This window comes from Promicromonospora sukumoe, from assembly GCF_014137995.1.
Lineage (GTDB): Bacteria > Actinomycetota > Actinomycetes > Actinomycetales > Cellulomonadaceae > Promicromonospora > Promicromonospora sukumoe.
The window spans coordinates 401,511-516,416 of the sequence record NZ_JACGWV010000003.1 but is presented as its reverse complement, the minus strand read 5'-3'; the positions used below and the strand labels follow the sequence as shown (position 1 = coordinate 516,416).

93 protein-coding genes and 1 pseudogene (2 of these 94 running past the window's edge) are annotated in these 114,906 nt (G+C 72.5%); 36 read left to right on the top strand and 58 right to left on the bottom strand.

Going from position 1 to position 114,906, the window contains the following annotated elements; translation table 11 throughout:
- The 3 genes from FHX71_RS26340 to FHX71_RS26330 form a co-directional block, all read right to left on the bottom strand.
- On the bottom strand, positions 1 to 521 hold the beginning of the coding sequence (locus tag FHX71_RS26340) for an ABC transporter permease (protein ID WP_246403558.1). 574 nt of this gene lie to the left of the window's left edge; 521 of the gene's 1,095 nt are visible here — the first part of the coding sequence; its start codon is at positions 519 to 521; its stop codon lies off the left edge, out of view.
- Positions 518 to 2,044 (bottom strand): sugar ABC transporter ATP-binding protein, encoded by a 1,527-nt coding sequence (locus FHX71_RS26335; RefSeq protein WP_182620452.1) that lies wholly within the window; start codon positions 2,042 to 2,044, stop codon positions 518 to 520. Before FHX71_RS26335 ends, FHX71_RS26340 begins: the two co-directional genes overlap by 4 nt.
- A 126-nt stretch (positions 2,045 to 2,170) precedes the next feature.
- Positions 2,171 to 3,175, bottom strand: coding sequence for an ABC transporter substrate-binding protein (locus FHX71_RS26330; RefSeq protein WP_182620451.1), 1,005 nt, complete (start codon positions 3,173 to 3,175; stop codon positions 2,171 to 2,173).
- A 292-nt stretch (positions 3,176 to 3,467) separates the two neighbouring features.
- On the opposite strand from FHX71_RS26330, the gene FHX71_RS26325 reads away from it, so the two are divergent.
- The gene (locus tag FHX71_RS26325) at positions 3,468 to 4,157 is read left to right on the top strand and encodes a GOLPH3/VPS74 family protein (protein WP_182620450.1); all 690 of its coding nucleotides are present in this window, start codon (positions 3,468 to 3,470) and stop codon (positions 4,155 to 4,157) included.
- A gap of 96 nt (positions 4,158 to 4,253) precedes the next feature.
- On the opposite strand, the gene araA is transcribed toward FHX71_RS26325, so the two are convergent.
- The 6 genes from araA to FHX71_RS26295 form a co-directional block, all read right to left on the bottom strand.
- Positions 4,254 to 5,768, bottom strand: coding sequence for an L-arabinose isomerase (gene araA, locus FHX71_RS26320; RefSeq protein ID WP_182620449.1), 1,515 nt, complete (start codon positions 5,766 to 5,768; stop codon positions 4,254 to 4,256).
- A complete protein-coding gene (locus FHX71_RS26315; RefSeq protein WP_182620448.1) occupies positions 5,765 to 6,505 on the bottom strand; it encodes an L-ribulose-5-phosphate 4-epimerase in 741 nt (246 codons plus the stop codon). Before FHX71_RS26315 ends, araA begins: the two co-directional genes overlap by 4 nt.
- Complete coding sequence (locus tag FHX71_RS26310) at positions 6,505 to 8,169, bottom strand: xylulokinase (RefSeq protein WP_182620447.1); 1,665 nt, start codon at positions 8,167 to 8,169, stop codon at positions 6,505 to 6,507. The genes FHX71_RS26315 and FHX71_RS26310 overlap by 1 nt, the downstream gene beginning before the upstream one ends.
- A gap of 220 nt (positions 8,170 to 8,389) precedes the next feature.
- A complete protein-coding gene (locus FHX71_RS26305; protein WP_182620446.1) occupies positions 8,390 to 9,736 on the bottom strand; it encodes an ABC transporter substrate-binding protein in 1,347 nt (448 codons plus the stop codon).
- A gap of 61 nt (positions 9,737 to 9,797) precedes the next feature.
- Positions 9,798 to 10,661, bottom strand: coding sequence for a carbohydrate ABC transporter permease (locus tag FHX71_RS26300; protein WP_182620445.1), 864 nt, complete (start codon positions 10,659 to 10,661; stop codon positions 9,798 to 9,800).
- The gene (locus FHX71_RS26295; protein WP_182620444.1) at positions 10,661 to 11,554 is read right to left on the bottom strand and encodes a carbohydrate ABC transporter permease; all 894 of its coding nucleotides are present in this window, start codon (positions 11,552 to 11,554) and stop codon (positions 10,661 to 10,663) included. Before FHX71_RS26295 ends, FHX71_RS26300 begins: the two co-directional genes overlap by 1 nt.
- 322 nt (positions 11,555 to 11,876) lie before the next feature.
- On the opposite strand from FHX71_RS26295, the gene FHX71_RS26290 reads away from it, so the two are divergent.
- Positions 11,877 to 12,785, top strand: a complete 909-nt coding sequence (locus FHX71_RS26290; protein WP_182620443.1) for a MerR family transcriptional regulator — start codon at positions 11,877 to 11,879, stop codon at positions 12,783 to 12,785.
- 76 nt (positions 12,786 to 12,861) lie between these two features.
- Here the strand turns inward: FHX71_RS26290 and FHX71_RS26285 are convergent, their stop codons facing one another.
- The 4 genes from FHX71_RS26285 to FHX71_RS26270 all read right to left on the bottom strand — a co-directional run bounded on the left by FHX71_RS26285 (position 12,862) and on the right by FHX71_RS26270 (position 16,548).
- Positions 12,862 to 13,863, bottom strand: a complete 1,002-nt coding sequence (locus FHX71_RS26285) for a LacI family DNA-binding transcriptional regulator (protein WP_182620840.1) — start codon at positions 13,861 to 13,863, stop codon at positions 12,862 to 12,864.
- Between the two features lie 46 nt (positions 13,864 to 13,909).
- Positions 13,910 to 14,713: a pyrroline-5-carboxylate reductase gene (gene proC, locus FHX71_RS26280; protein WP_312877229.1), complete on the bottom strand. Its 804-nt coding sequence runs from the start codon at positions 14,711 to 14,713 to the stop codon at positions 13,910 to 13,912.
- Positions 14,714 to 14,774: 61 nt separating this feature from the next.
- Positions 14,775 to 15,428: a hypothetical protein gene (locus tag FHX71_RS26275; RefSeq protein WP_182620442.1), complete on the bottom strand. Its 654-nt coding sequence runs from the start codon at positions 15,426 to 15,428 to the stop codon at positions 14,775 to 14,777.
- A 136-nt stretch (positions 15,429 to 15,564) separates the two neighbouring features.
- Positions 15,565 to 16,548 carry a phosphatase PAP2 family protein gene (locus tag FHX71_RS26270; protein ID WP_182620441.1) on the bottom strand — a complete coding sequence of 328 codons (984 nt, stop codon included), beginning with the start codon at positions 16,546 to 16,548 and terminating at the stop codon, positions 15,565 to 15,567.
- A 102-nt stretch (positions 16,549 to 16,650) separates the two neighbouring features.
- On the opposite strand from FHX71_RS26270, the gene radA reads away from it, so the two are divergent.
- Together radA and disA are read left to right on the top strand one after the other, a co-directional pair.
- Positions 16,651 to 18,084 (top strand): DNA repair protein RadA, encoded by a 1,434-nt coding sequence (gene radA / locus FHX71_RS26265; protein WP_182620440.1) that lies wholly within the window; start codon positions 16,651 to 16,653, stop codon positions 18,082 to 18,084.
- Between the two features lie 53 nt (positions 18,085 to 18,137).
- On the top strand, positions 18,138 to 19,220 hold the full coding sequence (gene disA / locus FHX71_RS26260) for a DNA integrity scanning diadenylate cyclase DisA (RefSeq protein ID WP_182620439.1): 1,083 nt from the start codon (positions 18,138 to 18,140) through the stop codon (positions 19,218 to 19,220).
- An 85-nt stretch (positions 19,221 to 19,305) separates the two neighbouring features.
- On the opposite strand, the gene FHX71_RS26255 is transcribed toward disA, so the two are convergent.
- Positions 19,306 to 20,229 (bottom strand): hypothetical protein, encoded by a 924-nt coding sequence (locus FHX71_RS26255; protein WP_182620438.1) that lies wholly within the window; start codon positions 20,227 to 20,229, stop codon positions 19,306 to 19,308.
- A gap of 155 nt (positions 20,230 to 20,384) precedes the next feature.
- On the opposite strand from FHX71_RS26255, the gene FHX71_RS26250 reads away from it, so the two are divergent.
- Positions 20,385 to 21,281: an iron-sulfur binding domain-containing protein gene (locus FHX71_RS26250; protein ID WP_312877228.1), complete on the top strand. Its 897-nt coding sequence runs from the start codon at positions 20,385 to 20,387 to the stop codon at positions 21,279 to 21,281.
- Between the two features lie 10 nt (positions 21,282 to 21,291).
- Here FHX71_RS26250 and FHX71_RS26245 read toward each other — a convergent pair whose 3' ends face one another.
- Positions 21,292 to 21,819 carry an amino-acid N-acetyltransferase gene (locus FHX71_RS26245; RefSeq protein ID WP_312877227.1) on the bottom strand — a complete coding sequence of 176 codons (528 nt, stop codon included), beginning with the start codon at positions 21,817 to 21,819 and terminating at the stop codon, positions 21,292 to 21,294.
- A gap of 251 nt (positions 21,820 to 22,070) precedes the next feature.
- Here FHX71_RS26245 and FHX71_RS26240 point away from each other — a divergent pair, with 251 nt between their 5' ends.
- The 3 genes from FHX71_RS26240 (at position 22,071) to glpK (ending at position 26,242) form a co-directional block, all read left to right on the top strand.
- On the top strand, positions 22,071 to 23,816 hold the full coding sequence (locus tag FHX71_RS26240) for a glycerol-3-phosphate dehydrogenase/oxidase (protein WP_182620437.1): 1,746 nt from the start codon (positions 22,071 to 22,073) through the stop codon (positions 23,814 to 23,816).
- 128 nt (positions 23,817 to 23,944) lie between these two features.
- Positions 23,945 to 24,679 (top strand): MIP/aquaporin family protein, encoded by a 735-nt coding sequence (locus tag FHX71_RS26235; RefSeq protein WP_182620436.1) that lies wholly within the window; start codon positions 23,945 to 23,947, stop codon positions 24,677 to 24,679.
- A gap of 48 nt (positions 24,680 to 24,727) precedes the next feature.
- Entirely contained in the window at positions 24,728 to 26,242 is a 1,515-nt protein-coding gene (glpK, locus tag FHX71_RS26230) for a glycerol kinase GlpK (protein WP_182620435.1), read from the top strand.
- A 74-nt stretch (positions 26,243 to 26,316) separates the two neighbouring features.
- Here the strand turns inward: glpK and FHX71_RS26225 are convergent, their stop codons facing one another.
- Together FHX71_RS26225 and FHX71_RS26220 are read right to left on the bottom strand one after the other, a co-directional pair.
- Complete coding sequence (locus FHX71_RS26225) at positions 26,317 to 26,910, bottom strand: TetR/AcrR family transcriptional regulator (protein WP_182620434.1); 594 nt, start codon at positions 26,908 to 26,910, stop codon at positions 26,317 to 26,319.
- Positions 26,894 to 27,601, bottom strand: coding sequence for a YqeB family protein (locus FHX71_RS26220; protein ID WP_182620433.1), 708 nt, complete (start codon positions 27,599 to 27,601; stop codon positions 26,894 to 26,896). Before FHX71_RS26220 ends, FHX71_RS26225 begins: the two co-directional genes overlap by 17 nt.
- A gap of 92 nt (positions 27,602 to 27,693) precedes the next feature.
- On the opposite strand from FHX71_RS26220, the gene FHX71_RS26215 reads away from it, so the two are divergent.
- The gene (locus FHX71_RS26215) at positions 27,694 to 28,995 is read left to right on the top strand and encodes an alpha/beta fold hydrolase (protein ID WP_182620432.1); all 1,302 of its coding nucleotides are present in this window, start codon (positions 27,694 to 27,696) and stop codon (positions 28,993 to 28,995) included.
- Positions 28,996 to 29,168: 173 nt separating this feature from the next.
- Here the strand turns inward: FHX71_RS26215 and FHX71_RS26210 are convergent, their stop codons facing one another.
- From FHX71_RS26210 to FHX71_RS26200, 3 genes are all read right to left on the bottom strand, one after another.
- A complete protein-coding gene (locus tag FHX71_RS26210; RefSeq protein ID WP_182620431.1) occupies positions 29,169 to 30,548 on the bottom strand; it encodes a phosphoinositide-specific phospholipase C-related protein in 1,380 nt (459 codons plus the stop codon).
- Between the two features lie 261 nt (positions 30,549 to 30,809).
- Complete coding sequence (locus tag FHX71_RS26205; RefSeq protein ID WP_182620430.1) at positions 30,810 to 31,424, bottom strand: hypothetical protein; 615 nt, start codon at positions 31,422 to 31,424, stop codon at positions 30,810 to 30,812.
- 166 nt (positions 31,425 to 31,590) lie between these two features.
- A complete protein-coding gene (locus FHX71_RS26200) occupies positions 31,591 to 33,081 on the bottom strand; it encodes an XRE family transcriptional regulator (protein WP_182620429.1) in 1,491 nt (496 codons plus the stop codon).
- Between the two features lie 198 nt (positions 33,082 to 33,279).
- Between FHX71_RS26200 and FHX71_RS26195 the strand changes: the two genes are divergently transcribed.
- Complete coding sequence (locus tag FHX71_RS26195) at positions 33,280 to 35,205, top strand: phosphoenolpyruvate carboxykinase (GTP) (protein ID WP_182620428.1); 1,926 nt, start codon at positions 33,280 to 33,282, stop codon at positions 35,203 to 35,205.
- A gap of 157 nt (positions 35,206 to 35,362) precedes the next feature.
- Here the strand turns inward: FHX71_RS26195 and trpS are convergent, their stop codons facing one another.
- A complete protein-coding gene (trpS, locus tag FHX71_RS26190; RefSeq protein ID WP_246403557.1) occupies positions 35,363 to 36,556 on the bottom strand; it encodes a tryptophan--tRNA ligase in 1,194 nt (397 codons plus the stop codon).
- Positions 36,557 to 36,852: 296 nt separating this feature from the next.
- Between trpS and FHX71_RS26185 the strand changes: the two genes are divergently transcribed.
- Complete coding sequence (locus tag FHX71_RS26185; RefSeq protein ID WP_182620835.1) at positions 36,853 to 37,317, top strand: tRNA (cytidine(34)-2'-O)-methyltransferase; 465 nt, start codon at positions 36,853 to 36,855, stop codon at positions 37,315 to 37,317.
- Between the two features lie 70 nt (positions 37,318 to 37,387).
- Here the strand turns inward: FHX71_RS26185 and FHX71_RS26180 are convergent, their stop codons facing one another.
- The 4 genes from FHX71_RS26180 to FHX71_RS26165 form a co-directional block, all read right to left on the bottom strand.
- Complete coding sequence (locus tag FHX71_RS26180) at positions 37,388 to 38,140, bottom strand: VOC family protein (RefSeq protein WP_182620427.1); 753 nt, start codon at positions 38,138 to 38,140, stop codon at positions 37,388 to 37,390.
- Between the two features lie 64 nt (positions 38,141 to 38,204).
- On the bottom strand, positions 38,205 to 38,873 hold the full coding sequence (locus FHX71_RS26175; protein WP_182620426.1) for a ThuA domain-containing protein: 669 nt from the start codon (positions 38,871 to 38,873) through the stop codon (positions 38,205 to 38,207).
- A gap of 127 nt (positions 38,874 to 39,000) precedes the next feature.
- On the bottom strand, positions 39,001 to 39,972 hold the full coding sequence (locus FHX71_RS26170) for an NAD(P)-dependent alcohol dehydrogenase (protein ID WP_182620425.1): 972 nt from the start codon (positions 39,970 to 39,972) through the stop codon (positions 39,001 to 39,003).
- A complete protein-coding gene (locus FHX71_RS26165; protein WP_182620424.1) occupies positions 39,969 to 40,511 on the bottom strand; it encodes a nitroreductase family deazaflavin-dependent oxidoreductase in 543 nt (180 codons plus the stop codon). The genes FHX71_RS26170 and FHX71_RS26165 overlap by 4 nt, the downstream gene beginning before the upstream one ends.
- A 105-nt stretch (positions 40,512 to 40,616) precedes the next feature.
- Between FHX71_RS26165 and FHX71_RS26160 the strand changes: the two genes are divergently transcribed.
- On the top strand, positions 40,617 to 41,372 hold the full coding sequence (locus FHX71_RS26160; protein ID WP_182620423.1) for a TetR/AcrR family transcriptional regulator: 756 nt from the start codon (positions 40,617 to 40,619) through the stop codon (positions 41,370 to 41,372).
- Here FHX71_RS26160 and FHX71_RS26155 read toward each other — a convergent pair.
- The gene (locus tag FHX71_RS26155) at positions 41,347 to 42,585 is read right to left on the bottom strand and encodes an NAD(P)/FAD-dependent oxidoreductase (protein ID WP_182620422.1); all 1,239 of its coding nucleotides are present in this window, start codon (positions 42,583 to 42,585) and stop codon (positions 41,347 to 41,349) included. The genes FHX71_RS26160 and FHX71_RS26155 overlap by 26 nt on opposite strands.
- A gap of 202 nt (positions 42,586 to 42,787) precedes the next feature.
- Positions 42,788 to 43,843: an aldo/keto reductase gene (locus FHX71_RS26150; protein ID WP_182620421.1), complete on the bottom strand. Its 1,056-nt coding sequence runs from the start codon at positions 43,841 to 43,843 to the stop codon at positions 42,788 to 42,790.
- A gap of 63 nt (positions 43,844 to 43,906) precedes the next feature.
- On the opposite strand from FHX71_RS26150, the gene FHX71_RS26145 reads away from it, so the two are divergent.
- Positions 43,907 to 46,078 (top strand): hypothetical protein, encoded by a 2,172-nt coding sequence (locus tag FHX71_RS26145; RefSeq protein WP_182620420.1) that lies wholly within the window; start codon positions 43,907 to 43,909, stop codon positions 46,076 to 46,078.
- 204 nt (positions 46,079 to 46,282) lie between these two features.
- On the opposite strand, the gene FHX71_RS26140 is transcribed toward FHX71_RS26145, so the two are convergent.
- Entirely contained in the window at positions 46,283 to 47,155 is an 873-nt protein-coding gene (locus FHX71_RS26140) for a glycoside hydrolase family 19 protein (protein WP_312877226.1), read from the bottom strand.
- Positions 47,156 to 47,466: 311 nt separating this feature from the next.
- A complete protein-coding gene (locus FHX71_RS26135; RefSeq protein WP_182620418.1) occupies positions 47,467 to 48,513 on the bottom strand; it encodes a LacI family DNA-binding transcriptional regulator in 1,047 nt (348 codons plus the stop codon).
- Positions 48,514 to 48,825: 312 nt separating this feature from the next.
- On the opposite strand from FHX71_RS26135, the gene FHX71_RS26130 reads away from it, so the two are divergent.
- The 3 genes from FHX71_RS26130 to FHX71_RS26120 are packed head-to-tail and all read left to right on the top strand — an operon-like array spanning position 48,826 to position 54,905.
- Positions 48,826 to 51,135, top strand: a complete 2,310-nt coding sequence (locus tag FHX71_RS26130) for a discoidin domain-containing protein (protein ID WP_182620417.1) — start codon at positions 48,826 to 48,828, stop codon at positions 51,133 to 51,135.
- A gap of 57 nt (positions 51,136 to 51,192) precedes the next feature.
- Positions 51,193 to 52,665: a DUF1996 domain-containing protein gene (locus FHX71_RS26125; protein ID WP_246403556.1), complete on the top strand. Its 1,473-nt coding sequence runs from the start codon at positions 51,193 to 51,195 to the stop codon at positions 52,663 to 52,665.
- Positions 52,662 to 54,905: a pectate lyase-like domain-containing protein gene (locus FHX71_RS26120; protein WP_182620416.1), complete on the top strand. Its 2,244-nt coding sequence runs from the start codon at positions 52,662 to 52,664 to the stop codon at positions 54,903 to 54,905. The genes FHX71_RS26125 and FHX71_RS26120 overlap by 4 nt, the downstream gene beginning before the upstream one ends.
- A gap of 66 nt (positions 54,906 to 54,971) precedes the next feature.
- Here the strand turns inward: FHX71_RS26120 and FHX71_RS26115 are convergent, their stop codons facing one another.
- The 4 genes from FHX71_RS26115 to FHX71_RS26100 all read right to left on the bottom strand — a co-directional run bounded on the left by FHX71_RS26115 (position 54,972) and on the right by FHX71_RS26100 (position 60,008).
- Entirely contained in the window at positions 54,972 to 56,612 is a 1,641-nt protein-coding gene (locus FHX71_RS26115; protein WP_182620415.1) for a UxaA family hydrolase, read from the bottom strand.
- 91 nt (positions 56,613 to 56,703) lie between these two features.
- Positions 56,704 to 58,053, bottom strand: coding sequence for an ABC transporter substrate-binding protein (locus tag FHX71_RS26110; protein WP_182620414.1), 1,350 nt, complete (start codon positions 58,051 to 58,053; stop codon positions 56,704 to 56,706).
- 49 nt (positions 58,054 to 58,102) lie between these two features.
- Positions 58,103 to 59,047 carry a carbohydrate ABC transporter permease gene (locus FHX71_RS26105; RefSeq protein WP_376770170.1) on the bottom strand — a complete coding sequence of 315 codons (945 nt, stop codon included), beginning with the start codon at positions 59,045 to 59,047 and terminating at the stop codon, positions 58,103 to 58,105.
- Between the two features lie 37 nt (positions 59,048 to 59,084).
- Positions 59,085 to 60,008 carry a carbohydrate ABC transporter permease gene (locus tag FHX71_RS26100; protein WP_182620412.1) on the bottom strand — a complete coding sequence of 308 codons (924 nt, stop codon included), beginning with the start codon at positions 60,006 to 60,008 and terminating at the stop codon, positions 59,085 to 59,087.
- Positions 60,009 to 60,290: 282 nt separating this feature from the next.
- On the opposite strand from FHX71_RS26100, the gene FHX71_RS26095 reads away from it, so the two are divergent.
- From FHX71_RS26095 to FHX71_RS26085, 3 genes are read left to right on the top strand one after another with little or no spacing between them, the layout of a single operon-like run.
- A complete protein-coding gene (locus FHX71_RS26095; protein WP_182620411.1) occupies positions 60,291 to 62,342 on the top strand; it encodes a DUF6807 family protein in 2,052 nt (683 codons plus the stop codon).
- Positions 62,339 to 63,532, top strand: a complete 1,194-nt coding sequence (locus FHX71_RS26090; RefSeq protein WP_182620410.1) for a Gfo/Idh/MocA family protein — start codon at positions 62,339 to 62,341, stop codon at positions 63,530 to 63,532. Before FHX71_RS26095 ends, FHX71_RS26090 begins: the two co-directional genes overlap by 4 nt.
- A gap of 18 nt (positions 63,533 to 63,550) precedes the next feature.
- Positions 63,551 to 64,606 carry an AEC family transporter gene (locus FHX71_RS26085; RefSeq protein WP_182620409.1) on the top strand — a complete coding sequence of 352 codons (1,056 nt, stop codon included), beginning with the start codon at positions 63,551 to 63,553 and terminating at the stop codon, positions 64,604 to 64,606.
- A gap of 136 nt (positions 64,607 to 64,742) precedes the next feature.
- On the opposite strand, the gene FHX71_RS26080 is transcribed toward FHX71_RS26085, so the two are convergent.
- From FHX71_RS26080 to FHX71_RS26065, 4 genes are all read right to left on the bottom strand, one after another.
- Positions 64,743 to 66,143, bottom strand: coding sequence for a Gfo/Idh/MocA family protein (locus FHX71_RS26080; RefSeq protein ID WP_182620408.1), 1,401 nt, complete (start codon positions 66,141 to 66,143; stop codon positions 64,743 to 64,745).
- A gap of 124 nt (positions 66,144 to 66,267) precedes the next feature.
- Complete coding sequence (locus FHX71_RS26075) at positions 66,268 to 67,308, bottom strand: beta-ketoacyl-ACP synthase III (RefSeq protein ID WP_182620407.1); 1,041 nt, start codon at positions 67,306 to 67,308, stop codon at positions 66,268 to 66,270.
- Positions 67,309 to 67,312: 4 nt separating this feature from the next.
- The gene (locus tag FHX71_RS26070) at positions 67,313 to 67,927 is read right to left on the bottom strand and encodes a SprT-like domain-containing protein (RefSeq protein ID WP_182620406.1); all 615 of its coding nucleotides are present in this window, start codon (positions 67,925 to 67,927) and stop codon (positions 67,313 to 67,315) included.
- 127 nt (positions 67,928 to 68,054) lie between these two features.
- Positions 68,055 to 70,364 (bottom strand): LLM class flavin-dependent oxidoreductase, encoded by a 2,310-nt coding sequence (locus FHX71_RS26065; RefSeq protein WP_182620405.1) that lies wholly within the window; start codon positions 70,362 to 70,364, stop codon positions 68,055 to 68,057.
- A gap of 118 nt (positions 70,365 to 70,482) precedes the next feature.
- Between FHX71_RS26065 and FHX71_RS26060 the strand changes: the two genes are divergently transcribed.
- Entirely contained in the window at positions 70,483 to 71,010 is a 528-nt protein-coding gene (locus tag FHX71_RS26060; protein ID WP_182620404.1) for a MarR family winged helix-turn-helix transcriptional regulator, read from the top strand.
- Positions 71,011 to 71,058: 48 nt separating this feature from the next.
- Here FHX71_RS26060 and FHX71_RS26055 read toward each other — a convergent pair whose 3' ends face one another.
- A complete protein-coding gene (locus FHX71_RS26055; RefSeq protein ID WP_220490488.1) occupies positions 71,059 to 71,766 on the bottom strand; it encodes a FadR/GntR family transcriptional regulator in 708 nt (235 codons plus the stop codon).
- 62 nt (positions 71,767 to 71,828) lie between these two features.
- Between FHX71_RS26055 and FHX71_RS26050 the strand changes: the two genes are divergently transcribed.
- Genes FHX71_RS26050 through FHX71_RS26040 form a run of 3 tightly spaced genes read left to right on the top strand, consistent with a single transcriptional unit; the run spans position 71,829 to position 74,865 of the window.
- Positions 71,829 to 72,614 (top strand): (Fe-S)-binding protein, encoded by a 786-nt coding sequence (locus tag FHX71_RS26050; RefSeq protein ID WP_182620402.1) that lies wholly within the window; start codon positions 71,829 to 71,831, stop codon positions 72,612 to 72,614.
- The gene (locus tag FHX71_RS26045; RefSeq protein ID WP_182620401.1) at positions 72,611 to 74,128 is read left to right on the top strand and encodes a LutB/LldF family L-lactate oxidation iron-sulfur protein; all 1,518 of its coding nucleotides are present in this window, start codon (positions 72,611 to 72,613) and stop codon (positions 74,126 to 74,128) included. Before FHX71_RS26050 ends, FHX71_RS26045 begins: the two co-directional genes overlap by 4 nt.
- Positions 74,125 to 74,865: a LutC/YkgG family protein gene (locus FHX71_RS26040; protein ID WP_182620400.1), complete on the top strand. Its 741-nt coding sequence runs from the start codon at positions 74,125 to 74,127 to the stop codon at positions 74,863 to 74,865. The genes FHX71_RS26045 and FHX71_RS26040 overlap by 4 nt, the downstream gene beginning before the upstream one ends.
- A gap of 51 nt (positions 74,866 to 74,916) precedes the next feature.
- Here the strand turns inward: FHX71_RS26040 and FHX71_RS26035 are convergent, their stop codons facing one another.
- A complete protein-coding gene (locus FHX71_RS26035; protein WP_182620399.1) occupies positions 74,917 to 75,330 on the bottom strand; it encodes a DUF2000 domain-containing protein in 414 nt (137 codons plus the stop codon).
- A 50-nt stretch (positions 75,331 to 75,380) separates the two neighbouring features.
- Between FHX71_RS26035 and FHX71_RS26030 the strand changes: the two genes are divergently transcribed.
- The 3 genes from FHX71_RS26030 to FHX71_RS26020 all read left to right on the top strand — a co-directional run bounded on the left by FHX71_RS26030 (position 75,381) and on the right by FHX71_RS26020 (position 78,526).
- Positions 75,381 to 76,253 (top strand): AraC family transcriptional regulator, encoded by an 873-nt coding sequence (locus tag FHX71_RS26030; RefSeq protein ID WP_312877225.1) that lies wholly within the window; start codon positions 75,381 to 75,383, stop codon positions 76,251 to 76,253.
- A 340-nt stretch (positions 76,254 to 76,593) separates the two neighbouring features.
- Positions 76,594 to 77,250, top strand: a complete 657-nt coding sequence (locus FHX71_RS26025) for a uridine kinase family protein (RefSeq protein WP_182620398.1) — start codon at positions 76,594 to 76,596, stop codon at positions 77,248 to 77,250.
- A gap of 70 nt (positions 77,251 to 77,320) precedes the next feature.
- On the top strand, positions 77,321 to 78,526 hold the full coding sequence (locus FHX71_RS26020; RefSeq protein ID WP_312877224.1) for a glycosyltransferase: 1,206 nt from the start codon (positions 77,321 to 77,323) through the stop codon (positions 78,524 to 78,526).
- A gap of 100 nt (positions 78,527 to 78,626) precedes the next feature.
- Here the strand turns inward: FHX71_RS26020 and FHX71_RS26015 are convergent, their stop codons facing one another.
- Complete coding sequence (locus FHX71_RS26015; protein ID WP_182620397.1) at positions 78,627 to 79,874, bottom strand: amidohydrolase; 1,248 nt, start codon at positions 79,872 to 79,874, stop codon at positions 78,627 to 78,629.
- A gap of 238 nt (positions 79,875 to 80,112) precedes the next feature.
- Here FHX71_RS26015 and FHX71_RS26010 point away from each other — a divergent pair, with 238 nt between their 5' ends.
- From FHX71_RS26010 to FHX71_RS25995, 4 genes are all read left to right on the top strand, one after another.
- The gene (locus FHX71_RS26010) at positions 80,113 to 81,330 is read left to right on the top strand and encodes a LacI family DNA-binding transcriptional regulator (protein ID WP_246403555.1); all 1,218 of its coding nucleotides are present in this window, start codon (positions 80,113 to 80,115) and stop codon (positions 81,328 to 81,330) included.
- Between the two features lie 277 nt (positions 81,331 to 81,607).
- Positions 81,608 to 82,738 (top strand): Gfo/Idh/MocA family protein, encoded by a 1,131-nt coding sequence (locus FHX71_RS26005; protein WP_182620830.1) that lies wholly within the window; start codon positions 81,608 to 81,610, stop codon positions 82,736 to 82,738.
- 74 nt (positions 82,739 to 82,812) lie between these two features.
- The gene (locus FHX71_RS26000; RefSeq protein WP_376770168.1) at positions 82,813 to 84,015 is read left to right on the top strand and encodes a dihydrodipicolinate synthase family protein; all 1,203 of its coding nucleotides are present in this window, start codon (positions 82,813 to 82,815) and stop codon (positions 84,013 to 84,015) included.
- Positions 84,012 to 84,872: a sugar phosphate isomerase/epimerase family protein gene (locus tag FHX71_RS25995; protein WP_182620395.1), complete on the top strand. Its 861-nt coding sequence runs from the start codon at positions 84,012 to 84,014 to the stop codon at positions 84,870 to 84,872. The genes FHX71_RS26000 and FHX71_RS25995 overlap by 4 nt, the downstream gene beginning before the upstream one ends.
- A 191-nt stretch (positions 84,873 to 85,063) precedes the next feature.
- On the opposite strand, the gene FHX71_RS25990 is transcribed toward FHX71_RS25995, so the two are convergent.
- The 6 genes from FHX71_RS25990 to FHX71_RS25965 form a co-directional block, all read right to left on the bottom strand.
- Entirely contained in the window at positions 85,064 to 85,768 is a 705-nt protein-coding gene (locus tag FHX71_RS25990) for a DUF624 domain-containing protein (RefSeq protein ID WP_182620394.1), read from the bottom strand.
- On the bottom strand, positions 85,765 to 86,604 hold the full coding sequence (locus tag FHX71_RS25985) for a carbohydrate ABC transporter permease (RefSeq protein WP_182620393.1): 840 nt from the start codon (positions 86,602 to 86,604) through the stop codon (positions 85,765 to 85,767). The genes FHX71_RS25990 and FHX71_RS25985 overlap by 4 nt, the downstream gene beginning before the upstream one ends.
- Entirely contained in the window at positions 86,604 to 87,554 is a 951-nt protein-coding gene (locus FHX71_RS25980; RefSeq protein WP_182620392.1) for a carbohydrate ABC transporter permease, read from the bottom strand. Before FHX71_RS25980 ends, FHX71_RS25985 begins: the two co-directional genes overlap by 1 nt.
- Entirely contained in the window at positions 87,554 to 88,849 is a 1,296-nt protein-coding gene (locus FHX71_RS25975) for an ABC transporter substrate-binding protein (RefSeq protein ID WP_182620391.1), read from the bottom strand. Before FHX71_RS25975 ends, FHX71_RS25980 begins: the two co-directional genes overlap by 1 nt.
- A gap of 62 nt (positions 88,850 to 88,911) precedes the next feature.
- Positions 88,912 to 90,927, bottom strand: coding sequence for a DUF2264 domain-containing protein (locus tag FHX71_RS25970; protein ID WP_182620390.1), 2,016 nt, complete (start codon positions 90,925 to 90,927; stop codon positions 88,912 to 88,914).
- Positions 90,924 to 91,946 carry a hydroxyacid dehydrogenase gene (locus FHX71_RS25965; RefSeq protein ID WP_312877223.1) on the bottom strand — a complete coding sequence of 341 codons (1,023 nt, stop codon included), beginning with the start codon at positions 91,944 to 91,946 and terminating at the stop codon, positions 90,924 to 90,926. The genes FHX71_RS25970 and FHX71_RS25965 overlap by 4 nt, the downstream gene beginning before the upstream one ends.
- A 173-nt stretch (positions 91,947 to 92,119) precedes the next feature.
- Between FHX71_RS25965 and FHX71_RS25960 the strand changes: the two genes are divergently transcribed.
- On the top strand, positions 92,120 to 94,111 hold the full coding sequence (locus FHX71_RS25960) for a heparinase II/III family protein (protein ID WP_182620389.1): 1,992 nt from the start codon (positions 92,120 to 92,122) through the stop codon (positions 94,109 to 94,111).
- The gene (locus FHX71_RS25955; RefSeq protein ID WP_182620388.1) at positions 94,108 to 95,241 is read left to right on the top strand and encodes a substrate-binding domain-containing protein; all 1,134 of its coding nucleotides are present in this window, start codon (positions 94,108 to 94,110) and stop codon (positions 95,239 to 95,241) included. Before FHX71_RS25960 ends, FHX71_RS25955 begins: the two co-directional genes overlap by 4 nt.
- Positions 95,242 to 95,327: 86 nt before the next feature.
- Here FHX71_RS25955 and FHX71_RS25950 read toward each other — a convergent pair whose 3' ends face one another.
- Positions 95,328 to 96,383: an AAA family ATPase gene (locus FHX71_RS25950; protein ID WP_220490487.1), complete on the bottom strand. Its 1,056-nt coding sequence runs from the start codon at positions 96,381 to 96,383 to the stop codon at positions 95,328 to 95,330.
- A gap of 441 nt (positions 96,384 to 96,824) precedes the next feature.
- Here FHX71_RS25950 and FHX71_RS25945 point away from each other — a divergent pair, with 441 nt between their 5' ends.
- The gene (locus FHX71_RS25945) at positions 96,825 to 98,267 is read left to right on the top strand and encodes an APC family permease (RefSeq protein WP_182620387.1); all 1,443 of its coding nucleotides are present in this window, start codon (positions 96,825 to 96,827) and stop codon (positions 98,265 to 98,267) included.
- A 306-nt stretch (positions 98,268 to 98,573) separates the two neighbouring features.
- The gene (locus FHX71_RS25940; protein WP_182620386.1) at positions 98,574 to 99,599 is read left to right on the top strand and encodes a LacI family DNA-binding transcriptional regulator; all 1,026 of its coding nucleotides are present in this window, start codon (positions 98,574 to 98,576) and stop codon (positions 99,597 to 99,599) included.
- A gap of 136 nt (positions 99,600 to 99,735) precedes the next feature.
- On the opposite strand, the gene FHX71_RS25935 is transcribed toward FHX71_RS25940, so the two are convergent.
- The 9 genes and pseudogenes from FHX71_RS25935 to FHX71_RS25900 all read right to left on the bottom strand — a co-directional run bounded on the left by FHX71_RS25935 (position 99,736) and on the right by FHX71_RS25900 (position 109,972).
- Positions 99,736 to 101,037, bottom strand: a complete 1,302-nt coding sequence (locus FHX71_RS25935; RefSeq protein WP_182620385.1) for a serine hydrolase domain-containing protein — start codon at positions 101,035 to 101,037, stop codon at positions 99,736 to 99,738.
- A 213-nt stretch (positions 101,038 to 101,250) separates the two neighbouring features.
- A pseudogene (locus FHX71_RS29880) lies at positions 101,251 to 101,394 on the bottom strand (rhamnogalacturonan lyase family protein); the annotation flags it as partial.
- 165 nt (positions 101,395 to 101,559) lie between these two features.
- The gene (locus tag FHX71_RS25930; protein WP_182620384.1) at positions 101,560 to 102,654 is read right to left on the bottom strand and encodes a Gfo/Idh/MocA family protein; all 1,095 of its coding nucleotides are present in this window, start codon (positions 102,652 to 102,654) and stop codon (positions 101,560 to 101,562) included.
- A 547-nt stretch (positions 102,655 to 103,201) separates the two neighbouring features.
- Positions 103,202 to 104,707 (bottom strand): mannitol dehydrogenase family protein, encoded by a 1,506-nt coding sequence (locus FHX71_RS25925; RefSeq protein ID WP_182620383.1) that lies wholly within the window; start codon positions 104,705 to 104,707, stop codon positions 103,202 to 103,204.
- Entirely contained in the window at positions 104,700 to 105,554 is an 855-nt protein-coding gene (locus FHX71_RS25920; RefSeq protein ID WP_182620382.1) for an ABC transporter permease, read from the bottom strand. The genes FHX71_RS25925 and FHX71_RS25920 overlap by 8 nt, the downstream gene beginning before the upstream one ends.
- Entirely contained in the window at positions 105,554 to 106,480 is a 927-nt protein-coding gene (locus tag FHX71_RS25915) for an ABC transporter permease (RefSeq protein WP_182620381.1), read from the bottom strand. The genes FHX71_RS25920 and FHX71_RS25915 overlap by 1 nt, the downstream gene beginning before the upstream one ends.
- 25 nt (positions 106,481 to 106,505) lie before the next feature.
- Positions 106,506 to 107,699, bottom strand: a complete 1,194-nt coding sequence (locus FHX71_RS25910; RefSeq protein WP_182620380.1) for an ABC transporter ATP-binding protein — start codon at positions 107,697 to 107,699, stop codon at positions 106,506 to 106,508.
- Entirely contained in the window at positions 107,696 to 108,928 is a 1,233-nt protein-coding gene (locus tag FHX71_RS25905; protein WP_182620379.1) for an extracellular solute-binding protein, read from the bottom strand. Before FHX71_RS25905 ends, FHX71_RS25910 begins: the two co-directional genes overlap by 4 nt.
- A 54-nt stretch (positions 108,929 to 108,982) precedes the next feature.
- Entirely contained in the window at positions 108,983 to 109,972 is a 990-nt protein-coding gene (locus tag FHX71_RS25900) for a LacI family DNA-binding transcriptional regulator (RefSeq protein WP_182620378.1), read from the bottom strand.
- Positions 109,973 to 110,156: 184 nt separating this feature from the next.
- Here FHX71_RS25900 and uxaC point away from each other — a divergent pair, with 184 nt between their 5' ends.
- Both uxaC and FHX71_RS25890 read left to right on the top strand, forming a co-directional pair.
- The gene (uxaC, locus tag FHX71_RS25895) at positions 110,157 to 111,593 is read left to right on the top strand and encodes a glucuronate isomerase (RefSeq protein ID WP_182620377.1); all 1,437 of its coding nucleotides are present in this window, start codon (positions 110,157 to 110,159) and stop codon (positions 111,591 to 111,593) included.
- A gap of 284 nt (positions 111,594 to 111,877) precedes the next feature.
- The gene (locus tag FHX71_RS25890) at positions 111,878 to 113,992 is read left to right on the top strand and encodes an alpha-glucuronidase (protein WP_182620376.1); all 2,115 of its coding nucleotides are present in this window, start codon (positions 111,878 to 111,880) and stop codon (positions 113,990 to 113,992) included.
- Here the strand turns inward: FHX71_RS25890 and FHX71_RS25885 are convergent.
- Positions 113,986 to 114,492: a pyridoxamine 5'-phosphate oxidase family protein gene (locus FHX71_RS25885; RefSeq protein WP_182620375.1), complete on the bottom strand. Its 507-nt coding sequence runs from the start codon at positions 114,490 to 114,492 to the stop codon at positions 113,986 to 113,988. The two genes, FHX71_RS25890 and FHX71_RS25885, sit on opposite strands and share 7 nt — an antisense overlap.
- Positions 114,477 to 114,906 carry the 3' portion of a serine hydrolase domain-containing protein gene (locus tag FHX71_RS25880; RefSeq protein WP_182620374.1) on the bottom strand. The gene runs 740 nt beyond the window's last position, so 430 of the gene's 1,170 nt are visible here — the last part of the coding sequence; its start codon lies off the right edge, out of view — the gene reads right to left on this strand; its stop codon occupies positions 114,477 to 114,479. Before FHX71_RS25880 ends, FHX71_RS25885 begins: the two co-directional genes overlap by 16 nt.

The window sequence follows — 114,906 nt, the reverse complement described above, 5'->3', positions numbered from 1 at the left end:
GCGGGCAGGCCGAGCCAGAACCCGGAGCCCAGCACCTTGAAGGGCGTGCTGTTGACCGTGGTGATCATGCCGTTGGTGATGAGCATCGCGACGCCGCGGCCCGCCGTCATCAGGATGAGCGTCGCGATGATCGGCTGGATGCCGAGCACGGACACCAGGAACCCGTTCCACACGCCGAGCAGCAGGCACAGCACCAGTGCGAGCGCGATGGCGGTGAGCACCGTGACGGGCGAGTCGGGGTTCGGCGACGACGCGATGTGCGACAGCGCGACCGCCCCCGAGACCGCGACCACCGCGCCGACCGAGAGGTCGATGCCGCGCGTCGCGATCACCAGGGTCATGCCGAGCGCGACGAGCAGCAGGGGCGCCGTCGTCCGCAGGATGTCGACCGGGGCGCCGAACAGGTGGCCGTCCCGGACGGTGACCGCCAGGAAGCCGGGCCTCGCGATCGTGTTGGCGACCAGCAGCACGACGAGCGCGGCCACGGGCCAGAACAGGTGGTGGCGCAGGACGTCCCTCATGCCGCCCCACCTCCCGCGATGAGGTCGACCACCTGGTCCATCGTGGCTCCGTTCCCGTCGATCTCCGCCACCTTGCGGCGGTCGCGCAGCACCGCGATGCGGTGCGAGATGCGCAGCACCTCCTCCAGCTCCGCCGAGATGAAGACGACGGACATGCCGTCGGCGGCCAGCTCGGCCACGAGCTTCTGGATCTCCGCCTTGGCGCCCACGTCGATGCCGCGCGTCGGCTCGTCGAGCACGAGCAGCCGCGGGGCGGTGGCGAGCCACCGCGCGAGCACCACCTTCTGCTGGTTGCCGCCGGACAGGTTGCGCAGCAGCGCCTCCGGGTCGGCGGGCCGGATGCCGAGCTGCTGGATGTACCTCGCGACCAGCTCGTCCACCTGCTTGCGGGGCAGCGGCCGCATCCAGCCGCGCTCCGCCTGGAGGGCGAGCACGATGTTCTCCCGCACGGTGAGGCCGTCGACGACGCCCTCGCCCTTGCGGTCCTCGGACGTGTACGCGATGCGGTGCCGCATCGCCGCGCGCGGGTTGCGCAGCCGCGTCGGCCGCCCGGCCACGCGGGCCTGTCCGACGTCGGCCCGGTCCGCGCCCGTGAGCAGGCGCGCCAGCTCCGTGCGGCCCGACCCGAGCAGCCCGGCCAGGCCGACCACCTCGCCCTCGTAGAGGTCGAGGTCGAACGGCTGCACCGAACCCTTGCGGCCCAGGCCCACGACCCCCAGCAACGGGGTGGCGCCGGCCGGTCGCTCCGCCTGCTCCAGCACCTCCTCGGCGGCCTCCAGGACGTCCATCGAGCGGCCGATCATGTGCTGCACCAGCTCGGCGGCCGGCAGGTCGGCGGTCACGTACTCCCCCACGAGGGTGCCGTTGCGCAGCACCGTCATGCGGTCGGACACCTCGTAGACCTGGTCCAGGAAGTGGCTGACGAACAGGATGGCGACGCCCTCGTCACGCAGGCCGCGCATGACGGTGAACAGGTGCGCCACCTCGTCGGTGTCCAGGCTGGAGGTCGGCTCGTCGAGGATCAGCACCTTGCAGTCGCCCACCGTGGCGCGGCAGATCGCGACGAGCTGCTGCACCGCCAGCGAGTGCGACCCGAGGGACGACGACGGGTCGATGTCCAGGCCCATCCGCCGCAGGTGCGTGGCCGCCTGCCGGCGGATCGCCCGCCAGTTCAGGCCGCCCAGCACGCGCGGCTCCGCGCCGAGCATGATGTTCTCCGCGACCGTGAGGTTCTCGCAGAGGTTGACCTCCTGGTACACGGTGCTGACGCCGTGCGCGCGGGCGTCGGCCGGTCCGGAGAACCGGCGCTCGACGCCGTCGACGCGGATGGTCCCCGCCGTCGGCGAGTGGATGCCCGTCAGGGCCTTGATCAGGGTGGACTTGCCGGCGCCGTTCTCGCCCATGAGGGCGTGGATCTCGCCGGGGTGCAGGCTGAAGTCGACGCCGTCAAGGGCCTTGACCGGCGGGAACTCGACGCTGATGCCCGTCAGCTCGACGACGGGTGGTGCTGTCTGCTGGGTCATCCTCGACCTTCTTACGTGGCCCCCGGGTTGCGGACCCACCCGCTGGTCGAGCTTGTCGAGACCTGGGTCTCGGCAAGCTCGACCGGCGGACGCGGCTCACGAGCGCGGGGGTTGGCGGCAGGGGCGTCAGTACTCGCGGGTGGGCAGCGCTTCCTTGGCCGCCGCCTGGTCGAACGCCTCGTCCTTGACGACGATGCGCTTCTCGACCTCCTCGCCGGCGAGGACCTTCTTGGTGATGTCCGCCAGGTCCGGGCCGAGCAGCGGGTTGCACTCGACGATGTAGTTGATCTTGCCGTCGGCGAGCGCCTGCATGCCGTCCTTGACGGCGTCGATCGTGATGATCTTGATGTCCTCGCCCGGCGTCATGCCGGCGGCCTCGATGGCCTCGATGGCGCCGAGCCCCATGTCGTCGTTGTGCGCGAACACGAGGTCGATGTCGTCGTGGGCGTTGAGGAAGCCCTCCATGACGGTCTTGCCCTCGGCCCGCGTGAAGTTGCCGGTCTGGCTGTCGATGATCTCGATGTCGGAGCCCGCGATGGCCGACTCGAAGCCGTCCTTGCGGTCGATCGCCGGGGCGGCGCCCGTGGTGCCCTGGAGCTCGACGGCCTGGTAGCCCTCGCCGTCGTACTGCTCGGCCGCCCACTGGCCGGCCATCTCGCCCTCGAGCACGAAGTCGGAGCCGATGAACGACTCGTAGAGGGTCTCGTCGCTGGAGTCGACGGCGCGGTCCGTGAGGATCACGGGGATGCCGGCGTCCTTGGCCTCCTGCAGGACGGCGTCCCAGCCGGTCTCGACCACCGGGGAGAACGCGATGACGTCCACCTGCTGCGCGATGTAGGAGCGGATCGCCTGGATCTGGTTCTCCTGCTTCTGCTGCGCGTCGGAGAACTTGAGGTCGAAGCCGTTCTCCGCGGTGAGCGTGTCCTGGATGGACTTCGTGTTGGCGGCGCGCCACCCGGACTCGGCGCCCACCTGGGAGAACCCGAGGGTGATGACGCCGTCGTCGGCGGCGTTGGTCTCACCGCCACCGCCGGTCTGGGTGCCGGCGTCCGAGCTGCACGCGCCGAGCGCGAACAGTGCTGCTGCCGATACTGCGGCCAGGACGGTACGGGTCAGGGTCGTGCGTGCCATGTCTCCTCCTTGAGATCCCGCACGGCATCGTGCGAGTGCTAGCGGCAGTTTGCCCGGTTCGAATGTTAGCGCTCACAAATTGGCTCCGAAAGTGGGCCACGTCACATTCGAGTAACGAGTCTGTCGGGTTTGCCCCACTCCGAGCAGGGGATTCGCCAAATCCGGCGAAACAGGCATGCGCCGCTCGTCTCCGCCCCGTGGGGGTGCCGGGTTCCTCCGCGCGGGGGATCTCGCGGCCGCGCGCGGCGTGGTCTGCTGGAACCCACAGCCACGACGACCGGGAGGGACCACCATGGAGATCGGCCTCGCCGAGGAGTACCTGCTCCTCGCGCTCGACGACGCCTCGGGCCGGCCGCTGCTCAGCACGCAGCACCTGCAGCTCGCGCTGACCGGGGCGTCGGTCGCCCAGCTCACGCTGGACGGCGCCCTCGACGTCTCCGACGGCGCCGACGGCGGTCAGAAGGGCCGGTTCCGGGTGACCGGCCGGTCCACGCCGTCGGACCCGGTGCAGCGCGAGATCCTCGGGCTCCTGGACGGCCGGCGGCCCAAGGACGCGATCGGGAAGGTCGGGCAGGGCAGGGTCGCCCGGACGCTGCGCGACGCGCTGCTGCAGGGGCTGGCCGCGCGGGGCGTGCTGCGGGAGGAGCAGGTCAAGGTGCTCGGGCTGTTCCCCAGCACCACGTGGCCCGCGCACGACCCCGCGCCGGAGGCCGCCGTCCGCGAGCGCGTGCTGGCGGCGCTGACCGGCGACACGGCGCCCGACGAGCGGACGGCGGCCCTCGTCTCGCTGCTGCTCGCGACCGACCTGACCCGCAAGATCTACCCGGACCAGGACCGGCGCGAGCTGAAGCGGCGCGCCAAGGAGATCGCGGAGTCGGAGTGGGCGGGCGCCGCGGTGAAGCGGGCGATCGACGACCTCAACGCGGTGATGATCGCGGTCATGGCCTCGTCGACGGCCGCGACCACGGCGGGCACCACCTGACGAGTACCGCTGGTCGAGCCTGTCGAGACCTCGAGCCTGTCGAGACCTCGAGCCTGTCGAGACCCGGGTCTCGACAAGCTCGACCAGCGGTAGGGGTCAGAAGCCCTGGGCCAGGCGGTAGTACGCCTGGTTGTGCCGCACCTGGTCGGCGAAGCCGCGGCGCGTCGTGTCCTCGTCGATGACCAGCAGCTCGGTGCGCGCGATGTCCGCGAACACCTCGAACGCCTCGATGCCGGCGGCCGTCGACATGACGGTGTGGTGCGCGCCGCCCGCCGTCAGCCACGACTCGGCGGAGACCTCGAACGACGGCCGGGGCGCCCACATGGCGCGGGCCACGGGCAGGTTCGGCAGGTCGCGCGGCGGCGTGACGACGTCGACCACGTTCGCCGTCAGGCGGAACCGGTCGCGCATGTCGGCGAGCGACACGACGACGGCGCCCTCGACGGCGTCCGCGGAGAACACCATGCGGACCGGGTCCTCCTTGCCGCCGATACCCAGCGGGTGCACCTCGATGCGCGGCGTCGAGGTGGTCAGCGACGGGCAGACCTCCAGCATGTGCGCGCCGAGGATCAGCTCGGAGCCCGGGGTGAGGTCGTAGGTGTAGTCCTCCATCAGGGAGGCGCCGCCCGGGAGCCCCTCGCCCATGACCTTGGCCGCGCGCACGAGCACCGCCGTCTTCCAGTCGCCCTCGGCGCCGAAGCCGTAGCCCTTCTCCATCAGGCGCTGCACCGCGAGGCCGGGGAGCTGGCGCAGGGCGCCGAGGTCCTCGAAGTTGGTCGTGAACGCCTTGGCGCCGGCCGCCTCCAGGAAGCCCTCCAGGGCGATCTCCTGGCGCGCGGCGTAGCGCAGCGAGTCGTGCCGCTCGGCGCCGGCCCGCAGTTCGGGGGCGACGTCGTACCTCGCCTCGTACTCCGCGACGAGCGCGTCGATCGCGGTCTCCTCGACGGCGTCGACCGCCGCGACCAGCTCGTTCACGCCCCAGGTGTTCACCGAGACGCCGAACCGCAGCTCGGCCTCGGTCTTGTCGCCCTCGGTGACCGCGACGTTGCGCATGTTGTCGCCGAACCGGACCAGCTTGAGCTCGTGCGTGGCGGCCCAGCCGGCCGCGCCGCGCACCCAGGTGCCCACCCGGCGGGTCACGGCCGGGTTGGAGACGTGCCCCACCACCGTGGTCCGCGCGACGCCGAGCCGCGTGGCGATGTACGCGTACTCGCGGTCACCGTGCGCGGCCTGGTTGAGGTTCATGAAGTCCATGTCGATGTCGTCCCAGGGGAGCTCGACGTTCGCCTGCGTGTGCAGGTGCAGCAGCGGCTTGCGCAGCGCGTCCAGGCCCGCGATCCACATCTTGGCGGGGCTGAACGTGTGCATCCAGGTGATGACGCCCAGCACCTTGTCGTCACCGTTCGCGTCCAGCATGGCGCGGCGGATGGCCGACGAGTCCTTCAGGACGGGCTTCCACACGACCTTGACCGGCACGTCGGAGGACTCGCCCAGCACGCGGGCGACCTCCTGCGACTGCTCCGCGACCTGGGCGAGCGTCTCCTCGCCATAGAGGTCCTGGCTCCCGGTGAGGAACCAGACCTCACGGTCCGCGTAGGGCTTGGTGCTCATGCCTGTCCTTCCGTGGTGGTCGCGGCCTGCTGGCCGTAGACGTTCTGGTAGCGGTCGTAGAGGGCGTCGATGTGCTGCTGCTCGATGGGCAGGGGGTCGCCGAGCTGGCGCGCGACGTGCACCGTGCGGGCCACCTCCTCGACCATGACGGCGGCCTTCACGGCTGCGCGCGCGTCCTTGCCGATGGTGAACGGGCCGTGGTTCTGCATCAGCACGGCGGGGCTGCGGTGGCCGCTCAGCGTCTCGACGATGCCCCGGCCGATCGAGTCGTCGCCGATGATCGCGAACGGGCCCACCGGGACCGGCCCGCCGAACTCGTCGGCCATCATCGTCAGCACGCAGGGCACCTCCTCGCCACGCGCGGCCCACGCCGTCGCGTACGTCGAGTGCGTGTGCACGACGCCGCCCACCTCGGGCATGTGCGTGTACACGTAGGCGTGCGCCGCGGTGTCCGACGACGGCGCCCGCGTACCGTCGACGAGGGTCCCGTCGAGGTCGCAGACCACCATGTCGGCCGGGGTGAGGTCGTCGTACGAGACACCCGACGGCTTGATGACGAACAGGTCGGCGCTGCCGTCCGGCACGTCGATGTTCGGCACCCGCTGCGACACGTTGCCCGCGGTCCAGACCACCAGGTCCCAGCGCGGCAGCTCGGCGTGCAGGTCCGAGACGACGGCGCGGACGCGCGCCACCTCCTCCTGGACCGCCTGCGAGTAGTCGGTCAGTGTCTTGCTCATCAGTGGATCTCCTGCGTCGTGTCTCGGTTCCGCAGCGCGGCGACGGCGGCGCGCTCGACCGCCAGGCCCGCGCTGTAGCGCTCCAGGAAGGCGGCGAAGCCCGCCACGTCGGCGGCGTCGGGCTCGACGACGTCGAGCGCGGCGTCCGCGAACACTTCGGCGCCCAGGTACTCGCCCAGGCTCTGCCCGGGCAGCTCGGCGCCCCGCGCCGAGGCCCGGTAGGCGGCCAGCACCGCGATGCCCCAGGCCCCGCCCTCGCCGGCCGTGCGGCCCACGGCCACCGGCGCGCCGAGCGCCGCGGCCAGCAGGCGCTGGGCCACGCCCGCGGTCTTGAACATGCCGCCGTGCGCGAACATCGCGTCCAGCTCGACCTGCTCCTGCGCGAGCACGCGCATGCCCAGGCTCAGGGTACCGAACGCGCTGTACACCTGGGTGCGGGCGAAGTTGGCGAGCGTGAGCCGGCTGTCCGGGGTGCGCGTGAACAGCGGGCGCCCGGCCTCCAGGCCGGTGATCGGCTCGCCCGACAGGTAGTTGTAGGCGAGCAGGCCGCCGCCGTCGGCGTCCCCGTCCAGGGCGGACCGCAGGAACGCCTCGAAGACGGCGCCCGGCTCGGCGGGCTGCCCCAGGGCCGCCGCGAACTGGCCGAAGACCTCGGCCCAGACGCCCAGCTCGCTGGCCCCGTTGTTGCAGTGCACCATCGCCACGAGGTCGCCCGCGGGGGTGGTGACGACGTCCAGCTCCTCGTGCACGCGCTCCAGCGGCTTCTCCAGGACGACCATCGCGAAGATGCTGGTCCCGGCGCTGACGTTGCCTGTGCGCGGCGCCACCGAGTTGGTCGCGACCATGCCGGTGCCGGCGTCGCCCTCGGGCGGGCAGAACGGGATGCCCGGCCGGAGCGTGCCCGACGGGTCCAGCAGGGCCGCACCCTCCTCGGTGAGCGCACCGGCGTCCGCGCCGGCCGGCAGGACACCGGGCAGCAGGTCCGCGATGCCGCGGCCGAAGCCGCGGCCGGCGGCCGCCTCGTCGAACTGCGCCAGCATCCGCGGGTCGTACTCCCGGGTCGCAGCGTCGATCGGGAACATGCCCGAGGCGTCGCCCACGCCGAGCACCTGCTGCCCGGTGAGCCGCCAGTGCACGTACCCGGCGAGCGTCGTGACGTGCCGCACCTGCGGCACGTGCGCCTCCTCGTCGAGGATCGCCTGGTACAGGTGCGCGACCGACCAGCGCAGCGGCACGTTGTGGCCGAACAGGCCGGTCAGCTCCGTGGCCGCCCGCTCGGTGCTCGTGTTCCGCCAGGTCCGGAACGGGACCAGCAGCTCGTCGTCGGCGTCGAACGCGAGGTAGCCGTGCATCATCGCCGAGACGCCGAGGGCGCCGAACGTGGCGGGCCGCACGCCGTACTGCTCCTCGACGTCGGCCAGCAGCGCCGCGACCGCCCCCCGCAGGCCGGACCAGACGGCCTCCAGCGAGTAGGTCCACACGTCGTCGACGAGCTGGTTCTCCCAGTCGTGGCTGCCGCTCGCGAGCGGCGCGTTGTCCGGTCCGACCAGGCACGCCTTGATCCGGGTGGAGCCGAGCTCGATGCCGAGGGCGGTCCGCCCCTGCTCGATCGCCTCCCGGTGGTCCGCGAGCCGCGCCGCCCCTTCGTCCTGCCGCTCCACCATCGTGGACCGCTCCGTCCTGCCCGCACCGTCGCGAGGCGTAGCTCGTGTCTCCGTCGTCGGGCCACCCGCAGGGCGACCCGCTCACCGCCTCGGCGATGTTAGCGCTCACACGATACCTGCCGACAACGCTGCACCCAAGCCGGTCCCCGGACCACGGCAAGCGTGTCAGACCCCCAGGTCACCCGAGGGACCTGGGGGTCTGACACGTGCGGCGCGGCTGTCAGCCGCCGTTGACCTCGAAGCCCTGCTCCGTGCCGTAGGACACGTTCTCGTCCTGCCAGGCGGCGAGGCCGTCCAGCAGCGAGGACTTGTCGAGGTAGGACTGGCCCACGGTGTCCGCGAAGATGCTGTTCGCGTACGACTGCCACGGCAGGTACTGCCAGCCCTCGTTGACGTCGGACGCGCCCGCGGCGAGCACCTCGTTGATCTTCTGCCCGCCGAAGTACTCGGACTCGTAGCCCAGGAACTCCGGGGACTCGAGCTGCTTGACGGTGGCGGGGAAGCCGCCGGTCGCCATGAACTCCTCGATCGACTCGTCGCTCGAGTTGAGCCACTTCAGGAAGCCGGCCGCGAGCAGCTTGTTCTCCGCCGCGCCCGGGATCGCCTCGGCGCTGCCGCCGTTCTCGGCGTTGACCGGGGTGCCGTCGTAGGTCGGCATCGGGGCCACGCGCCACTTGCCCTTGCCGTCGGGCACGCCGTCCTCGAGGATGCCGGGCATCCACGCGCCCAGCGCCACCGAGCCGATGGTGCCGTCGTTGAGGGCGCCGTACCACTGGTCGCTCCAGCCCGGGAGCTGGCACAGCAGCTCGTCGTCGATGAGCGGCTGGTACATGTCGGCCCACTTGGTGGTGCCCTCGTCGGCCAGGTCGATGGTGACGGCGCCGTTCTCGGTCTGGAACGGGGTGCCGCCGGCCTGCCAGATCATGCTGGTGGTGAAGCCCGCGTCGCCCGTGTCGTTGCCGATGCAGGTCTTGGGGTCGTGCTCCTTGATCTTCCGGGCTGCGTCGATGTACTCGTCCCAGGTGGTCGGCACCTCGACGCCCGCGGCGTCGAACACCTCCTGGTTGTAGAAGAACGCCATCGGGCCGGAGTCCTGCGGCAGGCCCCAGATGCCCTGCTGCGAGACGGCGCCCCAGGTGGACGGCGTGTACAGGTCCTGCAGGTCGGCGAACCCGAACGCGGTGAGGTCCACGAGCTGGCCCGGGAGCTGGAACTGCGGGATGGACTGGTACTCGATCTGGACGACGTCGGGCACACCGTCGCCGGCCGCGAGCGCGTTCTGCAGCTTGGTGTTGGCGTCGCCCGCGCCCACCGTGTCCACGAGGGTCACGTCGACGTTCGGGTACGCCTTCTCGAAGGCGGCGACCTGCGTCTCGGCCTGGGGCGTCCAGGTCCAGTAGGTCATGCTGCCGCCCTCCTGGAGCGCGGCCTCGATCTCGTCCGCGCCGGCGCCTTCGGTGGTGCCGCTGCCGCCGTCGTCCCCGCCACCCGAGCAGGCGGTGAGCGAGGCTGCCATCAGAGCGGCCAGGGCGCCGAGCGCGACCCGGCGGTTACGGGTGATGGTCATTGGTCTTCCTTCTTCCACATCGTTGTAGTTCAGGTCTCGGTGCCGGCCGGGCCGACGTCGGTCAGGCCTTGACGCTGCCCGCGTTCAGGCCGGACTGCCAGTAGCGCTGGAGCACCAGGAACACGACGACGATCGGCAGGATCGTCAGGAACGAGCCCGTGATGACCAGGTTGAACACCGGCTGCGCGCCGATGCCGGACGCGTCCGCGAGCCACTGGTACAGCCCGAGCACGAGGGGGTACAGGTTCGGGTCGTTGAGCATGATCAGCGGCAGGAAGTAGTTGTTCCACGTGGCGACGATCGCGAACAGCGCCACCGTCACGATGCCGGGCGCCAGGAGGCGCAGCGAGATCGTGAAGAAGGTGCGCCACTCGCCCGAGCCGTCGACCCGGGCGGCCTCCAGGATCTCGGTGGGCACCGCCTCCGCGGAGAACACCCACATGAGGTAGAGCCCGAACGGCGAGACGAGCGACGGCAGGATCACCGCCCACATGGTGTTGGTCAGGCCCCACTGGCTGAACAGCAGGAACGTGGGCACCGCGAGGGCGGTGCCGGGCACGGCGATCGCCCCGAGGATGACGGCGAACACCGCGTTGCGGCCGCGGAACCGGTACTTGGCCAGGCCGTACCCGGCGGCGGTCGCGAGGACCGTGGCGCCGCCGGCGCCCACGACCACGTACACCAGCGTGTTGGCGAACCACTTCAGGAAGACGCCGTCGTCGCGCGTGACGACGGCCTGCACGTTGTCGAAGAAGGAGAAGGGCCCGGAGAACCACAGCCCGAACGAGCTGAGCAGCTCGGGCTGGGTCTTGGTGACGCTGAACAGCATCCAGACCAGCGGCAGGATCGAGTAGATCAGCAGCGCGCCCAGCAGGACGGTCAGGGTGATCGACTTGCGCGGTCGGTCGTACGAGTAGCCGGCCATCAGATCTCCCTCCGGGTGCCGCGGAGCTGCACCACGTAGGCGACGACCGCGGTGACCAGGCCCATCACGATCGCGACCGTGGCGGCGTAGCTCACCTGGTTGCCCACGAAGGTCAGGTTGTAGGCGTAGATGTTCGGCGTGTAGTAGGTCGAGATCAGGGCCGGCTGGATCTCCTTGAGGACGTTCGGCTCGTTGAACAGCTGGAAGCTGCCGAGGATCGAGAAGATCGTCGCGATCACCAGCGCGCCGCGGACGGCGGGGATCTTGATGGACCGCACGATCCGGAACTGGTTGGCGCCGTCGATGGCCGCCGCCTCGTAGATCTCGAGCGGCACCGTCTTCAGCGCCGCGTACAGGATCAGCATGTTGTAACCCACGAACTCCCAGGTCACGATGTTGCCGATCGCGGTGAGGATCCACTGCTTGGTGTACGGATCGATGAGCGGGAAGCCGACCAGGTCGTTCAGGCTGCCGGTGAGGCCGAGCCGGTCGTCGTACATGAAGCCCCACATCAGCACCGCGACGACGCCGGGCACGGCGTACGGCAGGAACAGCGCCACGCGGAAGAAGCTCTTGCCGTGCAGGCGGCCGCTGTCGATCGCGAGCGCGGCGATCAGGGCGATGCCCAGCATGATCGGCACCTGGACCAGCAGGAACAGCCCGACCCGCCCGGCGCCGTCCCAGAGCTTGGGGTCGGTGAAGGCGGTCACGTAGTTGTCGAACCCCGCGAACGTGGTCCCGCCCATGAGCTGGTTGCGGAACAGGCTGAGGTACATCGAGTAGACCAGCGGCGTCACGATGAACAGCGCGAAGACCACCAGGAAGGGCGTCACGAAACTCCAGCCGGCCGCGGAGACGCGGAGGCTCGGTGGGCGGCGACCGGCCACGGCCACACCCCTTTCCCCGGACGGCGTCGTCCGGACTCACCTGGACGGCTATGTCCTGGAACACGCCGGACGACGTTGCCCGGCGGCGAGAATGTGAACGTAAACATCCTCGTGCGCGGTGACTCTGCCACTGCCTCGCGAACGTGTCAACGCTCTCTTGGGCAACGTTCTGAGATAGGTATGCAGGGGGTCCGGGAGCGCGTCCGACGGGGCTCAGGCGCGCACCGGGAGGACGTGTCTTGACCTCGCCCAAGGGGCGAGCCCCATGCTCGACGGGGACAGCGACTGCTCCATGGGGGCAGCGACGCGCACGACCGACAGGAGCACGATGAACGACGAACTGACCGCCGGGGAGTTCCAGGCGATGACCGGCCTGACCACGAAGGCGCTGCGGCTGTACGCGGAGCGCGACATCGTGACGCCGTCGTCGATCGACCCGGTGTCCGGGTACCGGGTGTACTCCCGCACCCAGCTCCGGCACGGCATGACCGTCGACCTGCTCCGGCGGGCCCAGGTGCCGCTGTCCGAGCTGGCCTCGGCAGCCGACTTCTCGTTCGAGCGGTGGCGCGAGACGGTCGAGGTCCAGCGGCACATGGAGGACTTCTACCTCGACGTGGCCGAGCACGTGGCGTCCTTCGATCTCGGGGACCTGACCGCGCACAGCACCCCCGCCCCCGCCGTCGACTGGGTCGGGGTGGTCATCGACCTCGACATCCCCGACGACGCCGAGGGCAGGATCGGTACGTTCGCCCAGCTGGCCGTGGTCACGCCGGAGATCGAGCGGGCGTTCGCCGAGGCGCTGGAACACCTGGGCGCCGGGCCGGCCGAAGTCTCGTGGACCGCCGCCCCCGACGCGACCAGGAACGGGTACGGCCAGATGGTCGTCGCGCGCCCGCGTCCCGCCGGCCTCGAGGCCGCGGCGCACCGGACCGTCGCGGACCGGGTGCGCTCCGCCACGGACCAGGAGGTCGCCGTGATCTCCGGAACCCTGCCCCGACGCGTCGAGGTCACGTTCACCACCACGACCGCACGGGAGCTCACCCCGGTCGAGGAGGCGGCAGCGGGCTACCTGCACACGCTCGCCTTCGAGGAGCACATCGCGCGCGAGCGACTCACGCCGGTCCTGCCGACCGGACGCCAGGTCGTGCACGGCCCCTCGGTGTTCACCACGGACGGCGGCGAGCCGGTCAGCGTGTTCGACGTGCACCCCGCGCCCCGCCAGGAGGAGGCGGCCTGAGGGCGGCTCAGGCGCGCGGGGCCGCCGGGCTCAGGCGCGCGGGGCCGCCGGGCTCAGGCGCGCGGGGCCGCCGGGCTCAGGCGCGGGGGGCCGCCGCGCTCCGGCGGACCACCAGCTCGGGCGCGATGAGCTCCGCGGCGGGCCGGCCGCCGTCCACCGCCGCGAGGAGCAGCCCCACGCTGCGACGGCCGAGGTCGACGAACGGCTGGCGCACCGTCGTCAGCGGCGGGATGAAGTGGCCGGAGCCGTCGACGTCGTCGAAGCCGACCACCGACACGTGGTCGGGCACGGAGACGCCGCACTCCCAGAAGGCCCGCAGCAGCCCGAGCGCGAGCTGGTCGTTGGCGGCGAAGACCGCCGTCGGGCCGTCGCCGGCCCGGACGCGCTGGGCCAGGTCGAGGCCCACCATGTAGCCGCGGTCCGCGGTCCACCCGGCGATCACGGGGTCGGGGACCGGCAGGCCGTGCTCGGTGAGCACCGCGCGCCACGCCTCCTCGCGCTCGACGGCGTCCAGCCAGTCCTGCGGGCCCGCGACGTGCAGGATGCGCCGGTGCCCCAGCTCGATCAGGTGCTCGACGGCGAGCCGGGTGCCGGCCCGCTGGTCGACGGCGAGCGGGATGACCGGCACGTCGGGCTGGAGCTCCCGGGCGGCGATCAGGACCACGGGGACGGGCGCCCGGAACGACTCCACGGCGTCGGCCACGTCGCTGTGCGGCGCGATGACCACGATGCCCTCGACCGCCTGGTCCATGAAGTGTTCCAAGGCCTTGTGCAGGGTGGCGCCGTCGTACTGCCGCAGCGTCGCGACGCTCACGTACCAGCCCTGCTCCCGCGCGGCCTCCTCGACGGCGATCAGCGTGCTCGACGGGCCGAAGAGCGGCGACCCGGTGGTCACCACGCCCACCGTGGCCGAGCGCGCCGTGACCAGGGCGCGCGCCGCGCTGTTGCGGCGGTAGCCGAGCTCCGCGATGGCCTCCAGCACCCGCTCGCGCGTGGCCGGGCGCACGCTCCGGTGGCCGTTCAGCACCCGCGAGACGGTCTGGTGGGACACGCCGGCGAGCGCGGCGACGTCGGCCATGGCCGGCGGCCGCGCCGTCGCGGGTCGAGAGATGGTCACGGCCGAATCATCCACCCAGCGCGCGGGCGCGGTCACGCGCGGCCGTGGCGGCGTCGAGGAACGAGGCGCGCACCCCGCCGTCGTCGAGCGCCCGCAGGGCGGCGGCCGTGGTGCCGCCGGGTGAGGTGACCTTCTCGCGGAGGATCACCGGGTGCTCCCCCGACTCGTCCATGAGGCGGGAGGCGCCGAGCAGCGTCTGGGTCGCGAGCTCACGCGCGACGGCGCGCGTGAGGCCGAGCAGCACGCCGGCCTCGGCGAGGGCGTCGGCCACGTAGAAGACGTACGCGGGGCCGGAGCCGGAGATCGCGGAGACGGCGTCGAGGTCCTTCTCCGCGGCGCGCACCACCGCGCCCGTGCCGGCGAGCAGGTGCTCGACCGCCGCCAGGTGGGCCTCCGTGGCGGCCGCGCCCGGCGCGATCGCCGTGATGCCCGCGCCGATCGCCGCGGGCGTGTTCGGCACGGTGCGCACCACGGCGACGCCGGCCGGCAGCCGCCGCTCGTAGAACTCCGTGGGGTGGCCGGCCGCGACGGTGACGACGACGGCGGCCGGGTCGATCGCGGACGCGACCTCGTCGAGCAGCGCGCCCACGTCCTTGGGCTTCACGCCCACGAGCACGATGCCGGCGCCCTGCACCGCGGCGACGTTGTCGCTGGTGGTGGCTACCTGATAGGTCTCGCGCAGGTGCTGCGCCTTGGCCTCGGTCCGCACGGTGGCGACGACGTCGGACGCGGCCCAGCCCGCCGACAGCGCGCCCGCGAGCACCGCCTCGCCCATGTTCCCGGCCCCGAGCACTGCAAGTCGCTGGTTCACCGCACCATTGTCTCCCGGCACGCCCCGCCCGGGCGACGCGCGCCCGTGGTCCGCGCTCCGGTCACAGGGGGAAGGCCGTGTAGAAGTCCTCCATGAGGTCCGTCGGACCGGTCGCCTGGAGCACGGCGGTCCCGTTCTGCCACACGACGACGGTGGTGCCGCCCTTGGCCGGCACGAACGCGTACTGCCCGACGACTTCCTTGCCGACCTTGACGTCGCCCGTCCGCTCCGCCTCGCCGGCGGCCGAGGTCCAGGCCGCGGCCCCGGTGGCGGCCTCGTCCGGCGAGGCCCACTGCCCGGCCACGACCGCCACCTCGACGGCGTCACCGTCCGAGTACTCGGCGGTCCAGGCCTCCAGCGCGCCCTCGCCCTTGGGCTCCTTGGCCTCGGCGAGCGAGCCGAGCGCGAGCTGCAGCACCGCCGACGGGAGGGCCTTCTGGAAGGCGGTCTCGTCGCCGCTGCGGTCCATCGCCTTGACGGTCGGGGTCGGCACCGGCGCCGTGACGGTCACGGTCGGCACGGGCTCCGGCGTCGCCTCGGCGCGCCAGAAGCCGGGCCAGGCGAAGCCCGCCAGGAGGACGAGCACGACCACCACGACGAGCACGCCCACGAACGCGACGAACCGACGGCGCCGGTACACGGCGGGCGATGCCTTCTTGCCGCTCACCGATGCTGTCGCGCCGGTGCGTGGTGAGTTCACGCGCTGGTCGGTCATGTCTGGCTCCCCCGTGCTCGGTCCACCGGATACGTCACGGTGGCTCAGCAGAGACCTTATGTCGCGCCACTGACATCGGCAGGGAGGCACGCCCGGCAGGGCAGGGTGAGCCCGGGGCCACCGGGTGAGCCCAGGCCTACCGGGGCCGCACGGCCGCCTGGCTCAGCGGGAGCAGCACGGCGAACGCGGCCGTCGCGACGGCGAACGCCGCGAGGTGGCCGCCCACGTACGCGACGAGCCCCGCGTCCCAGGCCGGGCCCGACCCGATGTGCCCCTCCGCGAAGGCGGCGGCCAGGACCGACAGCACGGCCAGCGGGGCGGCGAAGGCGCCGAGGAAGATGGCGACCAGCCGCGTCGGCCGCTCCGTGCGGGCCCGCGGGTCGTCCTGGCGCCGGTCCGCCCATGCGGCCGGCGCCACCACGCCCACCAGCGCCGTCCACAGCACGACGACGAGCACCGCCGCGACCACGTCCGACGGGCGGTGCCACCGGTCCGCGATCGTCGCGAGGCCCATGGCACAGGTCGCGACGGCGCCCGCGAGCGCCGTGACCGGCCGCCAGCGCCGGGGCACCACGAGCAGCAGCGCCGCCCAGGCGGCCGCCACCACGGTGACGTGGCCGCTGGGCAGGGTGTTGACGTCGCGGTTCCACTCCCCGACCAGCCCGGTGCGGTAGAGCACGCCGTCCTTGACCACCTGCGTGGTCAGGTTCGAGCCGACGACGACGGTGGCGGCCATCGCCGTGGCACCCCACCGCCGGCGCAGCAGCCCGACGCCGCACACCGCGAGGAAGCCGGTCACGAGCCACGGCGGCGAGCCGAGCAGCAGCACCGGCTCCACGGGCCGGTTGACCACGTCCTGGAACAGGTCGGCCGTGACGAAGACCAGCTCCTCGACGCGCTGCCCGGGCCAGGTGGTGACCATCGCCCACCAGACCAGCCAGGTGCCGAGGGCCACGGCGAGCACGACCACGAGGCCCGCGACGCGGGCGGCGGAACCTGCCGCGGGACGGTGCGGGGGTGTCGGGTGCTGCGGGGGCGTCGGGTGGTGCAGGAGCGTCGGGTGGTCCGGGCGGGCGTGCGCGTCGGCACGGGGCGCCACGAGCCCGTCGGAGGCCGGCATCCATGCAAACTACCTGGCCCGGGGTGCCGTCCAGGGCCGTCCGGGGGCCTCGACCCGGGTGATCTTCGGCCGGTGTCAGTGGCGGCACGTACGGTTCCCCTCGTGACCTCATCGACCTCCAAGAAGGCCCGGCCCGCGTACCGGTGCACCGAGTGCGGCTGGACCACCGTCAAGTGGGTCGGCCGCTGCGGCGAGTGCCAGGAGTGGGGCACCGTGACCGAGGACGGCCCGGCGGCGACCGGCCCCCGCACGGCGGCGGTGTCGCCCGCTCGCACGCCCGCCCGGCCCATCGCGGACATCGACGTGGAGTCGGCACGCGCCAACCCGACCGGCGTCGGCGAGTTCGACCGGGTGCTCGGCGGCGGCCTCGTGCCGGGGGCCGTGATCCTGCTCGCGGGCGAGCCGGGCGTGGGCAAGTCGACGCTGCTGCTCGCGGTCGCGAGCAACGTGGCGGACGGCGCGCTGGGCCCGGACGGGTTCGAGTCGCCCCGCACGGTGCTCTACGTGACCGGTGAGGAGTCCGCCGGGCAGGTCCGGCTGCGGGCCGAACGGATCGGGGCGCTGTCGCGCACGCTGCTGCTGGCCGCGGAGACCGACCTCGGCACGGTGCTGGGCCACCTGGAGGCCAACCAGCCCGACATGCTGATCGTCGACTCGGTGCAGACCATCGCGTCCTCGCAGGTGGACGGGGCCCCGGGCGGCGTCTCGCAGGTCCGGGAGGTCGCCGCGGCGCTGATCGCCGTGGCGAAGGAGCGGCAGATCCCCACGATCCTCGTGGGGCACGTGACCAAGGACGGCTCGGTCGCGGGGCCGCGCACGCTGGAGCACCTGGTGGACGTGGTCTGCCAGTTCGAGGGTGACCGGCACTCCCGCCTGCGGATGATCCGCGCGGTGAAGAACCGGTACGGCCCCACGGACGAGGTGGGCTGCTTCGACCTGTCGGAGGACGGGATCGTGGGGCTGCCCGACCCGTCCGGGCTGTTCCTGTCGCACGCCGGGTCGGGGGTGGCCGGCTCGTGCATCACGGTCACGCTGGAGGGACGGCGGCCGCTCGCGGTCGAGGTGCAGGGCCTGGTGGCGCCGAGCCCGCTGAACAACCCGCGCCGCGCCACCAGCGGCGTGGACTCCAGCCGGCTGGCGATGATCCTCGCCGTGCTCCAGCGGCACGGCGGGCTGCGGCTCGCGGACCAGGACGTCTACGCCTCCACGGTCGGCGGCGTCCGCATCACCGAGCCCGCGTCCGACCTCGCGGCCGCCCTCGCGCTCGTGTCCGCCCGGACCGGCAAGCCGCTGCCCGGTGCCACCGTCGCCGTCGGCGAGGTGGGCCTGGCGGGCGACCTGCGCCCGGTCGCCGGGCTCGACCGCCGCCTGGGCGAGGCCGCACGGCTGGGGTTCGCGCACGCGGTGGTGCCGCACGGGACCGGGGTCAAGGCGCCCGAGGGGCTCAAGCTCGTCGAGGCGACGCACATCCGCGACGCCGTGGAGTGGGCGCAGGGCCTAGGCGGTCAGGGCAACGGTGAGGTGGCCGGCAGATGACCGGTTCATGAAACCAACTGCTTGGCCCCTGGGGCACAGCGTAGGATTTCTTCGTGGCCACGACCTCCTCGCACACTGACGAGCTGCTCCGTGAGACCCTGGCCGCCGTCGCGCCCGGGACCGAGCTTCGCGACGGGCTGGAACGCATCCTGCGTGGCCGCACCGGCGCGCTCATCGTCCTCGGCCTTGACGAGGTCGTCGAGCAGATCTGCTCCGGCGGGTTCTCGCTCGACGTCGACTTCTCGGCGACCCGGCTGCGCGAGCTCTCCAAGATGGACGGCGCCGTCGTGCTCGACCGGCACGCCACCCGCATCCGCAAGGCCGCCGTGCAGCTGCTGCCCGACCCGACCATAGAGACCACCGAGTCGGGCACGCGCCACCGCACCGCCGAGCGCGTCGCCAAGCAGACCGGGTTCCCCGTGATCTCGGTGAGCCAGTCCATGCGGATCGTCGCCCTCTACGTTGGCGGCCAGCGGCACGTGCTGGAGGACTCGGACACGATCCTCGGCCGCGCCAACCAGGCCCTCGCCACGCTCGAGCGCTACCGGGCCCGCCTCGACGAGGTGTCCGGCACGCTCTCCGCGCTGGAGATCGAGGACCTGGTCACCGTGCGCGACGTGTGTTCCGTGGTGCAGCGCCTCGAGATGGTGGGGCGCATCTCCGACGAGATCGCGGGCTACGTGATCGAGCTCGGCGTGGACGGCCGGCTGCTCGCGCTGCAGCTCGACGAGCTGATCGGCGACGTCGGCTCGGACCGCGAGTTCGTGATCCGCGACTACGTGCTGAGCCGCAAGGACCGCACCCTCGGCGACGTGCAGGCGGAGCTGTCCGCGCTCACGTCGCAGGAGCTGCTCGACATGAGCCAGATCGGCCGCATCCTCGACCTGCCGGGCGGCGGGGACGCGCTCGACGCCGCCGTCGCGCCGCACGGCTACCGCCTGCTGTCCAAGGTGCCGCGCCTGCCGAGCGTCACGATCGAGCAGCTCGTGGGCCACTTCAGCAGCCTGCAGAAGCTCCTCGCCGCGAGCGTGGACGACCTCATGTCGGTCGACGGCGTGGGCGAGCAGCGCGCCCGGACGATCCGCGAGGGCCTGTCCCGGCTCGCGGAGTCGAGCATCCTCGAACGCTACGTCTGACCCGCGCGTCCCCCAGCCCGCTCGTGTCAGACCTACAGGTCCCCCGGGTGACCTGTGTGTCTGACACGGGCGGGAACGGTCAGGGCTAGCCCTTCGAGTCCGGCTCCGACGTCGCCTTCGAGTCCGCGTCCTTGCCTGCGTCCTTGCCCGCGCCGCCGTCCTGCGACTCGCTGGGGTCGGCGCTCGGGTCGCCCGACGCGTTCCCGGACGGCTCCCCCGACGGGTCCCCGGAGGACGACGGTGACGCGGACGGCTGCGGCACCGTGTACGTCAGCCGGACGACGTCGCTGGTCGCGCCGTCGACGCCGGCGAGCGCGACCTGCGCCGTGTACTCGCCTGGCTTGGGCCGGGGCTGGTCGTCCGCGCAGCCGGGCTCCGACCGGGCGTCGGACCAGCTCACGTTGGTGGTGTCCACGTCGCCGGGCCCGAGGAGGAGCAGCCGCTCCTCGTCCTGGTCGGCGCAGTCGGCGGACGACCAGGCCCGCTCCGCCGTCGGCTCGCCCACCTCGCCCTGGTAGACGGTCACGGCGAGGCCGTGCCGGGGAGCGTCGACCAGGCACTGCACCTGGCCCGTGTTCCGCACCGACACCGTGAACCGGACCGGCACGCCGGGCGTCACCGCCGTACGGTCAGCCGCGAGGCCGACGTCGAGGTCCTCGGGCGTGCACGGCGACGCGGCCGCGTTGGGGTCCACGGGCTCGGGCGGGCTGATCTTCTCCGCGGCGATCGGCGGGTCGGGCTGCGGCCAGGTGACGGCGACGCCGATCACGCCGAGCAGCACCACGACCAGCACCGCGATGAACCGTCCCCGGCGGGGCCGACCGCCGTCGGGGCGCGGCTCGACCGCGATCCGGCCCAGGGACTGCTCGGCCCGCTCCGGCGCACTGACCACCTGCTCGACCCCCAGAATCTTCGTGACACCCACGGCCTGACGTGCGATGACGGCCGCGGCACCAAAATACGACGCCGCGCCGGGACCGGAGGGCAGCCGCGCCGCCGAGTCGGTCACATGTCCTACTTCACAGCTTTGTCCGGTCCAGCCGGCCGGACGACACCCGGCCGAGCCCCTCCCAGGAACGCTTGGGCCGGGCCGCCCGCTCGACCCGGCCGACCGGCGCCCACCCGGTCGGCCGGGGCGCCCCGGGTGCGGCAGGATGGGTCCCCGTGACAGCAGGGGAGGCGACGCGGCGCACCGAGGTGCGGGCCGGCGTCGTGCAGTGGTTCGACGGCGCGGCGCGCGACCTGCCCTGGCGCGCGCCCGACCGCACCGCGTGGGGCGTGCTGGTCAGCGAGGTGATGCTGCAGCAGACGCCGGTGGTCCGGGTGGAGCCCGCCTGGCACGCGTGGCTGGAGCAGTGGCCCACGCCCGCCGACCTGGCCGCGGCCCCGACCGCCGACGTGCTGCGCGCGTGGGGCCGGCTGGGCTACCCGCGCCGCGCGCTGCGGCTGCAGGAGTGCGCCCGGAAGGTCGTGGAGCGGCACGGCGGCGTGGTGCCCCGCACCGAGGCCGAGCTGCTCGCCCTGCCCGGCGTCGGCGAGTACACGGCCGCCGCGGTGCTGGCCTTCGCCTACGGCAAGCGGTCCGTGGTGGTCGACACGAACGTGCGCCGGGTGCTGGCCCGCGCGGTGGGCGGCTCGGCGCTGCCCGCGCCGTCGTACACCGCCGCCGAGCGCAGGCTGGCGACGGCACTGGCCCCGGAGGGCGACGCCGACGCCGCGCGCTGGGCCGCCGCCTCGATGGAGCTCGGCGCGCTGGTCTGCACCGCGAAGGCACCGAAGTGCGGCGCCTGCCCCGTCGCCGGGCTGTGCGCGTGGCGACGGGCCGGATCGCCCCCGGACGCCCACGCCGACAAGCGCCGCACCCAGGCCTGGGCCGGTACCGACCGCCAGGCGCGCGGCCGGGTGATGGCGGAGCTCCGGCAGGCGTCCGAGCCCGTGGACCGGGCCCTGCTCGCGAGCCTGTGGCACGACCCCGCGCAGCTCGACCGCGCGATCGCCGGCCTGGTCGAGGACGGGCTGGCCGAGCAGGACGACGTCGGCCGGCTGCACCTGCCCAAGTAGCCTGCCGGCGTCAGAGCTCCAGCAGCATCCGCGAGTTGCCCAGCGTGTTGGGCTTCACGCGGGCCAGGTCGAGGAACTCGGCCACGCCCTCGTCGTAGGAGCGCAGCAGCTCGGTGTAGACCTCCGGGGTCACGGGCGTGCCGTCGATCTCGCGGAACCCGTGCGCGGCGAAGAAGTCCACCTCGAAGGTGAGGCAGAAGACCCGGCTCAGGCCCAGGTTGCGGGCGCGCTCGACGAGCGCCTCGAGCAGCGCGTGCCCCACCCGGCGGCCGCGCCAGTCCCGGTGCACGGCCAACGTGCGCACCTCGGCGAGGTCGTCCCACATCACGTGCAGCGCCCCGCAGCCGACGGCGTCGCCCTGCCCCGCGGGGTCGGTCGCCACGAGGAACTCCTGGACCGCCTCGTAGTACCCGACCATCTCGTAGGGCCGCAGGATGCGCTCCTGGCTGAGCGGCTGGACGAGGTCGCGGATGGTGCGCACGTCGGCGGGAAGGGCGGGCCGGATCACGGGCACGGCCGGCGCCTCGGGTGTCGTCACGGCCACACAGTACGGCGGGCCGCCGACCCGGCGCCCGCGGCGTACACCAGACGGTCCCCAGGGCGCGCGAGAAGACGGTCCCGCGGCGCGCGGGAGCCGACTGTGACGAACATTCACCCACGGGCGCACACGTGCCGCCACCAGGGGAAACGAATGGCAAATCGGAAAGTGAGCGAGAGAACATCCCAACACACCCCGGCGGCAAGGGCAAAGGTCTTGCCAAGTCACGGAATGCGTGGTGAGTTTGGCGCATGGCCTCTACTCGCCTGACCGCAGAAGCGAGGACCCAGGCACTGGCTGCGCTCGAAGCCAGTGTGAGTCCCGCCGCCGAGCTCGACGTGCTGGTGATCGGGGGTGGCGTCACGGGCGCGGGCATCGCCCTGGACGCGGTCACAAGGGGGTTGTCGACCGCCGTCGTCGAGGCACAGGACTGGGCCCAGGGCACCTCCAGCCGCAGCAGCAAGCTGGTGCACGGCGGCCTCCGCTACCTCCAGATGCTCGACTTCGAGCTGGTCCACGAGGCGCTCACCGAGCGCGACCTCCTGCTCCGGGACCTCGCACCGCACCTGGTGCGACCGGTCCCGTTCCTGTACCCGCTGGAGCACCGCGTGTGGGAGCGCGCCTATGTGGGCGCCGGCATCGCGATGTACGACGTGCTCGCGACGCTCACCCCCGGCCGCCGGCCCATGCCGTTCCACCGGCACCTGAGCCGGAACCAGATGGAGGCCAAGTTCCCGGACCTGGCGCACGACGCCGCCGTCGGGGCCGTCCAGTACTGGGACGCTTCGGTGGACGACGCCCGCCTGGTCGCGACCCTGATCCGCACCGCCGTCAGCTACGGCGCGCACGCCGCGAGCCGCACGCAGCTCGTCAGCCTCACGCAGGGCGCGACGGGCGCGGTGAACGGCGCGGTGGTCGTGGACCTGGAGACGGGCAAGGAGATCACCGTCCGGGCGCGGTCGGTCATCAACGCGACCGGCGTGTGGACCGAGGACACCGAGGCCCTGGCGGGTTCGGAGGGCGGCCTCCGCGTGCTCGCCAGCAAGGGCGTGCACCTGATCGTCCCGCGCGAGCGCATCCGGGGGCACGCGGGCCTGATCCTGCAGACGGAGAAGTCCGTGCTGTTCGTCATCCCGTGGAGCCGGTACTGGATCATCGGCACCACGGACACGCACTGGAGCCTCGACCCCACGCACCCGGTCGCCACGAGCACCGACATCGACTACGTGCTGGACCACGCGAACGCGGTGCTGGCGCACCCCCTGACCCGTGAGGACGTCATCGGCACCTACGCCGGGCTGCGCCCGCTGCTGCAGCCGGGCACCAAGGCCGGCACGAGCAGCGCGAAGGTCAGCCGCGAGCACACCGTCGCGTCGCCGACGCCGGGCCTCACCGTCGTCGCGGGCGGCAAGCTCACGACGTACCGGATCATGGCCAAGGACGCCGTCGACTTCGCCATCGGGCAGCGGGCCGCCGCGCTCCCGTCGATCACGCACCAGATCCCGCTCACGGGCGCCGTCGGGCTGCGGGCCGTGCAGCGCCAGGCGCGTACGTGGGGCAAGCGGTTCGGCTGGTCGCCCCCGATGCTGGACCACCTGCTGCACCGGTACGGCGCCAACCTGGCCGAGATCGTGGAGCTGTGCGACGCCGACCCGTCGCTCGCCAAGCCGCTCGAGCACGCGACCGCCTACCTGCGCGCCGAGGTGTACTACGCGGTCAGCCACGAGGGTGCCCTCCACCTGGAGGACGTGCTCGGGCACCGCACGCGCCTGGTCTACGAGGTGCGGGACAGCGGCACGGCGGCCGCCGAGGAGATCGCCGCCGTCGTCGGCCCGCTGCTCGGGTGGAGCGCGGCGGACGCCGAGCGCGAGGTCAGCGCCTGGCAGGCGCGGATCGACGCGGAACGCCAGGCCGCGCAGGAGCCCGACGACGAGGGCGCCGAGCGCGCGCGCCTGACCACACCGGACGTGGCGGCCATGCAGCCGCTCCGAAACTAGCAAGCCGCTCCGAGACCAAGGGAAAGCGAAGGACCACACCTACTCACTCAGCCGACGGGTCGCCGTAGAGGGACCGCCGGGACTACCTCCGTACGCCGACAGGGCTGTCGGCAGAAAGCGAGTCAGTGATGAACGCATTCACGGACATCATGGTGCCGGAGTTCCTCGGCACGATGATCCTGCTCCTCGGCGGTGCCGGCGTCGTGGCCAATGCCATCCTCCCCAAGAACAAGGGGTTCAACGGCGGCTGGCTGATGATCAACTTCGGCTGGGGTCTCGCGGTCTTCGCGGGTGTCTTCGTGTCGCTGAAGTCCGGCGCGCACATCAACCCGGCCGTGACCCTCGGCATCCTGACCAGCGGGGCCGAGGAGTTCGCACCCGGCGTGGCCGCCGACTTCCCCAACATGCTCATCTACTGGGGCAGCCAGCTCGTCGGTGCCTTCGTCGGCGCGGTCCTCGCGTACCTGGCCTACAAGCGGCACTTCGACGAGGATGCCGACCCGGCGGTGAAGCTCGGCGTCTTCTCGACGGGCCCGGCGATCCGCTCCTACGGGTGGAACTTCGTCACGGAGGTCATCGGCACGTTCATGCTGGTGTTCGTCATCCTGTCGTTCGCCAACTGGCCGGGCGACCTCGGGCCGCTGGCCGCCGCCCTTCTCGTGACCGGTATCGGCGCCAGCCTCGGTGGCCCGACGGGGTACGCCATCAACCCGGCCCGTGACTTCGGCCCGCGTATCGCACACTTCGTCCTGCCCATCCCGGGCAAGGGCTCGAGCGACTGGGCCTACTCGTGGGTCCCGGTGCTGGGCCCGCTCGCCGGTGGCGCACTCGGTGGCCTGCTGGCCGCCGCCGTCGCCGCCTGAGCCGCACCCCCCAGACAGACTTCGACACGGACAAGGGAGTCAACTCCGATGGCTGACTACGTACTCGCGATCGACCAGGGCACCACGAGCACCCGGGCGATCGTGTTCAACCACGCCGGGACCATCGTGTCCACCGGCCAGATCGAGCACGACCAGATCTTCCCCAAGGCCGGCTGGGTGGAGCACAAGCCGGAACAGATCTGGGACAACACGCGCCAGGTCGTGGGCCTCGCGCTGACCAAGGCGAACATCAACCACACGGACCTCGCCGCGGTGGGCATCACCAACCAGCGTGAGACCACGGTGGTGTGGGACAAGACCACCGGCAAGCCCGTCTACAACGCGATCGTGTGGCAGGACACGCGCACGCAGGCGATCGTCGACGAGCTCGCGGGGTCGGAGGGCGCCGAGAAGTACAAGGCGATCGTCGGCCTGCCGCTCGCCACCTACTTCTCCGGCCCCAAGGTGAAGTGGATCCTCGACAACGTCGAGGGCGCACGCGAGGCGGCGGACCGCGGCGACCTGCTGTTCGGCAACACCGACGCGTGGGTCCTGTGGAACATGACCGGCGGCGTCGAGGGCGGGGTGCACGTCACCGACGTCACGAACGCCTCCCGCACGATGCTCATGGACCTCGACACCCTGTCGTGGCGCGAGGACATCGCCTCCGACATGGGCATCCCGCTGTCGATGCTCCCCGAGATCCGTTCCTCGTCCGAGGTGTACGGGACCGGGCGGCCCCGGGGCATGGTGCCCGGCGTGCCCATCGCGGGCATCCTCGGCGACCAGCAGGCCGCGACGTTCGGCCAGGCGTGCTTCGAGGTCGGTACCGCGAAGAACACGTACGGCACCGGCAACTTCATGCTGCTCAACACCGGCACGGAGAAGGTGCCGTCCGAGAACGGCCTGCTCACCACGGTCTGCTACAAGATCGGCGACAGCGCGCCGATCTACGCGCTGGAGGGCTCCATCGCCGTCACGGGGTCGCTGGTCCAGTGGCTCCGCGACAACCTGGGCCTGTTCACCGACGCGCCCGACGTCGAGTGGTACGCCCGCAAGGTCGAGGACAACGGCGGCGCGTACTTCGTGCCGGCCTTCTCCGGCCTGTTCGCGCCGTACTGGCGGCCCGACGCGCGCGGTGCGCTCGTGGGGCTCACCCGGTACGTCAACCGCAACCACATCGCGCGCGCCGCGCTGGAGGCCACGGCGTACCAGACCCGCGAGGTCATGGACGCCATGAAGGCGGACTCCGGCGTGGAGCTCACCGAGCTCAAGGTCGACGGCGGCATGGTCGCCAACGAGCTGCTCATGCAGTTCCAGGCCGACCAGCTCGGTGTCGACGTCGTGCGGCCCGTCGTCGCGGAGACCACCGCGCTCGGCGCGGCCTACGCGGCGGGTATCGCCGTCGGCTTCTGGAAGGGCGAGTCCGACGTGACGGCGAACTGGGCCGAGGACCGGCGCTGGACGCCGGACATGGACGACAAGGAGCGCGACCGCCTCTACCGGAGCTGGAAGAAGGCCGTGACGAAGACCTTCGACTGGGTCGACGCCGACATCGGCTGACCGCACCACTCCGTGTCAGACGCTCAGGTCCCTCGGGGGACCTGAGCGTCTGACACGTTTCGGGGGGCACAGCGTTACGGCGCCAGGAACCGGCGTGCCGTCTCCACGAGCGTCTCCTTCTCGCCCTCCACCGTGAACCCCTCGTCGACCGCCGCGCGGCCCAGGAAGCCGTCGGTGAACAGGTACAGCCACGAGGTGATGCGGGCGGGCGTCAGGTCCGTGCGGATCTCGCCGGCGCGCTGGGCCCGCTCGACCCAGGGCCGGATCAGGTCCTGCTGGACGTCCGCGTCCTCGTCGAGCCGGGCCGCGACCTCCGGCAGGTGCATGACGCCGCCCACCGCGCGCACGAAGCCGGGCATCCGGGGGTCCTCGGCGTCGTCGGCGCCCTGCCGGATGATGTCGAGGACGACGCCCAGGGCGTCCGTCCGGTCCGCGTACCGCGCCTCGGCCTCGCCGGCCTCCTCGGTGCCCAGCGTCAGGATCGCGAGCAGGACGTCCAGCTTGGTCGGGAAGTAGTGGAAGAACGTGCCCGACCCGATGCCCGCCCGGCGGCAGATCGCCGCGGTGGTGGCGCCGTCGTAGCCGCGCTCCGCGAAGACCGTCAGCGCCGCGTCGATGATGACCAGCCGACGGGCCTCGTGCCGTGCGGGATCAACGGTCCGCGCCACGCGCGTCCTCGGTCGCGGCCGTGCGGCGCACCTGGATCCGGTCGTCCCGGACGCGTGCCACGAGGCCGAGCGCGGCCAGGTCGGCGTCCGCCTGGCGGCGGGCGGCGGCGTCCTTGCGCTCCTCCAGCCGACGGCGGAGCACGTCGTGCTCGGCGGCCGTGAAGCCCGGCCGGCCGTCGACCCAGCGCTCGAACAGCCGCTCGTGCGGGTCGGCGTCGTGCCAGGGCCAGCCGTGCCGGGTCAGCGCCTCCTGGACCTTCCCGGCCGAGAGGGTGTCGGTGTCGAGCCGCGCGCGCAGGCCGCCGTCGGGCCGCAGGAGCACCAGGTCCTCCTTGTCGCGGAACGCGGCGCCGACGTCGGACCGCTCGACCCACACCTCGCGCTCCTCCTGCCGGTGCTCGACGTGGTCGTCCGCGACGCTGAGCACCGGCGCCTCGCCCACCGTCATGAAGGCGATGAACGCGCCGCCCACCAAGCCGAGCCCGCCCAGGATGCCGAGCGTCCAGGGCAAGGACAGCGACTCGACGAGCCTGAGCAGCCCCGGCACGGGCAGCGGCGTCGCGTCGATGATCGCGGCCAGGCCGCCCGCCAGCGGCCCGGCGAACCAGCCGAGGATCACGCCGAGCGCGAGCACGCCCAGGCCGAGGACGGCGGGGAGTGCCGGGTGCTGGCGCACCTCGGTGGTCGTCATGGCTCAATTATTAGAGTGGGCACTCTATTAATGCAATCCATATCGCGAAAGTGGCGATGCGGCGGCGGAGCGTGCGGTCATAGGCTCACTCCGTGCCCATCAGCTACACGCTTCCCGGTGTCCATGTCACCGACCACTCCGTCGACGTCCCGCTCGACTGGTCCCAGCCGGACGGGTCGCCCACGATCTCCGTGTTCGCGCGCGAGCTCGTCGACCCCACCCGCCGCACCGAGGACCTGCCGCTCCTCGTGTTCCTCCAGGGCGGTCCCGGCGGCAAGGGCCCCCGTCCCACCGGCCCGGACGGCTGGGTGGGCGCGGCCCTCAAGCGCTTCCGCGTGGTGCTGCTGGACCAGCGCGGCACCGGGCGGTCGAGCGCCGTCCGGGCGGAGGCGCTGGCCGCCGTCGGCACGCCCGCGGAGCAGGCGGCGTACCTCGCGCACTTCCGCGCCGACAACATCGTGCACGACGCCGAGCACGTGCGGAAGACGCTCTTCGGGGGCCGGCGCTGGACCTCGCTGGGCCAGTCCTACGGCGGCTTCATCACCATGACGTACCTGTCGTTCGCGCCCGAGGGCCTGAACGCGAGCCTCGTGACCGGCGGCCTGCCGGGCCTGACGGCGTCGGCCCGGGAGGTCTACGAGCGCACCCAGCCGCGCGTCGTCGCCAAGAACGAGCGGTTCCGCGCGCGCTACCCGCACGTCACCAAGACGCTCGGCCGTATCGCCGACCGCCTCGCGGGCGGCGGCGTGGCGGAGCCCGGCGGCGACCCGCTCACCGTCCGCCGGTTCCAGACGCTCGGGATGGACTTCGGCATGCAGTCCGGGTTCGAGCGCGTGCACTGGATCGTCGACGAGGCGTTCGACTCACCGCACGGCGGCCCCCTCAGCGACACGTTCCGCGCGACGGTCGCCGCCGAGACGTCGTTCGCGACCAACCCGCTGTACGCGCTGCTGCACGAGTCGATCTACGCGCAGTCCCACACGGGCCCGACGGCGTGGGCGGCCCAGTCCGTGCGCGACGCCGACCCGGCGTTCGGCGAGGACGCGCGGCCCCTGCTGCTCACCGGCGAGATGATCTACCCCTGGATGTTCTCCGAGATCAGCGCCCTGCGGCCGTTCGAGGCCGCCGCGGACGCCCTCGCGCAGCGGCAGGACTGGGGCGACCTGTACGACCTGCACCGGCTCGCGGACAACGACATCCCGGTCGAGGCCGCCGTGTACTTCGACGACATGTTCGTCGACTCGTCGCTGTCGCTGGAGACCGCCGCGCACGTGGGCAACGTCGCGGCGTGGGTGACCAACGAGTTCGAGCACGACGGGCTGCGGCTCGGCGACGTCCTGCCCAGGCTGCTGTACCGCCTGGACGCGCGGGGCGGCCCGCTGCCCACGGAGTAGGCCCGCTCCCCTCGGAGTAGGCCCGCTCCCCTCGGAGTAGGCCCGCTCCCGTTCCTGGGCGACGCCTCTCTCCTTTGAGGCCTAAGTTTCTTCGCTTTGAGGCGGCTCAAAGCGAAGAAACTTAGGTCTCAAAGGAGAAGGCTTCCGGCGGACGACGGACGGGGCCCGACCCGTCAGTACGTGTACGTGTTCAGGGCCGCCACCGCGGCGGCTGGGTCCCCGACGTCGTAGCGGTCGACCGCCACGAACGTCGGCTTCTTGCGGGCCGCCGGCTGGCAGAACCGCTGGGCCCGGTCCAGGAGCCGCTCGTTGTCGGTCCGGGCCGTCACCTCGACCGGCACGTCCCGGAAGTGGTTCATCACGAACAGCGGCCGGAAGCCCGTCCCGGGGCTGGTGAGCGGGATGTTCGTGCCGGCGTCGTACCAGCGGCTGTAGCAGGACCAGTCCGAGTCGCCGATGCCCGGGCCCATGGACCAGTAGTTCTCCACGGTCCACTCGCGCTGGTACATGACGCCGAAGCTCTCCCGGGTCAGGCCCGCGCCCTCGTCGGCGGACCGGCTGTGGTCGCTGAGGATCAGCAGGCGGTCGTTGTCGGCGACGAGCCGGGCCATCGTGGGCCAGCCGTCCTCGCGGACGCCGGTGCGGTCGGGCCGGTAGAGCACGTCCGCCAGGCCGTCGACGCGGTCGAGCTCGGCGCGCAGCACGGCGGGCTCCACGTAGTCCTCCAGGAACACCGTGACGAACTGGTCGGGGTGCGCCTCCAGGAAGTCGACCATCCGCTGAAGGTCCACCCAGAGCGCGACCGGGCTGCTGACGAGGGTGCAGCTGTTGTGGCAGAGGATCGCGCCGTCGCCGGTCTGGTGGATGTCGAGCTGGAACCCGCGGACGCCGTCGGCGAGCTGCTGCTCGATCCCCCGCGTCTGGTTGGGCGCGAGGTTGATGAACGGGGGCGCGAAGCCGCCGTCCACCCCGTTCGCGTACGCGTTGTGCGCGGTGAGGAACGTCATCTGGTCCAGGGTGCGCTCGTCGGCGGGCGGCAGCGGGCCGGTCACCGGGCCGACCGGCGTCAGGTACCACTCGGCGAGCGGCCCGCCGCCCCCGACCGCGAGCTGCGCCGGGTAGTTCGCGCCGCCCGGCTTGGGGCTCACGGTGAGGTGGTCACCGGTGCCGGGAGCGCGAAGCAGGTAGCGGTCCCCGCCGACGTCGACCACCTCCCAGGCGGCGCCGGCCTCCCCGCAGCCGACCGTCCGGGCCTGGCCGCCCGAGCGGCCCAGGCACGTGCCCGACGCGTCGGTGCTCTCCAGGACGTGCGCCGATCCGTCGGCCCGCAGCGTCCACTGCTGGTGGTCCTCGTCGCCCTTCGGCCGGTGCTGCTCGACGGCGCCCCCGGCGTCCGCCGCGTTCAGCCCGGTCGTGGCGCTCTGCACGTAGTAGCTGCCCGACGGCGGCGCGGCCTGAGCCTCCGTCGCGAGCGCGGCCGACGTCGTCGGCAGGCCGAGAGCGCCCGCGGCCAGGGCCGCGACGACGACGAACAGGGAGCGGGAGGTTCTCATGGGTGGGACCGTCCTCGGGGATCGCCGTGAGCCACCGGCCGGACGCGCGGGGCCGGGTGAAATCACACCAGGCGGGGCCGCGCCCTGTCATCAGTGGTTCCCCCAACGCTCCGCCGTCGGCCCGGCTGCCGCGTTCTCCTTTGAGACCTAAGTTTCTTCGCTCTGGGGTGGCCCAAAGCGAAGAAACTTTGGTCTCAAAGGGGAGGGGTCAGCCCGGGACCCGGGAGAAGTCGGCAGCCAGCCAGCCAGCCCGGCGGAGGGTCAGCGCAGCCCCGGCAGCGACGCGACCACGTATCCGTCGACCTCGACGACGTCGCCCGGGGTCAGCGCGGGCTTGCCCGCCGGGTGGCAGAGGGTCACCTGGAAGCCGTCGGTCTGCACGCGGGCCGCGGTGAACCGCTGGCTTGTGCGCGCGACGGTGCGCTCCTCGATCGCGAGCACGACGCCGGTCAGGTGCGCGACGGCGTCGGTCGACGCGGCGTACGCGCCGGTGGGCTCGAAGACCAGGCCGGACACGTCGGCGTCGGCCTGCCCGATGACCTGGACGGAGTTGCCGAGCACGACGATCGAGACGGGGCCCGTGACGGGTGCCTCCGCGGTGCCGAGCAGGGCGAGCTCCTCGAGCTGGCAGGCGATCTCGGTGATCACCTCGTCGTGCTGGTTCACGAGCTCGGCGAGCACGAGGCCGCCGTCGACCGCCTGCGGCTCGGAGAGGATGGCGCCCGGCGCCGCGTAGAACGTGGGCGTGACCACCCGGACCAGGTCGCCCTCGGTGGTGATGATCAGGCGGGCACCGGACGTGTCGGTCCAGATGTGCACGCCGACCTCGCCGTCCTTCGCGATCGTCTCCGCCTCGGCGCGCGCGGATGCCACCATGTCGCGAAATTCGCTGCGTCGCCAGACGTCCAGTCCGATGCAAGCCAGGTTCGATGCCACGGTCGCCTACGCTAACCCGGCGACGCCGCGAGAGCCTCGACAGAGGGTCATACGTGCGTGTCAGACGTACAGGTCCTTCGAGGGACCTGTACGTCTGACACGGGGGTCAGTCGGGGGCGTGCTTGTCGAGGAACGCGTACACCTCGGTGTCGTCCACCCCGGGGAAGGCGCCGCGCGGGAGGGCCGCGAGGATCTGCTGGTGCATGCGCCCCGACGGCCAGGCCTCGCCCGACCAGCGTTCGGTGAGCTCGGGCGAGGGGCGCTGGCAGCAGGCCGGGTCCGGGCACGTGGAGACGCGCCGCACCTGCGAGTCGCGCCCGCGGAACCACTTGGCGTGCGCGTACGGCACCCCGACCGTGATCGAGAACGCGCCCGAGCCGCCGTCGGGCCCGCCCGTGGGCGACGTGGACCCCGTCTGGGTGGAGCACCAGAACGTCCCGGCCGGGGTGTCGGTGTACTGGTAGAACTCTGTGGCGCGGTCGCGGCGCTCGAACGCCTCGCGCGCCGCCCAGCGCCGGCAGATGAGCTGCCCCTCGATGGCGCCCGTGACGTCCTGCGGGAACGGCAGGCCGTCGTTCGCGTAGCCGCGGAACAGCGCGCCGTCGGCCCCCACGCGCAGGAAGTGCAGCGGGATGCCGAGGTGGTGCGTCGCGAGGTTGGTCAGCCGCATCGCGGCGGCCTCGTGCGTGATGCCGAAGGCGTCGCGGAAGTCCTCGACGGCGAGGTCACGCTCGCGCTTGCGGGACTCCAGGAACGGCACGGCCACGAACTGCGGCACCAGGCACGCGGCGGCGAAGTATGTGATCTCGACGCGATGCCGCAGGAACTCGCCGTAGGAACGCGGCCGGTCGTGCTCCAGCACGCGGTGCGCCAGCGCCTGCAGTGCGAGCGACCGCAGGCCGTGCCCGCCGGGGGTCGACGCCGGGGGCAGGTAGATGCGCCCGTTGCGCAGGTCGGTCACGGAGCGGGCGGACCGGGGCAGGTCGCCGACGTGCAGCAGCGTGAAGCCCATCTGCTCGGCCATCCGCGCCACGGTGCGGTGGGTCAGCGCGCCGCCCGTGTACCCGGCGGCCTTGACCATCTGCTCGGCGACGGCCTCGAACTGCGGGTAGTGGTTGTCGCGCGCCTCCCGCTCCAGGCGCAGGTCGGTGTTGGCCCGCCGCGCCTCCTCGGGCGTGGCGATGGCCATCTGCTCGCGCCGCGCCAGCTCGTCGTGCAGGCCCACGAGCTGTTCGAGCACCGGCATCGGCAGCTTCTGGCTGGGCTTGACGGCCGGCACACCGAGCGTGGTGAACAGGGGTCCGCGCTGTGCACGGTCGAGCGCGATCTCCAGCGCGGCGCGGCGCGACGGCGGCTCCGAGCTCAGCAGCTCGCTCATCGGGACGCCCAGCGCCTCCGCGATCGACCGGAGCAAGCCGAGCCGCGGTTCGCGGCGGCCGTTCTCCACGAGCGACAGCAGGCTCGGCGCCGAGCCCACCTTCTCGCCGAGCGCGTCCAGCGTGAGTCCCTGCGCGGTGCGCAGGTGCCGGATGCGCCGCCCCAGGGTGATCAGATCGGTCTCGCCGCCCGACGACGTCGGCTCGCCTCCCGCAGGCATGTCGCCCTCCGTTCGTGCTCGCGGGCGCGACGACGACGTCGCGCGCTGCCCGGGACGGGCCAGCAGTAACCCGCTCCTTCACACTACGTGAAGATCGGCGATTCTTGACAGCCCCGGGGCTGGAATTCCGGGCGATTCGCACCCCAGAGTGGAAACAAGCCCGCTACCGAGGCCCGCCGTCTGACGATCGGAGCTCCCATGTCCGTCCTCGCGAACCCCCGCCGAACCCGGCTCGTCGCCGAGCTCGTCGCCGACGTGACCATCGGCCAGGACTCCTCCACCGCGGACACCTCGGCGTCCACCGCGCACGGCATCCCGCCCGTCGGTGACCTGGACGTGCGCGACTGGGTCGCCCGCGTCGCCGAGCTCACCCAGCCGGACGAGATCGTCTGGTGCGACGGCTCCGCCGACGAGAAGCAGCGCCTGATCGACCAGATGCTGGCCGCGGGCACGCTCGTCGCGCTGAACCAGGAGAAGCGGCCGGGCTCGTACCTGGCGCGCTCCAACCCCGCCGACGTCGCCCGCGTCGAGTCGCGCACCTTCATCTGCTCGCAGGCCGAGGAGGACGCCGGCCCCACCAACAACTGGGTGGCCCCCGCCGACATGCGCACCGAGCTGAAGGGCGTCTTCGAGGGCTCGATGAAGGGCCGCACCATGTACGTGGTGCCCTTCTCGATGGGCCCCGTGGGCGGCCCCATCTCGCAGGTCGGCATCGAGCTCACCGACTCGCCGTACGTCGTCGTCTCGATGCACGTCATGACGCGCGTCTCGGACGAGATCCTGCGCCTGATCGACGCCGGCCAGCAGTGGGTCCCCGCCGTCCACTCGGTGGGCGCGCCCCTGGCCGACGCCGCGGACGACGTGGCCTGGCCCTGCAACGACACCAAGTACATCGTGCACTTCCCGGAGACCCGCGAGATCTGGTCGTACGGCTCCGGCTACGGCGGCAACGCCCTGCTCGGCAAGAAGTGCTTCGCGCTGCGGATCGCCTCGGCGATGGCGCGCGACGAGGGCTGGCTCGCCGAGCACATGCTGCTGATCCGCATCACGTCGCCCGAGCAGCGCCAGTACCACCTGGCCGCCGCCTTCCCGAGCGCCTGCGGCAAGACGAACCTCGCGATGCTGCAGCCCACCATCCCGGGCTGGAAGGTCGAGACCCTCGGCGACGACATCGTCTGGATGCGCCCCGGCCCCGACGGCTCGCTGCGCGCCATCAACCCCGAGGCCGGCTTCTTCGGCGTCGCGCCGGGCACCGGCATCGACACCAACCCGACCGCCGTGGCGACGTTCGACCGCGACACCATCTTCACGAACGTCGCGCTGACCGACGACGGCGACGTCTGGTGGGAGGGCCTCACGCCCGAGCCCCCGGCGCACCTGACGGACTGGCAGGGCAACGACTGGACGCCCGCCGACGCCGACGAGCGCCCCGCGGCGCACCCGAACTCCCGCTTCACGGTGTCCGCCGCCCAGTGCCCCACCATCGCGGACACCTGGGAGGACCCGGCCGGCGTGCCGGTCGACGCGATCGTGTTCGGCGGCCGCCGCGCCAGCAACGTGCCGCTCGTGGCGCAGTCGTTCGGCTGGGAGCACGGCGTCTTCATGGGCGCCACGATCTCCTCGGAGCGCACGGCCGCCGCCGAGGGCGCGCTCGGCGAGCTGCGCCGCGACCCCTTCGCGATGCTCCCGTTCTGCGGCTACAACATGGCCGACCACTGGGCGCACTGGCTGGAGGTCGGCGCGGGCATCGAGGACGCCAAGCGCCCGGAGATCTTCCAGGTCAACTGGTTCCGCCGCGGTGACGACGGACGCTTCCTCTGGCCCGGGTTCGGCGAGAACTCGCGCGTGGTCGAGTGGATCGTCGGCCAGGTCGAGGCGGGCCGCGGCCTGCGCGAGGACACCTCGGTGTCCACGCCGGTGGGCAGCATCCCCGCCCCGGGCACGCTGAACCTGGACGGCATCGACGTGCCCGACGCCGACCTGGCGGCACTCTTCGACGTGCCGACCGGGCCGTGGCAGGCCGAGGCCGAGCTGACCGAGGAGTTCTTCGACCGGTTCGGCGACCACACGCCCGCCGCCCTGCGCGCCCAGCTGGACGCCCTGCGGGAGCGGCTGGCCCGATGATCTCGGGCGGCTGACGGCGCGACCTTCCTGGGTGGCTCCCTGTCGCGCCGTCAGCCGTCCGAACAGATTTCCCCGGCCGGGTTATTGAGGCATCCCGGCCGGGGATCTCCTTTGTCCACAGGCCTGTTTTCCACAGGCCTGTGGACATCGACCCACGTCAGTAGCGCATCCCCATGAGCCCGCGGACGTCGTCCAGGGTGCGGTCCGCGATCTCGTTCGCCCGCGCGTTGCCCCGGGCGAGCACCTCGTCCAGGTACCGCAGTCCGGCGGAGGCGAGCTCCCGCCGTCGGGCACGCAGGGGGCGCAGGCCCTCCACGGCCGCCTCGGTGACCAGGGCCTTGAGGCGCCCCGCTCCCCCGGCGCCCACCTCGTCGGCGAGCGCCTCCGGGGTGCCCCCGGTGAAGTACGCGCCGATCTGGAGCAGGTTGGCGATCTCCGGCCGCCGCTCCGGCTCGTACGTGATGGCGCGCTCGGCGTCGGTCTTCGCGCGCTTGAAGAACCTCGCCGTGTCGTCCTCCGAGGCCCGCAGCTCCAGCGCGTTGCCGCGCGACTTGGACATCCGGCGGCCGTCGTCGCCGAGCACGGTGGTCGACGGCGCGATGAGCGCGTCCGGCTCGGGGAAGTACGGCCGGGCGGCGCTATATCGCTGGTTGAACCGCCGCGCGACGGTCCGGGTGATCTCCAGGTGCGGAAGCTGGTCCACGCCCACCGGCACGAGGTTGCCGTGGCAGAACAGGATGTCGGCGGCCTGGTGCACCGGGTAGGTGAGCAGCAGGCCGGAGATGCCGCGCTTCTGCCGCAGCACGGCCGCCTCCGCCTCAGCCTTCACCGTGGGGTTGCGCTCCAGCTCGGACACCGTGACCAGCGACAGGAACGGCAGCAGGAGCTGGTTCAGCGCAGGCACCGCCGAGTGCGTGAAGACAGTGCTGCGCTCCGGGTCCAGGCCCGCCGCGAGGTAGTCGAGCAGCACCTCGCGGACGGTCGCGGGCAGGTCGCCGGCGTCGTCCCGGTCGGTGATGACCTGGTAGTCGGCGACGATGAGGAACACCTCGACGCCCAGGTCCTGCAGGCGCACGCGGTTCGCGACGGTCCCCATCAGGTGCCCCAGGTGCAGGGCCCCGGTGGGGCGGTCGCCGGTCAGCACGCGGTACTCCCCCGGGTTTCGGGCGATCCGGTCCTCCAGCACGGCGGTGCGCTCGCGCGCCGCGAGGGCCGAGCGGGTGGTGGCCCGCTTCTCGCGGGCGGCACCGAGGTCGTGCAGGGTAGCGGTGTCGTGCGGGGTGGCGGTGTCGTGCGGGGTGGCGGGGGCGGACGACGTCGGGGCCGCCTCGGGCGGCATTGTCACGGACATGTGGGTCTCCTTCGGGCGAGGAGCAGCCCGCGCACGACATCGGGCACAGAAAAAGTCCCGGGCTGCGGCGGGCAGCTCGGGACTTCTGTGCGGGTGGGCGCGTCAGGTCACGGCTGCGAGTGCAGCCGCCACCAGTTGAGCCCGTGCGTCATGTCGTCAGGGTAGGCGGGGCGCCCGACGGCGGGCAAGGGCGGCCTGCCCGACGGCGGACGACGGCGGCGGACGACGCCGCGCCGTCGGGCAGCGAGAATGGACCCGTGCCGCAGCAGCCTGACGCCCCCGTGCCCGCGAACCCCCTGGCCCACATCGTGTACTTCGAGCCGCGCATCCCCGGGAACACCGGGTCCGCGATCCGGCTCGCTGCCGTGACCGGCGCGCGGCTGCACCTCGTGGAGCCGCTGGGCTTCGACCTGTCGGAGGCCAAGCTGAAGCGCGCCGGCCTCGACTACCACGACCTCGCCGTCATGGACGTGCACCCGTCGCTCGACGCGGCCCTCGACGCACTGCCCGAGGCCCGGGTGTTCGCGTTCACGACCCGCGCGACCACCCGGTTCACCGACGTCGAGTACCGGCCGGGCGACGTGCTGCTGTTCGGACCCGAGCCCACGGGTCTGCCGCCCGAAGCCCTGAAGCACCCCCGCGTCACCGACGAGCTGCGCATCCCGATGCTGCCGGGCCGCCGGTCGCTCAACCTGACCAACGCGGCGTCGATCGCGGTCTACGAGGTCTGGCGCCAGACGGGCTTCTCCGAGGGAGCGTGACGTTGAGTGCTGGGCTTTCGCCCTGCACATGCGATCCGCAGGGCGAAAGTCCAGCACTCAACGAGGTCGGTTACGGGCGCACCACCAGGACGCGGCCCGGGGCCAGCTCGTAGCGGCCGGGCACCACGCCCGGGCTCGACGGGCCCGCCTGCGCGACCACGGTCACGGGCGGCTCGCCCACCACGCGGTCCGACGTCGGGAACCAGGTACGGCCCACGCTGACCAGGATCAGCATGCCGTCGATGTGCCCGGCCGGGCTGAACGTCGCCGAGCCGTCCGGGTAGCGGCCGACGCCGGCGGCGGCGAGCCGGTCGGCGGTGCCCACGACGTCGGGTACCGCGATACCCACCTCGCTCACGGACAGCAGGTCGCCCGGCCCGAACGGTGCCGACGGGCTGGGCTGGGTGCCGGACGCGGGCGGGCTCGAGGCCTTCGCCCCCGCGCCGCGCCCGGCACCCAGGTCTCGGGGAAGATCACGGCGCGCGATGACCTCCAGGACGGAGCGGTCCGGCCCCGGGAAGTACAGCGACCGCGCGTTCCAGGCGTCCTGCGCCTCGAACTCCGTGCGGTCGCCGTCGCCCAGCAGGCCGGGCCCCGCTGTCAGGAAGGCGCGGGCGGCGTCGAACCGCGCGTCGTCGACCAGGAACGCGTAGTGCTGGTCGCCCGCGGCGTCGGCGTCCTCGTGGAAGCGCAGGACCGTGCGGCCGACGGTGACCTCGACCGCGCCGATCTCCTTGCTGACCGGCAGGCCGAGGACCGTCTCGTAGTACGCGGCGGTCCCCGCGGTCGAGCGGTTCACCGTGTCGACGCTGAGGATCTCCATGCGACCCAGCCAACAACCTCAACAACGGTTGAGGTCAAGAGCACGAGGTCCCGTCGTGCTCGTGCTACGACAGCAGCCAGGAGGCGGCGCGGCGCAGGAGCTCCTGGTGCCCCTCCGACGCGAAGGAGCGGACGTCGTGGCCCAGCGCCGAGTACACGCTGCGGCCGCCGTGCTCCTCGTTGACCCACAGGACGGGGTGCGGGGCGCCGTCGTCGTCCAGGGTGGTGCCGAGCACGCGCGTGCCCGAGGCGACACGAAGATGGCAGTACCGCTCGTCGAAGGCCTCGACCACGCTCAGGCCCTCGGTCATCGGGTGGCCGATCGTCAGCTCGAAGCGGGCCGTGCCGATCGGCGGGTGCATCGACTCGCCGGGAACCCAGCGGCCACCCAGCACCGCCTCCCAGTCGGGCGCGTCGTAGAAGGTGTTCGCGGCCTGGTGCAGCCCGAGCACGGCACCCCCGGCCCGCGCCCAGCCGGCCAGCCGGTCGTGGAAGCCGCGCCAGTCGTCGTCAGACCCGTCGAATTCGGCGTCGCGTCGGCCCGTGCCGCCGTTGACGACCAGCAGGTCCACGGAGTCCAGGTCCTCCAGCGCACTACGGAAGAGCCCGCGCACCTCGACGGCACCCAGCTCGCCGAGCACCCCGGCCGCCGCGTGCGACGTCGCCGCGTGGTCGTGCCAGGGGTCCTCGTAGCGTCCACGGCCGGAGAGGATCAGGATGCGGCGTTGCGTCATGCGCCCGATCCTCCCACCCGCGCCGGAAACCCCGGACGCGGCCGCTGCCGGTGGATGATCCGGGAGCCGAACGTAGGGTTGGTCGCGCGATCAGGGCTCAGAGAGCGACCAGACCTACGTTCGACGCCTACGGGGTGATCAGTAGCTTGCCGCGGGCGGCGCCCGTGGCGAGGCGGTCGAACGCCTCCGCGGCCTCGTCGAGCGAGTAGCGGCGGTCGACGACGGGGCGCACCGCGCCCGAGACGAGCAGCGCCGCCAGCTCGTCCAGGTCGGACCGCCGGTTCGGGTGCCAGGCGAAGGTGCCCATCCTGGTCCCGGTCAGCCTGCCGACCACCGGGCCGAGCAGCGCCTTCTCCGCGAAGGACCCGATCCGCCGCGCGATCAGCACGTACCGGCCGCCCGGGGCCAGGCAGCGACGCAGCGCGACGAGGGACCGGGTGTCGGCGATGTCCAGGACCACGTCGAACCGCCGGTCGGAGCGCGTGACGTCCTGCCGGGTGTAGTCGATCACCTCGTCCGCGCCCACCTCGCGGAGCAGGTCCAGCTTGCCCCCGTGGTCGACGGCGGTGACCACCGCGCCGCGGGCCTTGGCGATCTGCACCGCGAACGGCCCCACGCAGCCGCCCGCGCCGTTGATCAGCACGCGCTCGCCGGCCTTGATCGGCCCCGCGGCGCGCAGGCCCTGGAGCGCGAGCGAGCCCGAGTGCGGCACCGTGGCGGCGTCGTCGAACGCGACCTGCCCCGGGAGCGGCGCGAGGGCCGACGCCGGGACGCACACCCGGTCGGCGAGCGACCCGTGGCCGCTGTCGAAGAGGTCGGCCCAGACGCGGCCGCCCGGGCGCAGGCCGGTCACGTCGGCGCCGACGCGCTCGACGGTCCCGGCCACGTCGAGCCCGACCCGGAGGTTCGCCGGGCGCACCAGGCCCGTGGCCAGGCGGGCGAGTCGGGGCCGGCCGAGCAGGTGGTCGACGTCGGCCATGTTCAGCGAGGCGGCCTCGACCCGCACGACCGCCTCGCCCGGGCCCGGCTCGGGCGCGTCGAGCGTCGCCAGCCGGAGCACGTCGGGCGGGCCGTAGCGGTCGCGGACGACGGCCCTCACTCGGCGCCGCCCGCGCTGGTCGAGCCGGTCGCGCTCTCCACGCCCTCCGCATCGGCCGCACCCCCCGGCGCCCGCCGCAGCGCGAGGAAGTCGGTGACCTTGAAGAGCCGCGCGACCCGCCGGTCCGCCGCGCTCAGGTAGGGCAGCGCCTCGGCCGGCTCGACGATCTCCGGGGTCACCACGTAGGTCTGCCCGTCGACCAGCAGCTCCGCGGAGCCGGCCGCCCGGACGTTGCGCAGCCAGTCCACGCCGGCGCCGTACGGCAGGTACACGAGGAAGTCGTCGTCCATCGGGTACACGCCGATCGGCGTCGCGTACCGCGCCCCGGACCTGCGCCCGACATGGCGGATCAGGTCGTTGGACGAACCGGCCTTCCCTGCGTCGCGCAGCGTCCGGCGGTTGGTGACCCGGCGGTTGAACCGGCGGACGACCGCGAGACCTCGCCGGTTCTTGGTGCGCATGACCAGCACCAGCGCCACGAACGCGGCGAGCCCCAGCACGAGAAGAGCCCCCACTACCCACAGGATCCAGGTCCACATGACGCACCACCTTTCCGGAGGAGACTTACGGCGTAAGCCTTACGTCGTAAGGTAGGACCGGCGCCAGGCCCCGTCAAGGGTCGGCGGACGTAGGATCGCGAGACCATGACTTCCCCGCAGACCACAGGCACGCCACCACGGACCACGCTGACCCGCGCCCGGGTGCTGGAGTCTGCGGTCGCCCTGGCGGACCGGGACGGCCTCGGGGCGCTCACCATGCGGAGCCTGGCCCGCGAGGTCGGCATCGAGGCCATGTCGCTCTACCACCACGTCGCCAGCAAGGAGGACCTGCTGGACGGCGTCGTGGACGTCGTCGCGGCGGAGATCCAGGACGCGGTCGCCCAGCTCGACCCCCTGCCGGACGACGCGCCGTCGTCCGCGTGGAAGCCCACGATGCGCCGGCAGATCCTCACGGCGCGCGCGGTGCTGCTGCGCCACCCCTGGGCGTCGACCGTCCTGGAGTCCCGGACGTCGTTCAGCCTGCACATCGTCCGGTACTGCGACTCGCTGCTGGGGCTGATGCGGCGCGGCGGCTTCTCCTGGGACCTGGTACACCACGCGATGCACGCCCTGGGCAGCCGCGCGTTCGGGTTCTCCCAGGAGCTCTTCGAGCCCGACGGCGCGACCGCGGGCTCGGCCGCCGACGGCGGGGCCAGGGAGGGCGCCGACGACGAGGCGGCCGCGATGCTGCAGCAGATGGCCGACCAGGTGCCGCACATGGTCCAGATGCTCGCCGAGGTGGCCCACGACGAGCCGGGCGCCACCCTGGGCTGGTGCGACGACCAGACCGAGTTCGAGTTCGGCCTCGACCTGATCCTCGACGGGCTCGACCGGCTCAGCGCAGCGGGTCGAACGGCCTGATCTCCTCCGGCGTCTCCCCCGTCGTGATCTGTGCCGCGAGGGCGCGGCCGGTGGCCGGGCCGAGCACCATGCCCCACATGCCGTGACCGCCCGCCACGTAGACGCCGGGCGCCGCCGTCCGGCCCACGAGCGGCAGCCCGTCCGGCGTCACGGGCCGGGAGCCGACCCACTCGTCGGCCCGGGAGTCCAGGTCGACGCCCTCGAAGAGGCCGCGGACCGAGTTCACGATCGCCTCGATCCGGCGCGGCTGGAACGGCTCGTCGGGCCCGCGGAACTCCATGGTCCCGGCGATCCGCAGCCGCCCCTGGTACGGGGTGCAGGCCACGCGGCGGGCCGGGAAGTAGACGGGGTGGTCGATCGGCGGGCCGGAGACGGGCACGCTGAACGAGTAGCCGCGCCCCGCCTGCACGCGCGTGCGGACGCCGAGCCGCCGGGTCAGGTCCGGGAGCCACGCGCCCGTGGCGACGACGACGGCGTCCGACCGGAGCGTGTCGTGGCCGGCGACGTCGACCTCGGCGCCGCCGCCCGCCCGCGTCCGGACGTCGGTGACCCGGGCGTCCGTCAGGACCTTGGCGCCGCGCGCGCTGACCGACGTCGCCAGCGCCTCCACGTACGGGCCGGGCTCGATGTACCGCTGCCCCTCCAGGGTCCAGGTGGACCGGACGGCCCGGGAGAGGTGGGGCACGCGGACGCCGTCGGGCACCCGGGACAGCGCGATCTTCTGGCCGGCCTTCGCCACGGCGCGGAGCTCGTGGACGAACGGGCGCGACTGCTGCTCGCGCTCGAACCCGACCACCCAGGGGCTGTCGTACGAGGTCGCGTGGACGCCGCCTGACTCGAGCTCGTCGTACGCCTCCAGGGCCAGGCGGTCGATCGGGGTGAGGGCGGCCATGGCGCGCTGCCACGCGCCGGGCGTCGCGTGCGCCATGAACCGGGCGAGGAAGCCCCAGAGCGCGCGGTCGAACCGGAAGGGGACGCTGAGCGCGGCGTCGGGGTCGAGCATCGCCTTCGGGCCGTAGGCCCAGAGCGACGGGTCGGCGAGCGGCATCGCCATCCCCGGCGTCAGCCAGCCGGCGTTCCCCCAGGAGGACCCGGACGCGACGCCGTGCCGGTCCAGGACCGTCACCTCCACGCCACGTTCCTGCAGGTGCCAGGCTGTCGCCAGGCCGACCATGCCGGCCCCGACCACGATCGCGGACTTCGTCTCGGTCACGTTGGTGCTCCTTCTCGCGAGTGCAGTACCTCCCAGTACCCCTCCCCGTCGAGCGGCGGACCCCCTCATGGTCCGCCGCCCGGGCCGATTCGGCGCGACGGCCCCGTGAAGTGCGGTGGAACACGGGGTGTGGAGAGGCCGACGCCGCCGGCCCCGGGTGCGATCCCGGGCCCGACGGCGTCGTACGTCCGCGCCGGACCCGTCAGCCGAGCGGGCGCGCCAGCGGCTCGATCGCCGCGATCTCGTCCGCCGTCAGGGGTCCCGCCGCGAGCGCCGCGACGTTGTCCTCGAGCTGCGCCACCGACGACGCGCCGATCAGCGCGGAGGTGATGCGCTCGTCGCGCAGCACCCAGGCGAGCGCGAGCTGCGCGAGCGTCTGCCCGCGGCCGGCGGCGATGTCGTTGAGCGCCTTGGCGCGGCCCAGGTAGTCCTCGGTGAGGGCCCGGTCCGAGAGGAACGGCGAGTCGGAGCGGGCCGCACGCGACCCGGCCGGGGCCGCGCCGGCGAGGTACTTGCTGGTCAGCAGGCCCTGCTGCAGCGGGGAGAACACGATGGTCCCGACGCCCAGCTCGCCGACGACGTCGAGCAGCGACTCGCTCTGCACGCCGTCGTACCCGTCCTCGTGGGCGGGGTTCTCGATGTGCCGGTTGAACATCGAGTAGGACGGCTGGTGGATGAGCAGCGGCACGCCCAGCTCGCCGAGGATGCGCGCGGCGTCACGCGTGCGCGCCGGCGAGTAGTTGGAGACGCCGACGTACAGCGCCTTGCCCTGCTGGACCGCGGAGGCCAGCGCGCCCATGGTCTCCTCGAGCGGCGTCGAGGGGTCGGGCCGGTGGTGGTAGAAGACGTCGACGTAGTCGACGCCCATCCGGGTCAGCGACTGGTCGAGGCTGGCCAGCAGGTACTTGCGGGAGCCGTGGTCGCCGTAGGGGCCGGGCCACATGTCGTAGCCGGCCTTCGTGGACAGGACCAGCTCGTCGCGGTACGGCTTGAGGTCGGCGGCGAGGTGCCGGCCGAAGTTCGCCTCGGCCGCGCCGTAGGACGGGCCGTAGTTGTTCGCGAGGTCGAAGTGCGTGACGCCCAGGTCGAGCGCGCGGCGCAGGATGGCGCGCTGCGTGTCGAACGGGCTGGTGTCGCCGAAGTTGTGCCAGAGCCCCAGGGACAGCGCGGGCAGGTCCAGACCCGAGCGGCCGGTGCGGCGGTACTGCATGGTGTCGTAACGGTCCTCTGCTGCGAGGTACCGGGATGCGAGAGGCATGCGGCCATCGTGGCACGGGAATCCTGTGCTCCCGGACCACCGTTCCCTGCCATGATGCGCGTCATGTCTGCGCAGATCTTCGACCTGGTCGTCCGCCGGACGTGGCGCGTCCCCCTCACCGCGGTCTCGACCGGCGACGCCGCCTCGGTCGCCCGGCGGTTCGACACCGTGCTCCTGACCTCGGGCTACAAGGCCTCGGGCCGACTGCTGGGCTACCTGGGCTCCCTGGCGCCGCAGGACGCGCGGCTGGTGGCGGTGCAGACCCTCGCCGTCGTGCACGAGGCGGTCGGCGCCCACGTGCAGCACAACACGTACTTCCAGGACTTCCCGCAGAATGTGCCGGACACCCTGGACTTCTGGGTGTCGTGCCTTCGGGATGCGTTGGAGCGAGCCCCGGACGCCGAGGAGATCCTCGCGCGTCAGGGGAAGGTCAACCTGCTCGCACTCCCCCGCTACGGCCGCTACCAGCACACCTACGAGGAGATGGTGGCGGCGCACGATACCTTCGTGCCCGCGCTGAGCGACCGGCGCACGGTGCTCGACGTCGGCGGCACGCTCGACGAGGAGGCCCACCGGCTCTACCTGCACCTCGCGGGGAGCACGACGCCGCTGTCCGACGCCGACCTCGCCGCGCTCGCGCTGCTGGCCCAGCACTGCGGCGGCATGGAGCAGCCAGCGACGGTCCCGCTGCGGACGGCGCGCGCGATCGTCAACGCCACGCACCTCCTGTACGGGCGGGAGCCCCAGGTCGACACGGTCACCGACGTCCTGCGGCTGGCGTGCGCGCTGTCCGGCGGGGACGTGACGCTCGAGACGGCGACGCGGTTCCGGTCGCTGCCCCGGCCGGTCCGGCGTGTGCTGCTCGGCGCGCTCGACGCCGTCGTGGAGGCGTCGCCCACGAAGCTCGGTGATGTCGCCGCGCACCGCGAGAGGTGGAAGCGGCTCGGCGAGCGGCTGCACCCGCACGAGCACCCGGCCCTGCCGTCGGCGGCCCGGGTCTTCGCCGTCGCGCGCGGTGACGAGGACGCGCCGTCCCTGGCCGCCCGGGTCGAGCGGTCGCTCGCCTCGGGCTCCCGGGCGGAGGCGCTGCGGCTGCTCGCCGCGGCGCCCGGCACGTTCGTGCGGCGGGCGGACCACCTGCTGCGCTCGGCGGCGGACGACGCCGAGGCGGCCGCCGTGGCCGACGCCCTCGAACGGGCGCTGCCCGGGGTGTCCGGCCGGGTCGTGCTCGGGCTCCGCGAGCACCTGGAGAACCGGCGGAGGGCGGACGCGCGGCGGGCGAACGGCGACCGGCGCGTCTTCGTCAACCGGGCAGGCGGGGCGTGGGCCGTGCCCGACGAGCGCGCGGACCTGCCCGCGGACGCCCTGACGGCGCTGGCCCTGGCCTGCGACGCCGAGGTGCTCCGCCGGGTGCCGAGGCCGCAGGACCTAGTGGTCGAGCCCGATCTCCTCGACGTGGCCCTCCCGCTGTCGGCGCGGGCCCGGCCCGACGGCGCCGGGGTGCTGCCTCGCGGCTCGCGGACCCGGGTGACCGGCGAGCTGCTGCGGTTCTTCGTGCACTGGCGGCAGCAGGCCGTGGACACGGACCTCGACCTGTCGTGCCTGCTGCTGGACCGCGACTTCGCCGACGCCGAGCACGTCTCGTGGACGCGGCTGCGCGGCGGGGGCTTCGTGCACTCCGGCGACGTCACCGAGGCCCCGGACGGCGCCACGGAGTTCGTGGACGTCAGGCTGTCCGGCATCAGGCGCGACGTCGTCGTGCCGGAGGTGCACGTGTACTCGGGAGAGCGGTTCGACGAGGTCGCCGAGGGTTTCTTCGGGTTCATGACCCGCGACGTCGCGCAGGCCGGGCTGCCGTTCGAGCCGGCGACAGTGCGCCTGAAGTCCGACCTGGCGGGCCGGGGCCGGGTCGCGATCCCGGCTGCCTTCCTGCGTGCGGAGGACGGCTGGGAGGCGCTCTGGCTGCACCTGAACCTCGGCGGGAGGTCGAGGTTCAACACCGTGGAGGGGCACCGCGTCACCACGACGACGCTGGTCCGGGACATCGCGGCGCGCCGGTACCTCACGGTGCGCTACCTGGTGGACCTGCTCCGGGCCGACGGCGTCAAGGTGCACCACGAGGTGCCGCACGGGGCCGGACCGGTGACGTATCTCGGGTTCGGCGCCCCGGAGGACCTGCCGGAGGGCTCCCACGTGGTCACGCCGCAGAACCTCCTCGACCTGGTGCCCGCCTGACGTCTAGGGTGTCGCCCGGGCGAGGCCATGCGGCGACTTCCTTCTCCCTCTCTGGATAACCTAGCCGCCGCGCTCTCCTCGCCCGCTCTCTTTGCCCGGCGTCGTCGACCCCGGGTGTTGACCACAGCGGTTGCTGCCAGGACGGGCGTGCTCCTGGCAGCAACCGCTGTGGTCAAGGCATCTGGCCCCGGTTAGGTGAGCGGGTCAGCAGTAGAGGTTGCCGCCCGGGTCGACGCCCAGGGCGCTCGTGAAGCGCAGGTAGGTGTCGATCCGGCTCTGGACCTGTGCCGGGTTGCCGCCGTTGCACTCGATGGAGCCGTTGATGCTCCGGATCGTCTCGCCGAAGCCGGCACCGTTCACGATGGCGTTGTGCGGCGTCATGGTGCCCGGGCCGTTCTGGGTGTTCCAGTACCAGAGGCCGGTCTTCCAGGCGATCGCCGAGTTGGTCGAGACCAGGTTCGGGTTGTTCAGCAGGTCGATGCCGAGGGCGTCGCCCGCGGCCTTGTAGTTGAAGTTCCAGCTGAGCTGGACGGGCCCGCGGCCGTAGTACTGGGCGTTGCCCGCGGGGCAGCCGTACGGCTGCGTCGTGTCACAGTAGTGCGGGTAGTTCGCCGTGTTCTGCTCGACGATGTGCACCAGCCCGCCGGTCTCGTGCGAGACGTTGGCGAGGAACGCCGCGGCCTCACGCTTCTGGACGGTCTCGCTGCCGCTGTTCGCGAACCCGGGGTAGGCGCTGAGCGCGTCGACCAGACCCGCGTACGTGTAGAACGAGTTCCGGTTGGGGAAGAACGAGTTGAACTGCGCCTGGCTGACCGGGAAGTCCTCGGTGCCGGGCGGGTCGACCGGGGGCTCACCGCCGCCGCAGGTGGCGACACGCTCCCAGACGCCCCACTCGCCGGTGGTGCCGGGCGTCTCGCCCTGGGTCCACCACTTGGCGCGCCACGAGGCGCCGGCGTGCGTGACCAGGTTGCCGCCGACGTAGACGGCGCCGGCGCTCCAGGCCGGCGCGCTGCAGTCGGCGACGGCAGCGGGTGCGGCCGAGCCGCCCGCGGTGGCCGCCGAGCCGGGGACTGCCACGACCCCGGTCGTCAGGAGTGCGGCGACAAGGGTTGCGACAAAGAGCGGTACGCGACGAGCTCTCACGGGGAACCACCTCGCTTCGGGTCCTGGGCCGTCGTCGACACCGACGGCCGATTTGTTCAGGAACCTAGCAAGGTACGTCCAGGCTGGTCATGAGGGATTCCCACACGCGTTACCCGTACGTGCGGGGCTCCTGTGGGGGCGCCGGGCCACGCGAGATCGGTCGACTGTCTTCAGACCGGTCGGTCGATTGACCGGTCTCACAGCACCTGACCGAAGTCGGCGCCCCGGCCCCAGAGAAGGCCAGCTCACGCCGAGTCGCGGACCACCAGGACCGGCTCGAAGATCGCCGAGCGGACCGCCGGCTCGTCGGCGTCGATCTGCTCCAGCAGCATCCGCGCCATCTCCTCCGCCATCTTCTCGACGGGCTGCCGCACCGTCGTCAGCCGGGGGCGGGCCTGCACGGCCACGGGGCTGTCGTCGAACCCGACGATCGCGACGTCGTCGGGCACGCGCCGGCCGCGGGACTGGAGCACGTGGATCGCGCCCTGCGCCATGAGGTCGTTCGAGACGAAGACGCCGTCGAGGTCCGGCGCGGCCGCGAGCAGCTCCTCCATCGCGGACTCGCCGCTCTCGAAGGTGAACGACCCGGCGGCGCTGGGGACGAAGGCGTGCCCGCGCCGCGCCGCGGCGTCCCGGAAGCCGTCGAGCCGGTCGCGCGCGGAGGGGACGTCGAGCGGCCCGGAGATCACGCCGAGCGTGCGGCAGCCGCGGTCGAGCAGGTGGTTTGCGGCCAGGCGGGCGCCGTCGGCGTTCGCGAGGTCCACGTAGCTCGCGGGGATCGCGTGGCCCGGCCGGGCGAACAGCACGATGGGGCGCCCGGTGCCGATGAGCTCCTCGGGGAGCGGGTCGTCCGCGTACGTGGACACCAGCAGGGCGCCGTCCGCGTTGCCGAACCGCAGGTAGGAGGTCACCTGGCCGCGGGTCTGCGCGTCGTCGGCGAACATGAGCACCGGGTGCACGTCGTGGGGCCGCAGGGTGCGCACGAGCGACCCGACCACCCGGCCGAAGAACGGGTCGGAGAAGACGCCGGACAGGTCGAGCTCGCCCTCGGGGTCGGCGTCGGCGCCCGAGATGACGACGGCGACCGTGCCCGTCCGGCGCGTGACCAGGGACCGCGCGGCCCGGTTGGGCACGTACCCCGTCTCGGCGACCGCCTCCAGGACCACCTCCTGGACGGCCGGCGCCACCTTGCGCTTGCCGTTGATGACCCGGGACACGGTCGCGCGCGAGACGCCGGCGACCTTCGCCACGTCCTCCAGGGTGGGCGCCGCGCGCCGCAGGTCCTTGCTCACAGGCCGACGGTAACAGAGTAAGAGCGCTCTCCCACGGAGCTCGTGCGGATGAGATGTCGCGGATGCCGACTCCGCCGTCGGGCAGGCCAATCGATACGGAACATAGCCAAACATACGAAAGCGGCGCCCAAAAGCAGGTGAAGTCCGTCCCGCCAGCTCTTGACGCTCCACCAAGGGCGGGTCAAAGATGGGCCCGGTAAGAGCGCTCTCCCAACTCGCGGCGCACCGGAGCGACGCGAGCGCAGGCTCAACGACGAACCGCGCCCCGGCCGCCCGCACCTGGCCGACGAGCGGACGGAGAGGAAGACGAACATGACCATCACGGGATCACCCGGCATGCCGGCGACCCGGAACGGGCAGCGCCTGCGCGCCGGGGTCGCCGCCCTGGCGACCGGCCTGCTGGCCGCCGCGGCACTCGTCGTGCCCGCGGCCTCGGCGCCGGCGGCACCAGCCCCCGCAGGACCGGCAACCGCACCCGCCCCCGCAGCCGCACAGGCCGAGCCGGTCCTGCTGTCGCAGGGCCGCCCCGCCACCGCCTCCTCGGTGGAGAACCCCGACTACACGCCCGCGAGCGCCGCCGTCGACGGCGACCTGGGCACGCGCTGGGCCAGCGAGTTCAGCGACCCGCAGTGGATCCGGGTCGACCTGGGCCGCTCGGCCACCCTCGACCACGTCGAGCTGGTCTGGGAGTCGGCGTACTCGAAGAGCTACCAGTTCCAGGTCTCGGCCGACGGGTCATCCTGGTCGACGGTGTACTCGACCACCTCGGGCGACGGCGGCACCGACACCTTCGACGTCGAGGGGACGGCCCGCTACGTGCGGCTGCTGTCCACGGCGCGCTCGGGCGGTTACGGCAACTCGCTGTGGGAGCTGCGCGTCTTCGGCGCGGCGGGCGGCGGCACCGACCCGGGAGGCCCCGGCAACCCGGGCGACCCGGCCTACGTGGACCCGGGCCACCCGAACGTGCCGGTCCGGGACTCGGGCGCGAGCACCGTCGAGGTGGTGGGCGGCGACGGCGACTGGGACCTGGAGGTGGACGGGCAGCCGTACACGGTCCGCGGCTTCACCTGGGGGCCGGCGTTCAGCGCGGCCGACCACTACATGCCTACCCTGACGGCGATGGGCGCCAACACGATCCGCACCTGGGGCACCGGGGCGGACACCCGCCAGCTCCTCGACTCGGCGGCGGCGCACGACGTCCGCGTGGTGATGGGCTTCTGGCTGCTGCCCGGCGGCGGTCCCGGGTCCGGCGGCTGCATCGACTACCGCACGGACACGAGCTACAAGTCGACGACCAAGGCCGACATCCTCGCCCAGGTCGCGGCGTACAAGGACCACCCGGGCGTGCTCATGTGGAACATCGGCAACGAGTCCCTCCTGGGCCTGCAGAACTGCTACTCGGGCACCGAGCTGGAGGCGATCCGCAACGCGTACGCGGCCTTCGTGAACGAGGTGAGCGTCGCCGTGCACCAGGCCGACGCGAAGCACCCGACCACCAGCACCGACGCGTGGGTGGGCGCGTGGCCCTACCTGGAGCGCAACGCCCCGGACCTGGACCTGCTCTCCGTCAACGCGTACGGCGACCTGTGCAACGTGCCCGCGGCCTGGGAGGACGGCGGCTACGACCGGCCGTACATCATCACCGAGGGCGGCGCGGCGGGTGAGTGGGAGGTGCCGGACGACGCGAACGGCGTCCCGGACGAGCCCACCGACCTGGAGAAGGAGCAGGCCTACGTGGACTCCTGGCGCTGCCTGCGGGAGCACGACGGCGTCGCGCTGGGCGCCACGTTCTTCCACTACGGCATCGAGGGCGACTTCGGCGGAGTGTGGTTCAACGTGCTCCCGGGCGACAACAAGCGCCTCGGCTACTACTCGATCGCGCGGGCCTGGGGCGTCGACACCTCCGGGATGAACACCCCGCCGCGCATCACCGCGATGAACGTCCAGGGCGCGACGGCGGTGGCCGCGGGCGAGGAGTTCACGGTCAGCGTGGACGTAACGGACCCCGACGGCGACCCGATCGACGCCAACGTGATGCTGAACAGCAAGTACGTCAACAACGCGGGCGGTATCGCGCAGGCGGACTTCGACCAGACGGCGCCCGGCACGTTCCGGGTCACGGCGCCCGAGATGCTCGGCGTCTGGAAGGTCTACGTGTTCGCCGAGGACGGCCACGGCAACGTGGGCGTGGAGACGCGGTCGTTCCGCGTCGTCGCGCCGCCGGTCGACGGGACCAACATCGCGCGCGGCAAGACCGCCACGGCGTCGAGCTTCGACCCGTGGAACGGCGACTGGACGCCGGGCCGCGCCGTCGACGGCGACGCCTCCACGCGGTGGGCCAGCGAGTGGGGCCCGACCGCCTGGTACCAGGTGGACCTGGGCTCGGTGCAGTCGTTCGACCACGTGCAGCTCGTCTGGGAGACGGCGTACGGCAAGTCGTACCAGGTGCAGACGTCGAACGACGGGAACTCCTGGACCACGGTCCGGACGGTCACCGGCGGCAACGGCGGCGTCGACAGCCTGGACGTCGCCGGGACGGGCCGGTACGTGCGGCTCAACCTCACCGAGCGCGGGACGGAGTGGGGCTACTCCCTGTACGAGGTCGGCGTCTACCAGCAGTGAGCAGGCACTGAGCAAGGCACTGAGTCAGCACCGCACACCACCGAAGAAGGAGGAACCATGCGCACAGCACTCCGTTCGCCACAGCACGGCACGCCACGACACAGCAGACCTCGCGGCCGTCGGTCTCGCACCCTGGCCGGCGCACTCGCCACGGCCCTGCTCGCCTCGACCCTGAGCGCGGCCGGGACGATCGGCGCCACCACCGCCGTCGCCGACCCGAACACGCTCCTGTCGCAGGGCGCGCTCACGGCCGCGTCCAGCTCGGAGTCGGGCGGCCTGGGGCCGCGCTTCGCGGTCGACGGCGACCGCACCACCCGCTGGGCCAGCGCCCCGACGGACGACGAGTGGATCCGGGTCGACCTGGGCCGTTCGTACACGCTCGACCACATCGCCCTGGAGTGGGAGGCCGCGTACGGCGCGGCGTTCACGCTCCAGGTCTCGTCGGACGCCCAGAACTGGACCACGGTCGTGACCGAGGGCGCGGGCACCGGCGGCACCGAGGTGTACGACATCACCGCGACCGGCCGCTACGTGCAGCTCGTCGGCACGGCCCGCGGCACCGGCTACGGCTACTCGCTCCTGGAGCTCCAGGTGTTCGGCGACGGCGAGGCCGGCGGGCCGGAGGACCCGCCGCCGTTCCCCGGTGACGAGGTGACGCACCACGAGTTCCAGGCGAACTGCGAGTTCTCGCACTTCCTGCCCGACGACTCGATCGTGTACCCGAACCAGCCGGGCCGCTCCCACCTGCACACGTTCATCGGCAACCGCTCCACGGACGCGTTCACGACGCCGACGAGCCTGAACGCGATGCCGGAGAGCACCTGCACGGTGCCGCAGGACCACTCGGCCTACTGGTTCCCCGCCATCACCAAGGGCGGCGTGCCGGTCGAGCCGAACATCCCCATGACCGTCTACTACAAGTCGGGCATCGACGACTACCAGGACGTGGTGCCGTTCCCGGAGGGCCTCCAGTTCGTCACCGGCGACATGATGGCGACCGTCGACGAGTTCCGCACCGCGCCGGGCGCCGTCGAGGGCTGGGAGTGCGGCGACATCTCCAAGAGCTGGGAGATCCCGGCGCACTGCCCCGAGGGCACCCAGCTCAACATCCGGTACCAGGCGCCGAGCTGCTGGGACGGGACGCACCTGACGCCGGAGGAGTCCGCCCACATGGGCCACGGCTCGCACATGGCGTACCCGGTCGCGGGCCAGTGCCCCATGAGCCACCCCGTCGCGGTGCCGATGCTGGAGTTCAAGATCGCGTGGCCCGTCAGCGGTGACATGTCCGACGTCGCGCTCGTGAGCGGGTCCGACCAGTCGTGGCACTACGACTTCGTGAACGCCTGGGACCCCGAGGTGCTGCGCCGGCTCGTGGAGCAGTGCATCAACGGCGGCCTCCAGTGCAACCCGCGCGGCTACGACCTCTACAAGCCGCACCGCGGCACCGTGCTCGACGAGAACTACGAGCTCGTGCCCGAGACCACGGCCGCAGCCGGGGCCACGGCCGCGCGCGAGGAGGTGGCCTCGTGAGAGCGGGGCGCGTGTGGCTCGCGGCCGCGGCGGTCGCGGCCTGCGTCGCGGCGCCGCTGACGGCGGCGGCTTCGCCGGCGGCTGGCGGGGTCCCGTCGTCGGGCGCCGCGTCAGGCGCGGGCCCGACGACGGCGCGAACGGCGTCGGGCCCGGACCGCGCCGCGGCCGCCGCCTGCGGCACCACGAACGCGGCCCTCGGGCGGACGGCGACGGCGTCGTCGACCGAGGGGCCGTTCGGCGCGGCGTCGGCCGTGGACGGGAACGCCGGCACCCGCTGGAGCAGCGAGGCCGCCGACCCGCAGTGGATCCGGGTGGACCTCGGCTCGGTCCAGGACCTGTGCCGCGTCGAGCTCGCCTGGGAGACCGCGTACGGCAAGGACTTCCGGATCGAGGCGTCCGACGACGGCACCACGTGGCGCACCCTGAAGACGGTCACGAACGGGACCGGCGGCAACCAGTCGCTCGACGTCGCCGGCTCGGGCCGGTACGTGCGGCTGACCGGCACCGGGCGCGGCACGGGGTACGGCTACTCGCTGTGGGAGCTGCGGGTGTTCACGGGCGACGGCGGCACCACGCCGGGCGACCCGATCCCGGGCGGCGGCGACCTGGGCCCGAACGTGCAGGTCTTCGGCCCGGACACGCCCGTCGACCAGATCCAGGCGGCCGTGGACGCCGTCTACGACCAGCAGGAGTCGGACCAGTTCGGCGACGGGCGGCACCAGTTCCTGTTCGAGCCCGGCACGTACCCGGTGCACGTCAACTCCGGTTTCCACACCTCGATCTCCGGCCTGGGGGCGAGGCCGGACGACGTGAACATCACCGGCGGCGTCTGGGCCGACGCGGAGTGGTTCGAGGGCAACGCCACGCAGAACTTCTGGCGTTCGGTCGAGAACCTGGCGGTCACGCCGTCGGGCGGTGACATGCGGTGGGCCGTGTCGCAGGCCGCGCCCATGCGGCGCGTGCACGTCAAGGGCAACCTCATGCTGCACTCGTCGCGGTACGGCTGGGCGTCGGGCGGGTACATCGCCGACTCCGTCGTCGACGGGCAGGTCCGCGCCTGGACTCAGCAGCAGTGGTACACCCGCGACTCGACACTCACCGGCGGCTGGGCCGGGACGCTGTGGAACATGGTGTTCTCCGGCGTCGAGAACGCCCCGCCGACGTCGTTCCCGGAACCCGCGGTGACCACCCTGGACACCACGGGCACCATCCGCGAGAAGCCCTACCTCTACCTCGACGGGGACGACTACGCGGTGTTCGTGCCGTCGGCCCGGTCGGGTACGCGGGGCGCGACGTGGGACGGCGGGACGACGTCGGGCACCTCGATCCCGCTGGACCAGTTCTACGTGGCCCGGCCCGGCGACTCCGCCGCGCGGATCAACCAGGCGCTCGACCAGGGCCTGAACCTGCTGCTCACGCCCGGTATCTACGAGACAGAAGGGACCATCGAGGTGGACCGCGCCGACACCGTGGTGCTCGGTCTCGGGTACGCCACGATCGTGCCGACGGCCGGGCAGACGGCGATGCGGGTGGGCGACGTCGACGGCGTCCGCGTGGCGGGCGTGCTGTTCGACGCCGGGGCCGCCGAGTCGCCGTCAATGCTCACCGTCGGCACGGAGGGGTCGACGGCGGACCACGCCGACGACCCGATCTCGCTGCACGACGTGTTCGTCCGCGTGGGCGGCGCGCACGCCGGGCGGGTGGACCAGGCGATCGTGGTCAACGCGGACGACACGATCGTCGACCACATCTGGTCCTGGCGCGGCGACCACGGCGACGGCATCGGCTGGGACGTGAACACCGCGCGCAACGGCCTGGTGGTCAACGGCAACGACGTGGACGGGTACGGGCTCTTCGTCGAGCACTACCAGGAGTACAACACCCTGTGGAACGGGGAGCGCGGCCGCACGATCTTCTACCAGAACGAGCTGCCGTACGACCCGCCGAACCAGGCGGCGTGGAACCACGACGGCATCCGCGGGTGGGCGGCGTACAAGGTCGCGGACCACGTGACGCAGCACGAGGCGTGGGGGCTGGGGTCGTACTGCGTGTTCACGTCGGACGCGTCGATCACGTCGGACAACGGCTTCGAGGTGCCGGTCACGCCCGGGGTTCGGATGCATTCGCTGCTCACCGTGTCGCTCGGTGGGGTGGGCACGTACGAGCACGTCATCAACGGCGTGGGGCCGCGGGCGTCGGGCACGGAGACGATCCCGGCAAAGGTGGTGAGCTACCCGTAACCACGTGGAACGTGTCAGACGCTCAGGTCCCTCGGGGGACCTGAGCGTCTGACACGTGCGTGTGGGTCAGGTGACGGCGCCCATGTGCCAGGGGATGAACTCCTCCGCGCCGATCTCCAGCTCCTCGCTGACGGTCTGTTGGCCGGAGGCGACGGCGAGGATGCGGTCGAAGATCTGGCGGCCGACGTCGGCGACGGTCGCGGTGCCGTCGACGATGACACCCGCGTTGAGGTCCATGTCCTCAGACATCACGGAGTACATCGGGGTGTTGGTCGCGACCTTGATGGACGGCGTCGGCCGGCACCCGAACACCGAGCCGCGGCCGGTGGTGAAGACGACGACGTTGGCGCCGCCCGCGACCAGCCCGGTCACGGAGACCGGGTCGTAGCCGGGGGTGTCCATGAAGGCGAACCCGCGCTCGGTGATGGGTTCGGCGTACTCGTAGACGGCGGCCAGGTCGGCCTGCCCGCCCTTGGCGACGGCGCCGAGGGACTTCTCCAGGATGGTGGTGAGGCCGCCGGCCTTGTTGCCTGGGGACGGGTTGTTGTCCAGGGTGCCGCCCCCGGCCTTGACGTAGGAACGCCACCAGTCGATCCGGTCCAGGAGCTTCTTGGCGACGGTGGGTTCGGTGGCCCGGGCGGTCAGGAGGTGTTCGGCGCCGTAGACCTCGGGGGTCTCGGCCAGCACCGAGGTGGCGCCGTAGGCGACCAGCCGGTCCGACGCCCACCCGAGCGCGGGGTTGGCGGTGATGCCGGAGTACCCGTCCGAGCCGCCGCAGTTCAGGGCCAGGACCAGCTCGGACACGTCGCACTCGACCCGTTCACGCTGGTTGACCAGGGGCAGCATCTCGCGGACGGCGGCGACGCCGGCCCGCACGGACGCGCGCACGCCGCCGGTCTCCTGGATGGTCAGGGAGCGGACGACGGTGTCGTCCGCGATGGCGGCCAACAGCCCGGACCGCGACTCGTCCGGGGCGCCGATGCCGGGCATGCCGAGGTCGGCGACCTGCCCGGACCGGGCCGACAGGGCGGCGCCGGGGACCATCTCGCAGCCCAGGCCCAGCACGAGCAGGCCGGCGACGTTGGGGTGGGCGGCGTACCCGCGCAGGGTCCGCAGCAGGATCTGGCCGCCCTCGGAGTCCGGGACCAGGCCGCACCCGGAGGTGTGGGTCAGGGCGATGACGCCGTCGACGTTCTCGAACTCGTCCAACACGTTGCCGCGGAACTGGTCGGCGATCATCTTCGCGGTCGAGGCGGAGCAGTTCACGCTGGTCAGGATCGCGACGAAGTTGCGGGTCCCGACCCGCCCGTCGGCCCGCCGGAAACCACGAAACGTAGGCCGGACGCCGTCGGGCACGGGAAGCTCGTGGTGCGCGCCGCCCAAAGGCGCCTCCCGCGACCCGTCCTCGAACCCGAGGTTGTGCGAGTGCACGTGATCACCCGCCGCGATGGGAGCGGTCGCGACCCCGATGACTTGCCCGTACTTGCGCACCTGACCACCGACGGGCACGGCCCGCAGCGCGATCTTGTGCCCCCGCGGCACGGATTGCCCGACGTCGAGCTGCCCGACGTCGACCGGGCCGCCCCCGGGAACCACGACTTGGTCGCCCGGGCTCAGGTCCCGCGTGGCGACGGCGACGTCGTCGCCCTCCCGCAGCACGAGCAGATCATGTGACACCTGTGGCACCTCTCCTCTGAACCGTTTCATCCTACCCAGCCCCAGAACGTCGTTGAGTGCGGGATTTTCGTCCTTCTCGAGGCCCGAGAAGGACGAAAATCCCGCACTCAACGAAGGGGGGTCAGTCGGCGATGGCCGCGTTGACCTCGTCGATGAACTGGGTGGCCGCCTCTTCCGGGGTGACGCGCTCGAAGAGGACCTCCGTGTTGACGCGCTCCATGATGTCGGCGAGCTCGGCGCTGCCGTGCGGCGGGACCGACGGGTTGTCGACGATCTCGTCCTCGATGTCGGCCATGAAGTCCGCGACCTTCTGGTCCGTGGGCGACAGGTCGCCCAGGATCGCCTCGCGCACGTCGGTGTTCGCCGGCAGGCCGCGGTCGGTCAGCATGATCTTGGCGGCCTCCTCCGAGTTGAGCAGGAAGTCCACGAACTTGGCCGACGACTCCGGGTACTGCGTGTCCGCGGAGACCGAGTAGAACATCGCCGGCTTGTAGTACATGCCGGTCCGGTCGCCCTCGGACTCGCCCGGGAGGCGCAGCAGCTCCAGCTCGTGGCCCGACGAGTCCGACAGCGCGCCGAGCTGGTTGGTCCACCAGACGCCCATGGCGCCCTTGTTGGTGCCGAGCAGGCCGCCCTCGGGGCCGGCCGCCTGGTACTCGACCGTGCGGGCGGCGTCGGGCTGGCCGCCGCCCTCGACCAGGTCGAGGGAGACCTGGAAGAAGTCGGCGACGGTCTGCTCGGAGACGCCGAGCTCGCCCTCGGGCGTGAACAGCGTCTCGCTGCGCTGGCGCGCCATCACGTTGAGGCCGGCCTCGTTGAAGCCGTAGTCCTGCGTGCCCCAGACCTTGTCGCCGGAGCCCTCCGCGACGGCGTTCGCCGTGGTCACGTAGTCCTCCCACGTCCAGGTCGTGTCGTCCGGAACGTCGACGCCGGCGTCGGCGAACAGCTCCGGGTCGGCCACGAGCGCGTAGGCGTTGATGCCGGTCGGGATGCCGAACTGGGTGCCGTCGATCTGGCCGCCGGCCAGCACGCCGTCGTCCACCTTGGACGTGTCGATGTCGAGCGAGCCCAGGTCGGCGAGCACGTTCTTGGTCGAGTAGTCCGAGATGTAGCGCTCCTCCTGGGTGATGACGTCCGGGGTGTCGCCCGCGGCCACCGAGGTGGCGAGCTTGTCCCAGTAGCCGTCCCAGTCGGTGAAGTCGGGGACCACGGTGATGTCCGGGTTCTCCGCCTCGAACGCCTCGATGATCTGCTGCGTGGCCTCGTGGCGGGTGTCGGAGCCCCACCACGCGAAGCGGATCTCGCAGGGGCACTCCTCCGCGGCGGCGGGCGCGTCGTCGCCGCCCCCGCCGATGCCGGAGTCGCCGCCTCCGCAGGCGGCCAGGGTCAGGGCGACGGCCGCGATGCCCGCGGCCGAGCCGGCGAGCCGCTTGCCGCGCCTCGTGTTCGGTCGGTTGCCGGTGGTGCTCATGTGTTTCTCCTTCGGTGACGTTGACGTCGTTGTCGCATCGCGGGTGGAGCTACTTGATCCCGGTGGTCGCAATGCCCTTGACCAGGTACTTCTGTCCGAACAGGAAGGCGATGAAGACGGGGATCAGGGAGACGATCGACATCGCGAACAGCGAGCCCCACGAGCTCTCGCCCGTGGAGTCGACAAAGGTGCGCAGCGCGATCGGCACGGTGTACATCTCCGGCCGGGTCAGGAAGATGAGCTGGCTGAAGAAGTCGTTCCACGTCCAGATGAACGTGAAGATCGCGGTGGTCGCGAGGGCCGGCATCGACAGCGGCAGCATGATCTGCAGGTAGATGCGCAGGTGGTTGCAGCCGTCGAGGGTCGCCGCCTCGTCCAGCTCCCGGGGGATGCCGCGGAAGAACTGGACCATCAGGAAGATGAAGAACGCGTCCGTCGCGAGCAGCTTCGGCACGATCAGGGGCAGGAACGTGTTGATCCACTCGAGCTGGGAGAACAAGACGTACTGCGGCACGATCACCACGTGGATCGGCAGCATGATCGACATCAGCATGATCGCGAACCACAGCCGCTTGCCCCTGAACTCCAGCCGCGCGAACGCGTAGGCCGCCAGGGAGCACGACAGCAGGTTGCCGAGCAGCGACCCGAGCACCACCAGCGCCGAGTTGATCAGGTAGTGGCTGAACGGGTGCAGCAGCGCGTTCCACCCGTCCGTGTAGTTGGACAGGTCGATGTCGGTGGGGATGAGGCCCGGCTCGCGGAAGATCAGCGCGTTCGGCTTGAACGAGCTGGCCAGCATCCAGAGCAGCGGGTACAGCATCACGAACCCGAAGGCGATGAGGCCCACGTGCTTGAGCACGCTGCCCACCCGGGCCCGGGCGCGTCTTCCGCGCGGACGGACGGCGGCAGGACGGCGTCCGGCCGGGCCGGTCCCGCCGGTTCCCCCGGTCGCCCGGGAGCCGGGTCGGGGTGCGGTGTCCGACGACGGGCGCACCGCCGTCGGCGTCGTGGTCTGTGTGGGCGTCGAGGCGTCAGTCATCGTAGAAGACCCAGTACTTGGAGGCGAGGAAGTTGACGACCGTCATGCCGCCGATGATCAGCAGCAGGAACCAGGCCATGGCCGAGGCGTAGCCCATGTCGAGCGAGCCGAACCCCTTGAGGTAGAGGTAGAGCGTGTAGAGCAGCGTCGAGTCGGACGGGCCGCCGTTGCCGCCGCTCACCACGAACGCCCGGGTGAAGGACTGGAACGCCTCGATGAGCTGGAGCACGAGGTTGAAGAAGATGATCGGCGTCAGCAGCGGCACCGTGATGCTGCGGAACTGGCGCCAGCGCGAGGCGCCGTCGATCGAGGCGGCCTCGTAGTACATCTGCGGGATCTGCCGCAGGCCCGCCAGGAAGATCACCATGGGCGCGCCGAACGTCCAGACGTTGAGCGCCATGAGGGTGCCGAGCGCGTAGTCGGGGTGCGAGACCCAGCCCTGGCCCTGGATGCCGACGAGCGCCAGGACCTGGTTGACCAGGCCGTCCGCGCCGAAGATCTGCCGCCACAGGATCGCGATGGCCACCGAGCCGCCGAGCAGCGAGGGCAGGTAGTACACCGAGCGGTACAGGGCGAGGCCGCGCATGCCCTTGTCGAGCAGCAGCGCCAGGCCGAGGGCCGCGGCGAGCTGCAGCGGCACCGACACGAACACGTAGGTGAACGTGACGCCGAGGGACGTGAGGAACCGCGGGTCGTCGAACATCCGCGTGTAGTTCTCCAGGCCCACCCACTCGGGCGCGGAGAGCAGGTCGTAGTCCGTGAAGGACAGCCAGAGCGACGCCCCCATCGGCCCGGCCGTGATGAGCGCGAGCCCCACGAACCACGGCGCGAGGAACAGCAGCGCCCAGCGGCCGTCACCCTTCTTGCGGGCGGCGCCGGCCTGCTTGCCGCGGGAGAGCTCCTGGATCACTGACATGGGTCCACCCCCGCGCGGACGGGCCCCGTCGGGGCGGGCAGGGGCTCGGACCGCAAGGGCCCGGGCTCGCGGTTCGGGTGGCGCATCGCGTTGTCCTCCGGATCGTCGTCGATCCCCGGCTCGTCGGTGAGAAACCGGTCTCTGGTGGAGGAACGTACCACATGAGGAACCGGTTTCCCATGGTGTACGGTCACATCGGGAAACCGGTCACGAGGGGACCGCGCCGACGAGGGCGCGGGACCACACGCGATCCGGTCGGACAAGGTCACGGACGGAGAGCACATGGGCAGCGGCAGCGTTCGAGGCGCAGGTCAGCGCCGTGCGGTCGCCACGATCGGGGACGTCGCGGCAGCGGCCAAGGTCTCCCGGGCGACCGTGTCGCGCGTGATGAACGGGCGCAGCACGGTCGACGCCACCATCGCCGAGCGCGTGCGGACCGCCGCGGCGGAGCTCAGCTACCGGCCGAGCAACGCGGCGCGCAGCCTCGCGCTCGGCCGCACCCAGACCGTGGCCCTGGTGGTGCCGGACCTCGGCAACCCCGTGTTCCAGCAGATCCTGCGCGGCGTCATGGACGGCGCCGCCGAGGACGGCTACCGCGTGCTCGTCGCGGACACCGTCGAGGACGACCAGCAGGAGGGCGCCATCGCCCTGGAGGCGCGGATGCGCTGCGACGCCCTCGTGCTCGTCTCGCCCCGCATCGGGGACGCCGAGCTCAGCGCGCTCATCGCCGACGTCGAGCCCGTGGTGCTGGTCAACCGCGAGACCGGCGGGTCCGCGCCCAGCCTGGTCGTGGACTACGAGGACGCCGCCGTCCAGGTGGTCGAGCACCTCGTGGCGCTCGGCCACCGCCGCATGGTCTACCTGGGCGGGCCCGTGCGCAGCGCGTCCGACGAGCTGCGCCGCGCCGGCCTGGCACGGGTCCGGGAGCGGCACGCCGACCTGGAGATCCTCGACCTGCCCGCCGGGCCGGACATCCAGGCCGGCCACGCCGCCGCGCCCGCCGTGCTCGCCACCCGCGCCACCGCGGCCGTGGCCTTCAACGACCTCGTCGCGTTCGGGCTGCTCGCCGGCCTGAACGAGGCCGGGGTGGCCGTGCCCGCCGACATCTCGGTGGCCGGCTTCGACGACATCGAGCTGTCCCGCTACGCCACACCCGCGCTGACGACGGTCGCGGTGCCACAGGCCGAGCTCGGCCGACATGCCTGGAGGGAGCTGCACGCCGTGATCGACGACGACGCCCACCCCGCACGCTCTGCACGGTTCACACCCAGCCTGGAGGTGCGCGGCAGCACCGGCCCCGTGCCGCAGGGGCCGGAACGCGTGCACATCACCGACGACGATCTCGCCGTCGCGCAGCCGGAGGAGGTGCCCACCGTGCCGCCCACCGCCGCGCCGGTCTGGTCGGTGCCTACCGATCCCGCCGCCGACGCCGTGGTCCTGACCTGCGGCGACGGCCTGGAGCTGGTGCGCCGCGACGGCGGCGAGCGCATGCCGAAGGTGCACGCCCGGCGGCCGTACCTGCACCCCGTGCACACCCTGGCGGGCACCCCGCTCACCGACGTGAGCCCGGTGGACCACCGGCACCACTACGGCGTGGGCATCGCCGTGCCCGACGTGAACGGCACGAGCCACTGGGGCGGGCGCACGTTCATCGAGGACGTGGGCCCGACGCTGCTGAAGAACCACGGCCGGCAGACGTCGGCGGGGCTCCGGGTGGAGCCCTTGGTTGGTTCTTCGAGCGCCCCGGGCGCTCTCAGGGCCGCCGGCGAGACCCTGGTCGAGGACGTGCTGTGGTCCGACGAGCACGGCGAGCCGCAGCTCCGCGAGGAGCGCCGCATCTCGGCGCGCCTGCTCCCCCTGGCCCCGGGCTCCGACGCGGCCCCCGGCTGGGTGCTCGACTGGCGCTCCACGCTGCACGCCGACCACGGCCCGCTGGAGATCCGCTCGCCCGCCACCAACGGGCGGCCGGGCGCCGGGTACGGCGGCCTGTTCTGGCGCCTGCCGATCGCCGAGAGCACCACGGTGCTGTCGGCCGCGGGTACGGGCGAGAACCGGGCGCACGGCAGCACGTCGCCGTGGGTCGCGTTCGTGCAGCAGCAGGGCGGCCGCTCCACGACGCTCCTGCTGGTGCAGCCGGGCCAGGTGCGGCCGTGGTTCCTGCGTTCGGCCGAGTACCCGGGCGCCTGCCCGGCGCTCGCCTGGGACGCTCCGCTCGTCGTGCCCGACGGCGGCGCCGTGCAGCTCGACCTCGTCGCGGTGCTGCTGGACACCGAGCTCACGGCGGCCGCGGCCGAGGCTCTCGCCGCCGACCTGACCGACGGCGGCCGGCGGTGAGCCTGCCCAAGGTCGCCGTGGTGGGCATCCACGGCCACGGCGGCTCCCACCTGCGGGCGGTCGCCGAGCTGGAGCACCGGGGGCTGGCGCGGCTGAGCGCCGTCGTCGACCCGCGGGAACCGGACGACGCCCCCGCGTCGTGGTTCGCGAGCCTGGGCGACCTGCTCTCGGCCGGCGCCGACGCGCTGCCCGACGTCGTCGTGCTGTCCACGCCGATCCACACCCACCTGCCGCTCGCGCGCGCCGCGCTGGAGGCCGGGATCGACGTGCTGCTGGAGAAGCCGACCACCGCGAGCCTGGCGGAGCACGCCGAGCTCGTCGCCGTCGTCGAGCGGACCGGGCGGATGTGCCAGGTGGGCTTCCAGACCTTCGGGTCGCACGCGCTGCCCGCCGTCGCCGACATGATCGCGCGCGGCGAGGTGGGGCAGGTGACCGGGATCGGCGCCGTCGGCACCTGGGTACGGACCGCCGCGTACTGGACGCGCTCGTCGTGGGCGGGACGGCGGCGCATGGGCGACCGGGCCGTGGTCGACGGCGTCGTCACCAACCCGCTGGCGCACGCCGTGGCCAGCGCCCTGCGCGTGGGCGGCGCCCGGACCAGCACGGACCTCGCGTACGTGAACACGGACCTGTGGCGGGCCAACCCGATCGAGGCCGACGACACCTCGTCGCTCCGGGCCGTGGGCACGGACGGCACGCGGTACGGGTTCGGACTCACGCTGTGCGCACCGGAGCGCACGCCGGCCCGCGTCATCGTGCAGGGCACCGACGGCGAGATCGAGTACGAGTACGAGCGCGACCTGGTGCGGCTGCGCACCGGGCGCGTGGTCGCCGAGAAGCAGTACGAGCGGACCGGCCTGCTGGAGAACCTGCTGCGCGCCCGGGCGGGCGACGAGCGGCTGCTGTGCGACGTCCGGGACACCGGCGCGTTCATGCAGGTCCTGGAGGCCGTGCGCACCGCGCCGGACCCGGCGCCCGTGGGCGACGCGTTCGTCGAATGGGTGGACGGGGTCGCTCCGGTCGCGGGCGGGCCGGGCGGGCCCGGCGGCGTCGGGCAGGGAAATCCCGAGGGGGACGCGCGGCACCCCGTGGTGCGCGACGTCGTCGAGTGGTGCGAGCGCGCAGCGCGCGAGCAGCGCACGTTCACGGAGCTGGGTGCCCCGTGGACGCTCCCGACGTCGTCCCGGTGAGCGTGACAGGGTGCACGGGTGCTGCCCGTCCTGACTGCCATCGGTTCCATGGCCTGCGTGGTCGCGCTCGGCTGGGTGATCCAGCGGACCGGTCTGCTGGCCGGCCGCGGTCTTCCCCGCGGGATCGCGCGCGACGGGGCGGGTCACCGGGGCGGTGACGGCGGGGCCGGTGCCCGGCAGACCCTGGCGACGCTGTCGTTCACGATCTGCGCGCCGGCCCTGATGTTCAGCACGCTGGCCTCGACGGACCTCGCGCACGTGCTCTCGCGCGGCGCGGCCGTCACGTGGATCACGACGGCGGTGCTCGGCCTGGCCACGGCCGCCGCGGCGCGCTGGCTGCTGCGGCTGCCCGCGGGCCCCGCCGCCGTCACGACGCTCGCCGCGGTCTACGTCAACGGCGGCAACATCGGGCTGCCGCTGGCGGTCTACCTGTTCGACGACGCCCTCGCCGTCGTGCCCACGCTGCTCTTCCAGCTCCTGGTGCTGGCGCCGCTGACCCTCTCGGCGCTCGACCGCGCGACGGCGTCGGCCGACGGCGGGACCCCCGCCCGGTCGGGCTGGCGGTCGATGGGGCAGGTGTTCCTCGCGGCGTTCCGGAACCCGATCACGCTGGGCACGGTCGCGGGCCTGCTCGTCGCGGTCGTGTCGGAGCTGACCGGCGCGCGGCTGCCCGACGTCGTGCTGCTGCCCTTCGACCTGATCGGCGCCGCCGCGCCACCGCTGGGCCTGCTCACGTTCGGCATGACGCTCGCCGTGCCCATGCCGGCCGCCGATGCCGACCTCGGCGTGGCCGCCGGGCGGGGCCGCCGGCTCGTGGGCTGGGTGATCGCGATCGCGGTGCTGGTGCGCAACCTGCTGCACCCGCTCGCGGCGTGGGCCCTGGGCACGGCGGTGGGGCTGGACGCGCCCGCGCTCGCCCTGGTGGTGACGATGGCCGCGCTGCCGACGGCGGTGAACGTCACGACGTACGCGACGCGGTACGGGGTGTTCGACGGCGTCGCGGCGCGCGCGACGGTGTGGACGACGGCGCTGTGCGTGCCGGTGCTGGTCGCGATCGGCGCGCTGCTCGTCTGACGGGGCTGTCCCCCTCTCCTTTGAGACCTAAGTTTCTTCGCTTTGAGTCGCTTCAAAGCGAAGAAACTTAGGTCTCGAAGGAGAGGGGGACAGCCGCGGAGAGATCAGCCAGGTTGAGCTGGGGCCCGTCGCCGGGTCAGATGCCCAGGTTCAGGTCCTCGATGCGGACCGGGTCGCCCGTCTCCAGCGAGCGGTTGCCCGCGTAGCCCACCGACGACGCCCGGACGCCGTCGACGTACCCGGCCGCGCGCGCCAGCGGGTCAGCCTCCTCGGACGGCTTGAAGACGTCGGCCAGCAGCAGCGCGTCGCCGCCGCCGTGCCCGCCGCCGCCGCGCACGATCGGCCGGTCCTCGGCACGCTCCCAGTGCCGCTGCACCACGAGCCGCTCCCCGACCGGCCGTACGGTGTCCTGCTCGAAGACCTCGGTGGCGCTCGGGTCGAGGATCGCGGCCTCGCCGTCGCCGAACTCCACGGACCCGCGCTCGGTGACCTCCAGCTCCGCGCGCCCGCGCGTGCCGTTGACCACCACGCGGTAGCCCTCCCACGGCGCGTGCGCGGTGAGCGAGTAGGTCAGCAGCGCGCCGCCCTCGTACTCGACGACGAGCCCGAGGGTGTCCTCGGTGGTGATGCCGGCGTCGAACACCGACCGGTTGCGCACATAGCCGTCCACCGCCTGGGCCTCGGGGCCGTAGAGCGTGGACAGCCACTCGTTCTTCTCGACGGAGAGCTGCCACGGGTCGACGCCGCGCTCGTTGAGGGCCCGCTCACCCGCCGTGGGCTCGTAGTCCGTCTCGTGCGCGCCGTCGTCGCCGTAGAAGCGCCGCCCGCCCGTGGCGAAGACGCGCGTGGGAACGCCGTCGATCCACCAGTTGACCAGGTCGAAGTGGTGGCTCGACTTGTGCACCAGGAGGCCGCCGTTGTTCACCTTCTCGCGGTGCCAGCGGCGGAAGTAGTCGGCGCCGTGCACGGTGTCCAGCGCCCAGTCGAAGTGGACCGACAGCACCTTGCCGATCTCGCCGCTCGCGATCACCTCGCGCAGCGCGCTGTTGCGAGGCGAGTAGCGGTAGTTGAACGTCGTGACCAGGCCCCTGCCCGTCTCGGCCACGGCGTCCACGATCTGCCGGGCCTGGTCGGGGTGGGCGGCGATGGGCTTCTCCACGACGACGTCGGCACCGGCCCGCAGGGCGCGGGTGACCAGGTCGGCGTGCGTGCGGTCGACGGAGGTGACGATCACGCGGTCCACGGAGTGCTCCGCGATCGCCTTCTCCAGGTCGTCCGGTGCGTACACGGGGCGGATGCCGCCGAGCGCGGCGGCGACCCGCGCCTCGTAGGCCGCGGCCCGCACGGGGTTGGGCTCGACCCAGGCGACGATCTCGCCGTCGGGCGCGTGCGTGCCGATCAGGGCGTCCACGTACATGGACGCGCGGTGCCCCGTCCCGACCACCGCGTAGCGGCGGCGCCCCTCGGGCAGCGGTCCCGACGGCGGCGCGGGCTCGTGGGTCGGGCCGGTGATCGGCTCGGTGGTCGGCTCAGGCATCGGTGGAGAGCTCCTTCGGTCGTCGTCGACGTCGGGTGGATGGGACTGAAACGATACGACGCCGGGAAAGCGCTGTCCATGCCCTCCGCGCAGTAACCGCCCCGCTACCGAGACGCCCCACCACTCACCGCTCCGGCGTCAGCACCACCTGGCCGGCCCACGCGAACCCGCCGCCGAACCCGAACAGCAGCGCGGGCACGCCCGCCGGGATCTTGCCCGCGTGCCACCACTTGGACAGCCCCAGCGGGATCGACGCCGCGGACGTGTTGCCCGACTCCGTGATGTCCGTGACGACGACCTTGCCCTCCATGCCGAGCGCCTTGGCCAGCGGCTCGATGATCCGCAGGTTGGCCTGGTGCGCCACGAGCACCTCGATGTCGTCGAGGCTCAGCCCGGACGCCGCCACGACGTCCCGGGCCCGGTCGGCGGCCCGCGTGATGGCCCACTTGAACACCGAACGGCCGTCCTGCTGGAACTTGACCTCGGGCGCCTCGATCCGCACCGCGGGCGTGAGCTCCGGCTCGGTGCCCCACACCACGGGCCCGACGGCGGGCGCGTCCGCCGCCTGCAGCACCGCCGCCCCGGCGCCGTCCGCCGTGAGGATGCACGTCGAGCGGTCGGTCCAGTCGGTGTACGCGGTGAGCTTCTCCGCGCCGATCACCAGCGCCGTGCGCGCCGAGCCGGTGCGGATCGCCTGGTCGGCGACGCCGACGCCGTGCGCGAACCCGGAGCACGCCACGTTGAGGTCCAGCGCCGCCGGGCCCACGACGTTGCGCAGGTCCGGCGCCTCCTCGCCCTCGGGCGTCGAGGCGCCGGGCTGGACGCCGGTGCGCAGCGCGTACGCGACCCGGCCGGCGGTGTTCGGCGACCGGTCGTCGTTCGTGGCGGTCGCGACGATCACGAGGTCGACGTCGTCCGCGGTCAGCCCGGCATCGTCGAGCGCGTGGCGCGCCGCCGCCGTGGCCATGTCGGCGACCGTGACGTCGTCGGCCGCGACGTGGCGCGTGATGATGCCGGTGCGCGACCGGATCCACTCGTCGTTGGTCTCGACCCGCTGCGCGATGTCGTCGTTCGTCAGGGTCTGCGGTGGCTGGTGGTGCCCCAGACCGACGATGCGGGAGCCGGCAGCGCCGGGCGGGAGCGTGAGAGCGGACGACGTAGCCATGGGCTCAACGTAGCGCGCCGAGGTCGAACGGCTCCATGACCGTCCCGGCGTCCCGCTCCCGCGCCAGCCGCGCCACGCGCTCCTCGGCGCCCGGCCCGGTGGCCGGCACCTCGCCCACCTCGCGGAACGCCCCGCGGAGCTGGCTGTCGTACCGCTCCCCCATGGCCGCGTTGCGCCCCTTGTAGGTCCAGGCGATGAGGTTCGCCACGGTGAACCGCGGCCCGCACGAGCGGCAGGACATGATGCCGGACGGCCGCCGGAACCGGGTGGCCCGGTGGCCGTCCGGGCACGTGCCCACCCACGGCCCGTCGATCGACGGCGCCGACGGGTCGACGCAGCGCCGCCCCGAGCACCCGATCCGCACCGCCACGTCGCGCCAGGCCGGCCCGTGCTTGGCCTTGGGACCCGCGAGCGCGTGCGCCACCTCGTGCAGGATCGTGTCCCGCACCTCCCGCTCGTCGTGGATGCGGGTGAGCGGCGCGGACAGGCTGATGCGCTGGTTGCCGTAGCTGCACATGCCGGCGCGCCGCACGGCGTCGTCGAACTCGAACGTCCAGGCCTTCAGCCCGTGCTGGTCCATCAGCTCACGCGCCAGGCGCGATGCGGCGACAAGGTTCATGGGTACCCCTGCGGTGGTGGTTCAACGGTCAGATCGCGTCCGGCCGAACCGGACGCGATCGAACCTACGGGTTCTCACCCACACGCTCGTGAAGTTATCCACAACCCAGCGGCACAAGGCGGACCTGTCAGGCATCGCTCCCCGGCGAACCCGCGGCCGGGCCGGCCGGCGGGATCGGGAAGTTCGTCCGGAAGACGTTCGAAGGATCGTAGACCGACTTCACCTCCCGCAGGCGCGTGAGGGTCGGCTCCGGGAACGCCTCCAGCAGCCGCTCGGGCCTGCTGTCGGTGTCGAAGGACAGGTACGAGCCGTCCATCACGGGCCCGACCTCGGCGTCCCACGCCTGGTTGAGGCGGTCCTGGTCCGAGCCCAGGGCCGAGAGCGCGAAGTTCTGGTGCCGGTGGGCGTACGCGGTCGCGTCCGGGGCAACGTCGTTCCCCGCCCCGCCGGTGGCCCGGATCGAGGTGAAGTAGGACTCCCCGGTGGCGAGCAGGCGCTCGACCGCGCGGCTGGTGCCCTGGTCCAGGTGGGTCAGCAGCCCGGACCGTGCCGAGGGGTCGCCGCCGCCGGAGTGGTGGGCGTCCTCCTTGCGCACCACGCCCGAGTACGGCAGGAGCTGCGCCTGGTGCCCGAGCAGCGGGCCGGCGTCGGCCAGCAGCTCGAGCTGGGCGATGGCCTCGTCCGGGTCGGCGTCAGCGCCCTCGGCCGCGAACACGGTCAGGAGCTGCGCCATCGGCGACTGCCCGCGCCGGGCGCCACCGATGATCATGAACGACGTGAGCCCGCGGGGCGCCGCCTCGACGGTCGCGCCCCAGCGTTCCAGCAGGCCCGCGGTGTCGGAGGCGTCGAGCGTCATCTGCGAGAACACCACGTTCCCGACGGCGCCGGCCTCGACCTCCAGCCACGTGACGACGCCCATGTTGCCGCCGGCGCCGCGCAGCGCCCAGAACAGGTCCGGGTGCTCGTCGCGGGAGGCGTGCAGCACGCGCCCGTCGGCTGTGACCACCTCGGCCGCGACCACGTGGTCGATCGTCAGGCCCTGCAGGCGGCCCAGGAAGCCGATGCCGCCGGTCGTGGCGAGCCCGCCGACGCCCACGCCGCCGTAGTCGCCCGACGTGATCGCCCAGCCGCGCGGCGCCAGCACCTCGGCGACCTCACCCCAGGTCGCGCCCGCGCCGATCCGCACCCGACGCGTGGCCTCGTCGACCACCTCGACCGAGCGCATCCGGCTCAGGCTGAGCACCACGCCGCCGTCGTTCGTGGAGCGGCCCGAGATGCCGTGCCCGGCGGAGCGGACGGCGAACTCGACGTCCTGCTTCTGCACCCACGCCAGCCCGGCCGCGACCTCGTCGACGCCCTGCGGGCGGAGCACCAGGCCCGGCGCGCCGGAGCGGAGGTAGTTGTGCCGCACCGCGCCGTACTCGCGGTCGCCCGGCTCCACGGCGTGCGCCGCGAGCTCCGGCGGGAGCGAGTCGTAGTCGATGCCGTTGCGGCGCGCGGCCAGCGCCGCCGTGCCCCGGCGGGCGGCCGCGGGCGCCGTGCCGGCGGAGCGCCGCTCGGCCGCCACGGCCTCCCGCACGGCGGGCGCGACGTCCTCCGCGAACGCGCGGATCTGGTCGGGGTCGTCGCCCATGGCGATGAACCCGCTGACGCCGTCCTCCAGCGCCATCAGGGTGAGCTCCTCGACCCACTGGTCCGCGGGGCCCTGGAGCGGCCCGGACGACCGGTCGTTGATGTTGCCGCCCAGGTTCAGCAGCCGCCGGATCTCGCTGGGCGAGCGCCCGGCCTCCTCGGCCGCCTCGTCGATCGTCGCGTTGCCGCGCGCCAGGTCGCCGTCCTTGAAGTAGGGCAGCGAGGGCAGCCAGCCGTCGGCCTTGGCGCCGGTGAGCCGGAGCATGCGCTTCTTGTAGGCGCCGAGCCAGATCGGGATGTCGTGCGCCGGGGCCGGGCCGCGCTTGGCGCCGTCGACCTGGTGGAACTGGCCGGGCACGCGCAGCGGGGTGCGGTTCCCGGCGTCCCAGATGCCGCGCATGATCTCGATGCCCTCCTCGAGGGCGGTGACGCCCTCGCCGGGGGTCAGACGCTTGGCGCCCATCGCGACCATCGCGTCCCAGAAGCCGCCCGTGCCCACGCCCATCTCGAACCGTCCGCCGCTGAGCAGGTCGAGGCTCGCGGCGGACCGCGCGAGGTGCGCGGGCGGGCGCATACCCAGGTTGAGCACGTTCCCGGAGATGTGGATGCGCTCGGTCTGCGCGGCCACCCACGACATGAGCGTCCAGGTGTCCAGGAAGGACGGCTGGTAGGGGTGGTCCTGGAACGTGACCAGGTCCAGGCCGAGCTGCTCGGAGAGCTGCGCCAGCCGCACGGGAACCTGCGGGTCGCTGTTGGACGGGGTGATGAAGGTGCCGAAGAGCAGGTCGTGCCCGTAGTCGGTCATGCGTGCGGTGTCCCTCGTGTCGCTCTCGCCTGCCGCGCGTCACGGCAGATCGTCTGTCTAGCAGACGATATTACTCACAACTCTTCTTGAACGCCGCACATTCCACTAGGATGAGGCCATGAGCACAGCGCCCACCGAGACCCGCACGGGCCAGCACTCCCTGTTCGGCTGGTCCCTCGCCGCGCTCCTGCGCGAGTGGAGCGCCCGGGTCGACGCCGCCGCCGACGACCTGCCGCAGGGCACGCGCGGCTACCAGCTCCTCACCGCCGTGGTGCACGGCCACCTGCCGAGCCAGGCCGCGCTCGCCGCCTCGCTCGGCATCGACCGCACGGTGATGACGTACCTGCTGGACGCGTTCGAGGGCTGCGGGCTCGTGGAGCGGCAGCAGGACCCGGCCGACCGGCGGGCGCGCCGCATCGTCGCGACGGACCGTGGCCAGGAGGTGCTGGCCGCGATGGAGGCACGCGTCGCCGCCGCCGAGGAGGAGCTGCTCTCGGGGCTGGAGCCGGCGCAGCGCGCGGTGCTCCGCCAGCTCCTGGAGCAGGCCGCCGCGGGCACCGGCCCGGACCACGACCCGTGCCGCACGGTGGTCCAGGCCACCAAGGCGACCGACGTGTCAGACGCTCAGGTCACCCGGGGGACCTGAGCATCTGACACGTCAGCCGCGAGCGCGACGCCGCGGAACGGGGCGGGCTCAGCCCTCGCCCAGGCCCGTCTCGCGGTAGAAGCCCTCGATGTGCTCGCGCATGAGCCGTTCCGCCTCGGCGGCGTCGCGCCGGGCGACGGCGGCCACGATCGCCTCGTGCTCCGCGCACAGGCGCGCGGCAGTGCCCGGCCAGTCCTCGACGGCCCCGGCCCCGGTCGCGACGTAGGAGGCGACGGCGGCGCGCATGCCGCTCAGGATCGCCTCGACGAGCTGGTTGCCGCCCAGCCGGGCGATGCCGAGATGCAGGTCCTGGTCGCGCTCCAGGAACTCGGCGACGCCGATCCCGGGTACGGCCATGGCCGCGAGGTGCTCGCGCAAGGGCGCCAGGTCGGCGTCGCCCCAGGCGCCCGCGGCGGCGTCGCGGACGGCGCTCGCCTCGAGCAGCACGCGCGTGCGGACGACGTCGGACACCGGGAGCGTGCCGGAGGCGACGTGCAGCCGCACGGCCGCGCCCAGGCCGGCCGCGGGCCGGTCGATGACGGTGGCGCCCGCCGTCGGGCCGGAGCCGACGGCGGTGCGCACGATGCCCATCGCCTCCAGGATGCGGATGGCCTCGCGCACGGACGGGCGGGACACGCCCAGCTCCTCCGCGAGCGCCCGTTCCGCCGGGAGCCGTTCCCCGATGGTCCACTTGCCCGCGGTGAGGCCCGCCTCGATCTGGGCCAGGACGCGCTCGTGGGTTCTCACGGCCGCCATGCTACTTCAGTGGTCTGTCCACAGTGGGCTATGGTGTGGACAGACCTCGAAGGAGAGTGCACATGCGCATTGCCCTGGCCGCCACCTGCATCGCGGACGCGATGTTCCCGCAGGCCCCGAAGGCCGTCGTCACGCTGCTGGAGCGCCTGGGTCACGAGGTCGTGTTCCCGCCCGCGCAGGCGTGCTGCGGCCAGATGCACGTGAACACCGGCTACCTCGCCGAGGCCGTGCCGGTGGTGCGCAACCACGTGCGCACGTTCGCCCCCGTGGCGGACGGCGAGTGGGACGCCGTCGTGGTGCCGTCCGGCTCGTGCACGGGCTCGATCCGGCACCAGCAGCGGATGGTCCTGGAGGGCGCGGGGCTGCCGGCCGAGGCGCGGGCGGCGACGGCGGTGGCCGAGCGCACGTACGAGCTCTCGGAGCTGCTGGTCGACGTGCTCGGCGTGACCGACGTCGGCGCCTGGTTCCCGCACCGCGTCACCTACCACCCCACGTGCCACTCGCTGCGGATGCTCGGCGTCGGCGACAAGCCCGAGCGGCTGCTGCGCGCCGTGGAGGGGCTGGAGCTGGTCCCGCTGGAGCAGGCCGAGGGCTGCTGCGGGTTCGGCGGCACGTTCTCGCTGAAGAACGCCGACACGTCGGCCGCGATGCTCGACGACAAGGTCGCGAACGTCGTGGAGACGGGGGCCGAGGTGCTCACCGCGGGCGACTGGTCGTGCCTGATGCACATCGGCGGCGGCCTCTCGCGCGCCGGAACGGGCGTGCGGCCCATGCACCTGGGCGAGATCCTCGCCTCGACGCGCGAGGCCCCGGTGCACCCCGCCGACCGCGAGGAGGTGTCCCGATGAGCACGTTCCTGGGCATGCCGGCCATGCGCGCCGGCCGAGGGCCGAGCCCGGACGCCGCGCCCGGCACCCTCGGGGGCGTCGGGCGACCGGAGGACCCGCTGCACTGGGGCGCGACCTTCCCCGACGCCGCGAAGGCCGCGCTGGAGAACGAGCAGCTGCGCCGCAACCTGGGCAACGCCACGCGGACGATCCGCACCAAGCGGGCGCGCGTCGTCGGCGAGGTGCCGGACTGGGAGGCCCTGCGCGACGCCGGGTCGGCGATCAAGGCCGACGTGCTGGCACGGCTCCCCGAGCTCCTGGAGACGCTGGAGCGGAACGTGACCGCGCGCGGCGGCGTCGTGCATTGGGCGCGGGACGCCGCCGAGGCCAACCGGATCGTCGCCGACCTGGTGCGCGCCAAGGAGACGGACGAGGTCGTGAAGGTCAAGTCCATGGCCACCCAGGAGATCGGGCTCAACGAGGCGCTGGCCGAGGAGGGCATCGCGGCGGTCGAGACGGACCTCGCGGAGCTGATCGTGCAGCTCGCCGACGACATGCCGTCGCACATCCTGGTGCCCGCGATCCACCGCAACCGCACCGAGATCCGCGACATCTTCCTGGAGCGGATGGCGGACGCCCCGCCGGACCTGACGGACGTGCCGCGCGAGCTCGCGATGGCAGCCCGCGCACACCTGCGGCGCAAGTTCCTCTCGGCGAAGGTCGCGATCAGCGGCGCCAACTTCGCCGTCGCGGACACCGGGACGCTCGCCGTCGTGGAGTCCGAGGGCAACGGCCGCATGTGCCTCACGCTGCCGGAGACCCTGATCACCGTGATGGGGATCGAGAAGCTGGTGCCGACGTTCGACGACCTGGAGGTGTTCCTCCAGCTCCTGCCGCGTTCCTCGACGGGCGAGCGGATGAACCCGTACACCTCGATGTGGACGGGCGTGACGCCGGGCGACGGGCCGCAGGAGTTCCACCTGGTGCTGCTCGACAACGGGCGCACCAAGGTCCTGGCCGACGAGGCGGGGCGCTCGGCGCTGCACTGCATCCGCTGCTCGGCCTGCCTCAACGTCTGCCCCGTCTACGAGCGCGTCGGCGGGCACGCCTACGGCTCCGTCTACCCCGGGCCGATCGGCGCCATCCTGACGCCGCAGCTCACGGGCGAGAAGTCCGACCTGCCGTACGCCTCCACGCTGTGCGGCGCGTGCTACGAGGTCTGCCCCGTCAAGATCGACATCCCGTCGATCCTGGTGGAGCTGCGAGCACGCGAGGTCGCGCTCGCCGGCTCCGCGCCCGACGCCGGGGACCGGGTCTGGAAGGCCGCCATGAAGGCCGCGTCCTTCGCGATGGCCGACGGCGACCGGTTCCGCCGGGCAGCCCGGGTACCGCGGGCGCTGCGGGCGATCTCGCGGCACGGCGTGATCAAGCGGCTGCCGTTCCCCGGGTCGCTGTGGACGCGGTCCCGGGACCTGCCGGAACCGCCGAAGCAGACGTTCCGAGACTGGTGGGCCGAGCGGGAGGACGAGCGATGAGCGACGCCAGGACCGAGATGCTGTCGCGGATCCGGACGGCGCTGGGTGGTTCTGCTCCGGAGCCCGCGGAGGTGCCGCGGGTTTACCGCTCCGTGGGGGAGCATGGCGCCGGGTCTGACGCCGTGCTGGAGCTGCTGGTCGACCGGCTCGTGGACTACAAGGCCCACGTGCACCGGGTCTCGGCGGCGGAGCTGCCGGCGCTACTGGCGGAGCTGCTGCTGCCGGGTGCGCCGAAGGCCGATCCCGGGCGGTCGGCAGAAGGTCAGGTGGTCGGCAGCTCGGACTACCGATCACCTGACATTCTGCCGACCACCCGGAGGGCGGCGCGGAGCGTCGTCGTGCCCAGCGGGATCGATCGCGCGTGGGTCGCCGGGTTGGCGGGGGTGGAGGTGTTCAGGGACTCGCGGGAGGCGCCGCTGTCCGCCGTCGAGCTCGACGGGATCGACGCCGTCGTCACGGCCGCGCGGGTGGCGGTGGCCGAGACCGGCACCATCGTGCTGGACGGCGCGCCCGACCAGGGCCGGCGCGCCATCTCCCTGGTCCCCGACGTGCACGTGTGCGTGGTGCGGACCAGCCAGGTGGTGCAGACCGTGCCCGAGGCCGTGCGGCTGCTCGACGCCGATCCCGGCCGGCCGCTGACCTGGATCAGCGGGCCGAGCGCCACGAGCGACATCGAGCTCGACCGCGTGGAGGGCGTGCACGGGCCCCGGACGCTGCACGTGGCGCTCGTGTCCTGAGGTCTCGACAGGCTCGACCAGCGGAGCGGGGCGGCTCGACCGCCGCCGCCATCAGGGGTGCAGACGCGCGCCCTTGACCACCTTGTCGACGACGCGCCGCTCCCCCGCGACCGCGATCCCCACCAGGTCGAGCTTCTCGGTGGCGACGGCGGCGACGGCGGCCCGGTTGTCGACGTCGTTCCCCGTGGCGAACAGGTCGGCCGTGTAGACGCCGATGCGCAGGCCGCGGGTGGCGGCGCGCTCGCGGAACGTGGCGAGCCGTCCGCCGTCGGCCACCATGACCATGACCGGGGTGCCGAGCATCGCGAGGTACTCCTGGCCGTCGGCGTCCCGGTAGGTCTCGCCGACCAGCTCGGGGTAGGCAGCGGCCACCGCACTGGAGAGGAACGCCGTGACGTTGTTCTCCTGCCAGGCGAGCAGGTCGTCGCGGAGCACGATCACGATCTTGGGCTGTTCGAAGGTCATGCCGCCCAGCGTGCGGGCGGGCGGCGGCCTGGATCTTGTACGTTCTTGATGTGCCCCCGCTCGATCGCCCCGCCGGTCCGGCTCCGGCTGGTCCGGCCGCCGCAGGCCCGGCCCTCGCCGGCCCGGCACTCGCCGGCCCCGCCCCGGACGTGGTGCGCGCCTGGCGGCCCGCGGTCCCGGGTGTCGCCGAGGTGCTGCACGCCGCGTGGCACGAGCACGCCTACCCGGCGCACACGCACGACACCTGGACGGTGCTGATCGTCGACCGCGGCCTGATCGGGTACGGCCTGGACGGGCACGAGCACGCCGCGCGGCGCACCGGGGTGACCGTGCTGCCGCCGGGCGTCGTGCACGACGGCCGGTCCGTGACCGCGACCGGCTTCCGCAAGCGCGTGGTCTACCTGGAACCCACCGTGCTCGACGCCGGGCTCGTGGGGCGGGCCGTCGATGCGCCGCTGGTCCCCGACGACACGCTCCGCGCACGGTTCGCGGGCCTCGACCGGGCGCTGACCGTGCGCGAGGACGTCGCGGCCGAGAGCCTGCTCGCCCTGGTCACCGAGGGTCTGGCCTGGCACCTGACCGGACGCCCGACGCCGCCGCGCGAACCGCCGTCGGCCTCCACGGCGCGCCGCGCCCGCGACCTGCTCGACGCCGACCCGACCCGGCCGGTCCGCCTCGCCGAGATCGCCGCCGAGCTGGACGTCACCATGCCGCACCTGGTGCGCGCGTTCACGCGGGAGCTCGGTCTGCCGCCGCACCGGTACCTGGTGGGTCGGCGCCTGGACCTGGCCCGACGTCGGCTGCTCGCGGGCGAGCCCGCCGCCGACGTCGCTGCCGCCACGGGGTTCCACGACCAGGCGCACCTGACCCGGCACTTCCGCCGTCTGCTGCGGACGACGCCGGGCAGGTACCAGCGCGGCTGACCGGGGCCGGGCGGGCAGGCCGTCGTCGTCCCTCCCCTTTGAGACCTAAGTTTCTTCGCTTTCAGCGGCCGCAAAGAGGAGAAACTTAGGTCTCGAAGGAGAGGGTCGGTGCGTCCTCCTGGCTCCGAGATCGGGGCCGCCGGGGCGGGCGAGGTGGGCCGCTCGCCGGGGTCCGGTCGGCGCGGCGGGCCGCCGTCGTCCCTCTCCTTTGAGACCTAAGTTTCTTCGCTTTGGAGCGCCCCAAAGAGGAGAAACTTAGGTCTCGAAGGGGATGAGCATCACGCCCCATCGACACCCGCGACGCCGCACCAGCGGACCCGGTGCGGGAGAATGGGATCTCGTGACCGACCCCGTGACCGAGCCCGCCCTCTTCGACCTGCCCCCGGGCGCGCGGCGCCCCCGCGCGCGGGTGGTGCTGCTGACCGGGCCGTCGGGCTCGGGCAAGACGTCGCTCACGCAGCGCCTGGGCCTGCCGGTGGTGCAGCTCGACGACTTCTACCTCGACATCGACCACCCGGGCCTGCCGCAGCGGTATGGCAGCGTCGACTGGGACAGCCCGGCGAGCTGGGACGGCAAGGGCGCGCTGGCCGCGCTGCAGGAGCTGGCGACGGAAGGCCGCGCCGAGGTGCCGGTCTACGACATCCCGACGTCGCGCCGCACGGGCATGCGCCGGCTGGACATCGGCGACTCGCCGCTGATGATCGCCGAGGGGATCTTCGCGGCGCAGCTCGTCGAGGAGTGCCGCGCGGAGGGCCTGCTCGCGGACGCGATCTGCCTCTCGCGCCCCCGTCTGGTGACCTTCTGGTGCCGGTTCCTGCGCGACGTCGCGGAGGCCCGCAAGCCCGTCGTCACGCTGCTGCGCCGCGGCACGTCGCTGCTGCGGTCGGAGCCGGTCATGATCGAGCGGTGGGTCGCGCTGGGCTGCCGTGAAACATCACCCGCTCAGGCCGAGAAGGACATCCGAAACCTCCTTGTGCAGAAGTCCTCGGATACGTAATCCTCGTGTAACCGAATTGCCATGTGATGCACATCCGTGGGGCTCACCCTGGGCGCAGGAGGTGGTGTCTGTGATCCAGCGCAACGGCTTGCGTGTGCTCTCGCTCTACGAGGGCTTCTTCAGCGGCGGGGCTCGTGTCCTGCACTCGACAGTGGTCGCCGGTCTGCATCAGGGCGGTCGACAGCAGCATTCCGTGCTGAGCCTGCACCACGAGGTCCGGCGTGAGGCCACCCTCCAGCGGATGGAGGACGACCCCCGCTACCGCGCGCTGCGCGCCGCGGGCGTTCGGATCGGCTCCCTGGGCCGCAGCACCGACGCGAACCACGACCCGCGCGTGTTCACCGAGGCCGAGCTGCGGGCCGCGGCCCACCAGGCCGACGGCGCGCACGTCGTGCTGTCCCTGAAGGAGCAGCCGCTCCGCCTCGTGAACCAGGACGCGTTCCCGAACCGTCCCGTGATCGCCTGCCTGCACCGGTCCGACCCGGAGCACCAGGGCGACGCCCTGAACGACCTGCTGACCGCCGCCGACCGGGGGCGGCTCGCCGCCGTCGTCTGCTGCGCGGAGTCCACGCGCGACGCGTACCGGGAGGCGGGCGTGCCCGCCGAGCTGCTGCGCGTGGTGCCGAACGGCATCAACCTGGCCCGGTTCCGCCCGGTCCAGGGCGCGCGCCGGCTCGCCCTGCGGGGCGCCGCCGGCATCCCCGCCGACGCGACCGTCGTGGTCTACGCCGCGCGGTACGACGAGATGAAGAACCCCGAGCTCTTCCTCCGGTCGGCGCGGCTGTTCCTCGCGCAGGAGCCCACGGGCCGGGTGCTGATGTGCGGCGCGGGCATGAGCTCGGCCAACCCGGACCTCCAGGCCGACCTGGAGCGGATCTTCGGCGACCGCCCGGACCTGTTGGGGCGCCTGGACCTGCTGGGCGTGCGGCACGACATGGAGCTGGTCTACGCGACGGCCGACGTCGTCGCGCTGACCTCGACGTTCGGCGAGGCCGCGCCGCTGTGCCTCATCGAGGGCTCGATGTGCGGGGCCGTGCCGGTCACGACGCCGGTGGGCGACGCCCCGTCGATCGTCGAGCGGATCGGGTTCGTCACGTCGTACGACCCCGCCGAGATCGCCACGACGTGGATCGAGGCGGCGGCGCGGCGCGAGGAGCTGGAATCGGCGCGGACCGCGGTCCGGCCCCGGTTCAGCCACGTCCGGATGATCGCGGGGTACTCGAGCATCATCGAGCGCACGCACCGCGACGCCGGCTTACGCATGGCGCGGGTGTAACCCGGTCCGCGTGTTCGGCAGGACATCAGGTGGTCGGTAGGACGTCAGGTGATCGGTACCCCGGGGTGCCGATCACCTGACGTTCTGCCGATCACTCGTGTTACGCCGCGGTCGGGAGCCACGTTCGGGCGGCCGTGACCAGGGCCGTCACGCCGGTCTCCAGGGTCGGGTGCGGCACCGGCGCGTAGTGCGGCGAGTGGTTGGACGGCACGGTCAGGAGTGCCGGGTCGCTCATGTCGCCGGTCGTGAACAGGGCCGGGTCGGTCCCGCCGAGCAGCCAGTACGACAGGGGAGCGCCCGCGCTCGTCGCCAGGATGCCCACGTCCTCGCTCCCGGCCCCTGCCCCCGGGTCGAGCAGGTTGTCCGGGCCGAGCCACGAGGCGAAGGCGGCGAACGTCCTGGCGAGCGCGGCGTCGTCGTTGACGACCACGGGGAACCGCTCGATCGGGGTGATCGTCGGCTCCTCGGTCGCGCCGGCGATGATCGCCTCGCCGCGCACGATGCGCTCGACGGCGTCGAGGATCCGCTGCCGCACCGCCTCGTCGTAGCTGCGGATGTTGAGCTGCAGCTCGGCCTCACCGGGGATGACGTTGGCGGCGTCGCCGGCATGGATCGAGCCCACGGTGAGCACGGCGGTCGCCGTGCTCGGGATCTCGCGGGACACGACCGTCTGCAGGCGCAGCACGGTCTCCGCCGCCATCACGATCGGGTCGACCGACGCCTGGGGCATGGAGCCGTGCGCCCCGCGCCCGGCCAGCCGGACGCGGAGCGAGTCGGAAGCCGCGTACGACGCGCCGGGATGCCCCGCGATCTTGCCCGCGGGCAGCGGCGCCACGTGCTGGCCGAGCACGACGTCGGGGGTCGGGAAGCGGTCGTAGAGGCCGTCGTCGACCAGCGCCTGGGCGCCCTGGCCCAGCTCCTCGGCGGGCTGGAACACCACGAGCAGGGTGCCGGCCCAGCTCTCGCGGGCGTGGGCCAGCACGTCGGCCGCGCCCAGGAGGCACGTGGTGTGCAGGTCGTGCCCGCAGGCGTGGTCGACCGGGACCGTCTTCCCGGCCGCATCCGTCGCGGTCGCGGTGCTGGCGTAGTCCAGACCGGTCTCCTCCCTGACCGGCAGGGCGTCCATGTCCGCGCGGAGCAGCGCCGTCGGGCCGGACCCGTTCCGCAGGACGCCGACCACGCCGGTCCTGCCGACGCCCGTCGTCACCTCGAACCCGGACGCGGTGAGCCGGTCGGCGACGACCCGCGCGGTGCGCTGCTCCTGGAAGCCGAGCTCGGGATGTCGGTGCAGGTCCTGGTACAGGTCCGTGAGCGCCGGGTCGAACGGGACGTCCTGGGATGGGGTCATGGGAGTCCTCCGTCGTCGCTCCCCACGCTAGGCGCGGCCCGGATGCCCTGCGCGGCGGGGGGCGCTCGGGCCGGATACGGGTGGTCGGTAGGACGTCAGGTGATCGGCAGCTCGGGGTGCCGATCACCTGACGTTCTGCCGACCGTCCGGGCTCTCGACCGGGCCTCGCCGCGCCCTCGCTGCGCCCTGGGTGCGCGCTCGGCGACCACGAGCGCGCCGGACACGGCAGGATGACCTCATGTCCGACGCCCCCGTCACCCTGAGCCAGGTCGCCCGCGAGGCCGGCGTCTCGCTCGCCACGGCGTCGCGCGCGATCAACGGGAGCGCCACCCGCAGCGTCCGCGAGGACCTGCGCGAGCGCGTCCTGGAGGCCGCGCGCCGCCTGGCCTACTCGCCCGACCCCAGCGCGCAGGCTATGGCCCGCGGCCGCACCACGGCGCTCGGGCTCGTGGTGCACGACATCGCCGACCCGTACTTCTCCACCATCGCCGCGGGTGTGGCGCGCGCGGCGGAGCGGGCCGGACTGATCGTCACGCTCGCGTCCACCGAGCACAGCTCGGCGCGCGAGCTCGCGTTCGTCGAGCTGGCGCGCAGGCAGCGGTCGCGCGCGATCATCCTCGCGGGTGGCCGGCTGGAGCCGGAGGACGGCGGGGCTTCCGCGGGCAGCGAAGCACCCGCAGGCGGCGGAGCGTCCGCAGGCGGAGCCAGCGGTGAGCCGGGGGCCGACGGCGGACCGGGCCCGGGCGAGACCGGACCCGCGGACCCGCCGGTCGGCGCCGACGGCCCGTCAGCCGACGGCGCCCGTCCCGTCCCCGGCGCGCTCGAAGCCGCGCTGAACGCGTTCCAGGAGGCCGGCGGCGGGGTCGCGCTGGTCGGACAGCCGATCGGCGGGCTGCCGGTGGTCGAGATCGCGAACGCCGACGGCGCGGCCGACCTCGCCCGCGCCCTGCACGGGCTCGGCTACCGCTGGTTCGCCGTGCTGGCCGGCCCGGACGGGCACCGCACGGCCGCGGACCGAACGGCCGGCTTCACCGGAGCCCTCGCGGAGCTCGGCAGCCCCGTAGCGCCCGACGACGTCCTGACCTGCCCGTTCACCCGCGACGGCGGGTACTCCGCGATGGGCGACCTGATCAAGCGGGCCGAGGCGGGTCGGCTGCCGGAGCTCGTCTTCGCCGTCAACGACGTCATGGCGGTGGGCGCGATGGCCGCCGTCCGCGACGCGGGCCTGAGCGTGCCCGACGACGTGGCCGTGGCCGGGTTCGACGACATCCACACCCTGCGCGACGTGTCCCCCGGGCTGACGACGGTGCGCATCCCGCTGGCCGAGGTCGGCGAGCTGGCGACCGAGCTCGCGCTCGGGCGTGCGGAGCGGACCCGCACGACGGTGCGCGGCGAGGTGGTCCTGCGCGACTCGACGCCGCCCCGCCCGTCCGCGACCCCGGCCGACCAGTCCTGAGGTCGGCACCCCACCCGAGACAATCAGCCGCGAGGCCAGCACTCCCCCGGCACGCCGAAAATGAGATCGGCCCTCTGCATCGAGACCGGTCCAGCGTTGGACCGGTCTCGATGCAGAGTGCCGATCTCAGAACCGGCTGCCGAGCCAGCCCCCGAGACACCCCATGTACTCCCCCGGAAACGTGCGCTATTCTCGGTTGGAAAGCGCATTCCCAAGCGCTTGGAACCAGACGAACACCGACGATGGAGTCTCGCCCGTGACCACACTTCGCATCGCCATGAACGGCGTCACCGGCCGCATGGGGTACCGCCAGCACCTCGTGCGCTCGATCCTGCCGATCCGGGACCAGGGCGGCGTCACGCTCGCCGACGGTTCGCGCGTCCAGGTCGAGCCCGTGCTCGTGGGCCGTAACGCCGACAAGCTCAAGGAGCTCGCGGCCAAGCACGACGTCGAGCACTGGACCACCGACGTCGACGCGGCCATCAAGGACGCCGACATCGTGTTCGACGCCGCCATGACCAACCTGCGCCCCGCGACCCTGTCCAAGGCGATGCAGCAGGGCAAGCACGTGTTCACGGAGAAGCCGACGGCGGAGACCCTCGCCGAGGCCATCGAGCTCGCGCGGCTGCAGGCCACCACGGGTGTGACCGTCGGCGTCGTGCACGACAAGCTGTACCTGCCGGGCCTCGTGAAGCTGCGCCGCCTGGTGGACGAGGGCTTCTTCGGCCGCATCCTGTCGCTGCGCGGCGAGTTCGGCTACTGGGTGTTCGAGGGCGACTCGCAGCCGGCCCAGCGCCCGTCGTGGAACTACCGCACCGAGGACGGCGGCGGCATCACCACCGACATGTTCTGCCACTGGAACTACGTGCTGGAGGGCATCCTCGGGCAGGTCAAGACCGTGACCGCGCGGACCGCCACGCACATCCCGACCCGCTGGGACGAGCAGGGCCGCGAGTACACCGCGACCGCCGACGACGCCGCCTACGGCATCTTCGACGTCACGACACCGGGCGGCGACGACGTCGTCGCGCAGATCAACTCCTCCTGGGCCGTGCGGGTGTTCCGCGACGAGCTGGTCGAGTTCCAGGTGGACGGCACGCACGGCTCCGCCGTCGCCGGCCTGCGCGAGTGCCGCGCCCAGCACCGCGCGCACACCCCCAAGCCGGTGTGGAACCCGGACCTGCCGGTCACCGAGCCGTTCCGCGACCAGTGGCTCGACGTCCCCGCGAACGCCGACCTCGACAACGGCTTCAAGCTGCAGTGGGAGGAGTTCCTGCGCGACGTCGTGGCCGGGCGCCCGCACCGCTACGACCTGCTGTCGGCCGCCCGCGGCGTGCAGCTCGCCGAGCTGGGCCTGCAGTCGTCGGCGGAGGGCCGCCGCATCGACATCCCGGAGATCACCCTGTGAGCGCCCCGGAGGTCGAGCCTGTCGAGACCGGGGTTTCGACAGGCTCTACCAGCGGAGCGAGCCTCAGCCTCCCCGTGTTCGACGCCGAGGGCCGGGTCGCCGGCGCCGAGACCGTCGAGCTGAACGCCCCCGGGCCGTGGACCACGCCGTCCGCCCCGATCACGTCGCGCATCGCCTTCGCGGCCGCCCACGTGGTGCCGCAGGTCGGTGCGGAGAACGTGCCGGGCGCGCCCGCCGTCGTCGACTGGGACTCCACGCTCGCCTACCGGCACCGGATCTGGGAGCACGGGCTCGGCGTCGCCGACGCGATGGACACCGCCCAGCGCGGCATGGGCCTGGACTGGGCGGCGACCCAGGAGCTGGTGCGCCGCTCGGCGGCCGAGGCCGCGTCCGTGGGCGCGCGCGTCGCGTGCGGCGCGGGCACGGACCAGCTCGACCCCGCGGTCGTCGCGGCGCTCGAACCGGGCGACGCGGGCCTGGCCGTCGTCGCCGACGCCTACCGCGAGCAGGTGCACGTGGTGCAGGACGCCGGCGCGCAGGTGATCGTCATGGCCTCCCGCGCGCTGGCCAAGGTGGCCCGCGGGCCCGAGGACTACGCCCGCGTCTACGACGCCGTGCTGGCCGACGCCGAGCAGCCCGTCGTCCTGCACTGGCTGGGCACCATGTTCGACCCGGCCCTGGCGGGCTACTGGGGCTCGGACTCGGTGGACGACGCCACGAAGACGTTCCTCGACCTGATCCGCGCGCACCAGCCGCGGATCGACGGCGTCAAGGTGTCGCTGCTCGACGCCACGCACGAGGTGGGCCTGCGCCGCTCGCTGGCGGCGCTGCCGCCGTCGGCCGACGGAGTGCGCCCCCGGCTCTACACCGGCGACGACTTCAACTACCCGGAGCTCATCGCGGGCGACGAGCAGGGCCACTCGGACGCGCTGCTCGGCATCTTCGCGGCGATCTACCCGGCCGCCTCCACGGCGCTGCAGGCGTTCGACGCCGGGGACGCCGCGCGCGGCCACGAGATCCTGGCCTCGACCGAGGCGCTGGGGCGGCACATCTTCGCCGCGCCCACGTACTACTACAAGACCGGGATTGCGTTCCTGTCCTGGCTGAACGGCTTCCAGCCCGGGTTCTCCCTGGTGGGCGGCCTGCACTCCGGGCGGTCGCTGCGGCACCTGGTCGAGCTGGCCCGCCTGGCCGACGGCTGCGGCATGCTGCTCGACCCGCCCCTGGCCGCCGCGCGGCTGCGGGCGTTCCTGGCGACGAACGGAGTGGCCGCATGAGCCGGGCCTCGCTGAACACCGCGACCGTCAAGCACGCGACCCTGGCCGAGGCGTGCGAGGCGGCGGCGAACGCCGGCTTCGGCGCCGTCGGCCCGTGGCGCGACGTCGTCCAGGCGGTCGGCGCGCCGCAGGCGGCGCGCATCATCGCCGACGCCGGGCTCCGCGCATCGTCCCTGTGCCGGGGCGGGTTCCTCACCGCGGCCGACGACGCCGGCATCCGTGCCGCGCTCGACGACAACAAGCAGGCCATCGAGGAGGCCGCGACGATCGGCACGTCCGAGCTGGTCTTCGTCGTCGGCGGCCTGGTGGGGTCGACGCCGGGCGGCGCCCCGACGTCGGGCGTGGACCGCGACCTGGTCGCGACGCGCGGCCGGGTGGCCGACCGGATCGCCGACCTGGTGCCGTTCGCCGCCGAGCACGGCGTGCGGATCGTGCTGGAGCCGCTGCACCCGATCTTCGCCGCCGACCGGGCCGTGATCTCCACGCTCGCGCAGGCGCTCGACCTGGCGGCGCCGTTCGCGGCGTCGGAGGTGGGTGTGGTCGTGGACACCTATCACGTGTGGTGGGACCCGGCCCTGCAGCGGTCGATCGCGCGGGCGGGGCGTGAGGACCGCATCGCGTCGTACCAGGTGTGCGACTGGGCGCTGCCGCTCGCGGCGGAGCCGCTGAACTCGCGCGGGCACGTGGGCGACGGGTACATCGACTTCGCCACGATCACGGGCTGGGTGCGCGACGCCGGGTACGTGGGCGACATCGAGACGGAGATCTTCAACGAGCAGATCTGGGCGGAGCCGACGTCGAAGACGGCCGAGACGGTCCTGTCCCGCTACGACCAGCACGTGGCGCCGCACCTCTAGGCGCGCAACTCCCCTTTGAGACCTAAGTTTCTTCGCTTTGAGCCGGCTCAAAGCGAAGAAACTTAGGTCTCAAAGGGGAGTTGTGGTTCGGGGAGGGCGATCAGCGGCCGACGACGACCGGGCCGCCCCGGGCGGGCGGGCCACGGCCGCGCGGGGCCCAGCCGGGCGGGGCCTACGGCCGGGCCCGCGCCCTACGGCCGGGCCGCGGCACGCAGCGTGAAGCGGCAGGCGCCCCAGGCCGCGAAGAGGAGCGGGGCCGCCGCGAAGCCTAGGCCCACGGCCGGGCGGGTCGCCGCCAGGCTCACCAGCAGGCCCAGGATCACCAGCGCACCGGCCGAGAGGTACCAGCGGCGCACGCCGAGCACCAGCGCCGCGAGCAGCACGTCGCGCAGGCGCGCGTCCGGCATCTCGGGCACGGCGACGAGGGCGAGGACGGCGGTCAGCACCGCGACGGCGGCCAGCGTCACCAGCACGGGGATCGCGACCGCGCCCGCCGTCCGGCCCCAGAAGAACGCGACGTCGACGGCGGCCACGACGACGGCGCCCGTGGCGAGCGCCCCGATCGCCAGGCCGCGGCGCAGGTGCCGGCGCCAGGCGCGCGCGAAGGTGCGCACGACCGCCGTCGACCCGTCGGCGCTGAAGGCGCCGAACACCGCGAAGGCCGCGACGAGGGCCGGGCCGACGAGAGGCGCCGCCAGGGCGGCGAGCGGCCAGGTCGTGGCGACGTCGGTCGCCACGACCAGGACCACCAGGGGCAGGCACGCGACCGCCAGGAGCAGGTTGGTCATCAGGCCCGTGTAGACGGTCCCGAACACCAGCTCGTAGGTCTCGGGCCCGATCAGCGCCCGACGACGCCGCGGCGCGGCGGCACCGCCGGCCGCCCCCACGGCACTCATCCCTTCACGCCCGTCGTCGCGATGCCCTGCACGAAGTACCGCTGCCCGAGCAGGAAGATCAGCGCGATCGGCAGCACCGACAGCACGGACCCCGTCATGATCAGGGCGTGCTCGGCGTTGTACTCGCCGATGAACGACTGGAGACCGATCTGGATGGTCCACAGCTCGCGGTCGCGCAGGTAGATGAGCGGCCCGAGGTAGTCGTTCCAGGTGGAGACGAACGTGATGATCGTCAGCGACGCCAGGGCCGGCACGGACAGCGGCATGATGATGCGCCACCAGATCCCGTACTCGGAGAGCCCGTCGATGCGCGCCGCCTCGGACAGCGAGTCGGGGATCGACTCGTAGTACTGCTTCATGAGGAACACCCCGAAGGCGCCGAACGCCTGGAGCAGCATGATCGCCCACAGGGTGTTGTTCAGACCCCAGCTCGAGAGCATCTGGAACTGCGGGATCATGTACGACTGCCACGGCACCGCGATGGTGCCGATGTACACCAGGAACAGCGCGTCGCGCCCCGGGAAGCGCATCTTGGCGAAGCCGTACGCGGCGAAGCTGCCGGTCAGCACCTGCAGCAGCGTCACGGCGACGGAGAGGACGAGGGTGTTGCGCACCCACGTGACCATGTCGGCCTTGACCCAGATGTCGAGGTAGTTGCGCCACTGCACGGGGTCGGGGATCCACTCCACCGGCGCCGTGAACACCTGGTTGTTCTGCTTGAGGGACGAGATCACCATCCAGGCGAACGGGAGCATGATGCCCGCCGCGGCGAGGATCATCACCGTGTAGAGCAGCACCCGGCCGGACCTCCGGAGCGCGGACGGGCGGGCGGCCATCACGCTTCCTTCCGCTTGTTGTACACGAACTGCACCACGGTCACGATGATGCAGATGAAGAACAGGACGACGGCGACGGCCGAGGCGTAGCCGAACTCGAACTGCTCGAAGCCCTTCTGGTAGATGTACTGGCTGAGCACCAGCGTGGCCTGGCCCGGTCCGCCGTCGGTCATGACGAGGATCAGGTCGAAGACCTTGAAGCTCTGGATGGTGACCATGACGGTCACGAAGAACATCGTGGGCCGCAGGCAGGGCAGCGTGACGTTCCAGAACCGCTGCCACGCGTTGGCGCCGTCGATCCGCGCGGCCTCCTGCAGCTCGCCGGGCACCGTCTGCAGGCCGGCCAGGAACAGGAGCATGTAGTAGCCCATGTCCTTCCACGTGCCCACGATGATGACGGCGGGCATCGCCCAGTCCTTGGAGACGGTCCAGCCGGGCATCTCGCCGCCGATGAACAGGCTCAGGAACTGGTTGATCGGCCCGTACTCCGGGCTGAACAGCATGTTCCACACCACCGCGACCGCGACGATCGAGGTGATGTACGGGAAGAACGCGACCGTGCGGAAGAACGCGGCGCCGCGCAGCTTCTGGTTCAGCAGCAGCGCCAGCGACAAGGACGCGACGATCGTGATCGGGATGTGCAGCGCGGCGTAGTAGAAGGTGTTGCCGAGCGCGGTGTGGAAGCTCTTGTCCCCCACCAGCCGCGCGAAGTTGTCGAGGCCCACCCACTGCGCGGCCCCGAAGATGTTCCAGCTCGTCAGCGAGATGTAGAAGAGCGTGAGCACCGGTACGAGCGTGAGCACGGCGAAGCCGGCGAAGTTCGGCAGGATGAACGTCCAGCCGACCAGGGCGTTGCGGAGCTTGAGCGAGGTGCGGGGCTTTCGGAGCGGCGGGCGCTCGGGCTGCGGGAGCCCGAGCGTCCGCCGGTCGTCGGCGACAGGAGTCGCCATCAGCCGACCTCGTTGGCGACGCGCTCCTCGGCCTCGGTGATCGCCTCGTCCACGGGGGTGGACTCCGACATGACCGCCGAGTGGAGCTCGCCCAGGATGGTCTGGATGGCCGCCGTCTTCTGGCCCACCGGGTTCTCCGGCAGGGTGTCGTGCGTGGTGTAGGCGAAGCGGGACAGCTCGTCCTGCGGCACACCCTCCAGCCCGAAGATCGCGTCCGCCACGGCGTCGTCGATCAGGGCCGGCGTGATACCGATCTCGGCGAGCGCCGCGGCGCCGTCGGGGCCGGCGGCGAAGCGCAGGAAGTCCTTCGCGGTCTCGACCTTGGACTCGTCGATGTCGGAGCTGATCCCCATCGTCGTCGGGTCCCCGAACGTGACCGGGGTGTTCTCGGTGCCGGTCGTGGACTCGTCGAGCTGCGGGATCGGCGCGATGCCCCACTCGAAGGTGTCCGCGGTGCCCGACTCCTGCTCGGCCACCAGGGTGCCGATGTACCAGGAGCCCATCGGGAGCATCGCTGCCTTCTGGGTGCCGAACTGCGACTGGTAGGCCAGCTCGTTCGTGGTGACGGTCGCGTAGGACGGCTGGGCGCCGGCATCCTGCAGCGCGAGCTCGCGCTCGTAGTACGGGGCCAGGAACGAGAAGTCCCCGCCGTCGAGCGCGGCGCCCTCGGTCTGCGCGAGCGCGAAGCCCTGCACGGTGGACTGCCAGCTGTGCAGGTAGGTGCCGGTGACCTGCTTCTCGCCGATGCCCTCGGTGAGCTGCTCGGCGGCCTCGGCGTAGTCGTCCCAGGTCCAGGAGCCGTCGGGCAGGTCGACGCCGGCCTTCTCGAAGAGCTCCTTGTTGTAGTAGAGCAGCCACGAGTCCTGGCGGTAGGGCACCGCGTAGGTCGCGCCGTCGACCGACATCGGCTCCAGGCCGCCGGTCTCGGGGTCGAGCTCGCCGGCGACGTCCGAGATGTCGAGGAGCGTGCCGCCCTCCTGGAACGTGATGTAGTTCTTCAGGTTCTTCACGATGAAGACGTCGGGGGCTGCGCCCGCGGCGAGGTCGGCCGTGAGGGCGGTGTCGTAGTCGTCGCCCGCCGGGTACTCCTTGAGCTCCACGGTGACGTCCGGGTTGGCCTCGTGATAGGCGTCCGCGAGCGTCTGGAACTCGGGCGTGGACGCGAAGTCCCAGCCCGCGAGGCTGATGGTGACCGGGCCGTCGGCGGCCGCGGGCTCGTCCTGTCCGCCGCACCCCGTCAGGGCCAGCGACGCGGCGGCGGCGATGCCGAACGCGCTCATGATCTTGCGGTTCATTCCTACTCTCCTTCGAGTGAGTTCCTGCGACGCCCCGGTGCGGGAACACCGGGTGCGCGTGGTCAGGGCAGGTCTGCCGTGGGCAGCTCTGCCGTGGTCCGTTCGCCGTCGGGCCAGGTCACGAGGGCCTGGTCGGCGGTGAGGTCGAGCTGGGGTGCGGCGGCCGGGGCCGTCGGGTCGGCCGGGTCGCCGGCGGCGGTCCGGCCGAGGTGGACGGCGACGGCGGTCCAGCCGTCCGGCACCGGGGCGTACCGCAGCCAGGGGGTGGTCGTCGGTCCGGCGAGCGGGGTGACGTCGTCGGCCGTGGTGGCCCCGCTGACCGGCGCGATGTCGCCCGCCAGCGGCACCAGGGCCGAGTCGAGCCCGGGCCCGGCGGCCCAGCCGCCGATGCGGAGCGCCGTCGCGCGGGGGTCCGCGCCGTCGGCGACCCGGACCAGCCGGACCTCCCAGGCGCCCCGGACGATCGAGACGGTGGTGACCCGCCCGGCCGCCGTGGCGACCCCGGGCCGCCCGGACCCGTGGTCGGGCGCGCCCGGATCGGCACGCACCCAGTGCACGGAAGCCACGGACCCCAGCCCCACCGCACCCGTTGAGTGCTGGGTATTCGCCCTGTCGGAGGGGTCCTGGGGGGCGAATATCCCGCACTCAACGGGGACGGGGGTGAAGCCGGTGCGGTGCGTGGCCTCGGCCGCCTCGTTCAGGAGGACCACCGACTGGTCCAGCGGGGAGCGCCAGGCGTCGGCGTCCAGCAGCGGGGACGTCGCCGTCGAGTAGCCGAGGCGCGCGTACAGGGGCGAGTCGCCGCCGTCCGCGCCGGGCAGGGCGTGGTCGGTGCCGTGGTTGATCACGCGCACGATGCCGTCGTCGCGCGTGGCGCTGATCGCCCAGCCGGGCGCCTCCGCCACGGTGAGCACGTCGCCGACGTCGACGGGCAGCGGCTCGGGCGCCGCCGTCCAGACCTCGTGCGAGGCGGGCAGCGCCAGGCCGAGCAGGCCCTTGCTCGCCCAGTACGGGGAGCCCGTGCCGCTGTACCGCTGCGCGATGGGGCGCCACGGGTGGTGCCAGCCGAGGGTCAGCAGGCCGTCGTCGCCCGGCACGTCGTGGTCGGCGAAGTGCCGCACGATGCGCGTCGCCGCCTCCCGGAGCTGCCCGGGGCGGCCCACGCCCGCGACGGCGCCGGCCCAGAACGGCGCGGCGGCCGCGAAGCGGTAGGTGAGGCTGCGGCCCTGCAGCAGCGGGGAGCCGTCGGCGCCGACGAGCGCGAGCGCGTCGTCCAGGTAGCGCGCCAGGTGCTCGCGGTCCGACGCCGACCGGACGGCCAGGTCGTCGCCCGCGGCGGCCGCGACCTCCGCGGCGCCGGACATCCGCGCCCAGAGCGCCGGGTACAGGTGCAGCGCCCAGCCCGCGTAGTGGTCGAAGCTGCGCTCAGGGCCGTCGGCGAACCAGCCGCCGGGCCGCCGGAACCGGTCGTGGGCGGCGAGGTCGCGCGCGACGTCGTCCGCGGAGAACGGGCCGCCGACCGAGCGCAGGAACGTCTCGACGACGATCCGGAACCAGACCCAGTTGTTGTCGGGGTAGGCGTCGTCGCCGACGACGGAGCCGAGGTACCCGATCACGTGCTCCTGCGCGGACGGCTCCATGCGGTCCCAGATCCAGGGCCGCGTGAGGTCGAGGATCAGCGCGAGCGAGGCGGCCTCGACCTTGGCCTGGCCGTGCTCCTCGGGCCGGGTCCAGCGCTCGGGGTGCGTCGGGTCGGTGCCCGCGGCCAGCCCGGCCGCGTAGCGCTCGGCCAGCCCCGTCGGGTCCGCGCCGTCCTCCCCCGCGAGCCGGAAGCCCGCGAGCAGGAAGGTGCGGGCGAAGCCCTCCAGACCGTCGACGGCGGTGCCGTACCCGCCCGGCGTGCCGGGCAGCGTGATGAGCGAGCCGCTCGGCGACGCGTACGGGCGGACGGCGGCCAGCAGCTTGTCGGCGTAGCCCGCGAGCCAGGCGCGGGCCTCGGGGCCGGAGGCGCCGGCGTTGGCCGGGCCGGCGCCGGGCGCGCCCGCGCCGGTCCGGGTCGATGCGATGTGGTCGGTCATGCGACGAACTCCATGTCCTCGCGCGTCACGGCGCTGCGGGACGACTCGCCCCGCGCGTACCGCTCCAGCTCGTCGAGCGCGGCCGCGGTCATGCGGCGCGCCTCCGTGCCGAGCGACCCCGCGACGTGCGGGGTGATCATGACGTTCGGCAGGTCGTACAGCACCGACGACGCCGGCAGCGGCTCCGGCTCGGTGACGTCGAGCATCGCGTAGATGCGCCCGGTGACACACTCGCGCTCCAGCGCCGCGGTGTCGACGACGGCGCCGCGCGCGGTGTTGATCAGCGTCGCGCCGTCGGGCAGCAGGGCGAGCTCGCGCGCGCCGATCAGGTTGCGCGTCGAGGGCAGCTCGGGGGCGTGCAAAGACACGATGTCGGACGCCGCGAGCAGCTCGTCGAGCGGCACCAGCCGCGCGCCGGCGTCGGCCACGGCGGCCGGGTCCGCGAGCGGGTCCGCCACGAGGATCTCGCGCGTCTCGGGGCCGGAGCCCGGCACGGTCAGCCGCGTCACGACCTGCCGCCCGGTCCGGGAGAAGCCGACGATCCCGACGACCCGGTCGCGGTTGGACAGCTCGCCGTGCTCGGTCAGGTAGGACCAGTCGTCGCGGCGCTTGCGCGCGATGTTCGCGAGGAACGGGGCCTTCTTGCCGGCCATGACGATCGCGGCGACCGTGAACTCCGCGACGGGCAGCGCGTTCTCGGCCACCGCGTTGGTCACGAGCAGCCCGCGGTCCCAGACGGCGTCGGACACGAGCGACCGCACCGAGCCCGCGCAGTGCACGACGGCGCGCAGGTTCGGCGCGAGGTCGAGCACGTCGGTGGTGAGCTGGGGGGCGCCCCACGAGGTGACGAGCACCTCGACGTCGGCCAGCCGGGCCTTCGCCTCGGGGGTGTCGTAGTCGGTCACACGAGCGGGCTCGCCGAGCCTCGCGATCGCACGCAGCCGGGAGTCCTCGTCCGGGCCGAACTGCATGCGCAGTGCCCGGTCGTCCATGACGAGCAGGGCCTCAGGTCGCCGCACCACCGCGCTCCTCTCCATCGAGTCCGCGTCCGCCTGACCGTTCAGACGAACAATTTCGATCACCTACGATCGAACGATGGCCCATTGAAGCCCACCATGCGGGCCGTTGGCAAGCCCCTGGCCTTCCGCGAAGAGTTCCTATACGATCATTTTCGATCATTGGAGATGTGCACATGACAGCACCGTCGCTGCCTGCGCCCGACGTCACGGCCCGGAGCTTCTGGGCCGGGCAGCGCGTGCGGGGCGCCCTCGCCCCCACGCTCGCCACGGCCGACGCCGAGCGCGGCACCCCCTGGCCACAGCCCCTGGCCTCGCAGTACGCGCGGTTCTTCCGCGACGGCGTCCGCACGGCCTACGAGGAGCAGGTCGCCGCCCGGCAGGCCCGGCTGACCCGCGCCACGCTCGCGGCGCTCGTCGAGCCGGACGACGCCCACGTCGACGAGGTGGTCGACGGCGTGCTGCTGCTGTGCGAGCAGTCGTCCTGGTGCTGGGCGGCGCACGACGACACCTTCGACCGGCTCGGCCGCGTCACTCCCACCGTCACCGAGCCGTACCTGGACCTCGGCGCGGGCGAGGTCGCCGCCCAGCTCGCCTGGGTCGACCACCTGCTCGGCCCGAGGCTCGACGAGCGGGCGCCGGGCGTGCGCTGGCGCGTCCGGCAGGAGACGCAGGCCCGGGTGCTGCGGCCCTTCACCGACCGGCGCGACTGGTGGTGGCTCGGCGTCGACCACCCGATCATGAACTGGAGCCCCTGGATCCAGGGCAACGTGCTCGCCGCCGCGCTCGCGCTGGAGGAGGACCCGTCCCGGCGCGCGGCCGTCGCCGGGCTCGTCGCCGAGGGGATCGCCGCGTACTGGGCGTCCCTGCCCGCCGACGGCGGGGTCGACGAGGGCTATCACTACTGGTGGCACGGCGCCGCCCGCGCGCTGGAGGCGCAGGACCTGCTCGCCTTCGCGGGGATCGACCCGGCCCCGGAGGCGCTGGCGCGGATCGGCGCGACCGTGGCGTTCCCGCACGCCATGCACCTGGGCGGGGACTGGTACGTCAACGTCGCCGACGGCGCCGCGCGGCCGCTCGCGACCTGGCCCTGGAACGTGGTGCACGCCTGGGCGCTGCGGGTGGGCGACGACGCGGCGGCTCAGCACGCGGCGTCGTACCGCGGGCGGCCCGACGGCCTGTTCGACGAGCGCGCCTCTTTGCCGCGCGCCGTCGGCCTGCTGTCCGGCTCCTGGGCGGACGCCCCCGCCGCCGCGCCGCCGCTCGTGGGGCGGTCCGTGTTCCCGGCGACGGGTGTCGCCGTCGCGCGGTCCGTGCCCGGTTCGGCGCGCGGGCTCGCGGTGTCGGTCAAGGGCGGGCACAACGACGAGAACCACAACCACGTCGACGTCGGCTCGGTGATCGTGGCGCTCGACGGGGTGCCCGTCGTCGTCGACGCCGGCAAGCCCACCTACCGCGCGGGCACGTTCGGCCCCGACCGCTACGACCTGTGGGTGGTGCGCGGCGACTGGCACAACGTGCCGCGGGTCCGCGGCGTGGAGCAGGCGCCGGGCGCGGAGTACGCCGCCCGGGCGTTCGAGGTGTCGGACGGCGGTGCTGGTGCCGCCGCGGCCGCCGTCGGACAGGACGCCGAACGTAGAGTTGGTCGCTCTCTCAGCCCCGATGAAGCGACCAGCTCTACGTTCGATTCCCCGCCCGACGGCGGGACTGCGGCGGGTTGGCGGGCGCGGATCGAGCTGGGTGGGGCCTATCCCGTGGACGGGCTCGTCGAGTGGTGGCGGGAGGTGGCGCTGCAGCCCGGCACGGAGACCGTGACCGTCGTCGACTCCTGGGCGTTCTCCCCCGAGGCGACGAACGATCCGGACGGGCCGACGGCGTGGCACTGGCTGCTCGCCGGCGACGTCGTGCTCACGAACGGCCGGGCCGTCGCCCGGTTCGCCCCCGGCAGCACCCCGGGCACCCCGCCCGGGCGCGCCCTCGCCATCACCTGGGACCCCGCGGCCGTGGACGCGGCGCTCGACGTGCGCGCGCTCGACGACCCCGAGCTGACCGCCGTATGGGGTGAACACCTGACGAGATTGCGCCTCACGGCGCGCTCAGAGGCGCCGTCGGGCTCGTTCCAGGTCACCATGAGACCCATCGGGTCAGGAATGCAGGAGGACGCATGACGCACGAAGCGCCGCTCCCGAGCGAGCGTCGGGAGCGCCTGATCTCGCGGGTGCGGGAGACCGGGTCGGCACGGGTGAGCGACCTGTCGCGCTGGCTCGGCGTGACACCGGTGACCGTGCGGCGCGACCTCGCGCTGCTCGTCCTGGAGGGCACGCTGGAGAAGGTGCACGGCGGCGCCCGCATCCCGGCGCGCGCGCCGGGCAGGCAGGAGACCGAGGACGCCGCCGACGTCGGGCAGCCGACCATCGGCGTCGTCGTGCCCTCGCTCGACTACTACTGGCCCGAGGTGATCCGCGGCGCGCGCGCCGCCGCGCACGGGACCGCGCGGCTGATCCTGCGCGGCGGCTCGTACGACGTGGACCAGATCCGGCACCAGCTCACGGCGCTCGTCGGCGACGACGGCGGCCCCGGGGTCGACGGCCTGCTCGTGGCCCCGCCCGTCGACGGGCCCGACGCGACGGCGCTGGGCGACTGGCTCGCCGACCTGGACCTGCCCGTGGTGCTGATGGAGCGCCGCCTGGCGGCGGGCCCGTACCGCGAGCCGCTGGAGTCGGTGGCGACGGACCACGCACTGGGCTCGGGCACGGCGGCGCGCCACCTCGCGGAGCGCGGGCACCGGCAGGTGGGGCTCGTGACGTCGCGGACCAGCCCGACGTCGGCCGCCGTCCGCCGGGGGTTCTGCACGGTGGCCGACGAGCTGGGGCTCGACGTGGTGCTCGACCTGGAGACCGTGCCGCTGTCCGACGCCGGCTGGGCCGGCGACGCGGAATCGGTGCTCGACAAGTGCGCGGAGACGGGCGTCACGGCGCTCCTGGTGCACTCCGACCGCGAGGCGATCTCGCTGGTGGAGCAGGCCCGGGAGCGCGGTGTGCGCGTGCCCGCGGACCTCGCGGTGGTCGCCTACGACGACGAGGTGGCCGGCCTGGCCGACCCCCCGCTCACCGCGGTGAGCCCGCCGAAGGCCGCGATCGGCGCCGGCGCGGTGGAGCTGCTGACGCGCCGGCTGGGCATCGCCGGGGCCGACGGCAACGGCGTCGCGGCGGGCGCCGGGCTGGGCGCCGACCGTCCGGTGCACCGGATCGAGCTGAGCCCCCGCCTGAACGTCCGGGCGTCGAGCGGCGCCCGCTGACACTAACGGCGCCCGGCCCCCCAGCCAGCAACCACAAGCTCGGTTAAGCCCGCCCTCTTCCGAAGCAAAGCCAAGGAGACAAGGATCTAGAGAAACCATCCCAGCACAAAGAGAACAACGCCGAGGACAATCGGCAGAACTAGCCGTCGCGGGCCGGTAACGCCGAACGCAGCACCGAATGCAGCAAAAACCAGAGCTACCATTCCCGCGGTCCCCGCAAGCAATCGTAAAGCGCCCTCGACTTCGAACTGTTGTGAAATTTGGACCGTTGTGACAATAAAAGCGATGACCGCAGCGAGAAGGCCTAGGCTCGCGAGCGACTCGGACCGGAGTTTTCCAATCTCAGCAGCATACTCTTTCCTGATAGAACTCCCTTCTTCATTAAGCCGATCAGACATCTCCTCCGACCACTTCTCGGCATATTCGTCCGATCGCTCTCGAATTGCAGCCACTTCTTTACGCAGGGCAATATCTGCCCGAATCCGCTGATACTCGATCACTCGGATTGGATAGACCTGACTGGTCGAATCCTCTAGGTCGATCGCCCTCTGGATCGATTTTTGAGCCGCATCAAATTCTCCAAGCAAGGCCGCGTACTGTGCTCTCACCGCGCGATTTCGGGGCACATCAGGCGCGGACTCGATCGCACGATCCACGCGCTCCAATGTCGACTGCAACTCTTCACTCGCGACTTCGCCACCGCTGAAACCAAATTCGGCCAAGAGCCGAGCATGGTGCACGACCAGCGAAGAGTTGAATGGGTATGCGTCCATCGCGGTCTGGGCGTGCTGGATCGCGCGCGCAAGGTCAGGTCCGGCAGCATCGAGCATCGCAAGGTCTGAAGCGAGCAGAGCACTCATCGGCTCGTCAGAATAACGGTGAGCAAAACGGTCGAAGGTCTTTCGATATAGGGAGGGGTCAAGGTGTCGCCGATGGCGGGCCAACAGCACATACAGGATATTGAATCCCTGAGAAGATCCTCGATCGCTCTCCATGAACGCTTCGAGCGAGGCAACCTCCGAGCCAATGAGAGACTCACTCACTACTGCAGCCGCAGCATGATAATCGGAAGACGCAGTGGAAGGAATGGAGGCAAGCGCTTTGACCAGTTTAGACGGCAGCACTGGAATATTCTGGGACACCACACCTCATCGGAAGATTCGAAGCCTGCTCTTAAAGAACCTCCACAGCGGGGGGATCGAGCCGGCGACTACGGGTGTCCGTGTTTACCACACACCAGGGACGGCCGGAAGCCTGCCGGCCACACTAGGCACCGATGGCATCGCGCGATAACCGGGTCCACCTGAGTGGACGAGCTAGAGCCGCGATCCGAGTCGGTCGCGCCGAGTTGGCCATCGGCCAAGCAGCAACAGGAGGTTGTAACGAGAACCTGTGCGCGCACAGGGCAGCTCGCGAAAACTCGACGCCCTAGCCGCCACGCGCAGGTCAGAGCGTCAAGAAGTACCGGCGCGTCCGTTGCCGAGTTGTGCCCCTTACGGAACTCTTGACCGATCAGGGGTGAAACTGCCCGCAGCGCACGGAGGCGGCCCGACGACGTGCCGCCTCAAGAACGGAGGCCACGGATGAGCCAGCCAACGGCCGAGGAGCACGCAGCCCTCGGCGAGGAACCGACCGAGCTCAAGCGGGTGATGGGGCCCAAGCTCCTCCTTCTCTTCATCGTGGGCGACATCCTCGGGACGGGCATCTACGCGCTCACCGGCAAGGTGGCCGGCCAGGTCGGCGGCGCGGCGTGGGCGCCCTTCGTCGTGGCGTTCGCCATCGCGCTCATCACCGCGTTCTCGTACCTCGAGCTGGTGACCAAGTACCCGCGGGCGGCGGGCGCGGCGCTCTACACGCACAAGGCGTTCGGGGTCCACCTGCTCACGTTCATGGTCTGCTACACGGTCATGTGCTCGGGCATCACGTCGGCGTCGACGGCGTCCCGGGCGTTCGCCTCGAACCTCGCCGTGGGCTTCGGGCTCGACGCCGACAACGCGACCCTCGTCATCACGGTCGCCCTGGTCTTCATGGGTGTGGTCGCCGCCGTGAACCTGCGCGGCGTCGGCGAGAGCGTCAAGGCGAACATCTTCCTGACGCTCGTCGAGCTGTCCGGCCTGCTGCTCGTGATCATGATCGGGTTCTACGCGGCGTTCGCCGGCCAGGTCGACTTCTCCCGGACGATCGTGTTCGAGGACCCGAACGACAAGGGCGCCTTCTTCGCCGTCACGGCCGCGACCGCCCTGGCCTTCTTCGCGATGGTCGGCTTCGAGGACTCCGTGAACATGGCCGAGGAGACGCACGACCCGGTCCGGAACTTCCCCAAGATGATGATCGCCGGCATCGGCATCACCGGGGTCATCTACGTGCTCGTCTCCCTGTTCGCCGTCGCCATCGTGCCGGTCGGCATCCTGGCGGAGAGCGAGACACCGCTGGTGACCGTGGTCGAGACTGCGGCGCCGGGCATCCCGGCGGGCGACATCCTCCCGTTCATCTCGATGTTCGCCGTGGCCAACTCGGCCCTGATCAACATGCTCATGGCCAGCCGCCTGCTGTACGGCATGGCCAAGCAGAACGTGCTGCCCGGTGTGCTGGGGCGGGTGGGCGCGCGCCGGCAGACGCCGTGGGTGGCCATCCTCGTCACGACGGCGATCTCGTTCGGCCTGATCTACTTCGTCAGCCGGGACCCGGACAACGACGTCGTCGCGGCGCTCGGCGACACCACCGCGCTGCTGCTGCTCGGGGTGTTCGCCATCGTCAACGTCTGCGTGCTGGTGCTGCGCCGCGACCCGATCGACCGGAGGCACTTCGTGGCGCCCACCGTGCTGCCGATCGTCGGCGCGATCGCCTGCGCGTTCTTCGTCGGCCCCTGGACCGGGCGCGACCCGCTCACCTACACGATCGCGGGCTGGCTGCTCGGCATCGGGCTGGTGCTGTGGGTGCTGACGTGGCTCACGAACCGAATCGTGGGGCAGCGCGAGAACACAGACGTCGAGGCCCTGAACGAGCGGGAGGGCGGCGTCAACTAAGGGGTCTGTCCCCTGTCGCGATCCTCCTGCTGTCCCCGTCTCCTTCGAGACCTATGTTTCTTCGCTTTGGGCAGCCCCAAAGCGAAGAAACATAGGTCTCGAAGGAGAACAGCGGCCGGGGTTGACGACAGTGAGCCGGTCAGCGATTCTCGGGACGGTCCAGCTTTGACCGGGCCGAACCCGACAGTGGCGCGAGCCCAGATCTCACGATGCGTGGGCCGGCCGGAATTCTCGACGTGCCGGTCCTACTGAACCACTCATGGCCTGAAACGATTCATAATAAGGTCTCACGCAAGGAGACGTCCCATGGCCCAGGCCGTTCACCGTCGAGCATCCATCGCTGACGTCGCACGTGCGGCGGGTGTATCCGTCGGCACGGTCTCCAACGTGCTCAACCGACCCGATCGAGTATTGCCGGGTACCCGCGGCCGCGTACAGGCAGCCATCAGCGAGCTGAGCTTCGTGCGCAACGGGTCTGCAAGGCAACTAAGAGCAGGAACTATCACCACGATCGGCGCCGTCGTCCTGGACATCGCCAAACCGTTCTTCACGAACATGGCGCGTGGCATCCAGGAGCGCCTGGACCAGAGAGACTTCACACTCATGGTCGCGTCGTCGGACGACGACCCCGACCGCGAGCAGCGCTACCTGCGCCTGTTCGAGGAGCACGGCGTGCAGGGCGTCATGGTGGTGCCGGCCACGGACGACATCGAGCACCTGCTCGCCGTCCGCCGGCGCGGCACCGGGGTCGTGCTGCTGGACCGCCCGTCGTCGGACCCGAGCATCTCGTCCGTCGCCGTCGACGACGTCCGCGGCGGCGAGCTCGCCGCGCGGCACCTGCTCGACGAGGGGCACACCCGGATCGTCTTCCTCAACGGCCCGCACACGATCCGGCAGTGCGCCGACCGGTACGAGGGCGTGGTCAAGGAGCTGGTCGCCGCCGGGCTCGACCCCGCGACCGCGCTGGTCGAGATCACGGTGTCCAGCCTGAACGCCGAGGGCGGGGAGGCCGCGATCCGCGGGCTGCTGGAGTCGGGCGACCGGCCCACCGCCGTCTTCTGCGTCAACGACCTGGTCGCGCTGGGCGTGCTGCGCACGATGCGCACGGAGAACATCGCCGTCCCCGCCGACGTCGCGGTCGTGGGGTACGACGACGTCGCGTTCGCCGCCGAGCTGTCCACGCCCCTGACGTCGGTGCGCCAACCGACCCACGAGCTCGGCGCCCGCGCGGCGGACCTGCTGCTGAACGGGCCGGACGCGCCGGCCGAGCACGTGATGTTCCAGCCGACGCTGGTGGTCCGCGCGTCGAGCACCCCCACCCCGCCGCAGTAGAACCAGGGCGAAGTAGAACCAGGGCGAGATAACTGCAGCGAAGTAGAACCGCAGCGTGTGCTGCGGTTCTACTTCGCTGGGGTTCTATCTCGCTGCAGTTCTATCTCGCCCTGGTTCTATCTCGGCGGGGTGGGTGTCAGCAGGATGCCGTGAACATCGGGACCAGCAGGTCGGTGAGGTCGTACAGCGCCTCCTGGTCGAGCGTCATGTTCCGCCCGGTGACCCCGAAGGTGACCTGCCGCTCGCCGTCGAGCGAGGTGAGGTTGTAGCTCAGCGTGCCGAAGCTCGCGCCGTCGTGCCCGTACAGGTACTCGCCGGGCACGCACGGGTCGGGCACGCGGTAGGTGCCCAGGCCGTACTCGATCGGCTCGGCGCTGCGCGGCGTCAGCATGTCGGTGATGGTCGCGGGCGAGACCAGCTCGCCGGTGACCAGGGCCTCGTTGAAGGCCGCGAGGTCCTTGGTCGTGCTAGTGACGGCGCCCGCGGCGCGGAACAGCGTCGGGTCGAAGTGCTCGACCGAGTACCAGCCGGCGGTGCCGGGGCCCATCCAGGCGGCGTCCGCCAGGAGCGCCCCGCGCTTGTGGGGGCCCTCCGGGTAGTCGGTCGACCGCATGCCGGCCGGCTCGAACACGCGCTCCTCCAGGAGCTCGTCGAGGTCGGTCTTGTTCACCTTCTCCAGCATCATCCCGAGCGTGACGAACCCGGCGTTGGAGTAGGAGAAGCCCGTGCCCGGCTCCAGCATCCAGGGCGCGGTGTGCGCGGCCCGGACGTGGTCGCCGTCGGAGTAGTGGTCGCCCAGCACCTCGAAGTACTCGTCGATGTCGGCCGGGTCCTGCATCTTGTCGAGGATCAGGTACTCCGACGCCGTCGGGGCGCCCGACGTGTGGCTGAGCAGCTGCTCGATCGTCACGTCGCGCGGCAGGGCGCCGGGCAGCACGTCCTCGACGCTGGTGTCGAGCGTCCAGGTGCCCTTCTCGATCTCCTGCATGACCAGCGTGGCGATCATCGGCTTGGTGTTGCTGGCCGCGCGGAACGGGTCGGAGGTCCGGGCTCGCGCGTGGCCCCCGAGCTCGCGGACGCCGTCGGCTCCGGCCCAGGTCAGGTCCGGCGTCTCGACCCGCGCGGTGACGGCGACGGCGCCGTCGTCCACCAGGGCGGACACGGCCCGGTCGAGCTCGCGGCGGATGCCGGCGTCCGTCGTCGTCCGCGCGCGGGCGGCGGGCGCGGAGGCGGCCTGCTCGGCTGCCTCCAGCACCTGCTGCGACAGCGCCAGGGCGTCGTCGGCGGTCGGCACGTCCAGGGGGTTCGCGGGCGTCGTGGTGGTCGCGGGGGCCGACGGCGCGGCCTGCGCCGCCGTCACCGCGCCCGCCCCGGTGAGCGGCAGGGCGCCCGCCACCACCACGCCCAGGGCTGCTCTGACTCGGCGGTTCGCCTTCATAGGGATGCTCCTTCGTCTCGGCACCCCGTCAGTCTGCTGGGGAGCGGGCGAAAGCTGATCCCCCGCAAGAAGGACATTCTGACCGGGCACTCCACCCTGCGGGTGAGCACATTGGGAGGAGGGCGCCGAGAACGCGAGATCGGTCGGTTGCCCTGAGATCGGTCCGTCAACCGACCGGTCTCAAGGCAACCGACCGAAGTCAGTCCCTAAGCCTCAGCGGCGGCCCGGGACCGGGACCGTGGACCAGTCCGTGTCCGAGGCTAGGTAGAAGCTGGGGTACGACGGCTGGTTGTACGTCGTCTGCTGCCGCGCCACCTCGACCCGGTACTGCGGGTCCTGCATCAGAGCTGGGCGAGCGTAGTCCGCAGCCTGAGGTCGGGATCCATGCGAGCTGTGTCACTGCAAGCCGGGGGAGTCCCATGACAAAGGTGAGCGCTCACTCGGGCGCTACAGAAGGACAACGCCTACGTTCGGCGCCAGCCAGCGGGGGCATCTGGGGAGCGGTGGTCGGCCGTCACGGGATCAGGGGGTCGTGGCCTTCAGCGGGGGCCAGCTCGGGCCCGTGCCGCGCATCGACTCGTGGAACGGGTCGCCCGTGCCAATCTCGCCCGCACGAACGACCGAACCCGTGAACGCCGACCGGTAGATCGCGGCGACGAGCTCCAGCGTGCCGCGGGTGTCGGCCACGGTCACCGGCGGCGCCTCGCCCGCGGCGAACGCCCGGTAGGTCGGCACGAGCTGGGCGAGGTGCCCCGAGGGCAGGGCCTCGGGGTCGGGCTGCCACAGCTGCGCGACGTCGTCCCGGTCGGCCGCGGGCGTGAACGTCCAGTCCGCGTCCGTGTACCCGTACAGGTGCGACAGCTCGATCGTCGCGGCCTCGGTGTCGAACCGCAGGTCAGAGGTCTCCCGCGGGGACAGCAGCGAGTTGGTGATCGTGGCCATCGCGCCGCTCGCGAACCGGACGATCGCCATCGAGACGTCCTCGGTGTCCACGTGCCGGGCCAGCCGGCCCGCCATGGCCGTCACCTCGGACCACGGCCCGAGCGTCGCCAGCAGCAGGTCGAACTGGTGGATGCCGTGCCCCATCGTGGGGCCGCCGCCCTCGGTGTCCCAGCGGCCGCGCCACGGCACCTCGAAGTACGCGGGCCCGCGGAACCACAGCGTGTCGCAGGTCGCGACGAGCGGGCGACCCAGCGCGCCGTCGTCGAGCAGACGGCGCAGCAGGCGCGCGCCGTGCCCGAACCGGTGCTGCACCACCTGCGTGAACGACGCCGTCGAGGCGGCCTCGGCCTCCGCGATGCGGTCGATCTCGGCGAGGGACAGCGTGGCGGGCTTCTCGACCACCACGTGCACGCCCGCCTTGAGCGCGGCCACGGCGACGTCGGCGTGCACGCCCGGCGGCGTGCAGACGTGCAGCACGTCGGTCTCGCCCAGCACGTCCTCCAGGGAGGTCCCGTGCCCGGGGACGCCGTACTCGCGGGCGAACTCCTCCGCCCGCGCCGCGTCGATGTCGACGGCGTGCACCAGGGTCGCGTCCACGCCGTGCGCCGGCAGGTCCGCGATCGCTCGTGCGTGGGCCCCGGCAATGGCACCTGTGCCCAGGATCGTGACTCTCATCGTGCTCCGTCCTCGTCGACGCGTGTGATCGATCACCCGACCGTACAGGCACGACCTCGTCGCACCGGTCCGCAGGCACCCTACCCGCGGCGTCGACCGTTGGAAAGGGCTTTCCCGGCGTCGGGCCTCGGAATGGGACGTACGGGCGCGCACCCCTATCTCCTTCGAGACCTACGTTTCTTCGCTTTGAAGCGGCCCAAAGCGAAGAAACCTAGGTCTCGAAGGAGAGGAGACACGGCGGCCTGACCGACCAGCCGGATCCGACCCACCTAGATCCGACCGGGGCGAGCCGTACGGGCGCCCGCCCGCTCTCCTTCGAGACCTAAGTTTCTTGGCTTTGGATCGCCCCAAAGCCAAGAAACTTAGGTCTCGAAGGGGAGGGAGCTCAGCGACCCGACGGTCGACCGGGATGTTCCCCCCAGCCCGACCGACCAGCCGGATTAGACCCAGCCCGACCCAGCCAGACCTGACCTGACCTGACCAGCCAGACCCGACCAGCCCGGGACGACCCGGCCCCGACCCAGCCAGTCAGGCCGCCCCGGCCAGGTCAGCCGATGACAGAGTCGATCTCCGACGCCACCGCGTCGACGAAGCTCTCCGGCGTCCCCGGCGGCAGCAGGCCCGGCAGCGCCAGCAGCGCCCGGAAGTCCTCCTCGATGCCGGCCAACCCCTCGACGTCGCCGAGCCCGTCCGAGCCGCCCGGCACCTCGGCGGCGCCGACCAGCGCCTCGAGCTCCGCGGCGCGCGGGTCGTCGACGCCCTCGCCGGAACGCGTCCGGCGTCGGACGAACTCGGCCCACGCGGCCAGGCCGAACGCCACCCCCTCCGGCTCCCGCCCCGCGGCCAGCGAGTCCGCGAGGACGCCGCCCCAGCGGAACGGGATCTTCTGGGTGCCGTCCATCGCCACCTGCGCCGTGGTGTGCCCCGTGTGCGGGTTCGCGAACCGGGCGAGGATCTGCTCGCCGTACTGCCGCAGGTCCAGGCCCTCGGGCGCGGTGAGCGTCGGCAGCGCGTCGTCGAACAGGTACTGCCGCGCCCGCTCGGCGATCTCGGGGTCGGTCACGCCGCCAGCGATCGTCGAGTGACCCGCGAGCCAGCCCGCGTACGCGACCAGCGAGTGCGTGCCGTTGAGCAGCCGCAGCTTGGCCTGCTCGAAGGGCGCGACGTCCTTGGTGAGCGTGGCGCCCGCCGCCTCCCACGCGGGGCGCGGCCCGGCGAAGCGGTCCTCGATCACCCACTGCGCGAACGGCTCGCCCACCACGAGGCCCTCGTCCCGCACGCCGAGCGTCTGCTCCACCTGGTCGCGCTGCTCCGGGGTGGTCGCCGGCACGATCCGGTCGACCATGGAGCACGGGAACGTGACGCTCTGGTCGAGGAACGCGCGCAGGACGTCGCCCTCGGGCCCGGGCAGGGCCGCGTCCGCGGCCTCGCGCACCAGGCGTTCGAGCACGCGCCCGTTGTCGACCATGTTGTCGCAGGTCAGCACCGTGATCGGCACGCCAGAGACGGCGCGCGCGGCGAGGCCGCGCACCAGCAGACCGATGGCCGACGCCGCCGGCTGCACCCCGCCGTCGGCCGCAGCAGCACCCCCCGCACCAGCAGCGAGCGCCTCAAGGTCCCCCCGCACGGCGTCGGCGTCGAGCGACCCGTCGGGCCGCCGGGCGTACCCCTTCTCGGTGATCGTCAGCGTGACCACGTGGGTGGTCGGCGCCGCGATCGTGGCGAGCACGCGCCCGGTCTCCTCGGCGGGGTAGGCGACGTCGACGACGGAGCCGATCAGCTCGACCGACGACTCCTGCTCGCCCGCGGTGAGCACCGTGTACACGCCGCCCTGGGGGCGGAGCTGGTCGCGCACGGTCGCGGACCGCTGGGTGACGCCCAGGATGCCCCAGGTGGTGTCGCCCGTCGCGATGGCGGCGCGTTCCGTGTAGACGGCCTGGTGCGCCCGGTGGAACGCGCCGATGCCGAGGTGGACTATCCCCACCGCCGTCGGCATCACGGGTGCGTCGATGCCGCCCGGGAGGTGGTCCCGGTGCAGGCGGTCCTCAGTCATCACGTGTCTCCTTGACTTGTGCCACGAGCTGCGTCGGGTTCACGAACCGCAGCGCCACCACGAGCATGACGAGCATCGTCGCGGTGTAGATCACCGACAGGGCCGAGATGAGCTGTCTCGCCTCACCGCCGCCGGCTGCCGTCATGCCACGGTAGATGGCGACGACGAGTGTGTCCGAACCAGGGCCCGACACGAGGAACGTCAGCTCGAAGAGACCGACGGTCCGTACCAGCACCAGGATGGCCGCCGCGAGGATACCCGGCACGAGCAGCGGGGCCAGGACGCGGGTGAACACCTGCCAGGTCCGGGCCCCGCACATCCGCGCGGCGGACTCGATGGCGGGGTTGATCTGCTCGATGAACGGCGTCATCGTCAGGATCACGAACGGGACGGACGGCACGAGGTTGACCAGCACGACGGCGGTCAGCGTGCGGCCCAGCCCGAACGAGTACATGACGGTGGCGAGCGGGATGCCGTAGGTGATGGGCGGCATGAGCACCGGCAGCAGGAACAGCAGCATGACGGCACGCTTGCCCGGGAAGTCGCGGCGGGCCAGCACGTACGCGGCGGGCACGCCCACCAGCACCGAGATGACGACGACGAGCACGGCGACGCCGACGGTCACGCCGATGACCTCGCCCAGCGCGAACCGGTCCCAGGCCTCGGCGTAGCGCTCGGTGGTCAGGCCGTCGGGCAGCCAGGTGTCGAACCACTGGCGGCCGAACGAGTCGACCACGACGGCGACGAGGATGCCGAGCAGGAACACCCCGAACGCCGTCATGCCCGCCCAGACGAACCAGGTGGACGGTCGCGCGGCGAGCGGCCGCTCCAGCGATGTCGTGGCCATCAGCCCTTCCCTCCCGTGGTCCCGCGGTACAGCAGCGAGCGCAGGCCCAGCACGGCGACGACGACGAGCAGCTCGACGGCGCCCATCATCAGCGCGATGGTCGACGCCATGGCGTAGTCGTTCTGCTCCCCGAACGCCCGGAACGCCATGAGGGACATGACCCGGGTCTCGCCCATGGCATCACCGACCAGCCGCGCCGACGGGAACACCGAGAAGGCGAGCACGAAGGTGAGCACGAACGTCGTGGCGAGGCCGGGCGCGAGCAGCGGCAGGACGATCCGCCGGAACCGCTGCCACCAGCCGGCACCGAGCGTCTTGGCGGCCTGCTCCAGCGACGGGTCGATGCCCGACAGGTAGGACGAGATGAGCAGGAACGCGAACGGGAAGCCGGTGATGACCAGGGAGAACATGACGCCCAGGTAGTTGTTCACCAGCTTGAGCGGCTCGTCGATCAGGCCGAATTCCAGCAGCACCCGGTTGATCCAGCCCTGCCGCCCCGCGAAGATCAGCAGCCCCTGCGCGGTGAGCACGGTGCCCAGGGTGATCGGCAGCACGAGCAGCGACGTCAGCAGCCGCTTGCCGCGGAAGCGGTGCCGCAGCACCATCGCCACCGGGACCGACGCCAGCACGTTGAACAGCGCCGCGGGCAGGGCCAGCCGCATCGTGAGCCACACGGAGTCGAACACGAACGGGTCGCGGAAGAACGCGACGTAGTTGGCGAAGATCCCGCCGCCCCACTGCTCCTGCATCGCCGCCGTGGGCTGGACCGTGAGCCCGATCCCGTACGAGAACGGGTACACGAACAGCGCGACGGCGACCACGAGCCCCGGCAGGAGCAGGAGCAGTACCGGGTCCACGCCCCGCTCGGCAAGGCGGTGCCGCAGGCTCGCGGTCGCGCGCCCGGGCCGCTGCCCGACGGCGCTCACGGCGTGCCTCCCCGGCGGGCGCGGCTCACGCCGCCACCTCCTGCGCCTGCGGGACGACGGCGTCCAACGCCTCCGGGAACACGAGCACCCGGTCGACAGGGGCGGTCAGGGTGACCGCGCCGCCGACGTCGGGCGCCGTCGTCGAACGGGCGTGGAGCATGGTGTCCCCGGCCTGGACGCCGACGGCGAACTCCCGCCCGTGGTACTCGACCACGGCGACGGAACCCGGGACGGAACCCCCACCGCTGGTCGAGCCACCATCGCTGGTCGAGCTTGTCGAGACCCGGGTTTCGACAGGCTCAACCCGCGAACCGGGCTCGACCCGCGAGGCCGCCACGACCGTGAAGTCCTCCGGCCGCACCGCGACCCGCACCCGGTCCCCCGCCCCCAGGCCGCCGACGGCACGACCGATGAGCCGCACGCCGGCATCGGCGATGCCCGGCAGCTCCACGACAACCTCGCCCCCGGCCACCGACACCACCGTCGCGGGCAGGATGTTCCGGTACCCCATGAAGTCGGCGACGTACCAGCTCGTCGGGCTCTCGTAGAGCTCGTCGGGCGTGCCGACCTGCTGCACGCGGCCCTCGCGCATCACGACCAGGCGGTCGGCCAGGGACAGCGCCTCCTCCTGGTCGTGCGTCACGTAGATCGTCGTGAGGCCGAGCGACTGGTGCAGCCGCCGGATCTCGGTGCGCATGTCGAGCCGCAGCTTCGCGTCGAGGTTCGACAGCGGCTCGTCCATGAGCACCAGCGACGGTTCGAGCACCACCGCGCGGGCGATGGCGACGCGCTGCTGCTGCCCGCCCGAGAGCTGCCCGGGCAGCTTGCGGGCGTGCTCCCCGAGCTTGACCAGCTCGATCGCGGCGCGCACCCGCGCGTCGACCTCGGCCCGCGGCACGCCCTGCATCTGCAGCCCGAACGCGACGTTCTTGGCCACGCTGAGGTGCGGGAACAGGGCGTACGACTGGAAGACCATGCCGAACCCGCGCCGTTCCGGGGGCAGCGTGTCGATCCGCTTCCCGTCGAGCCGGATCTCGCCGTGCGTCAGCGGCAGCAGGCCGGCCAGGCAGTTGAGCGCCGTCGACTTGCCGCAGCCGGACGGCCCCAGCAGGGCGACGAACTCGCCCGCCTTGATCGTCAGGTCCAGCCCGGACAGCGCGTCCACCCCGCCGAACCGGCGTCCGACGCCCCGCAGCTCCAGGGACTCGAAGTCGCTCATCCCGCGTCTTCCTCCACCTTGCCGCCGCCGACCTCACGGTCCCAGAGGTCGAACGCGGTCACCATGGAGTCCGCGTCGAGCGGGACGACGGCGTCCTGCGACTCGATGAGCTCGTCGAACAGCGGGCGGCCGAACTCCTCGATCACGTCCTGCGACTCCTGCGGCGCGAGGTCGAGCGTCGCGCCCTCGACGGCCGGGCCGGGGTAGAAGTAGCCGGCGTCGTACGCCTTGGCGTTCTGCTCGGGCGTGAGCATGTCCTGGAGCAGCAGCAGGATCGCGCTGATCTTGTCGGCGCTCTGGCCCTTCGGGATCGCGGCGTAGTGCGCGTCGGTGACCCACGTGAAGTCGTCGAACGCGGCGGCCTCCAGCGTGTCGGGGAGCTGCCCCTCGGCGCGCGGCGCGATGTCCCAGCCGGTCGTCGTGGGGATCATCGACCAGGTGCCGTCGGCCATGTTGGTCACGACCTGGCCGGTGCCCGTCGGGTAGGTGTCGACGTACTGGCCGAGTTCTTTGAGGTATGCCCAGGTCTTGTCCCAGCCGTTCTCGGGATCGCTCGGGTCCTCGTCGCCCAGGATGTAGGGCAGGCCCATGAGGAAGGTGCGGCCGGGGCCGGAGTTCGCGGGGCGCGCGTACCCGAACTTGCCCGGGTTGGCCTCCGCCCACTCCAGCAGCTCCTCGGGCGTGGCCGGCGGCGTGCCGACCACCTCGGGGTCGTACTGGAGCAGCGGGCCGGACGGGTAGTACGTGGTCACGACGCCGTAGCCCTCGGCGAGCTCCTGCATGTTCGCGGCGGGCTCCAGGTAGTTCTCCTGGTTGGTCAGCCGGTCGCCGTAGTCGTCCACGAGGGGGATCCACAGGTCCTGGCCGATGCCGGCCGCGAGCCCGTCGTTGCCCGTGAACACGACGTCGATGGAGAGGTTGCCGCTGTCCACCTGCGGCTTGACGATGCCCGTGACGTCGGGCGCGCCGCCCGTCTCCCAGGTGACCGACTCGATCACGTCCGGGTTGTTCTCGACGAACTCGTCGACCATGCCCTCGGTGAGCCGCTGGTTGCCCGCGACGTCGAGGATGTTCAGGGTGACCGGCTCCGACGGCGTGTCGGGGACCTCCGACGCGTCGGTCACGGCGCCGCCGCTCTCCCCACCGGGAGGTGCGGGCGGGGCGCACGCGGTGAGCAGGGCCAGCGCGGCGACGCCGGCGAGCGCCACCGCCTTCTTCGAGGTACGCATGGTGCCTTCCTCTCTCCCGGGCTCCGTCGCCCGGGGTTGGTGGCCGGGACGGCCTCAGTCGGCCGTCCCGGCCGGTACGGGTCCTGAGGACCCGCGGATCGTGAGCTCCACGGGGAGCTGGACGTTCGCCGGCGTGCCGCCGCGCAGGCGCGCGAGCAGCAGGTCGACGGCGCGCCGGCCCAGGCGGGCCAGCGGCGCGTGCACGGTGGTCAGGTCGGGCGAGAACAGGGTGGCGAGCTGGACGTCGTCGAACCCGACGACGGACATCCGGCCGGGCACGTCGACGCCGCGGCGGCGCAGCCGGTCCAGGATGCCGAGCGCCATCAGGTCGTTGAACGCGACGACGGCGGTGACGCCGCTCGCGAGCGCGTGGTCGGCCGCCTGGGTGCCGCCCGCGAAGTACGGCTGGAAGGTGCCGAGCTGCACCAGCTCCAGGTCCCAGCGGCGGGCGGCGTCGATCAGCCCGGCGACGCGCCGTCGGCCGGACCACGACGACGGCGGGCCCGCTGCGACGCCCACCGACCGGTGCCCGAGCGCGTGCAGGTGCCCGAGGATCTGGGCCACGCCGTCGGCGTCGTCGACGGCGATGAACGGGAGGTCCCCGGACAGCTCCCGGTTGGCCAGGACCGCGGTGACGCCCACCAGCGCGGCGCGCAGCTCGGCCTCGCCCGAGCGCGGCGAGGCGACGAGCAGGCCGTCCGTGCGGGCGGCGAGCGCGCCGATCAGCTCGGGCTCGACGTCGGGGTCCTCGTCCGTGTCGGCCACGAACACCTCGTAGCCCTCCGCGCGGGCCCGGGCCTGCACGCTCTTGGTCACGGACGCGAAGTACGGGTTCTCCAGGTCGGGAACCAGCAGGCCGACGGCGTGCGTGCGGCCCAGCCGCAGGCCGCTCGCGGTGGGGTTGGGCCGGTAGCCGAGCTCGGCGGCGACCCGGACGACGCGGTCGCGCGTCGCGGCCGCGACCCGTTCGGGAGCGGTCAGGGCGCGGGAGACGGTGGAGATCGAGACGCCGGCGGCACGCGCGACGTCGTGCACCGTGACCATGCCACCTCCAGGCGATTCGCGACACTGCGAACGTTTGCGCTCTATCGTAGGGTTTGGCTGCAAACGTTCGCAACGCCCGATTCTTTACGTCCGTATGGCGACCCACGTTCGTATCGATGCACGGCAGTGCCTACGATGCGGAAGCGCTTACCCGAACCGGCAACGTTGCCCTCAGGAGGACACTGTGACCGACACCTGGACGCTGCACCCCGACCGGGCCCTGCCCGCCGACCCCGTGACGCGGCCGATCGCCCGCGAGATCTACGCGGCGGTCCAGGACCTCCCGATCGTGTCGATGCACGGCCACGTCGACGTCGACGCCTTCGCGGACGACGAGCCGTTCCCCGACCCCGCCCAGCTCCTCGTGGTCCCCGACCACTACCTGACGCGGATGCTCGTCTCGCAGGGCGCGAACCTCCCGGAGCTGGGGGTCGGACCCGCCGGGGCGCCGGGCTTCGAGGCCGACCCGCGCGAGATCTTCCGGCGGTTCTGCGCGGGCTGGAAGCACTTCCGCGGCACGCCCACGCGGTACTGGACGGAGCACGAGCTCGTCGAGATCTTCGGCGTCACGGTGCGCCCGTCGGCCGAGACGGCCGACCAGGTCTACGACCAGATCGCGGAGCGGCTGGCCGAGCCGGACTTCCGCCCCCGCGCGCTGCTGGACCGGTTCAACATCGAGGTCATCGCCACCACCGACCCGGCCTGGAGCCCGCTCGACGCGCACTCCCGGCTGGCCGCCGAGCTGCCCGGCCGGGTGCTGCCGACCTTCCGGCCCGACCCGCTGCTGCACCCCGCCCGGGCGACCTGGCGGGGCGACCTGGAGCGGCTCGCGACGGCGTCCGGCATCGCCACCGACACCTACGACGGCTACCTGGCGGCGCTCCGCGAGCGCCGCGCCGCGTTCGTCGCGGCGGGCGGCCTGGCCACGGACCACGGCCACTTCAGCGCGGACACCACCCCGCTGCCCGACGACGTGGCCCGCACCCTGTTCGAGAAGGCGTTCGCGGCCGAGCCGGACACGGGCGGCGCGGTGCTGTCCGCCGCCGAGGAGGCGGCGTTCTCGGCGCACATGCTGTTCCAGATGGCCGCGATGTCGGCCGAGGACGGCCTGGTCATGCAGTTCCACCCCGGCGTGCTGCGCGACCACGACCCCGCCGTCGCCGCGGCGTTCGGCCCCGACAAGGGCTACGACATCCCCGTGGCCGTCGACTTCGCGCAGGGCCTGCGCCCGGTGCTGGAGGCGTTCGGCAACTCGCAGAGCTTCCGGATGATCGCGTTCACCATCGACGAGGACGTGTACTCGCGCGAGCTCGCGCCGCTGGCCGGCGTGTACCCGGCGCTGCGGCTGGGCGCGCCCTGGTGGTTCCTGGACGCGCCTGACGCGATGGCCCGGTTCCGCGAGGCCGCGACGGAGACGGCAGGGTTCTCGAACATGTCGGGCTTCGTGGACGACACCCGCGCGTTCTGCTCGATCCCCGCGCGGCACGACCTGGCCCGCCGGGTAGACGCCGGCTACCTCGCCCGGCTGGTCGCGGAGCACCGCCTCGACCTGGACGAGGCCGTGGAGACCGCCGCCGACCTGGCCTACCACCTGCCGAAGCAGGCGTACGCGGCCCGCTGAGGACAGCGGGGCGGGGCCGGTCCCGTCGGGCGCCGGCCCGGCCGCCGTCGTCCCCGGGCCCGGCCCGGCGCCGTCGTCGCCCTCCCCTTCGAAACCTAAGTTTCTCCCTTTTGAGGCGCCCCAAAGCGAAGAAACCTAGGCTTCGAAGTGGAGTGGTGATCACCCAGATTTCACGGGCCGGGTGGACCTGAGCCCTGGGGTGGACCGGGCGCCGCCGCTGAGGCAGAGTTCCCGTAGAGCCCCACATATCCGCATATCAACCGCAAGACGGATGGGACACCCCCGTGACCGTTGACTCCCGCCCCCTCACGGAGCACACCGCCCACTCGGCCTGGCTGCACGACGACGCGTTCGCCGCGCTCGGCAGCCGCCGGGTCGTCGTGGCCGGCGACGGCGCGCTGACCGGCACCGTCGCCGAGGAGGTCGCCGCGGCGACCGCCCGGTTCGGCGGCGCGTTCTCGCGCCTGGAGGTGGGCGACGGCGTGTCCGACGCCGAGCTGGTCCTGACCCTGTCGCCACCGCTGGTCGAGCCTGTCGAGACGCCGATGGTCTCGACAGGCTCGACCGGCGAGGGGACCGACGAGAGCTTCCGGCTCACCCGCGAGGCGGGCGCCGTCGTCGTGCAGGCGGCGTCGGACGCCGGGCTGCTGCACGGACTGTTCCACGTGGTGCGCCTGGGCGAGGCCGCGTTCGACGGGCCCGACGCCGACGAGACCCACGCGCCCGCGACCGACCTGCGCATGCTCGACCACTGGGACAACGTGGACGTGCACCCCGTGATGGGGCAGGTCGAGCGGGGCTACTCCGGCGGCTCGATCTTCTACGACCACGGCTACGTGCACGCCGACCTGTCCCGGGTCGAGCGGTACGCGCGGCTGCTGGCCGCCGTCGGGATCAACCGCGTGGCGATCAACAACGTCAACGTGCACACGCGCGAGGCGCGGCTGCTGACCGAGGACCTGGGCGACGTCGTGCGGGTCGCCGCCGTCTTCCGGCGCTGGGGCATCCGGGTGCACCTGTCCGTGTCGTTCGCCTCGCCCATCACGCTGGGCGGGCTCGACACGTCGGACCCGCTGGACCAGGACGTCGCGCACTGGTGGGTGCGCGCCGCGGCGCGCGTCTGGGACGCCATCCCGGACTTCGGCGGCTTCGTCGTCAAGGCGGACTCCGAGGGACAGCCCGGCCCGTTCGCCTACGGCCGCACCCACGCCGACGGCGCGAACATGCTGGCCGCGGCCGTCGAGCCCTACGACGGGCTGATCCACTGGCGGGCGTTCGTCTACGACCACAAGCAGGACTGGCGCGACCGGTCGACCGACCGGGCCCGCGCCGCGTACGACCACTTCCACCCGCTGGACGGGGCCTTCTCGGACAACGTGGTGCTCCAGGTCAAGTACGGCCCGCTGGACTTCCAGGTCCGCGAGCCCCTGTCCCCCGTGCTGGCCGCGATGCCGCACACCCGCGTGGCCCTGGAGCTGCAGGTCACCCAGGAGTACACCGGCCAGCAGCAGCACGCCGTGTACCTGGGGCCGCAGTGGAGCCAGATCCTCCGGTTCCGGTTCTGGGACGCGTCCGGCGGCGAGGGCGGCTCGCCCACCGTCGCCGACCTCGCGACCGGCCGGGGCAAGGCCGTCGAGGACCCCGGCACCGGCACCTGGCGCAAGCCCGCCGGCGGGTTCGCGGCCGTGTCCAACGTGGGCGACGACGAGTTCTGGACCGGGCACCCGTTCGCCCAGGCCAACCTCTACGCCTACGGGCGGCTGTGCTGGGACCCGGCGCTCGACCCGGGCGCCCTGCTCGACGAGTGGGCGGCGCTGACCTTCCCGGGCACGCCGTCCGCCGTCCGCGACGCGCTGCACACGGTGCTGGACCGGTCGTGGGAGACGTACGAGCAGTACACGTCGCCGCTCGGCGTCGGCTTCATGGTGCGCCCCGGCCACCACTACGGGCCCGACGTCGACGGCTACGAGTACACCCCGTGGGGCACCTACCACTTCGCCGACCGCGACGGCATCGGCGTGGACCGTACCGTGCGCACCGGCACCGGCTACGCGGGCCAGTACCCGGCCCCGTGGTCGGCGGTGTACGAGTCGCCGTCGACGTGCCCCGACGAGCTGCTGCTCTTCTTCCACCACGTGCCGTACACGCACGTGCTGCAGAGCGGCAGCACCGTGGTGCAGCACATTTACGACAGCCACTTCGACGGCGTGGCCCGGGTCGAGGCGATGATCGGCGCCTGGTCGGAGGTCTCGACGCTCGTGGACCCGCACGTCTCCGAGCGGGTCTCGGAGCGGCTCGCCGAGCAGCTCCGGAGCGCGACCGAGTGGCGCGACCAGGTGAACACCTACTTCTTCCGCAAGTCCGGCATCCCGGACGAGCGGGGGCGCAGGATCTACTGAGGCACGTACGACGTCTGGCTGTACGTGCCCTTGCCGAAGGCCAGCACCTTCGTCGGCTGCACCGCGAACACCAGCGCGGTCCCGCCGATGTCGTTGGCGAAGGCCCCGTCGCCCACCTCGTACTGCCACTGCCCGGTCCACTTGTCGCGCCACGCGGCGGCGAGCAGCTCCAGGGTCCGCTGGTCGGTGACGCGCCGGGCCGGGCCCTCGACCATGACGTCGAGCCCCTTGTTCCAGGTGCTGTCGCCGGTGGTCAGGACGACGTTCGGGTTGGCCTCCAGGTTGACCGCCTTCTGCTCCTCGGGGCCCGTGGTGAAGTGCAGCGCCCCCTCGTGCCAGACGGCGACCAGCGGCGTGACGTGCGGGCGGCCGTCGGCGCGCACGGTGGTCAGCCAGGAGAGCTGGGCGTTCTCGAGCACGCCCTGCGCCTCTTCCCACGCCGTGGGCTGCACGTTGGGGTCGCTGAATCGTGCGTCGAGCTCGGTCACTGGGTTGTCCATGAGTCTTCTCCTCGGGACGACGTCGGAAAAAGATCTGCGACGAGCCGGTCGATCTCGCCGGCGGTGCTCAGGTCCGGGCCGAACCGGTTCCGCAGCACGGCCACCGCGACGCGGGAGTCGATGTCGGCCCACATCCCGGACCCGTTCGCGCCGAACATACCGAAGGCCGACCCCGGGCGGGAGGGGTCCGGGCCAGGTCGGGAGGGGGCGAACCCGAGGGCCCACCGCACCGACGGCAGTCCCATCACCTCGTCCGGCCCCTCGTAGGCGGGCCGGGCCAGCTCCGTCAGGCGCTCGGGCGACACGAGGGCGGCGCCGTCGTACCCCAGCAGGCCCGCGTACACGCGCGCCGCGCCGCGCGCCGACATCGTGCCCCCGGAGGGGATGTCGCTCGTGAGCACGTCGCGCCGGTTG

What these genes read in the sequence shown, in the direction of transcription:
- FHX71_RS26195 (WP_182620428.1), top strand. Translation starts at nt 33,280, where the DNA reads ATGTCCGTCCTCGCGAACCCCCGCCGAACCCGGCTCGTCGCCGAGCTC.
- FHX71_RS26210 (WP_182620431.1), bottom strand. Translation starts at nt 30,548, where the DNA reads ATGAGAACCTCCCGCTCCCTGTTCGTCGTCGTCGCGGCCCTGGCCGCG.
- FHX71_RS26145 (WP_182620420.1), top strand. Translation starts at nt 43,907, where the DNA reads ATGTCTGCGCAGATCTTCGACCTGGTCGTCCGCCGGACGTGGCGCGTC.
- FHX71_RS26125 (WP_246403556.1), top strand. Translation starts at nt 51,193, where the DNA reads ATGCGCACAGCACTCCGTTCGCCACAGCACGGCACGCCACGACACAGC.
- FHX71_RS25930 (WP_182620384.1), bottom strand. Translation starts at nt 102,654, where the DNA reads ATGAGAGTCACGATCCTGGGCACAGGTGCCATTGCCGGGGCCCACGCA.
- FHX71_RS25990 (WP_182620394.1), bottom strand. Translation starts at nt 85,768, where the DNA reads ATGAGTGCCGTGGGGGCGGCCGGCGGTGCCGCCGCGCCGCGGCGTCGT.
- FHX71_RS26075 (WP_182620407.1), bottom strand. Translation starts at nt 67,308, where the DNA reads ATGGCTACGTCGTCCGCTCTCACGCTCCCGCCCGGCGCTGCCGGCTCC.
- glpK (WP_182620435.1), top strand. Translation starts at nt 24,728, where the DNA reads ATGGCTGACTACGTACTCGCGATCGACCAGGGCACCACGAGCACCCGG.
- FHX71_RS25905 (WP_182620379.1), bottom strand. Translation starts at nt 108,928, where the DNA reads ATGCGTACCTCGAAGAAGGCGGTGGCGCTCGCCGGCGTCGCCGCGCTG.
- FHX71_RS26200 (WP_182620429.1), bottom strand. Translation starts at nt 33,081, where the DNA reads ATGCCTGCGGGAGGCGAGCCGACGTCGTCGGGCGGCGAGACCGATCTG.
- FHX71_RS25900 (WP_182620378.1), bottom strand. Translation starts at nt 109,972, where the DNA reads ATGGTCACGGTGCACGACGTCGCGCGTGCCGCCGGCGTCTCGATCTCC.
- FHX71_RS26095 (WP_182620411.1), top strand. Translation starts at nt 60,291, where the DNA reads ATGGGCAGCGGCAGCGTTCGAGGCGCAGGTCAGCGCCGTGCGGTCGCC.
- FHX71_RS26270 (WP_182620441.1), bottom strand. Translation starts at nt 16,548, where the DNA reads ATGCCGGCCTCCGACGGGCTCGTGGCGCCCCGTGCCGACGCGCACGCC.
- FHX71_RS25925 (WP_182620383.1), bottom strand. Translation starts at nt 104,707, where the DNA reads ATGACTGAGGACCGCCTGCACCGGGACCACCTCCCGGGCGGCATCGAC.
- FHX71_RS26180 (WP_182620427.1), bottom strand. Translation starts at nt 38,140, where the DNA reads ATGGAGATCCTCAGCGTCGACACGGTGAACCGCTCGACCGCGGGGACC.
- FHX71_RS26110 (WP_182620414.1), bottom strand. Translation starts at nt 58,053, where the DNA reads ATGAGCACCACCGGCAACCGACCGAACACGAGGCGCGGCAAGCGGCTC.
- FHX71_RS25910 (WP_182620380.1), bottom strand. Translation starts at nt 107,699, where the DNA reads ATGAGCGACTTCGAGTCCCTGGAGCTGCGGGGCGTCGGACGCCGGTTC.
- FHX71_RS25885 (WP_182620375.1), bottom strand. Translation starts at nt 114,492, where the DNA reads ATGGACAACCCAGTGACCGAGCTCGACGCACGATTCAGCGACCCCAAC.
- FHX71_RS25920 (WP_182620382.1), bottom strand. Translation starts at nt 105,554, where the DNA reads ATGGCCACGACATCGCTGGAGCGGCCGCTCGCCGCGCGACCGTCCACC.
- FHX71_RS26050 (WP_182620402.1), top strand. Translation starts at nt 71,829, where the DNA reads ATGCGCATTGCCCTGGCCGCCACCTGCATCGCGGACGCGATGTTCCCG.
- FHX71_RS26275 (WP_182620442.1), bottom strand. Translation starts at nt 15,428, where the DNA reads ATGACCGACCAGCGCGTGAACTCACCACGCACCGGCGCGACAGCATCG.
- FHX71_RS26205 (WP_182620430.1), bottom strand. Translation starts at nt 31,424, where the DNA reads ATGGTGGCATCCGCGCGCGCCGAGGCGGAGACGATCGCGAAGGACGGC.
- FHX71_RS26160 (WP_182620423.1), top strand. Translation starts at nt 40,617, where the DNA reads ATGACTTCCCCGCAGACCACAGGCACGCCACCACGGACCACGCTGACC.
- FHX71_RS26235 (WP_182620436.1), top strand. Translation starts at nt 23,945, where the DNA reads ATGAACGCATTCACGGACATCATGGTGCCGGAGTTCCTCGGCACGATG.
- FHX71_RS25940 (WP_182620386.1), top strand. Translation starts at nt 98,574, where the DNA reads ATGGCCCAGGCCGTTCACCGTCGAGCATCCATCGCTGACGTCGCACGT.
- FHX71_RS26325 (WP_182620450.1), top strand. Translation starts at nt 3,468, where the DNA reads ATGGAGATCGGCCTCGCCGAGGAGTACCTGCTCCTCGCGCTCGACGAC.
- FHX71_RS26310 (WP_182620447.1), bottom strand. Translation starts at nt 8,169, where the DNA reads ATGGTGGAGCGGCAGGACGAAGGGGCGGCGCGGCTCGCGGACCACCGG.
- FHX71_RS26045 (WP_182620401.1), top strand. Translation starts at nt 72,611, where the DNA reads ATGAGCACGTTCCTGGGCATGCCGGCCATGCGCGCCGGCCGAGGGCCG.
- FHX71_RS26035 (WP_182620399.1), bottom strand. Translation starts at nt 75,330, where the DNA reads ATGACCTTCGAACAGCCCAAGATCGTGATCGTGCTCCGCGACGACCTG.
- FHX71_RS26330 (WP_182620451.1), bottom strand. Translation starts at nt 3,175, where the DNA reads ATGGCACGCACGACCCTGACCCGTACCGTCCTGGCCGCAGTATCGGCA.
- FHX71_RS26070 (WP_182620406.1), bottom strand. Translation starts at nt 67,927, where the DNA reads ATGAACCTTGTCGCCGCATCGCGCCTGGCGCGTGAGCTGATGGACCAG.
- FHX71_RS25945 (WP_182620387.1), top strand. Translation starts at nt 96,825, where the DNA reads ATGAGCCAGCCAACGGCCGAGGAGCACGCAGCCCTCGGCGAGGAACCG.
- FHX71_RS26315 (WP_182620448.1), bottom strand. Translation starts at nt 6,505, where the DNA reads ATGAGCAAGACACTGACCGACTACTCGCAGGCGGTCCAGGAGGAGGTG.
- FHX71_RS26010 (WP_246403555.1), top strand. Translation starts at nt 80,113, where the DNA reads ATGTCCGACGCCCCCGTCACCCTGAGCCAGGTCGCCCGCGAGGCCGGC.
- FHX71_RS26100 (WP_182620412.1), bottom strand. Translation starts at nt 60,008, where the DNA reads ATGTCAGTGATCCAGGAGCTCTCCCGCGGCAAGCAGGCCGGCGCCGCC.
- FHX71_RS25960 (WP_182620389.1), top strand. Translation starts at nt 92,120, where the DNA reads ATGACAGCACCGTCGCTGCCTGCGCCCGACGTCACGGCCCGGAGCTTC.
- FHX71_RS25985 (WP_182620393.1), bottom strand. Translation starts at nt 86,604, where the DNA reads ATGGCCGCCCGCCCGTCCGCGCTCCGGAGGTCCGGCCGGGTGCTGCTC.
- FHX71_RS25935 (WP_182620385.1), bottom strand. Translation starts at nt 101,037, where the DNA reads ATGAAGGCGAACCGCCGAGTCAGAGCAGCCCTGGGCGTGGTGGTGGCG.
- FHX71_RS25955 (WP_182620388.1), top strand. Translation starts at nt 94,108, where the DNA reads ATGACGCACGAAGCGCCGCTCCCGAGCGAGCGTCGGGAGCGCCTGATC.
- FHX71_RS26005 (WP_182620830.1), top strand. Translation starts at nt 81,608, where the DNA reads ATGAACGGCGTCACCGGCCGCATGGGGTACCGCCAGCACCTCGTGCGC.
- FHX71_RS25995 (WP_182620395.1), top strand. Translation starts at nt 84,012, where the DNA reads ATGAGCCGGGCCTCGCTGAACACCGCGACCGTCAAGCACGCGACCCTG.
- FHX71_RS26240 (WP_182620437.1), top strand. Translation starts at nt 22,071, where the DNA reads ATGGCCTCTACTCGCCTGACCGCAGAAGCGAGGACCCAGGCACTGGCT.
- FHX71_RS25980 (WP_182620392.1), bottom strand. Translation starts at nt 87,554, where the DNA reads ATGGCGACTCCTGTCGCCGACGACCGGCGGACGCTCGGGCTCCCGCAG.
- FHX71_RS26130 (WP_182620417.1), top strand. Translation starts at nt 48,826, where the DNA reads ATGACCATCACGGGATCACCCGGCATGCCGGCGACCCGGAACGGGCAG.
- araA (WP_182620449.1), bottom strand. Translation starts at nt 5,768, where the DNA reads ATGAGCACCAAGCCCTACGCGGACCGTGAGGTCTGGTTCCTCACCGGG.
- FHX71_RS26305 (WP_182620446.1), bottom strand. Translation starts at nt 9,736, where the DNA reads ATGACCATCACCCGTAACCGCCGGGTCGCGCTCGGCGCCCTGGCCGCT.
- FHX71_RS26080 (WP_182620408.1), bottom strand. Translation starts at nt 66,143, where the DNA reads ATGCCTGAGCCGACCACCGAGCCGATCACCGGCCCGACCCACGAGCCC.
- FHX71_RS26165 (WP_182620424.1), bottom strand. Translation starts at nt 40,511, where the DNA reads ATGTGGACCTGGATCCTGTGGGTAGTGGGGGCTCTTCTCGTGCTGGGG.
- FHX71_RS26290 (WP_182620443.1), top strand. Translation starts at nt 11,877, where the DNA reads ATGAACGACGAACTGACCGCCGGGGAGTTCCAGGCGATGACCGGCCTG.
- FHX71_RS26300 (WP_182620445.1), bottom strand. Translation starts at nt 10,661, where the DNA reads ATGGCCGGCTACTCGTACGACCGACCGCGCAAGTCGATCACCCTGACC.
- FHX71_RS26285 (WP_182620840.1), bottom strand. Translation starts at nt 13,863, where the DNA reads ATGGCCGACGTCGCCGCGCTCGCCGGCGTGTCCCACCAGACCGTCTCG.
- FHX71_RS26040 (WP_182620400.1), top strand. Translation starts at nt 74,125, where the DNA reads ATGAGCGACGCCAGGACCGAGATGCTGTCGCGGATCCGGACGGCGCTG.
- FHX71_RS25970 (WP_182620390.1), bottom strand. Translation starts at nt 90,927, where the DNA reads ATGACCGACCACATCGCATCGACCCGGACCGGCGCGGGCGCGCCCGGC.
- FHX71_RS25975 (WP_182620391.1), bottom strand. Translation starts at nt 88,849, where the DNA reads ATGAACCGCAAGATCATGAGCGCGTTCGGCATCGCCGCCGCCGCGTCG.
- FHX71_RS26335 (WP_182620452.1), bottom strand. Translation starts at nt 2,044, where the DNA reads ATGACCCAGCAGACAGCACCACCCGTCGTCGAGCTGACGGGCATCAGC.
- FHX71_RS26150 (WP_182620421.1), bottom strand. Translation starts at nt 43,843, where the DNA reads ATGCCTCTCGCATCCCGGTACCTCGCAGCAGAGGACCGTTACGACACC.
- FHX71_RS26015 (WP_182620397.1), bottom strand. Translation starts at nt 79,874, where the DNA reads ATGACCCCATCCCAGGACGTCCCGTTCGACCCGGCGCTCACGGACCTG.
- trpS (WP_246403557.1), bottom strand. Translation starts at nt 36,556, where the DNA reads ATGTCCGTGACAATGCCGCCCGAGGCGGCCCCGACGTCGTCCGCCCCC.
- FHX71_RS26060 (WP_182620404.1), top strand. Translation starts at nt 70,483, where the DNA reads ATGAGCACAGCGCCCACCGAGACCCGCACGGGCCAGCACTCCCTGTTC.
- FHX71_RS26065 (WP_182620405.1), bottom strand. Translation starts at nt 70,364, where the DNA reads ATGACCGACTACGGGCACGACCTGCTCTTCGGCACCTTCATCACCCCG.
- FHX71_RS26175 (WP_182620426.1), bottom strand. Translation starts at nt 38,873, where the DNA reads ATGACGCAACGCCGCATCCTGATCCTCTCCGGCCGTGGACGCTACGAG.
- FHX71_RS26115 (WP_182620415.1), bottom strand. Translation starts at nt 56,612, where the DNA reads ATGAAACGGTTCAGAGGAGAGGTGCCACAGGTGTCACATGATCTGCTC.
- FHX71_RS26055 (WP_220490488.1), bottom strand. Translation starts at nt 71,766, where the DNA reads ATGGCGGCCGTGAGAACCCACGAGCGCGTCCTGGCCCAGATCGAGGCG.
- FHX71_RS26220 (WP_182620433.1), bottom strand. Translation starts at nt 27,601, where the DNA reads ATGACGACCACCGAGGTGCGCCAGCACCCGGCACTCCCCGCCGTCCTC.